130 protein-coding genes, 6 pseudogenes and 3 riboswitches (1 of these 139 cut by a window edge) are annotated in these 115044 nt (G+C 35.1%); of the genes and pseudogenes, 90 read left to right on the forward strand and 46 right to left on the reverse strand.

The features are described 5' to 3' along the window. From dacF to ABH961_RS12115, 14 genes are all read left to right on the forward strand, one after another. Positions 1–776 carry the 3' portion of a serine-type D-Ala-D-Ala carboxypeptidase DacF gene (dacF, locus tag ABH961_RS12050; RefSeq protein WP_000831992.1) on the forward strand. Its footprint begins 415 nt before the window's first position, so 776 of the gene's 1191 nt are visible here — the last part of the coding sequence; its start codon lies off the left edge, out of view; the stop codon is at positions 774–776. 170 nt (positions 777–946) lie between these two features. Further along, positions 947–1297 (forward strand): anti-sigma F factor antagonist, encoded by a 351-nt coding sequence (spoIIAA, locus tag ABH961_RS12055; protein ID WP_000059133.1) that lies wholly within the window; start codon positions 947–949, stop codon positions 1295–1297. Continuing rightward, on the forward strand, positions 1298–1738 hold the full coding sequence (gene spoIIAB / locus ABH961_RS12060; RefSeq protein ID WP_048546248.1) for an anti-sigma F factor: 441 nt from the start codon (positions 1298–1300) through the stop codon (positions 1736–1738). It abuts the gene before it with no gap. Between the two features lie 12 nt (positions 1739–1750). Further along, on the forward strand, positions 1751–2509 hold the full coding sequence (gene sigF, locus ABH961_RS12065) for an RNA polymerase sporulation sigma factor SigF (RefSeq protein ID WP_000350733.1): 759 nt from the start codon (positions 1751–1753) through the stop codon (positions 2507–2509). Positions 2510–2645: 136 nt separating this feature from the next. Next, entirely contained in the window at positions 2646–4172 is a 1527-nt protein-coding gene (locus ABH961_RS12070) for a sodium-dependent transporter (RefSeq protein WP_000450092.1), read from the forward strand. Beyond that, positions 4172–4270: a methionine/alanine import family NSS transporter small subunit gene (locus ABH961_RS12075; protein WP_000016829.1), complete on the forward strand. Its 99-nt coding sequence runs from the start codon at positions 4172–4174 to the stop codon at positions 4268–4270. The genes ABH961_RS12070 and ABH961_RS12075 overlap by 1 nt, the downstream gene beginning before the upstream one ends. Before the next feature lie 116 nt (positions 4271–4386). After that, the gene (gene spoVAA / locus ABH961_RS12080; protein WP_048546245.1) at positions 4387–5007 is read left to right on the forward strand and encodes a stage V sporulation protein SpoVAA; all 621 of its coding nucleotides are present in this window, start codon (positions 4387–4389) and stop codon (positions 5005–5007) included. Next, entirely contained in the window at positions 5000–5416 is a 417-nt protein-coding gene (spoVAB, locus tag ABH961_RS12085) for a stage V sporulation protein SpoVAB (protein ID WP_048546243.1), read from the forward strand. Before spoVAA ends, spoVAB begins: the two co-directional genes overlap by 8 nt. 14 nt (positions 5417–5430) lie before the next feature. After that, positions 5431–5889, forward strand: a complete 459-nt coding sequence (spoVAC, locus tag ABH961_RS12090) for a stage V sporulation protein AC (RefSeq protein ID WP_000147730.1) — start codon at positions 5431–5433, stop codon at positions 5887–5889. A gap of 13 nt (positions 5890–5902) precedes the next feature. Then, positions 5903–6919: a stage V sporulation protein AD gene (gene spoVAD / locus ABH961_RS12095; protein WP_404519441.1), complete on the forward strand. Its 1017-nt coding sequence runs from the start codon at positions 5903–5905 to the stop codon at positions 6917–6919. Between the two features lie 3 nt (positions 6920–6922). Continuing rightward, positions 6923–7273 (forward strand): stage V sporulation protein AE, encoded by a 351-nt coding sequence (spoVAE, locus tag ABH961_RS12100; protein ID WP_000345909.1) that lies wholly within the window; start codon positions 6923–6925, stop codon positions 7271–7273. Positions 7274–7278: 5 nt separating this feature from the next. Then, complete coding sequence (spoVAEA, locus tag ABH961_RS12105) at positions 7279–7848, forward strand: stage V sporulation protein SpoVABEA (RefSeq protein WP_001254416.1); 570 nt, start codon at positions 7279–7281, stop codon at positions 7846–7848. Then, positions 7835–9307, forward strand: coding sequence for a spore germination protein SpoVAF (gene spoVAF, locus ABH961_RS12110; protein WP_048546238.1), 1473 nt, complete (start codon positions 7835–7837; stop codon positions 9305–9307). Before spoVAEA ends, spoVAF begins: the two co-directional genes overlap by 14 nt. 96 nt (positions 9308–9403) lie before the next feature. Beyond that, the gene (locus ABH961_RS12115) at positions 9404–10207 is read left to right on the forward strand and encodes a Cof-type HAD-IIB family hydrolase (RefSeq protein ID WP_048546236.1); all 804 of its coding nucleotides are present in this window, start codon (positions 9404–9406) and stop codon (positions 10205–10207) included. 31 nt (positions 10208–10238) lie between these two features. Here ABH961_RS12115 and ABH961_RS12120 read toward each other — a convergent pair whose 3' ends face one another. Beyond that, positions 10239–11105: a DUF1002 domain-containing protein gene (locus ABH961_RS12120; RefSeq protein WP_000850509.1), complete on the reverse strand. Its 867-nt coding sequence runs from the start codon at positions 11103–11105 to the stop codon at positions 10239–10241. Between the two features lie 187 nt (positions 11106–11292). Here ABH961_RS12120 and ABH961_RS12125 point away from each other — a divergent pair, with 187 nt between their 5' ends. The 3 genes from ABH961_RS12125 (at position 11293) to ribT (ending at position 12566) form a co-directional block, all read left to right on the forward strand. Beyond that, entirely contained in the window at positions 11293–11730 is a 438-nt protein-coding gene (locus ABH961_RS12125; RefSeq protein WP_000853789.1) for a peptidylprolyl isomerase, read from the forward strand. A 217-nt stretch (positions 11731–11947) separates the two neighbouring features. Further along, complete coding sequence (locus tag ABH961_RS12130) at positions 11948–12130, forward strand: hypothetical protein (RefSeq protein ID WP_098076564.1); 183 nt, start codon at positions 11948–11950, stop codon at positions 12128–12130. 67 nt (positions 12131–12197) lie between these two features. Then, complete coding sequence (gene ribT / locus ABH961_RS12135) at positions 12198–12566, forward strand: GNAT family N-acetyltransferase RibT (RefSeq protein ID WP_000908397.1); 369 nt, start codon at positions 12198–12200, stop codon at positions 12564–12566. A 20-nt stretch (positions 12567–12586) separates the two neighbouring features. On the opposite strand, the gene ABH961_RS12140 is transcribed toward ribT, so the two are convergent. After that, on the reverse strand, positions 12587–13105 hold the full coding sequence (locus ABH961_RS12140) for a DUF309 domain-containing protein (protein WP_000283580.1): 519 nt from the start codon (positions 13103–13105) through the stop codon (positions 12587–12589). Between the two features lie 97 nt (positions 13106–13202). Beyond that, complete coding sequence (locus ABH961_RS12145) at positions 13203–13298, reverse strand: YjcZ family sporulation protein (protein ID WP_000510194.1); 96 nt, start codon at positions 13296–13298, stop codon at positions 13203–13205. Positions 13299–13467: 169 nt separating this feature from the next. On the opposite strand from ABH961_RS12145, the gene scpA reads away from it, so the two are divergent. From scpA to phnF, 6 genes are all read left to right on the forward strand, one after another. Further along, complete coding sequence (gene scpA, locus ABH961_RS12150) at positions 13468–14211, forward strand: segregation/condensation protein A (protein ID WP_001199757.1); 744 nt, start codon at positions 13468–13470, stop codon at positions 14209–14211. Between the two features lie 158 nt (positions 14212–14369). Beyond that, positions 14370–14942 (forward strand): segregation/condensation protein ScpB, encoded by a 573-nt coding sequence (gene scpB, locus ABH961_RS12155; protein WP_060488364.1) that lies wholly within the window; start codon positions 14370–14372, stop codon positions 14940–14942. A 78-nt stretch (positions 14943–15020) separates the two neighbouring features. Continuing rightward, entirely contained in the window at positions 15021–15923 is a 903-nt protein-coding gene (locus ABH961_RS12160) for a ComEC/Rec2 family competence protein (RefSeq protein WP_064474898.1), read from the forward strand. Between the two features lie 207 nt (positions 15924–16130). After that, positions 16131–17273, forward strand: coding sequence for an N-acetylglucosamine-6-phosphate deacetylase (gene nagA, locus ABH961_RS12165; RefSeq protein WP_002107769.1), 1143 nt, complete (start codon positions 16131–16133; stop codon positions 17271–17273). Positions 17274–17277: 4 nt separating this feature from the next. Then, the gene (gene nagB / locus ABH961_RS12170) at positions 17278–18066 is read left to right on the forward strand and encodes a glucosamine-6-phosphate deaminase (RefSeq protein ID WP_001024205.1); all 789 of its coding nucleotides are present in this window, start codon (positions 17278–17280) and stop codon (positions 18064–18066) included. Next, on the forward strand, positions 17996–18727 hold the full coding sequence (gene phnF, locus ABH961_RS12175; RefSeq protein WP_002194085.1) for a phosphonate metabolism transcriptional regulator PhnF: 732 nt from the start codon (positions 17996–17998) through the stop codon (positions 18725–18727). The genes nagB and phnF overlap by 71 nt, the downstream gene beginning before the upstream one ends. A 70-nt stretch (positions 18728–18797) precedes the next feature. Here phnF and ABH961_RS12180 read toward each other — a convergent pair whose 3' ends face one another. Then, positions 18798–19604 (reverse strand): Cof-type HAD-IIB family hydrolase, encoded by an 807-nt coding sequence (locus ABH961_RS12180; RefSeq protein WP_048546232.1) that lies wholly within the window; start codon positions 19602–19604, stop codon positions 18798–18800. Positions 19605–19769: 165 nt separating this feature from the next. Between ABH961_RS12180 and glcT the strand changes: the two genes are divergently transcribed. The 4 genes from glcT to ptsP all read left to right on the forward strand — a co-directional run bounded on the left by glcT (position 19770) and on the right by ptsP (position 25132). Beyond that, complete coding sequence (gene glcT / locus ABH961_RS12185) at positions 19770–20618, forward strand: glucose PTS transporter transcription antiterminator GlcT (RefSeq protein ID WP_048546230.1); 849 nt, start codon at positions 19770–19772, stop codon at positions 20616–20618. Positions 20619–20957: 339 nt separating this feature from the next. Continuing rightward, on the forward strand, positions 20958–23021 hold the full coding sequence (ptsG, locus tag ABH961_RS12190) for a PTS glucose transporter subunit IIABC (protein WP_098076561.1): 2064 nt from the start codon (positions 20958–20960) through the stop codon (positions 23019–23021). Positions 23022–23156: 135 nt separating this feature from the next. Continuing rightward, on the forward strand, positions 23157–23420 hold the full coding sequence (gene ptsH, locus ABH961_RS12195; RefSeq protein WP_000411080.1) for a phosphocarrier protein HPr: 264 nt from the start codon (positions 23157–23159) through the stop codon (positions 23418–23420). Next, positions 23420–25132: a phosphoenolpyruvate--protein phosphotransferase gene (ptsP, locus tag ABH961_RS12200; RefSeq protein ID WP_098076558.1), complete on the forward strand. Its 1713-nt coding sequence runs from the start codon at positions 23420–23422 to the stop codon at positions 25130–25132. Before ptsH ends, ptsP begins: the two co-directional genes overlap by 1 nt. Before the next feature lie 85 nt (positions 25133–25217). Here the strand turns inward: ptsP and ABH961_RS12205 are convergent, their stop codons facing one another. The 3 genes from ABH961_RS12205 to ABH961_RS12215 all read right to left on the reverse strand — a co-directional run bounded on the left by ABH961_RS12205 (position 25218) and on the right by ABH961_RS12215 (position 26900). After that, positions 25218–25577 (reverse strand): DUF3915 family protein, encoded by a 360-nt coding sequence (locus ABH961_RS12205; RefSeq protein WP_000468021.1) that lies wholly within the window; start codon positions 25575–25577, stop codon positions 25218–25220. 196 nt (positions 25578–25773) lie between these two features. Next, positions 25774–25992 carry a hypothetical protein gene (locus tag ABH961_RS12210; protein ID WP_000100492.1) on the reverse strand — a complete coding sequence of 73 codons (219 nt, stop codon included), beginning with the start codon at positions 25990–25992 and terminating at the stop codon, positions 25774–25776. A gap of 290 nt (positions 25993–26282) precedes the next feature. Beyond that, positions 26283–26900 (reverse strand): nitroreductase family protein, encoded by a 618-nt coding sequence (locus ABH961_RS12215; RefSeq protein WP_000180385.1) that lies wholly within the window; start codon positions 26898–26900, stop codon positions 26283–26285. 330 nt (positions 26901–27230) lie between these two features. On the opposite strand from ABH961_RS12215, the gene ABH961_RS12220 reads away from it, so the two are divergent. From ABH961_RS12220 to ABH961_RS12235, 4 genes are all read left to right on the forward strand, one after another. Continuing rightward, positions 27231–28523 carry a GGDEF domain-containing protein gene (locus tag ABH961_RS12220; protein ID WP_001023200.1) on the forward strand — a complete coding sequence of 431 codons (1293 nt, stop codon included), beginning with the start codon at positions 27231–27233 and terminating at the stop codon, positions 28521–28523. Between the two features lie 90 nt (positions 28524–28613). Next, positions 28614–29750 (forward strand): serine hydrolase, encoded by a 1137-nt coding sequence (locus ABH961_RS12225; protein ID WP_000591954.1) that lies wholly within the window; start codon positions 28614–28616, stop codon positions 29748–29750. A 4-nt stretch (positions 29751–29754) separates the two neighbouring features. Next, entirely contained in the window at positions 29755–30633 is an 879-nt protein-coding gene (locus ABH961_RS12230) for an NAD(P)-dependent oxidoreductase (RefSeq protein ID WP_000440180.1), read from the forward strand. Between the two features lie 5 nt (positions 30634–30638). Next, positions 30639–30971 (forward strand): DUF3909 family protein, encoded by a 333-nt coding sequence (locus tag ABH961_RS12235; RefSeq protein WP_064474902.1) that lies wholly within the window; start codon positions 30639–30641, stop codon positions 30969–30971. 42 nt (positions 30972–31013) lie between these two features. Here ABH961_RS12235 and ABH961_RS12240 read toward each other — a convergent pair whose 3' ends face one another. The 6 genes from ABH961_RS12240 to ABH961_RS12265 form a co-directional block, all read right to left on the reverse strand. Next, positions 31014–31289, reverse strand: coding sequence for a hypothetical protein (locus ABH961_RS12240; RefSeq protein WP_404519445.1), 276 nt, complete (start codon positions 31287–31289; stop codon positions 31014–31016). Positions 31290–31595: 306 nt separating this feature from the next. Continuing rightward, positions 31596–32108 carry a 1,2-dihydroxy-3-keto-5-methylthiopentene dioxygenase gene (locus ABH961_RS12245; protein ID WP_000057324.1) on the reverse strand — a complete coding sequence of 171 codons (513 nt, stop codon included), beginning with the start codon at positions 32106–32108 and terminating at the stop codon, positions 31596–31598. Further along, positions 32086–32724, reverse strand: a complete 639-nt coding sequence (locus ABH961_RS12250) for a methylthioribulose 1-phosphate dehydratase (protein ID WP_000811328.1) — start codon at positions 32722–32724, stop codon at positions 32086–32088. The genes ABH961_RS12245 and ABH961_RS12250 overlap by 23 nt, the downstream gene beginning before the upstream one ends. Next, entirely contained in the window at positions 32721–33380 is a 660-nt protein-coding gene (locus ABH961_RS12255; protein WP_098076555.1) for a 2-hydroxy-3-keto-5-methylthiopentenyl-1-phosphate phosphatase, read from the reverse strand. The genes ABH961_RS12250 and ABH961_RS12255 overlap by 4 nt, the downstream gene beginning before the upstream one ends. After that, the gene (gene mtnW, locus ABH961_RS12260) at positions 33377–34621 is read right to left on the reverse strand and encodes a 2,3-diketo-5-methylthiopentyl-1-phosphate enolase (RefSeq protein ID WP_064474906.1); all 1245 of its coding nucleotides are present in this window, start codon (positions 34619–34621) and stop codon (positions 33377–33379) included. The genes ABH961_RS12255 and mtnW overlap by 4 nt, the downstream gene beginning before the upstream one ends. Before the next feature lie 64 nt (positions 34622–34685). Next, positions 34686–34791, reverse strand: a riboswitch (SAM riboswitch). 64 nt (positions 34792–34855) lie between these two features. After that, on the reverse strand, positions 34856–36034 hold the full coding sequence (locus ABH961_RS12265; RefSeq protein ID WP_098076552.1) for a pyridoxal phosphate-dependent aminotransferase: 1179 nt from the start codon (positions 36032–36034) through the stop codon (positions 34856–34858). A gap of 14 nt (positions 36035–36048) precedes the next feature. On the opposite strand from ABH961_RS12265, the gene ABH961_RS12270 reads away from it, so the two are divergent. From ABH961_RS12270 to ABH961_RS12285, 4 genes are all read left to right on the forward strand, one after another. Further along, the gene (locus ABH961_RS12270) at positions 36049–36912 is read left to right on the forward strand and encodes a carbon-nitrogen family hydrolase (RefSeq protein WP_141545772.1); all 864 of its coding nucleotides are present in this window, start codon (positions 36049–36051) and stop codon (positions 36910–36912) included. Between the two features lie 71 nt (positions 36913–36983). Then, positions 36984–37126, forward strand: a riboswitch (SAM riboswitch). Positions 37127–37216: 90 nt separating this feature from the next. Then, entirely contained in the window at positions 37217–38398 is a 1182-nt protein-coding gene (gene mtnK / locus ABH961_RS12275; protein ID WP_098047890.1) for an S-methyl-5-thioribose kinase, read from the forward strand. After that, the gene (gene mtnA, locus ABH961_RS12280) at positions 38395–39456 is read left to right on the forward strand and encodes an S-methyl-5-thioribose-1-phosphate isomerase (protein ID WP_098047889.1); all 1062 of its coding nucleotides are present in this window, start codon (positions 38395–38397) and stop codon (positions 39454–39456) included. The genes mtnK and mtnA overlap by 4 nt, the downstream gene beginning before the upstream one ends. Before the next feature lie 218 nt (positions 39457–39674). Then, the gene (locus tag ABH961_RS12285) at positions 39675–39812 is read left to right on the forward strand and encodes a YvrJ family protein (RefSeq protein ID WP_000393342.1); all 138 of its coding nucleotides are present in this window, start codon (positions 39675–39677) and stop codon (positions 39810–39812) included. Positions 39813–39906: 94 nt separating this feature from the next. Here the strand turns inward: ABH961_RS12285 and ABH961_RS12290 are convergent, their stop codons facing one another. Continuing rightward, on the reverse strand, positions 39907–40683 hold the full coding sequence (locus ABH961_RS12290; protein ID WP_098630441.1) for a 3-hydroxybutyrate dehydrogenase: 777 nt from the start codon (positions 40681–40683) through the stop codon (positions 39907–39909). 195 nt (positions 40684–40878) lie between these two features. On the opposite strand from ABH961_RS12290, the gene ABH961_RS12295 reads away from it, so the two are divergent. Genes ABH961_RS12295 through ABH961_RS12305 form a run of 3 tightly spaced genes read left to right on the forward strand, consistent with a single transcriptional unit; the run spans position 40879 to position 42753 of the window. Continuing rightward, entirely contained in the window at positions 40879–41211 is a 333-nt protein-coding gene (locus tag ABH961_RS12295) for a PadR family transcriptional regulator (protein ID WP_098076549.1), read from the forward strand. Continuing rightward, the gene (locus ABH961_RS12300; protein ID WP_098630439.1) at positions 41211–41978 is read left to right on the forward strand and encodes a DUF1129 domain-containing protein; all 768 of its coding nucleotides are present in this window, start codon (positions 41211–41213) and stop codon (positions 41976–41978) included. Before ABH961_RS12295 ends, ABH961_RS12300 begins: the two co-directional genes overlap by 1 nt. 13 nt (positions 41979–41991) lie before the next feature. Then, positions 41992–42753, forward strand: a complete 762-nt coding sequence (locus tag ABH961_RS12305) for a DUF1129 domain-containing protein (RefSeq protein WP_098076543.1) — start codon at positions 41992–41994, stop codon at positions 42751–42753. 163 nt (positions 42754–42916) lie between these two features. Here the strand turns inward: ABH961_RS12305 and ABH961_RS12310 are convergent, their stop codons facing one another. Then, positions 42917–43534 carry a hypothetical protein gene (locus tag ABH961_RS12310; protein WP_048562415.1) on the reverse strand — a complete coding sequence of 206 codons (618 nt, stop codon included), beginning with the start codon at positions 43532–43534 and terminating at the stop codon, positions 42917–42919. Positions 43535–43694: 160 nt separating this feature from the next. Here ABH961_RS12310 and ABH961_RS12315 point away from each other — a divergent pair, with 160 nt between their 5' ends. The 3 genes from ABH961_RS12315 to ABH961_RS12325 all read left to right on the forward strand — a co-directional run bounded on the left by ABH961_RS12315 (position 43695) and on the right by ABH961_RS12325 (position 45863). Beyond that, positions 43695–43988, forward strand: coding sequence for a DUF3928 family protein (locus ABH961_RS12315; RefSeq protein ID WP_000288329.1), 294 nt, complete (start codon positions 43695–43697; stop codon positions 43986–43988). A gap of 110 nt (positions 43989–44098) precedes the next feature. Further along, positions 44099–44548: an NUDIX hydrolase gene (locus tag ABH961_RS12320; protein ID WP_064474914.1), complete on the forward strand. Its 450-nt coding sequence runs from the start codon at positions 44099–44101 to the stop codon at positions 44546–44548. Between the two features lie 139 nt (positions 44549–44687). Next, a complete protein-coding gene (locus ABH961_RS12325) occupies positions 44688–45863 on the forward strand; it encodes an acetyl-CoA C-acetyltransferase (protein WP_000552069.1) in 1176 nt (391 codons plus the stop codon). Between the two features lie 31 nt (positions 45864–45894). On the opposite strand, the gene ABH961_RS12330 is transcribed toward ABH961_RS12325, so the two are convergent. After that, on the reverse strand, positions 45895–46647 hold the full coding sequence (locus tag ABH961_RS12330) for an AAA family ATPase (protein WP_404519450.1): 753 nt from the start codon (positions 46645–46647) through the stop codon (positions 45895–45897). A 10-nt stretch (positions 46648–46657) separates the two neighbouring features. Beyond that, a pseudogene (locus tag ABH961_RS12335) lies at positions 46658–46928 on the reverse strand (hypothetical protein). 148 nt (positions 46929–47076) lie between these two features. On the opposite strand from ABH961_RS12335, the gene ABH961_RS12340 reads away from it, so the two are divergent. Together ABH961_RS12340 and ABH961_RS12345 are read left to right on the forward strand one after the other, a co-directional pair. Next, positions 47077–47805, forward strand: a complete 729-nt coding sequence (locus ABH961_RS12340; RefSeq protein ID WP_404519451.1) for a DUF4184 family protein — start codon at positions 47077–47079, stop codon at positions 47803–47805. 36 nt (positions 47806–47841) lie between these two features. Then, positions 47842–48606: a CREC-EF hand family protein gene (locus ABH961_RS12345; protein ID WP_048546181.1), complete on the forward strand. Its 765-nt coding sequence runs from the start codon at positions 47842–47844 to the stop codon at positions 48604–48606. A 46-nt stretch (positions 48607–48652) separates the two neighbouring features. Here the strand turns inward: ABH961_RS12345 and ABH961_RS12350 are convergent, their stop codons facing one another. Further along, positions 48653–49084: a DUF3997 domain-containing protein gene (locus ABH961_RS12350; RefSeq protein WP_000758773.1), complete on the reverse strand. Its 432-nt coding sequence runs from the start codon at positions 49082–49084 to the stop codon at positions 48653–48655. A gap of 131 nt (positions 49085–49215) precedes the next feature. Here ABH961_RS12350 and ABH961_RS12355 point away from each other — a divergent pair, with 131 nt between their 5' ends. The 3 genes from ABH961_RS12355 (at position 49216) to ABH961_RS12365 (ending at position 50525) form a co-directional block, all read left to right on the forward strand. After that, positions 49216–49671: an RDD family protein gene (locus ABH961_RS12355; protein ID WP_000769076.1), complete on the forward strand. Its 456-nt coding sequence runs from the start codon at positions 49216–49218 to the stop codon at positions 49669–49671. 181 nt (positions 49672–49852) lie between these two features. Next, positions 49853–49951, forward strand: a complete 99-nt coding sequence (locus tag ABH961_RS12360) for a hypothetical protein (RefSeq protein ID WP_000145657.1) — start codon at positions 49853–49855, stop codon at positions 49949–49951. A 64-nt stretch (positions 49952–50015) separates the two neighbouring features. Continuing rightward, positions 50016–50525 (forward strand): SDR family NAD(P)-dependent oxidoreductase, encoded by a 510-nt coding sequence (locus tag ABH961_RS12365; protein ID WP_000218424.1) that lies wholly within the window; start codon positions 50016–50018, stop codon positions 50523–50525. A 66-nt stretch (positions 50526–50591) separates the two neighbouring features. Here ABH961_RS12365 and ABH961_RS12370 read toward each other — a convergent pair whose 3' ends face one another. Further along, entirely contained in the window at positions 50592–51692 is a 1101-nt protein-coding gene (locus tag ABH961_RS12370; protein ID WP_098076533.1) for an ABC transporter ATP-binding protein, read from the reverse strand. Positions 51693–51954: 262 nt separating this feature from the next. Here ABH961_RS12370 and malL point away from each other — a divergent pair, with 262 nt between their 5' ends. Continuing rightward, positions 51955–53631, forward strand: a complete 1677-nt coding sequence (gene malL, locus ABH961_RS12375; RefSeq protein WP_098076530.1) for an oligo-1,6-glucosidase — start codon at positions 51955–51957, stop codon at positions 53629–53631. A 40-nt stretch (positions 53632–53671) separates the two neighbouring features. Here malL and ABH961_RS12380 read toward each other — a convergent pair whose 3' ends face one another. Beyond that, a complete protein-coding gene (locus ABH961_RS12380; protein ID WP_098076527.1) occupies positions 53672–55432 on the reverse strand; it encodes an alpha-glycosidase in 1761 nt (586 codons plus the stop codon). Between the two features lie 324 nt (positions 55433–55756). Here ABH961_RS12380 and ABH961_RS12385 point away from each other — a divergent pair, with 324 nt between their 5' ends. The 4 genes from ABH961_RS12385 (at position 55757) to malR (ending at position 60540) form a co-directional block, all read left to right on the forward strand. After that, positions 55757–57016 (forward strand): extracellular solute-binding protein, encoded by a 1260-nt coding sequence (locus ABH961_RS12385; RefSeq protein ID WP_000709925.1) that lies wholly within the window; start codon positions 55757–55759, stop codon positions 57014–57016. A gap of 64 nt (positions 57017–57080) precedes the next feature. Beyond that, entirely contained in the window at positions 57081–58382 is a 1302-nt protein-coding gene (gene malC / locus ABH961_RS12390) for a maltosaccharide ABC transporter permease MalC (protein ID WP_001194989.1), read from the forward strand. Continuing rightward, positions 58383–59225, forward strand: coding sequence for a maltosaccharide ABC transporter permease MalD (gene malD, locus ABH961_RS12395; protein WP_001022607.1), 843 nt, complete (start codon positions 58383–58385; stop codon positions 59223–59225). Between the two features lie 283 nt (positions 59226–59508). Next, complete coding sequence (malR, locus tag ABH961_RS12400) at positions 59509–60540, forward strand: maltose operon transcriptional repressor MalR (protein ID WP_048546170.1); 1032 nt, start codon at positions 59509–59511, stop codon at positions 60538–60540. 4 nt (positions 60541–60544) lie between these two features. On the opposite strand, the gene ABH961_RS12405 is transcribed toward malR, so the two are convergent. Next, the gene (locus tag ABH961_RS12405; protein WP_000434595.1) at positions 60545–61708 is read right to left on the reverse strand and encodes an aminotransferase A; all 1164 of its coding nucleotides are present in this window, start codon (positions 61706–61708) and stop codon (positions 60545–60547) included. 123 nt (positions 61709–61831) lie between these two features. Then, positions 61832–62032, reverse strand: a complete 201-nt coding sequence (locus tag ABH961_RS12410; RefSeq protein WP_000929285.1) for a hypothetical protein — start codon at positions 62030–62032, stop codon at positions 61832–61834. A gap of 309 nt (positions 62033–62341) precedes the next feature. Here ABH961_RS12410 and kinB point away from each other — a divergent pair, with 309 nt between their 5' ends. Then, a complete protein-coding gene (kinB, locus tag ABH961_RS12415; RefSeq protein WP_098076521.1) occupies positions 62342–63616 on the forward strand; it encodes a sporulation sensor histidine kinase KinB in 1275 nt (424 codons plus the stop codon). Positions 63617–63668: 52 nt separating this feature from the next. Here the strand turns inward: kinB and ABH961_RS12420 are convergent, their stop codons facing one another. Beyond that, the gene (locus ABH961_RS12420) at positions 63669–64418 is read right to left on the reverse strand and encodes a DUF3967 domain-containing protein (RefSeq protein ID WP_000387495.1); all 750 of its coding nucleotides are present in this window, start codon (positions 64416–64418) and stop codon (positions 63669–63671) included. A gap of 236 nt (positions 64419–64654) precedes the next feature. Between ABH961_RS12420 and nucA the strand changes: the two genes are divergently transcribed. Beyond that, entirely contained in the window at positions 64655–65089 is a 435-nt protein-coding gene (gene nucA, locus ABH961_RS12425; protein WP_000811502.1) for a DNA-entry nuclease, read from the forward strand. A gap of 36 nt (positions 65090–65125) precedes the next feature. Next, on the forward strand, positions 65126–65515 hold the full coding sequence (gene comJ, locus ABH961_RS12430) for a competence protein ComJ (protein WP_098076518.1): 390 nt from the start codon (positions 65126–65128) through the stop codon (positions 65513–65515). A 37-nt stretch (positions 65516–65552) separates the two neighbouring features. Here the strand turns inward: comJ and metE are convergent, their stop codons facing one another. Then, a complete protein-coding gene (metE, locus tag ABH961_RS12435) occupies positions 65553–67841 on the reverse strand; it encodes a 5-methyltetrahydropteroyltriglutamate--homocysteine S-methyltransferase (protein WP_404519454.1) in 2289 nt (762 codons plus the stop codon). A 128-nt stretch (positions 67842–67969) separates the two neighbouring features. Continuing rightward, a riboswitch (cobalamin riboswitch) is annotated at positions 67970–68157 on the reverse strand. A gap of 354 nt (positions 68158–68511) precedes the next feature. On the opposite strand from metE, the gene ABH961_RS12440 reads away from it, so the two are divergent. After that, the gene (locus ABH961_RS12440; protein ID WP_098076512.1) at positions 68512–68943 is read left to right on the forward strand and encodes an NUDIX hydrolase; all 432 of its coding nucleotides are present in this window, start codon (positions 68512–68514) and stop codon (positions 68941–68943) included. A gap of 191 nt (positions 68944–69134) precedes the next feature. On the opposite strand, the gene ABH961_RS12445 is transcribed toward ABH961_RS12440, so the two are convergent. From ABH961_RS12445 to ABH961_RS12460, 5 genes and pseudogenes are all read right to left on the reverse strand, one after another. Continuing rightward, positions 69135–69692 carry a PadR family transcriptional regulator gene (locus ABH961_RS12445; RefSeq protein WP_098076509.1) on the reverse strand — a complete coding sequence of 186 codons (558 nt, stop codon included), beginning with the start codon at positions 69690–69692 and terminating at the stop codon, positions 69135–69137. A gap of 159 nt (positions 69693–69851) precedes the next feature. After that, a pseudogene (locus tag ABH961_RS12450) lies at positions 69852–71010 on the reverse strand (RNA-guided endonuclease InsQ/TnpB family protein). After that, a pseudogene (locus tag ABH961_RS30075) lies at positions 71007–71129 on the reverse strand (RNA-guided endonuclease TnpB family protein); the annotation flags it as partial. The pseudogenes ABH961_RS30075 and ABH961_RS12450, both read right to left, overlap by 4 nt. Positions 71130–71144: 15 nt before the next feature. Continuing rightward, positions 71145–71270, reverse strand: a pseudogene (locus tag ABH961_RS30080) (MerR family DNA-binding transcriptional regulator); the annotation flags it as partial. Between the two features lie 199 nt (positions 71271–71469). Continuing rightward, complete coding sequence (locus tag ABH961_RS12460) at positions 71470–73017, reverse strand: MDR family MFS transporter (RefSeq protein WP_404519457.1); 1548 nt, start codon at positions 73015–73017, stop codon at positions 71470–71472. 425 nt (positions 73018–73442) lie between these two features. Here ABH961_RS12460 and ABH961_RS12465 point away from each other — a divergent pair, with 425 nt between their 5' ends. Continuing rightward, the gene (locus ABH961_RS12465; RefSeq protein ID WP_000708184.1) at positions 73443–73943 is read left to right on the forward strand and encodes a hypothetical protein; all 501 of its coding nucleotides are present in this window, start codon (positions 73443–73445) and stop codon (positions 73941–73943) included. Between the two features lie 31 nt (positions 73944–73974). Here the strand turns inward: ABH961_RS12465 and ABH961_RS12470 are convergent, their stop codons facing one another. After that, positions 73975–74208, reverse strand: coding sequence for an SPP1 phage holin family protein (locus ABH961_RS12470; protein ID WP_048546155.1), 234 nt, complete (start codon positions 74206–74208; stop codon positions 73975–73977). A gap of 163 nt (positions 74209–74371) precedes the next feature. On the opposite strand from ABH961_RS12470, the gene ABH961_RS12475 reads away from it, so the two are divergent. Both ABH961_RS12475 and ABH961_RS12480 read left to right on the forward strand, forming a co-directional pair. After that, positions 74372–75013: a diguanylate cyclase domain-containing protein gene (locus tag ABH961_RS12475; RefSeq protein ID WP_098079023.1), complete on the forward strand. Its 642-nt coding sequence runs from the start codon at positions 74372–74374 to the stop codon at positions 75011–75013. Positions 75014–75671: 658 nt separating this feature from the next. Beyond that, positions 75672–76334, forward strand: coding sequence for a YkyA family protein (locus ABH961_RS12480; RefSeq protein WP_048546152.1), 663 nt, complete (start codon positions 75672–75674; stop codon positions 76332–76334). Positions 76335–76365: 31 nt separating this feature from the next. Here the strand turns inward: ABH961_RS12480 and ABH961_RS12485 are convergent, their stop codons facing one another. Beyond that, positions 76366–76824: a YkyB family protein gene (locus tag ABH961_RS12485; RefSeq protein ID WP_048546151.1), complete on the reverse strand. Its 459-nt coding sequence runs from the start codon at positions 76822–76824 to the stop codon at positions 76366–76368. Between the two features lie 168 nt (positions 76825–76992). On the opposite strand from ABH961_RS12485, the gene ppx reads away from it, so the two are divergent. Continuing rightward, positions 76993–78540: an exopolyphosphatase gene (ppx, locus tag ABH961_RS12490; protein ID WP_303740896.1), complete on the forward strand. Its 1548-nt coding sequence runs from the start codon at positions 76993–76995 to the stop codon at positions 78538–78540. Positions 78541–78647: 107 nt separating this feature from the next. After that, on the forward strand, positions 78648–80756 hold the full coding sequence (locus ABH961_RS12495) for a polyphosphate kinase (RefSeq protein ID WP_000425559.1): 2109 nt from the start codon (positions 78648–78650) through the stop codon (positions 80754–80756). 169 nt (positions 80757–80925) lie between these two features. On the opposite strand, the gene ABH961_RS12500 is transcribed toward ABH961_RS12495, so the two are convergent. Beyond that, the gene (locus ABH961_RS12500) at positions 80926–81162 is read right to left on the reverse strand and encodes a hypothetical protein (protein ID WP_000283744.1); all 237 of its coding nucleotides are present in this window, start codon (positions 81160–81162) and stop codon (positions 80926–80928) included. 97 nt (positions 81163–81259) lie between these two features. Beyond that, positions 81260–82117, reverse strand: coding sequence for a metallophosphoesterase (locus ABH961_RS12505; protein ID WP_048546146.1), 858 nt, complete (start codon positions 82115–82117; stop codon positions 81260–81262). A 244-nt stretch (positions 82118–82361) separates the two neighbouring features. Here ABH961_RS12505 and fadH point away from each other — a divergent pair, with 244 nt between their 5' ends. From fadH to ABH961_RS12520, 3 genes are all read left to right on the forward strand, one after another. Further along, complete coding sequence (gene fadH, locus ABH961_RS12510) at positions 82362–83126, forward strand: 2,4-dienoyl-CoA reductase (RefSeq protein ID WP_000660912.1); 765 nt, start codon at positions 82362–82364, stop codon at positions 83124–83126. A gap of 255 nt (positions 83127–83381) precedes the next feature. Next, the gene (locus ABH961_RS12515; RefSeq protein ID WP_000564300.1) at positions 83382–84599 is read left to right on the forward strand and encodes an EAL domain-containing protein; all 1218 of its coding nucleotides are present in this window, start codon (positions 83382–83384) and stop codon (positions 84597–84599) included. Between the two features lie 182 nt (positions 84600–84781). Continuing rightward, a complete protein-coding gene (locus tag ABH961_RS12520; protein ID WP_001233813.1) occupies positions 84782–85270 on the forward strand; it encodes a DUF3993 domain-containing protein in 489 nt (162 codons plus the stop codon). A gap of 117 nt (positions 85271–85387) precedes the next feature. Here ABH961_RS12520 and ABH961_RS12525 read toward each other — a convergent pair whose 3' ends face one another. After that, entirely contained in the window at positions 85388–85624 is a 237-nt protein-coding gene (locus ABH961_RS12525; RefSeq protein ID WP_001225788.1) for a glutaredoxin family protein, read from the reverse strand. A 233-nt stretch (positions 85625–85857) separates the two neighbouring features. Here ABH961_RS12525 and ABH961_RS12530 point away from each other — a divergent pair, with 233 nt between their 5' ends. From ABH961_RS12530 to ABH961_RS12575, 10 genes are all read left to right on the forward strand, one after another. Continuing rightward, on the forward strand, positions 85858–86094 hold the full coding sequence (locus tag ABH961_RS12530; RefSeq protein ID WP_000055151.1) for a YkuJ family protein: 237 nt from the start codon (positions 85858–85860) through the stop codon (positions 86092–86094). A 215-nt stretch (positions 86095–86309) separates the two neighbouring features. After that, positions 86310–86459 carry a hypothetical protein gene (locus ABH961_RS12535; protein WP_000440533.1) on the forward strand — a complete coding sequence of 50 codons (150 nt, stop codon included), beginning with the start codon at positions 86310–86312 and terminating at the stop codon, positions 86457–86459. A 74-nt stretch (positions 86460–86533) separates the two neighbouring features. Continuing rightward, complete coding sequence (locus ABH961_RS12540; protein WP_098079026.1) at positions 86534–87052, forward strand: ribonuclease H-like YkuK family protein; 519 nt, start codon at positions 86534–86536, stop codon at positions 87050–87052. A 108-nt stretch (positions 87053–87160) separates the two neighbouring features. After that, positions 87161–87352 (forward strand): antirepressor AbbA, encoded by a 192-nt coding sequence (gene abbA / locus ABH961_RS12545; RefSeq protein ID WP_048546142.1) that lies wholly within the window; start codon positions 87161–87163, stop codon positions 87350–87352. 161 nt (positions 87353–87513) lie between these two features. Continuing rightward, a complete protein-coding gene (cbpB, locus tag ABH961_RS12550) occupies positions 87514–87957 on the forward strand; it encodes a cyclic-di-AMP-binding protein CbpB (RefSeq protein WP_000623572.1) in 444 nt (147 codons plus the stop codon). A gap of 142 nt (positions 87958–88099) precedes the next feature. Further along, positions 88100–88984 (forward strand): transcriptional regulator CcpC, encoded by an 885-nt coding sequence (locus ABH961_RS12555; protein ID WP_002008407.1) that lies wholly within the window; start codon positions 88100–88102, stop codon positions 88982–88984. Between the two features lie 71 nt (positions 88985–89055). Continuing rightward, on the forward strand, positions 89056–89778 hold the full coding sequence (gene dapD / locus ABH961_RS12560) for a 2,3,4,5-tetrahydropyridine-2,6-dicarboxylate N-acetyltransferase (protein WP_048546141.1): 723 nt from the start codon (positions 89056–89058) through the stop codon (positions 89776–89778). 61 nt (positions 89779–89839) lie between these two features. After that, a complete protein-coding gene (locus tag ABH961_RS12565; RefSeq protein WP_098079028.1) occupies positions 89840–90970 on the forward strand; it encodes an N-acetyldiaminopimelate deacetylase in 1131 nt (376 codons plus the stop codon). Between the two features lie 254 nt (positions 90971–91224). Then, positions 91225–92091, forward strand: a complete 867-nt coding sequence (locus ABH961_RS12570) for a hypothetical protein (RefSeq protein ID WP_046956446.1) — start codon at positions 91225–91227, stop codon at positions 92089–92091. A gap of 83 nt (positions 92092–92174) precedes the next feature. Next, complete coding sequence (locus tag ABH961_RS12575) at positions 92175–92840, forward strand: potassium channel family protein (protein ID WP_002160673.1); 666 nt, start codon at positions 92175–92177, stop codon at positions 92838–92840. Positions 92841–92878: 38 nt separating this feature from the next. Here the strand turns inward: ABH961_RS12575 and rnjA are convergent, their stop codons facing one another. Next, positions 92879–94546 carry a ribonuclease J1 gene (gene rnjA, locus ABH961_RS12580; protein WP_000670370.1) on the reverse strand — a complete coding sequence of 556 codons (1668 nt, stop codon included), beginning with the start codon at positions 94544–94546 and terminating at the stop codon, positions 92879–92881. A gap of 4 nt (positions 94547–94550) precedes the next feature. Next, positions 94551–94763, reverse strand: a complete 213-nt coding sequence (locus ABH961_RS12585; protein WP_048546139.1) for a DNA-dependent RNA polymerase subunit epsilon — start codon at positions 94761–94763, stop codon at positions 94551–94553. Between the two features lie 547 nt (positions 94764–95310). Here ABH961_RS12585 and ABH961_RS12590 point away from each other — a divergent pair. Then, positions 95311–96084 carry a Cof-type HAD-IIB family hydrolase gene (locus ABH961_RS12590; protein WP_000998280.1) on the forward strand — a complete coding sequence of 258 codons (774 nt, stop codon included), beginning with the start codon at positions 95311–95313 and terminating at the stop codon, positions 96082–96084. Between the two features lie 59 nt (positions 96085–96143). Here ABH961_RS12590 and def read toward each other — a convergent pair whose 3' ends face one another. Then, positions 96144–96698, reverse strand: a complete 555-nt coding sequence (def, locus tag ABH961_RS12595) for a peptide deformylase (RefSeq protein ID WP_048546135.1) — start codon at positions 96696–96698, stop codon at positions 96144–96146. 155 nt (positions 96699–96853) lie between these two features. Continuing rightward, positions 96854–97012, reverse strand: coding sequence for a YjcZ family sporulation protein (locus tag ABH961_RS12600; RefSeq protein WP_086692346.1), 159 nt, complete (start codon positions 97010–97012; stop codon positions 96854–96856). A 513-nt stretch (positions 97013–97525) separates the two neighbouring features. On the opposite strand from ABH961_RS12600, the gene pdhA reads away from it, so the two are divergent. From pdhA to lpdA, 4 genes are all read left to right on the forward strand, one after another. Then, positions 97526–98641 carry a pyruvate dehydrogenase E1 component subunit alpha gene (gene pdhA, locus ABH961_RS12605; RefSeq protein ID WP_000536893.1) on the forward strand — a complete coding sequence of 372 codons (1116 nt, stop codon included), beginning with the start codon at positions 97526–97528 and terminating at the stop codon, positions 98639–98641. A gap of 3 nt (positions 98642–98644) precedes the next feature. Beyond that, a complete protein-coding gene (gene pdhB / locus ABH961_RS12610) occupies positions 98645–99622 on the forward strand; it encodes a pyruvate dehydrogenase complex E1 component subunit beta (protein ID WP_000068162.1) in 978 nt (325 codons plus the stop codon). Positions 99623–99715: 93 nt separating this feature from the next. Then, entirely contained in the window at positions 99716–101005 is a 1290-nt protein-coding gene (gene pdhC / locus ABH961_RS12615; RefSeq protein WP_000863412.1) for a pyruvate dehydrogenase complex dihydrolipoyllysine-residue acetyltransferase, read from the forward strand. A 5-nt stretch (positions 101006–101010) separates the two neighbouring features. Beyond that, on the forward strand, positions 101011–102423 hold the full coding sequence (gene lpdA, locus ABH961_RS12620) for a dihydrolipoyl dehydrogenase (RefSeq protein ID WP_000260106.1): 1413 nt from the start codon (positions 101011–101013) through the stop codon (positions 102421–102423). 39 nt (positions 102424–102462) lie between these two features. Here the strand turns inward: lpdA and ABH961_RS12625 are convergent. Beyond that, a pseudogene (locus ABH961_RS12625) lies at positions 102463–103106 on the reverse strand (DHHW family protein); the annotation flags it as partial. A 29-nt stretch (positions 103107–103135) separates the two neighbouring features. After that, a pseudogene (locus tag ABH961_RS12630) lies at positions 103136–104134 on the reverse strand (MBOAT family O-acyltransferase). A gap of 247 nt (positions 104135–104381) precedes the next feature. Here ABH961_RS12630 and ABH961_RS12635 point away from each other — a divergent pair. After that, complete coding sequence (locus tag ABH961_RS12635) at positions 104382–104609, forward strand: hypothetical protein (protein ID WP_048546134.1); 228 nt, start codon at positions 104382–104384, stop codon at positions 104607–104609. Position 104610: 1 nt separating this feature from the next. Here ABH961_RS12635 and ABH961_RS12640 read toward each other — a convergent pair whose 3' ends face one another. Beyond that, complete coding sequence (locus tag ABH961_RS12640) at positions 104611–105003, reverse strand: DUF1885 family protein (RefSeq protein WP_404519463.1); 393 nt, start codon at positions 105001–105003, stop codon at positions 104611–104613. A gap of 127 nt (positions 105004–105130) precedes the next feature. On the opposite strand from ABH961_RS12640, the gene ABH961_RS12645 reads away from it, so the two are divergent. The 4 genes from ABH961_RS12645 (at position 105131) to ABH961_RS12660 (ending at position 106112) form a co-directional block, all read left to right on the forward strand. Continuing rightward, positions 105131–105427: a DUF3055 domain-containing protein gene (locus tag ABH961_RS12645; RefSeq protein ID WP_048546469.1), complete on the forward strand. Its 297-nt coding sequence runs from the start codon at positions 105131–105133 to the stop codon at positions 105425–105427. Positions 105428–105621: 194 nt separating this feature from the next. Next, entirely contained in the window at positions 105622–105750 is a 129-nt protein-coding gene (locus tag ABH961_RS12650) for a GapA-binding peptide SR1P (protein ID WP_000536778.1), read from the forward strand. Between the two features lie 59 nt (positions 105751–105809). Next, positions 105810–105938 (forward strand): GapA-binding peptide SR1P, encoded by a 129-nt coding sequence (locus ABH961_RS12655; RefSeq protein WP_000536801.1) that lies wholly within the window; start codon positions 105810–105812, stop codon positions 105936–105938. Between the two features lie 45 nt (positions 105939–105983). Continuing rightward, on the forward strand, positions 105984–106112 hold the full coding sequence (locus ABH961_RS12660; RefSeq protein ID WP_048546130.1) for a GapA-binding peptide SR1P: 129 nt from the start codon (positions 105984–105986) through the stop codon (positions 106110–106112). A gap of 35 nt (positions 106113–106147) precedes the next feature. On the opposite strand, the gene ABH961_RS12665 is transcribed toward ABH961_RS12660, so the two are convergent. Both ABH961_RS12665 and speA read right to left on the reverse strand, forming a co-directional pair. Further along, positions 106148–106978: a protein-glutamine gamma-glutamyltransferase gene (locus ABH961_RS12665; RefSeq protein WP_048546127.1), complete on the reverse strand. Its 831-nt coding sequence runs from the start codon at positions 106976–106978 to the stop codon at positions 106148–106150. 75 nt (positions 106979–107053) lie between these two features. Next, complete coding sequence (gene speA, locus ABH961_RS12670) at positions 107054–108526, reverse strand: arginine decarboxylase (protein ID WP_404519465.1); 1473 nt, start codon at positions 108524–108526, stop codon at positions 107054–107056. Between the two features lie 368 nt (positions 108527–108894). Between speA and ABH961_RS12675 the strand changes: the two genes are divergently transcribed. Next, the gene (locus ABH961_RS12675; protein ID WP_404519467.1) at positions 108895–109164 is read left to right on the forward strand and encodes a UPF0223 family protein; all 270 of its coding nucleotides are present in this window, start codon (positions 108895–108897) and stop codon (positions 109162–109164) included. A gap of 80 nt (positions 109165–109244) precedes the next feature. On the opposite strand, the gene ABH961_RS12680 is transcribed toward ABH961_RS12675, so the two are convergent. After that, positions 109245–109871, reverse strand: coding sequence for a YktB family protein (locus tag ABH961_RS12680; protein WP_048546126.1), 627 nt, complete (start codon positions 109869–109871; stop codon positions 109245–109247). A gap of 206 nt (positions 109872–110077) precedes the next feature. On the opposite strand from ABH961_RS12680, the gene ABH961_RS12685 reads away from it, so the two are divergent. After that, positions 110078–110266, forward strand: a complete 189-nt coding sequence (locus ABH961_RS12685; protein WP_001250166.1) for a hypothetical protein — start codon at positions 110078–110080, stop codon at positions 110264–110266. An 88-nt stretch (positions 110267–110354) separates the two neighbouring features. Further along, complete coding sequence (locus ABH961_RS12690; protein WP_048546124.1) at positions 110355–111146, forward strand: inositol monophosphatase family protein; 792 nt, start codon at positions 110355–110357, stop codon at positions 111144–111146. Positions 111147–111190: 44 nt separating this feature from the next. Here the strand turns inward: ABH961_RS12690 and ABH961_RS12695 are convergent, their stop codons facing one another. Continuing rightward, entirely contained in the window at positions 111191–111370 is a 180-nt protein-coding gene (locus tag ABH961_RS12695; RefSeq protein ID WP_000400128.1) for a DUF5325 family protein, read from the reverse strand. A gap of 140 nt (positions 111371–111510) precedes the next feature. Between ABH961_RS12695 and typA the strand changes: the two genes are divergently transcribed. From typA to ABH961_RS12710, 3 genes are all read left to right on the forward strand, one after another. Beyond that, positions 111511–113355, forward strand: coding sequence for a translational GTPase TypA (gene typA, locus ABH961_RS12700; protein WP_000914755.1), 1845 nt, complete (start codon positions 111511–111513; stop codon positions 113353–113355). A gap of 154 nt (positions 113356–113509) precedes the next feature. After that, on the forward strand, positions 113510–113812 hold the full coding sequence (locus ABH961_RS12705; protein WP_000893656.1) for a YlaH-like family protein: 303 nt from the start codon (positions 113510–113512) through the stop codon (positions 113810–113812). Positions 113813–113826: 14 nt separating this feature from the next. Beyond that, complete coding sequence (locus tag ABH961_RS12710) at positions 113827–114102, forward strand: hypothetical protein (protein WP_046956451.1); 276 nt, start codon at positions 113827–113829, stop codon at positions 114100–114102. A gap of 35 nt (positions 114103–114137) precedes the next feature. Here ABH961_RS12710 and ABH961_RS12715 read toward each other — a convergent pair whose 3' ends face one another. Next, positions 114138–114338, reverse strand: coding sequence for a YlaI family protein (locus ABH961_RS12715; protein WP_001995040.1), 201 nt, complete (start codon positions 114336–114338; stop codon positions 114138–114140). A 145-nt stretch (positions 114339–114483) separates the two neighbouring features. Here ABH961_RS12715 and ABH961_RS12720 point away from each other — a divergent pair, with 145 nt between their 5' ends. After that, positions 114484–114939, forward strand: coding sequence for a PNPOx family protein (locus ABH961_RS12720; protein WP_048546122.1), 456 nt, complete (start codon positions 114484–114486; stop codon positions 114937–114939). Positions 114940–115044: the final 105 nt, after the last annotated feature.

Raw genomic sequence — 115044 nt, forward strand, 5'->3', positions numbered from 1 at the left:
TAGCGGAGCATATCGCGGGTTCAGAAGAAGGTTTTGTAAATATGATGAACAAAAAAGCGAAAGATTTAGGACTGAAAAATACTCATTTTCAAAATCCAACAGGTCTTCCGGCTAAAGACCATTATTCCACAGCAAATGATATGGCTATAATGGCAAAAGAATTGATGAAGTACCCACTTATTCGCAAATATACAGGTAAATACGAAGACTATTTACGAGAAGATACGGATAAGAAGTTTTGGCTCGTGAATACGAATAAGTTAGTACGTTTTTATCCTGGAGTAGATGGTGTGAAAACGGGCTTTACGACAGAAGCAAAATATTGTTTAACAGCATCGGCTGAAAAAAATGGCATGCGTGTTATTTCAGTTGTTATGGGAGCACCTACATCGAAAGAACGGAATAATCAAGTAACAAAGCTTCTTGACTATGCATTTGGACAATATATGACAAAGAAATTGTATACACGTGGCGAAAAAATTAAGACTGTACAAGTAGGAAAAGGGAAAAAAGAAAAAGTAGATTTAGTTGCGTCAGACAATGTGTCTCTTCTTATGAAGAAGGGCGAAAATATGGACAAAGTAAAGCAAGAAGTAATTGCTGAAAAGAAAGTGAAAGCGCCGATTAAAAAAGGTGACGCGCTTGGTACACTTGTTATTAAAAAAGATAAAGATGTTTTATTAAAACAAACAATTGTAGCAAAAGAAGATGTTGCTGCAGCGAGCTGGTGGGAGTTATTTAAAAGAAGTTTTGGGATGTTTTCAACATCAAAATAGCGGCAAACATTTTGCCGCTTTTCTATTCGTATGAAAGTAAATAATTGCCGAATGTTTTCACTTTATGGCGAAATAGTTCTTCTTTTGTCAGCAGGAAGGATTCTTATGTTGTATCACGAAAATCTTTATGTATGTAAATGAGTAAAGTTTGAGCATAAGGAGGAAATCGTGTGAGTCTTTCCATGCAATTAGAAGTAAAGCGTGACGTCCTATGTGTGAGACTAGCGGGTGAATTAGATCATCATACTGCTGAAGAGTTGCGAACGAAAGTAACAGATATGATTGAGACACATGGTGTTCATCATATTGTTTTGAGCCTAGAGAACTTATCGTTTATGGATAGTTCTGGTTTAGGTGTTATATTAGGCCGATATAAGCATGTAAAGGGATTAGGTGGAGAAATGGTTGTTTGTGCAATTTCACCGCCTGTTAAGCGTTTATTTGAAATGTCGGGCTTATTTAAAATTGTTCGCTTAGAAGAAAGTGAAGCGCATGCGCTCGCGACGTTGGGGGTGGCATAAATGAGAAATGAAATGAACCTTCAATTTTCAGCATTAAGTCAAAATGAATCATTCGCTCGCGTTACAGTAGCTGCTTTCATTGCGCAACTAGATCCAACGATGGAAGAACTTACGGAGATTAAAACAGTTGTGTCAGAAGCAGTTACGAATGCAATTATTCATGGATACGATGGAAATGCAGAAGGTGTTGTTTATATTTCTGTAATTTTGGAAGAAGCAATGGTGAAACTCACGATTCGAGATGAAGGGATTGGCATCTTTGATTTAGATGAAGCAAGACAACCCCTTTTTACAACTAAACCTGAATTAGAGCGTTCCGGAATGGGATTTACTATCATGGAAAATTTTATGGATGAAGTAGAAGTTATTTCAAACGAATCTTTCGGGACAACAATCCATTTGACAAAATACTTATCAAATAGTAACGCTCTATGCAATTAAGGAGAATAGCCTATGGACATAGAGGTCAAAAATGAGAAGAAGAAACCTCAGTTAAAGGACCACGAGCTAAAAGCGTTAATTCAACAAAGTCAAGATGGAGATCAACAAGCGAGAGATACAATCGTTCAAAGTAATATGCGTCTCGTATGGTCGGTTGTGCAGCGTTTTCTTAATCGAGGATACGAACCAGACGATTTATTTCAAATTGGATGTATTGGGCTCTTAAAATCGGTAGATAAATTTGATTTATCTTTCGACGTGAAATTTTCAACATATGCAGTTCCAATGATTATTGGAGAAATACAACGATTTTTACGTGATGATGGATCAGTGAAAGTAAGTAGATCTTTAAAAGAAACAGGAAATAAAATTCGAAAGATGAGAGACGAGCTTTCGAAAGAATTCGGAAGGGCACCAACGATTAACGAAGTAGCCGAAGCGTTAGAACTAACGCCAGAAGAAGTGGTTCTGGCGCAAGAAGCGAGTCGTGCTCCTTCATCCATACATGAAACGGTGTATGAAAACGATGGAGATCCAATCACTATTTTAGATCAAATTGCTGATCAATCTGAAACGAAATGGTTTGATAAAATTGCTTTAAAAGAAGCAATTAGAGAATTAGATGATCGAGAACGTTTAATTGTATATTTACGCTACTATAAAGACCAAACCCAATCAGAAGTAGCGGAGCGCATAGGTATTTCGCAAGTACAAGTTTCAAGACTTGAAAAGAAAATATTAAAACAGATGAAAGATCGAATAGATGAGTAGCTATCTATTCGATTTTTTTATGACTTTAATTTAGTAGGGATTGTAAACTTTCGTAAAAATTAACAGAATTTATTGATAATTTAGTAAATTTAAAATATAATCCAAGTATGAACTTGTCACAAAGGGGGAAGGAAGTATGGAAACGAGGCAACAATGGGGAACGAGGGCCGGATTCATTTTCGCAGCGGTCGGCTCTGCCGTTGGATTAGGAAACATATGGCGTTTTCCTTATACAGCGTATGAAAATGGGGGAGGCGCATTCTTTTTACCGTACTTATTCGCATTATTAACGACTGGTATTTCATTATTGGCGTTTGAATTTGCTCTTGGGCATCGTCATCGTGGTTCAGCGCCACTTACATTCTTCCGTATTAGTCCGCGTGCTGAATTTATCGGATGGTGGCAAATGTGTGTAACGTTTATCGTTTCAACATATTATGCAGTAATTATTGCTTGGTCTATTTCCTATACGTACTTTGCAATTACTGGAGCATGGGGGAAAGACACGCAATCATTTTTATTTAAAGAGTATTTGCATGTTGCAGATAAGCCTGGACAGTTTGGAGGGCTCGTACCGGAAGTATTAATTCCATTAGCTCTCGTTTGGATTATCGTGCTCGGTGTAGCATTTAAAGGAGTTAAAAAAGGAATTGAAGTTGTTAATCGTATTTTCATCCCTTTATTAGTTGTTATGTTCCTTATTATCGTAGTTCGTGCAGTGACGATGGAAGGTGCAATGCAAGGGTTGGATGCATTCTTCAAACCAGATTGGAGTCGTATTTTTGATGGGAAAGTATGGCTTGCTGCTTATGGTCAAATTTTCTTTAGCTTATCTTTAGCATTTGGAATTATGATTACGTATTCTAGTTATTTACCGAAAAACTCAGATACAACAAATAATGCCTTTATTACTGGCTTTGCAAACTCAGGATTTGAATTGTTAGCTGGGATTGGGGTTTTTGCAGCTCTTGGATTTATGGCAAATAATATGGGAGTACCAGTTGATAAAGTAGCAAGTGCTGGTGTAGGACTTGCGTTCGTAGTATTCCCGCAAATCATTAATGAGTTACCGATGTCACCGTTATTTGGCGTATTATTTTTCTTATCATTAACGGTTGCTGGAATTACATCCCTCATTTCACTTGCGGAAGTATGTTTTGCTGCCGTATCTGAAAAATTCAGCTTAAGTCGCCAAAAAACAATTGGAATTATGGGGACGCTTCTCGTACTAGTTTCTCTTGTTTTTGCAACACGTGGCGGGCTTATGTTCCTAGATGTTGTTGATTATTTCGCTAATAACTTCGGATTAATTTCAATTGCATTAGCGGAAGTGGTTACGATAGGGCTCATTCTACGCCGTTTACCAGTTTACCAAAATCATGCAAACTTCGTATCTGATATTAAGTTAGGGACGTTTTGGAGAGTAAGTTTACTCGTTATTACCCCGCTTATGTTAGGGTACATGTTAATTGATGGCACAATCCAAAATATTAAAAAGAACTACGGAGATTATCCAACGGAGTTTGTCGTAACATATGGTTGGTCAATTGCAGCAGCTTTCCTTATCGTTGCATTAATCATTAGTATAAAGAAATGGAATGCACAAATACATTCAGATTCTGCTAAGCTTGAAAAAGAATGGAAAGATCGGGGTGTTTCATAATGAGCGGATCAGCGATTATGATGATGGTGATTGGTATGGTAGTCATTTGGGGAGGACTCGCATTAAGTATTGCAAATTTATTTAAGAAAAAGGCATAAACTAAAAAACATCTGTACCGAAACGGTACAGATGTTTTTTTATGAAAAAATTGTATTAGAAAAAAAATCAATAACCATACTACAACTACGAGGAAGAGTGAAGAGGTGAATAGAAATTGGAACAAACAATTTATATTAAAATGCGTAATCGATTAAAAGTTTCTCCTACGTATGAAGTGAAACTACGTGATGTCGCTCAACTTGCCGGAGATACTGTGGTAGTTGAGTCGTTACAGGATGAGGTAGTTTACAAAATAACAGCGCATGATAAGACGCATGTTGTAATTGATGTTATGAAAATTATTGAGATTATTAGGCGAAAAGCGGCTCATATACAAATTAATTTACTCGGTTCTGGACAAACTCTTGTTGAAATTATATATGAAAAAAAGAAAGTACATCCGGTTTTCTTCGGACTTGTATGGTTGTTACTTTTTATTGGAGCTGCTCTTGCGATCATTTATTTCCATGAAGATGTAAGCATGCAACAAGTGCACCAGCGGTTATATTACATGATTACGGGAGAATTTAAGGCGCAGCCACTGCTATTTCAAATTCCTTATTCAGTAGGTCTTGGGTTAGGTATGGTCTTATTTTTTAATCATGTATTTCAAAAGCGAATTAATGAAGAGCCGAGTCCGTTAGAAGTGGAGATGTTCCAATATCAGCAGTCACTTGACCAATATGTAATTGTTCATGAAAACAAGGACAATATGAAACAACTTGCCGATGATTGAGTCTGGGCTTGTTATTTTAATTGGTTTAGCGGGAGGAATTGCAGTGGGTAGCGGATATGTCGCATTTTTAGCTGTACTTGGTATAATCCCCCGTCTAGCTCAATTAACGAGAAGTGGAAAGCACATTCAATATTTTGAGTGGGCAGTTATTGCAGGTACGTTAACAGGAGCTTGGTGTAGTTTGAAAAACATTACATTTCAAACGTCGCAATATTGGCTTGTTATATTAGGAATATTTTGTGGCACATTCATTGGAATGCTTGCAGCCGCATTAACAGAAGTGTTAAATGTTTTACCTATTTTAGCGAAACGAGTAGGGATAGAAGGGAAAATCGTTGTTTTACTCGTTGCTCTTGTACTTGGCAAAGTAATAGGCTCATTGTTTCACTGGATTTATTTCGTAAAGTAGGAGGCAGTATATAAATGACAGGGCGAAAACTAAAGGATGATTACATAAATAAAGTGAAGGAGTACCATCCAAAACCAAACTATTTCCTAAATTGTGTCAAGGCATTTCTTGTAGGTGGATTCATTTGTACTGTCGGAGAAGTATTGATGAAATTTTATATACATTATTTTCATTTCAGTGAACAAGAGGCAGGAAATCCGACAGTTGCAACGCTTGTATTATTATCGGCGATTTTAACAGGTTGTGGTGTATATGATAAAATCGGTCAATTTGCTGGAGCGGGATCGGCCGTACCTGTTACGGGATTTGCAAATTCTATGGCGAGCGCTGCGCTAGAACATAAGAGTGAAGGAATTGTGCTTGGGGTTGCTACAAATATGTTTAAGCTAGCGGGAAGTGTTATCGTTTTTGGGGTCGTTGGTGCATACGTTATTGGATTAATAAGATATACTTTTAACATTTTTATGTCTTAAAGGAGGGGCTAGTATGAGGTTGACCGGAAAACAAACGTGGGTATTTCAAAATGATATTTATGTGAATGCAACCGGTACTGCTGTCGGTCCAAAAGAAGCTGAGGGCCCTCTTGGGAAGGATTTTGATATTTCATATGATGATTTACATTGCGGAGAGGAAAACTGGGAACTTGCTGAACGAAGATTAATGTCAGATTCAATTCAACAAGTCTTGCAAAAAGGAAATGTAAAAACATCACAAATTGATTTCTTTTTAGCGGGTGATTTATTAAATCAAACAGTGACAGCAAATTATGTTGCGCGTAAGTGGGGGATTCCCTTTTTAGGGATGTTTAGCGCTTGTGCAACCTCGATGGAGACTTTAGCTGTTGGAGCAGCCTTTATAGATGGTGGATTCGCAAATCGTGTTTTAGCGACGGTAAGTAGTCATAATGCAACGGCTGAAAGACAGTTCCGTTATCCAACAGAGTATGGGGGACAAAAACCAGGAACAGCAAATTCCACTGTTACAGGTGCGGGATCCATATTAATTAGTAAAGAAAAAAGTGCTATTAAAATTACGGCAGCTACGATTGGAAAAGTGCAAGATTTAGGGATTGCGAATCCTTTAGATATGGGGTCGGCGATGGCACCTGCTGCTGCTCATACAATTCAACAACACTTTGAAGATTTGAAGAGAAGTGCAGCAGATTATGATTTGATTGTTACCGGTGATTTATCAGCTATTGGGACACCAATAGCAAAACAACTGTTACTGGAAGAAGGTTATGATCTTGGGCATATATATAATGATTGCGGATTAATGATTTATGATCCCGGTCAAGAAGAAGTATTTGCCGGTGGTAGTGGTTGTGCTTGTTCAGCTGTTGTCACATATGGTCATTTATTAAGTGAGATGCAAAAAGGGAACTTACAACGAATTTTTGTCGTTGCTACTGGCGCGTTATTAAGTCCGACGATGATGCAGCAGAAAGAAACCATTCCAACAATTGCACATGGTGTCGTATTTGAGAGAGTGAAGGGAGAGTGAATTGTGGATTTTATATATGCATTTCTTGTAGGAGGCGCCATTTGTGTAATTGGACAGGTATTGTTAGATTTCGCAAAGTTAACACCAGCCCATTTAATGGCTACCTTTGTAGTTATAGGAGCAGTTTTAGATGGATTCGGATTGTACGATAAGCTTATAAAGTTTGCTGGTGCTGGTGCGACAGTTCCTATTACAAGTTTTGGACATTCACTATTACATGGGGCAATGCATGCGGCAGAAAAACACGGATATATTGGGATTGGTATGGGTATGTTTAGTTTAACATCTGCAGGCATTTCTGCAGCGATATTATTTTCATTTTTTGTAGCACTTATATGTAAACCGAAAGGATAAATTAAATGAGACGAAGGGTTGTTTTGGTCACAGATGGAGATGAATATGCAAAGCGAACAATTGAGCTTTTAACGAAGGAATTTGGGGGAAGGTGTATTTCAGCATCACAAAGTAATCCAACCAAATTGACAGGGAAGAAAGTTGTTGAGCTTATTATGCAAACGCCATATGACCCTGTATTTGTCATGTTTGATGACAGTGGATTTATTGGAGAAGGATCTGGTGAAAAGGCTTTAAAATATGTAGCCACACATAAACAAATTGATGTACTGGGGATTTTGGCAGTAGCGTCTAATACACATCATTGGGAATGGGCACGTGTAGATGTCAGTGTAGATCGAAACGGGAATTTAACCGAATACGGTGTTGATAAATTTGGACTTCCAGATGGTGAAATTGGCAGAATTAGCGGAGATACAATTTATTGTTTAGATGATCTGAATGTTCCTGTCATTGTGGGAGTTGGTGATATCGGTAAGATGTGTGGAAACGATGAATGGGAGAGAGGATCACCTATTACTAGAAAAGCGATTCAATTAATTTTGGAAAGGAGTGGTTTTTATGACGAAGCCTAAAAAAGTGGATATCCCTATTTCATCTTTCATAAGTGATAATGAAAATTACTTAAAGCAAACAGCTGGACTGGGTGTTACATACGACGTTGGCATCCGTAAATTTCAAATTTTAAATAAAGAAATTGGTGTGTTATTTGTAAACGGGCTTTGTGATACAAATTATATTATCCCTATTTTAGAAGAAGCGGTGGATACAAATGAGATAAGGGATGTAGAAGAAGATACAGTGAAGCTTTTAGAGAATCGTTTAATCCATCAACAAGTAAGCAAAGTGAAAACGATGGATGAGGTAATGCTCCAAGTATTATCAGGACTTATCGTTATATTTGTGGAAGGTGAAACGGAAGCGTTCGCAATAGATGTTCGCAGCTATCCAGGACGAACACCGACAGAACCTGATACTGAAAAAGTAGTACGCGGTGCGAGGGATGGATTTGTTGAAAATATCGTTGTAAATACAGCGTTAATTCGTAGGAGAATTCGAGATCCACGTCTTCGAAATGAAATGATTCGAGTAGGAGATAGATCTCAAACTGATATTTGTATTACATATGTTCAAGATGTTGCAAATCCAGATTTAGTAAAGATTATAAAGCAAGAATTAAATAACATTGATGTCGATGGAATTACGATGGCGGATAAAACAGTGGAAGAATTTGTTGTAAAGCAAAGCTATAATCCATTCCCGCTTATTCGATATACAGAAAGACCGGATGTAGCGGCGAATCATTTATTAGAAGGACATGTGTTAGTACTAGTTGATACATCACCGAGTGCTATGATTACTCCAACAACATATTTCCACCATTTACAGCATGCGGAAGAGTTTAGACAAAATCCAGCTGTCGGTACATTTTTACGTTGGGTACGCTTTTTAGGTGTCTTATTCTCCTTATTTTTACTACCATTTTGGTTAGTGTTTGTATTTGATCCAACTCTTTTACCAGAAAACCTTGCTTTCATTGGACCGACTAAGATGACACATTTACCAATTCTATTACAGGTGTTGATGGCCGAAATTGGACTTGAGTTTTTAAGGATGGCAGCCATTCATACGCCAACGCCGTTATCTTCTGCTGCAGGGTTAATTTCCGCTATATTAATTGGTCAAATAGCAATCGATGTAGGTTTGTTTGTACCAGAAGTTATTTTGTATGTAGCAGTTTCTATGATCGGTGCATATGCAACACCGAGTTATGAATTAGGATTAGGAAATAAAGTTGGAAAATTGTTTGTTATTATTTTAACAGGTCTCTTCCATGAGATGGGATTTGTAATTGGTATGACGATATTGATTTTATTTTTAACGTCTATAAAAAGTTTACAAACGCCTTATTTATGGCCGTTTTTACCATTTGATTGGGGTGCATTAACAAAAATTCTACTTCGCCCGACGATGTCTAGTTTAAAAGTACGACCAAGTATTGTAAGACCTCAAAATGTAAAAAGACAAAAATAAACGGGATTATACACCCGTTTATTTTTTTAGCAAAAATTTATTGTTTTTTAACAAAAATCAAACATTTTTTGTGTACACTTAGAGTAGATATTGTGTATGGAAGGGGAAGAGGACATGATTAAATTATTTGTAAGTGATTTAGATGATACGCTCGTTTACAATGTGAATCATATGCAAAAAGAAGATGAACGTGCACTTTGTTGGTTAGCTGAAAAAGGGACAAATATTTGTTTTGCCTCTGGCCGCTTTACTCATCGAATTGATGAAGTCGTAAATAGGTTTGCATTCCCGTATTACACAACTAGTTTAAATGGAGCAACGATGTTACTGCCGGATGGAAAAATATTTCATGAATCAAGTTTTGAAGATGGGATTGCCCAGGAAATATATCGATATATCCATAAAAAGGGACTAGCAGATATTGTTTGTGCAAATGAGCAACGGTATACAAAAAGAAAGAATGAACATCATCATACTTTTGAAACGTATATGGGCGTGCATATTGCTGAGATAGAAGCATTAGAAGAGGAATTTGGTAAGACTGTACATCCTGCGAAATTGTTTGTTTTTGGGGAAGAAGAGACAATTGCAGCATTAGATCAAGAGTTACGAGATACATTTCAGAGCGAAGCGGAAGTTTTTATGTCTGGTAAACGCTATGTTGACATTATGCCAAGGGGAGTAAGTAAAGGGAGTGCTTTAAGGCGACTAATGGAACATTTACAAATTGAAGCAAATGAAGTTGCATGTATTGGAGATTCTTTCAATGATATTTCTATGTTTGAAGTAACTCCGCATTCATTTACTCTACATCATGCTCATCCATATGTGAAGAATAAGGCAAATTATATTGTTCGTTCGGTCGAAGAAGCTGTTATGAAATTGCCATTACTTGTATAAAAAAAGAAACTCGTCACTGACGAGCTTCTTTTTACTTGAATAACGATTTAACAAAATCAATGATACTTGAGAAGAAATCTTTAACTTTATCTAGGAAACCTTGCCCTTCTTCAGATCCTAAAAAGGCAGAAACATGTTCTTTTGCTTTATTTAACTGACTGCCAACTTGATTCCAATCGATATTAAGATTTTTCATTTTATCAAATAGCGCAACTAAGTTATCTAACTGTTCATCCGTTAATGTAATACCAAGTTGATCCGCAATTTTTTTAATTAATGAACGTAAATCTTCAGTCGTTTTTGGCTGTTCTTTGGCAATTTCTTCTTTAATTTTTGCAACAAGTTGAACTGCTTTTTCTTCACCAATTTTATCGCCGAGCTGGGCTGTTTGCACCATTTCTTCATTGGCTACTTTTTTTACTTCCTCAGGAATTGCTTTGTTCGATGTTGTTTCATAGGCTTTCATTAAACCGGTTAAAGCAGCAGTTCCTGAAACTTTAAATGGTGCAGTAATTTGAATTTCTGCATCTTTCACACCTGCTGTAATAAGTGCGTTTGTGTACATTGCATCTGTTATCGAATTAATGTTTTTTGAACGTACAATGAGACCAGAACCTGGCTTTGTGTATGTAATCATAGAAGAGGAAATTGCTCTCGTACCAATTTGGGCTTTTGGAACAATCCCTTCTAGAAATTTATGTTCTTCCGCATTAGACACAGTAATGATTGTAGCATCTTTTGGTGCTTTCATTTCTTTTAACAGATCTTGTTTTTGTTGTTCAGACAAGTTTTCTCCTAGTGTAACAATTGATTCTCCTTCGATGATGTCTGCAAACGAAGCTGTTGGCATCATAAATACCGTTACAGCCAATAGCAGAGCTAGTAATTTCGTTTTCACGAAAAATCGCTCCCTTTCTCTTTCTAAAATTTTCGGGCAACACAGTTATTATAGTATATATTTCTTATTTGTCACCTAGCTTTTTCCACATTTCGAAAAAGAAGTATCTAGATTGTCGGATTCTTTTTGTTTCTAGTCATGAATGTGGTAATATAGTGCTGAGATAGTTGAAAGGAGACATATACGTATGAAAACTTTAGGATACATATTAATGGAAAATGGTGAAAAAATCGAGTTAGAATTTTTCCCAGAAGAGGCACCAAAAACAGTAGAAAACTTTAAAAAACTAGCAGAGCAAGGATTTTATGATGGTGTGACATTCCACCGCGTTATTCCTGGATTCGTAAGCCAAGGTGGAGATCCAACAGGAACAGGTGCAGGTGGCCCAGGTTACTCTATCCCATGTGAAACTGATGGAAATCCTCATAGACACCTTGTAGGTTCACTTTCTATGGCTCATGCTGGCCGTAATACAGGCGGTAGCCAATTCTTTGTTGTTCATGAGCCACAACCGCATTTAGATGGTGTACATACTGTATTCGGTAAAGCAACAAGCGGTATTGAAACAGTATTAAACATGCGTCAAGGCGATGTAATGAAAGAAGTTAAAGTTTGGGAAGAATAAGTTAATGGGAAAAGAGAGCTATGGCTCTCTTTTTGTTTTTTAATAGGAATGGGTATTTCGTTTGCAGTACATGATACAAGTAGTACTGTTATTGTAGCGAAAATATGGCGCTTATAAGAACAAAATTTTAACAAATTACATAGAATACATTAGATTTCATGTTTCAATAAATATTTTTATTACATTAATTTTGCTAGAATTCATTTGCTCCCAGGTGATGAATATTGAAGTGGTAATGAGCGATGGATGTTTCTTTTTACTTTCATATAACAGCGTTTCTTTGTTAATCTACTTAGAAAAAATAGTACTGAAACATATATTTGACTTTCTTCTTTTCGCTTTGTATGATTATCAAGTTGTTTTAGGCCCTTCTCACTCTGTTGAAAATATTGTAAAATGAATGTGATATGAAAAGAGTGGTTGAGGGGATTAATAGTTTGTAACTTTTGTAAGAAGGGATAAGGGTTATGTTAATTCGTTTTAAAAAAAGTTATGAAAAGATTGCAATGGGGCTTCTTTCATTTATGCCAACTGAAAAAGATGTGAAAACATTACAATTGACTATGAAAGATTATGAAGCAAAGGATGATTGGCAATTGTATTTGTGGAAACAAAACGAAGATTTTGTTGGGATAATGGGGATTGTAAAAAAAGAGAATCAAGTGTTGGAAATTCAGCATCTGAGTGTGAACCCGTCTCATCGTCATATGGGTATTGGGACGAAGATGGTTCAAGAGTTAAAGAGTAAATTTCTTGAGTTTACAATTTGCGGAAATGAGCAAACAGCAAGTTTTTGCAAAAAGTGTAAAGGGCTAGAACAAAATATACATTCGTGAAAGCAGAGATAAGTGGTTTATTATCTCTGCTTTCTTTTTTGTAATTGTTCGTTTCGTTCAGCGATGACCTCTGTTCGATCACGTAATGTGTGCTTATGTATTATATATTCATTAGAAGTAGCATTCACGTCTTTCCAAGGAAGGTTTTGTTTCTGACATAATTCCATGCAGTGCTTTTCTAATGCTGTATCCGATAATGGTAAAAATAACGGTGTAAAACTCTCTTCTTTCTGTATAGATTGCAATCTATCCTGGAGTAAGCATAGAAGTTGTGTCTGATTTATTCCTAAACGTAGTAAAGGTGCACTGTTTATTTCTAAAATCTTTATGGCGCTTTTCATCATTTTCTCTGCGCCATTCCAGTTAGAGCGTCTTTGATGGTATAAAGAAACTGCAATTTGAATAAGACCGACTAAATAATTATCACGATTTTCTCTCGGTTTTGTTTTCCAATATTCTTCCAGTATCTCGTGGCATTCAAAATAATCATAATCTCCGTGAAAATGAATTAAAAATTGGATGTATTCGGTAGGATACATTTTCTTCACCCCTGTTTAACGGTTATAAATACAAGTTTATCATAGAAATATAAACAATAAACGACTAGGGAATTTTCCCTAGCCGTTATTGTTCATATTAGCAGAAGCAAGCTGCCCCTACAATAATTAGTAAAATAAACAATACAACAAGTAATGCGAACCCACCGCTAAAACCGCAATCAACGTGACCCATAGTTTTTTGACCTCCTACATTGTTCTTACTACACTGTTATCATATGAAGCGGTGGGCATGATGACATAGGCATAGGTCTATTTTTAATTAAATTTCTTAAAAAGGTTGGATAGAACATGAGTATGCTCTATACTTATGTTGTTATAGAAAAAATGTGGTGGGATGCTTTGTGCAGTATAATTTTAAAGTAGAGGCTTTTGAAGGGCCTTTAGATTTATTGTTACATTTAATACATCGTTATGAAATTGACATATATAATATTCCTGTAGCGGAAATTACAGAGCAATATTTATCTTATGTTCATACGATGAAAGAACTACAATTAGATGTTGCAAGTGAGTATTTAGTAATGGCTGCGACTTTATTACAAATTAAAAGTAAAATGTTGTTGCCGAAACATGAAGAAGATGTACTTGATAACGGTGATGACTTTATAGATGATCCTCGTCAAGAATTGATGGAGAGGTTAATTGAATATAAGAAATATAAGCAAGTTGCTACTGAGCTAAAAGAAAGAGAACAAGAAAGAGCACAGCTATATACACGTCCGCCAATTGATTTTACATCGTTGCAACAAGAAGAGGAGACAAACTTGCCTCTTGATGTTACGTTATATGATATGCTAGCGGCATTTCAAAAATTAATGCGCCGTAAAAAAGCAAAAAAACCTGTAACAACACGTATTACTCGTCAAGAAATACCAATTGAAAAGCGCATGATTGATATTTTAAAACAGTTAGAAATACAAGGTGGTCGTCAAAGTTTTTATGATTTGTTTGTTGATGATGAACGGGAAATAATGGTTGTAACATTTTTAGCGGTTCTTGAGCTTATGAAAAATCAACAAATCATAATTGAACAGGAACATAATTTTGATGAAATTTTCGTATCAAGCTCTACTAAATCTGCATAGAGTTAGTATGGAAAATGGGATGGAAATAATATATCTCATGCTAGGTTTGAATGTATCGTTTGGAACAAGAGAAAAAATATTGAACCGAACGCATTGATTGTGATTCGGTTTTTTGATGTGTATTTTTATGGAGAAAATTGGAGGGAGGAGCTCGTAAAATGGATAGAAGAGAACAGAAATCAATCATTGAAGGGCTTTTATTTGTTTCTGGTGATGAAGGGATTTATCCAGAACAAATAGCGAAAGTGCTTGAAATTGAAGGAAATGAAGTAATCGATATTTTAGAAGAAATGCAAAAAGAATGTGAAGGTGCACACCGCGGTTTGCAAATTGTACAGTATGCAAAAGTATATCGTTTTGCTACAAAGAAAGAACATGCTTCGTACTATCAAAAATTAATAGATATCCCAACAGCTGCTTCACTTTCTCAGGCTGCTTTAGAAACGTTAGCGATTGTGGCATATCGTCAACCTATTACAAGGACTGAAATGGAAGAGATTAGAGGGGTGAAAACCGATAAGGCGTTACAAACGTTAGTTTCACACTTACTTATAAAAGAAATGGGAAGAGCAGAAGGTCCAGGGCGTCCTATTTTATATGGAACAACGAAAGAATTTTTGGATACATTTGGATTGAAAACATTAGATGATTTACCGGCACTTTCTGAAGAGAATGAACAAATGAATGAAGCAGATTTATTCTTTGGTTCTTTACAGGAGATATCGAAATAAAAGCTTAGCATTTTGCTAAGCTTTTTTTGTATATCAATTATATACCGTGCCATACTAATTGAAAAAAGGAGACGAGTTATGAGAAGTATGCGAAGTATTTTATTGTTAGTTTCTGTTTTGTTATGCTTTTCTTTAAATAGTGCATCGGCTAAAAGATATATGATGTCTATTCATACCGCGTCTCCTTTACATATGCAGCGGCAACATTTTGGTAAAATGAAAGTGAGTTTTTTAAAAGTTGGGCAAGGTGATGCGACACTTATTACATTGCCAAATGGACAAACGATGTTAATTGACGGGGGACCTTATGAAGCAGGTGAGGTTATCATTCAAAAACTAATCGAAAAAGGGATTAACCATTTAGATGCTATCGTCAGTACGCATCCTGATATGGATCACATTGGAGGACTCATTCCGATTGTAGAGCAAATGCCGGTAGCACTTATATTAGATAGTGGAAAAACATATAGTTCTTTTACGTATCACACATACCGGAATCATATTAAAAAAAGAGGAATTCCTTTCGTTTCAGTAAAAGAGGGACAATACATACCGCTAGATCCGCATGTTTCCATACAAGTATTAAACAATGGGAAATCAAAAGATGAAAATAATGAATCTTCAATTGTGTTAAAGGTACGATACGGAAAAGCGGATTTTTTACTAATGGGTGATGCTGATGTGCGGACGGAAACTGAAATATTAAAGCAATTTGATGTACATGCAGATGTGTTAAAGGTGGGACATCATGGCTCCTATACTTCAACAAGTGAAATGTTTATAAAGAAAGTAGAACCGCAGTTTGCAATTCTTTCATATGGAAGCAGAAATCCGTATGGACATCCGCATCAAAGTGTAGTGAGACGCTTAAAACAGCATGGTATAATGATATATGGAACAAACAAACGTACAGTAGAAATGGAAACAGACGGCGAGCATATTACAATAGGCTCTAGTGGATTAATGCCATTACTTAAGTGAGTAATATGATAGGGGATATTCTCCCTTTTTGGAAAACTGAATAACATATATTATAATTGCAAGAGACGTACTAAGTTTCCTTTTTGTTAAACAAAGAGGAAATTTCATTCGAATGTATAGACAACTACTCGTGCATATATTAAGATGGAATTAGGCGAATAAGGTAATAATAACAAGTAGGTATTTCATGGGAAAGGATCGATGAAAATGAAAACGCAAGTTGTCATCAATGCCAAAATTTATACAGGTCAAGAAGTAGTGGAAAACGGATTTATTCGTTACGCAGAAACAATTAAAGAAATTGGTTTGATGGCTCAATATGTATCACAAGAAAATGAAGCGGTTTTAGATGCAGCAGGGAAGATTGTGATTCCAGGTATGATTGATGTTCATATTCATGGTGGATACGATATTGATGCGATGGATGCAAATAGCGATGGATTAGTAACTCTAGGTAAAGAAATGTTAAAAGAAGGAGTTACAACTTACTTTCCAACAACAATGACACAAGCTCCAGAAGCAATCGAAGCGGCACTACATGCTGCGAAGGAAGCAAAAGAAAAAGGAGCACATTTCGAATATATTCACTTAGAAGGACCGTATGTTTCAAAAAAACGTGCAGGTGCACAACCACTTGAACATATTGTTCCTGCGAATATTGAACAATTTAAACAATGGCAGGAAGCAAGCGGGAATCTAATTAAATTAGTAACATATGCACCTGAAGAAGAAGGTGCGTTAGAGTTTGAGCAGTATCTTGCTGAAACTGGTGTTGTTGGCACAATGGGGCATACAGATGCAATTGATGCGCAACTAAAAAATAGAAACATTACACATGCAACGCATTTATACAATCAAATGCGTGGATTACATCATCGAGAACCAGGAGTTGTTGGTCATGTGTTATTAAATCCAGATGTAATGGTTGAAGTAATTACAGATGGTATTCATATTCACCCTGATATGGTGAAATTAGCATATAAATTAAAAGGACCGAAAAAAGTAAGTGTTATTACTGACGCAATGCGTGCAAAAGGTCTTGAAGATGGATTATATGAGCTTGGCGGACAGCCAGTACATGTAAAGGATGGTAGTGCTCGATTAGAAGATGGAACGTTAGCTGGTAGTATTCTAAAAATGGATCAAGCTTTCCGAAATGTAATTGAATTTACAGGTTGTTCAATCGAAGATGCAGTACTGATGACATCAGTTAACCAAGCAGAAGAGTTTGGATTAAATCATAAAGGTGCATTAGCGGTAGGAAAAGATGCAGACTTTGTTGTGATGAATGAAGATTTACATGTATATGATACGGTTCGTTTAGGAATTCATATGAAGGAAGGGAAGTAATTAAATGAATATTCTTGTTGTAAAAACTCCAGAAGAACTAGCAGAAGCAGGATATAAATTAATTGAAGAAGTTGTAAAAACAAAAGAAAATCCAACATTAGGAATGGCTACAGGAAGCTCTCCATTAGGTATTTATGCAGAAATGCGAAAAAATAAACTTGATACAAGCCGTGTAACCACTGTAAACTTAGATGAGTACGTAAATTTACCACATGAAGATAAAAACAGCTATCACTATTTCATGCAAGAACAGTTGTTTGATCATCTTCCATTTAAACAAACTTATGTACCAAACGGGATGGCAAGTGATTTAGAGGAAGAGTGCAAACGTTACGAGGGCATTCTAGCTGCTAACCCAGTTGACCTACAGATTCTTGGAATCGGTGAAAACGGTCACATCGGATTTAATGAACCAGGAACACTGTTTAATTCTCCAACAAACATTGTTGAATTAACAGAGTCTACACGCCAAGCAAACCTTCGCTTCTTCGAAAAAGAAGAAGATGTGCCAACGCATGCGATTACAATGGGAATTGGAAGCATTATGAAAGCGAAACAAATTCTACTTGTTGCTATGGGTTCTAAAAAGGCAGAAGCTGTGAAAGAATTATTGCAAGGTGAATATAGCGAAGCGTGTCCTGCTACAGTTTTACAACGTCATCCGAATGTAACCGTAATCGCTGATCAAGAAGCTCTATCTTTATGCAGTGAGGCGATTGCTGATGAACATCGACAAGTATTCACCATTTCCGATCTATTATCAGATTCAAGAGTGGGTGAAACAGCTAATTGAGGACGGCGAATGGAAGCCGGGAGATAAAATCCCATCTGAGAATGAACTTTGCGATAAGTTCGAAGTAAGTCGTATGACAATCAGACAGGCGATTAATAATTTAGTGGAACAAGGTTATTTATATCGGAAACGTGGAATCGGTACGTTTGTCCAACTTCCGAAAGTGGAACAAAAATTGCAAGGAATGACGGGATTCACAGAAGATATGATTTCTCGTGGGATGAACCCAAGTAGTCAATTACTTAGTTTCCGCCTAGTTCCAGCTACTGCGAAAATAGCAGACCGGTTGAGAATACAGGAGGGAGAGTCGGTTTATGAAGTGAGGCGTATACGTTTAGCTGATGATGAACCGATTGCTTTTGAGACGACATATTTGTCGCCAGCTCTTGTAAAAGATATTAACGAAGAAATATTGCAACAATCTTTATATGAACATTTAGAGAAAAAACTGGGCTTTAAACTTGTTAGCGCTACTCAATCAATTGAAGCTTCAATTGCAACGGATAATGAAGCTGAACATCTGCATATTCCTAAAAAGGCGCCAGTGCTTGTAATGCGTCAATGGTCATATTCAGAAGGTGAAGTACCGTTAGAGTATGTGAAATGTATTTATCGTGGGGATCGTTATAAGTTTATTACAAACATCGCACGTAACAAATAATATATTTCAGTTTGTGAAGTACAGTTAATGTCAAATTGTTTAACATGTAAAGAAAAAATACGACTCATCCTTATAAGGAGTGAGTCGTATTTTTATTATGAGCAATTACGTGGTTAACAGCATCTTTAACTGTATTTACTACATAGTGAGCGTGTTCTTTTACTGCGTCATCTGCTTGAGACATAGCAAAACTGTGAGGAGTTAAAGAAAACATCGGGATATCATTATAAGAATCCCCTATGCAAGCAACTTCCTCTGGTTGTAGTTGAAACTCTTTTAATAAAACAGAAATAGCAGCCCCTTTACTAATATTAGGTGGCATTACATCTAAACATTGTTCTGCTGAAATGAATGTACTAACTTTTCCGTGGAATTGTTCATCAATTTTTTTCTGAAGGAGTTGTAAGCTTTCCTTTGTTCCACCGACAGAGATTTTATTTGGAAAAATTGTATCATCAATTTTCTGTAATAGATGCGGTTCTTCAACAGAAGTCATCGCTACTTGTTGTTCAAGCTCATGAATGAACGGTGTTTTCTCTTCAATGTAATAATTATGCTCATCACTTACATAACGAAAATAAGGATCTTTATTTGTCATTGCTAACAGATCAGGTAGAATACTCGAATCGAATGTTGCGGATAATAGTTGCTTGTTTTCATGTGTGTACACGAAAACACCATTTACACTAATACGATGGAAATTTGTATTTACAGCTTTCATTAAGTCTGCAATTTCATTATCCAGTCGGCCAGAAGCGAAACAAAGAATAACATTTTGCTCAGCAAGACTACGAAGTGCTACAATATCCTGTTCGTCAATTAACCCTCCGTGTTGCATCATTGTACCATCGATATCACTTACAAACATTTTAATCATGTTGTTATCCCCTTTCTATGTACAGTTGCTCTTACATTATACGCATCATATATAAACATGTCTAAAAAACGAATTTTTATGAAATGGTAGATGTTTTATATTGACGACAAAGAAGAATGTTCTGTAACATAAAAGCAGGCTATTTAAGTACGAGGGTGGTGTTATATGAGTAATTATCTAGAAATTAAAAAAGTTTTAAATAATAATGTCATCATTGCTAGCCATCCTGAACATGAGGAAGTAGTAGTGATCGGTAAAGGAATTGGATTTGGGAAAAAAGCGAAAGACATATTGGAGCAAGAACAAATTGAAAAAATGTTTGTTTTAAAAAATGAACGTGATCGTGAACAATACAAACTGTTAGTGCCGCATGTGAGTGAAAAATTAATCGAATTAATGAATGATATTATGTTCTACATTCAAGAAAAAGCAAAATCACCATTGAATGAACATATTCATATCGCTTTAACAGATCATATTTCTTTTGCGATTAAGCGGTTAAAACAAGGACTTACAATTGATAATCCTTTTTTAGTTGAAACGAAAATGCTCTATCCAGAGGAATATGAAATTGCTGAAGGTGTTGTAGACCTTTTAAATTCTCGTTTGCAAATTACATTGCCAGAAGGAGAAATTGGTTTTATTGCACTCCATATTTACAGTTCACTTACAAATTCAGATTTATCTTCAGTTAATCAAAACTCCCGTCTCATTGCACATCTTGTATCTTTAATTGAGACAAACTTACAAATTACATTAGACCAAGAAAGTATCCACTACTTACGCCTTATTCGTCATTTACAATATGCTATTGAACGGGTGAAAAAAGGGGAGAAAGTAGAGGAATCACAAAGTTTTGCTGATTTATTAAAGGCGGAATATCCCGTCTGTTATAATTTAGCTTGGAAGCTAGTTAAGGTCATGCAAAAAGAATTGCAACTTCCTGTGTATGAAGCAGAGAGCATATATTTAACGATGCACCTGCAGCGCTTAGTGAAAGCAGAGCATGTGTAAAAAGACATATATTTTTGTCTAAAATGAAAACGTTAAAAAAAATCATTGAATCGCTTACAATAGTTATGTATAATAACTATTGCAAAGTTATACAAATTTCGACAAACACATTAAGGTAAGTAACGAAAACGTTTGCCTTAATTATAGTGAACTTATACGTAAACCTATTTTTGACACGTGTTACTGATTCGATCAGGCATGAGTGGAGAAAAGCAAGGAATGTAAGCTTGAGAAAGGGATATACTACCCTTTGTATAGCTATCGTTCTATCTTTTTTTCCTCATGTCTTTTTGGCGTTTGTCGGAAGGTATCAATATAGATAAGAGAGGAAGGGTTTCCATGTTTAAGAAGATCTTTGGTGTTCTTCAAAAAGTCGGAAAAGCGTTAATGCTTCCAGTAGCGATTTTACCGGCAGCAGGTATTTTACTTGGATTTGGTAATGCATTTCAAAATCCACAGTTAACAGATGTTATTCCTGCTTTAAAAGCAGATTGGTTCGTAATGGTAGCAAAAATTATGGAACAATCTGGTGATATTATTTTCGCTAACCTTGCATTATTATTCGCAGTTGGGGTAGCAATTGGTTTAGCTGGTGGAGACGGAGTAGCTGGATTAGCAGCGTTCGTCGGCTACTTAATTATGAACAAAACGATGAGTGTGTTCTTAGAAGTAGATAAGCTAGTGAAAGTAACAAGTTCTGGAGCAGACCCAGTAAAAATTGGATTTACAGATCCAGCATATGCAAATGTATTAGGAATTCCAACGCTACAAACGGGAGTGTTTGGTGGTATTATCGTCGGTATAGTAGCGGCATATTGCTACAATAAATACTTCAACATTGAATTACCATCATACTTAGGTTTCTTCGCAGGTAAGCGTTTCGTACCGATCGCAACTGCAACATTCTCTTTAGTAGTAGGTATAATCATGTGTTTCATTTGGCCATACATTCAAGGTGGCTTAAATACGTTCTCACATCAAATGATTGATGCAAATAGAACATTAGCAGCATTCATATTCGGTTTAATTGAACGTTCATTAATTCCATTTGGATTACATCATATTTTCTATTCACCGTTCTGGTTCGAATTCGGTCAGTATACAAATGCAGCTGGCGAATTAATCCGTGGTGACCAAAAAATCTTTATGGCACAGTTAAAAGACGGTGTAGAATTAACAGCAGGTACATTTACAACTGGTAAGTATCCGTTCATGATGTTCGGTCTTCCAGCAGCAGCATTAGCAATGTACCATGAAGCACGTCCAGAAAATAAAAAATTAGCAGCTGGTATTTTAGGATCTGCTGCATTAACATCTTTCTTAACAGGTATTACAGAACCACTTGAATTTTCATTCTTATTCGTAGCACCAGTACTATTCGGAATTCACGCAGTATTCGCTGGTCTATCATTTATGACAATGCAAATTTTAGGTGTTAAAATTGGTATGACATTCTCTGGTGGTTTAATCGACTTTATGTTATTCGGTGTACTGCCAGGCCGTACAGCATGGTGGTGGGTAATTATTGTTGGTCTTGTACTAGCAGTTATTTACTACTTCGGATTCCGCTTTGCAATCCGTAAATGGAATTTAAAAACACCTGGTCGTGAAGTAGCAAATGCGAATGACGGCGCAGGTAAAACAGAAGCAGGAGAACTTCCACGTGAAGTATTAGTAGCACTTGGTGGTAAAGAAAACATTGCTTCTTTAGACGCTTGTATTACTCGTTTACGTGTTCAAGTTAACGAACAAAAGAATGTAAACAAAGATCGCTTAAAAGAGCTTGGAGCAGCTGGTGTACTTGAAGTTGGAAATAACATTCAAGCTATTTTTGGACCGAAATCTGACACATTAAAATCACAAATTCATGATATTATGTCAGGTCGTACACCTCATGTTGAAAAAGAAGAGCCTGTAAAGGTAGAAGAAACTCCTAAACAAGTTGATGAAAACGAAACAATCGTATCACCAATTGAAGGGAAAATCTTACCGATTACAGAAGTACCTGATCAAGTATTCTCAGGAAAAATGATGGGAGACGGATTTGCAATCGAGCCAACAGAAGGAACAGTAGTTTCTCCAGTTAACGGTGAGATCGTCAACGTATTCCCTACAAAGCATGCGATTGGTATTCAATCTGAAGGTGGAAAAGAAATTTTAATCCACTTCGGTATTGATACTGTAAAATTAAATGGTGAAGGTTTTGAAGCACTTGTAGCACAAGGCGACAAAGTGAAACAAGGACAACCATTATTAAAAGTAGATCTTGCATTTGTAAAAGAAAATGCACCATCTATCATTACACCAATTGTCTTTACGAATTTACAACAAGGACAACAAGTCGAATTGAAAAAAGATGGAAATGTTAAGAAGGGCGAAAACGCTATTATTGACATTCAGTAGGAATTTGACGCAAAATGTTTATAATTATAATAGGCGATGTGGTTGACCGAACATCGCCTATTATATACAATAGATGATGTAGTACTCACGTCTATACAACTAAAAAATACTGTAATTTAAAGGAGATAAATTATCATGGAAAAAATCTTTAAAGTAACTAGCGACTCAGGAATTCATGCTCGTCCAGCAACACTACTTGTAAACACTGCAAGCAAATTTGGTTCTGACATTAACTTAGAGTATAACGGAAAAAACGTTAACTTAAAATCAATCATGGGCGTTATGTCTTTAGGCATTCAACAAAACGCAGAAATTAAAATCACTGCAAATGGTGATGATGCAGCTCAAGCACTAGCAGCTATCGAAGAAACTATGAAAAACGAAGGATTAGGAGAATAATGACTCTTAACATTCAAGGGATCGCTGCATCAAGTGGGATTGCTATTGCAAAGGCTTTCAGACTTGAGAATCCTGAATTTAACATCGAAAAGAAATCAATTACAAACGAAGCTGCTGAAATTGCACGCTTAGACGCTGCGCTTGAGAAAGCAAAAACTGAATTAGAAGCAATTAAGGACCATGCTTTTGCTGAGCTGGGTGCTGATAAAGCTGCGATCTTTGAAGCACATTTATTAGTGTTAAATGATCCAGAACTAGTAAACCCAGTAAAAGATAAAGTAAATAGTGAAAAAGTAAATGCTGAATTTGCAATGGATGAAGTTGCATCAATGTTTATTTCTATGTTTGAAAACATGGATAACGAATATATGAAAGAACGTGCTGCGGACATTCGTGACGTAACAAAACGCGTTCTTGCACATTTACTAGGAATTAACTTCTCAAACCCTGGTACAATTTCTGAAGAAGTAATCATCATTGCTGAAGATTTAACACCATCTGATACAGCTCAGTTAAACCGTAAGTATGCAAAAGGTTTTACAACTGATATCGGTGGACGTACATCTCACTCTGCAATTATGGCTCGTTCTATGGAAATTCCTGCAGTTGTTGGTACGAAAGTTGTTATGGAGAGAATCCAAAACGGCGATATCGTAATCATCGACGGTTTAGATGGAGAAGTAATTGTAAATCCATCAGAAGAAACTCTTCGTTCTTTTGAAGAAAAGAAAGCGAAATTTGAAGAGCAAAAAACTGAATGGGCAAAATTAAAAGACCAAGCTACTGTAACAAGTGATGGACATCACGTTGAGCTTGTTGCAAATATCGGAACACCAAATGATGTACAAGGTATTATCGATAATGGCGGAGAAGGCGTTGGTTTATACCGTACAGAATTCTTATACATGGGCCGTGACAATCTTCCAACAGAAGAAGAGCAGTTCGAAGCGTATAAAGCAGTTCTTGAAGGTGTAAAAGAAGGTCAACCTGTTGTTGTTCGTACACTTGACATCGGTGGAGATAAAGAGCTTCCATACTTACATTTACCAAAAGAAATGAACCCATTCTTAGGATACCGTGCAATTCGCTTATGCCTTGATGAGCAAGATGTGTTCCGTACACAACTTCGTGCATTACTTCGTGCTAGCGTATACGGTAACTTAAAAATTATGTTCCCAATGATTGCAACTCTTGATGAGTTCCGTCAAGCGAAAGCAATCTTATTAGAAGAGAAAGCGAAACTTGTAGAAGCGGGTACAACTGTTTCTGATTCTATTGAAGTGGGTATGATGGTTGAAATCCCAGCTTCAGCAGTATTAGCAGATCAATTCGCAAAAGAAGTTGATTTCTTCTCTATCGGAACAAATGACTTAATCCAATACACAATGGCTGCAGACCGTATGAACGAACAAGTAGCTTACTTATACCAACCATATAACCCATCTATTTTACGTCTTGTAAAAATGGTTATTGATGCGGCTCATAAAGAAGGCAAATGGGCTGGTATGTGTGGTGAGATGGCGGGAGATTCACTTGCTATCCCATTATTATTAGGATTAGGTTTAGATGAGTTCAGTATGAGTGCAACATCTATTCTTCCTGCAAGAACACAACTAAGCAAGTTGTCAAAAGCAGAAATGGAAACATTAGCAGAAAAAGCATTAATGATGTCAACTGCTGAAGAAGTTGTTGAATTAGTTAAAAGTATATAATAGTAAAAAACCTGAGCCGATTTGAAATCGGTCTCAGGTTTTTTTATTACACATACCTTAGGTGATTTTATTGATTAAACTTCTCTTAAAGAGCAATCGCGATAACATCTTCTGGGCAAACACGTAGAATCCCTTCAAATCTATCGTCATTACGATTGTTTCCATTCTTATCATCTTTGTTGTTGTCTTTGTCGTTATCTCTTCTTAATGCAGAGAATAGAGCAATACCGTTACAGAACCCCTCAAAAACTAAATTGCGGAATGTTCCATTTCCTTTTAGTTTAAGAAGTGAAATTTCAGTGCCTATAGAAAGATTTGCAAGTACGTTACATACAGCAGGTCGTTGTGGTCTAATTTCTTCTCTCTCTTTCTCACGATGGTTGTGCTCTCTTTCATGATGATGACAGTCTCTAAAGTTATCACAGCATCCAAATGATCCAAACATAATCCTCATCACCCCCTTCACACTTATAATCTATGTAAGTTCGGTAGTGAGTGACTGGACAGAGAGTGGAATTTTTTCTGGGGGATTTTCTCATTTTAAAAGAATAGCTGGGTGTTTAGTACGGAATGATGTTTAAAATAGGGGGAATATCACAAAAAAGTGTAAAGACCACCGAAATGAATGAAATAGGTAGGCTTTACACTTTTTTACTTTTATATAAAACGATGATATATACAGGGAGAGCTAAGAGTAGTGGTGCAATGGATCTTGCAGTATGTTTTTCTGCGTCTAATTGGAACGTTTCTTCTTTTGGGAATTGTAACACTGATATGTTTGTAGCATCGCCAATAAAATATAACAGTAGTACAGTTACTATGTAACTTAAAAGTGCGATAAAGCTTCCGTATGAACTCAATGAAAATCCCTCTCTTGTTATCTATTTGTTATCATTGTATCATAATTGTAACAAAAACACACGGTTATATTTCAATGCTTTAACAAAATTCGACACGAAACGCCATTTATGTGTATGGGGATAGCATAAAATTTACTATTTTTTTATGTATAGATGTCGAATAATACATTGTAATATTACGGGTGTGTGACAGAAGAAAAAGAAACGAAGGTAATGAAATTACCTTCGTTTCTTTTTTATACCGTATTAACAGGCAGTAAGCCCCTCACATTGATTAAAGGTTCACTTTATTATTTTGCCCATTCACTCACTTGTTCTACGCTCATTCGTGGTGCAGGATGACCTTTTAAAGTCGATTCACCAATTGTAATAAGCATAATTGGTACGTAACGAGATGAAACATTGAATTCTTCTGTAAGTGCTTGTGGGTTGAAACCACCAATAGCACAAGTATCCCAGCCAGTTGCTTTAGCCGCAAGCATAAGTTGCATTGCTGCTAAAGATGCATTTGAAAAGGCTGCATCTCTTGGGAATTGCTCACGAGCATATGCAGACTCAATATTTTTAGCTAAGCGCTCTTTTGCTTCTTCTTTCATAAATCCTTGTTCTACAATTGGACCATAAACGGGTTCAACGTTTTTATAAGCTTCTAAATCACCTAAAATAGCGACTACAGCAGAAGCATCAAGTATTTGTTGCTGGTTATAAGCAATTGGATGCAATCGTTTCTGTACATCTTCACCTTGGAATACAAGGAATTTCCAGTGCTGCAAGTTCCAAGCAGAAGGTGCTTGAGCAGCTCCCTTTAAAATCTCGTGTAACTCTGTAGATGAAATTTCTTTCTCTGGGTTGAATGCACGTGTAGATGTGCGTTCGTATAGAACATTAAAAAAGTTGTCGTTTGTCATTATATATCCTCCAAGTAACATATCAAATTATAAAAAAATACATGTAATATATTCTACTTACATTTTGTAAGTTGTCGAATTTAAGAATATAATATCTTTATTTTAATTGTCAAGTTTTAAAGAGGAAGCTAGGGCATTCATACAAACGATACAATTCCTATCATCATACACTAAAAAAGGAATTTATAGAGAAAAAGCGAAGAGAGCATTCTCAATTAGCTTGTTAATATGTATCCCTCACTCATTAAAGTATTTAGAGAACAGTCTTTTTATAAAATGTTTGTGAGGAATGCAGTAGAACAAGATATATGAAGTGAGTGAAGACTAGTGATGAACATACTACATTTTTTATTAGAGAATACGGTTTTCCAAAATGTATTACAAGATCTTCAGTTAAATGTCCTTTATATAGAAAATGGATGCACACATCAACAAACGATAGAAAATATTCATCCAAAATGTATGTTTATAGCAAATAGTTTTGAAGAAGGAGAATTATTGTTTCAGAGAACAAAACCACATATTGTAATTATGTATGTAACAGATTTTTCTCAAATAAAATATATAAAGAATATGTATAATCCACAGAGTACTTTTATTGTCATTTGGGATCAACAGATAACTAGTGAGTTTACAGAGGTGCTTACGTTAGGAATACGTAATATTGTGATAGCTCCTGTGACTCCACAAATGGTGTTAGAGGAAGTGAATAAGAGTTTGTATCAGCTTTCTTTAGTGCGGCAAGTAAGTTTGCAACAAGAACTACTTCAAACGATGTTTGATTTTCAAAATGATCTATTATTTATAGTAGAAGACGATGAGATTGTTGATTGTAATACAAATTTTTTAGAGTTTTTCGGATATGAAAATTTATTTGCCTATCGTGAGCAACATTTAGTATTTGCTGAACATTTTATTAGAGAAAACGGATACTATTCAACAACTCATGATATAACATGGTTAGATGATACATTATCATATGATAGAAGAATTAAGATGTCTAATTATGAAGGGGAAGTGTCAACTTTTTTATTGCGTGCGACACCACTGCCAGAAGATTTATCAAGATTTATTGTGAAGTGTACAGAGATTACAGAATTAGATGAAATCTATCAAGAACAAGAAAGGCTTGCTATGATAGATTCGTTAACAGAGATTTATAATCGTTTGAAGTTCCAACAAATACTAGAGGCAGAATGGGATAATGCAATGCGTAACGATGAAAAAATAGCACTTATTTTATTTGACATAGATAATTTTAAAACAGTAAATGACACATATGGCCATGATTTTGGTGACTTAGCATTAATTCAGCTTGCAGAGCTTATGAAATCTAAAGTGGAGCAGCAACATGTATTTGCAAGGTGGGGAGGAGAAGAATTTATTATATTAGTAACGAATACAGTAGAAAAAGAAGCATTTCAGGTTGCGGAATCATTACGATTTTTCATTGAAACAAAGCATTTCTCCGGAATTTCGAAATTAACAGCGAGTTTTGGAGTCGCGTTATATGAACAAGGGATTACAAGAGAAGAATTAATGCAACGAGCGGATATCGCATTATATGAAGCGAAAAAAAATGGAAAAAATCAAGTGTGTGTATATAGAAAAGAAAAAAAGTGATTTTTCGCAACAAATTGTTGCGATTTTTTTTTATTGTTTGATAATAGAATGTGGGGGGGATTTTGGACGAAGGAATTATGGAGGAACAACATGATAAAAAAAATAATGACGATGGCTTCGCTGTCTGCTGTAGTTTGTGGTGGAGTATACTATTTTCTCTATAATCCCAATATAAAGGAAAGCACTGTATTAACAACTAAGGTGAATCCTACTATTGAATCAGAAGTACAAGAGAATATAGAAGAAAAAGAAGAACAACAAATTGATTATGCTAGTATATCTCAAAAGTTAGATCAATATTTAATAGGAAAGCAATTTAATGGAACAGTTTTAGTAACAGATAAAGAGCATGTTATATTGAATAAAGGATATGGATATGCTGATGTTCAAAATAAGATAGAAAATACGCCTCAAACAAAATATCGTGTCGGTTCTATTACGAAAACAGTCGTGGCCACATCTATTTTACAGCTGCAGGAACAAGGGAAGTTAAATATTCAAGATAATGTAAATAAATATATTCCCTCTTTTCCGGTAGATAAAAATATCACCTTATATCATTTGTTAACACACACATCAGGTTTACCAGAAAGCGGAAAAGGGAAAGTGAATGCAGCTTCTCGTATAAATTTAGTAAATTGGATTGGAAGTCAAAAGTTAGAATTTCCACCAGGCGCAGGTTGGAGATATACAGATTATAATTATATGGTGCTTGCCTATATTATAGAAAGCATATCAAAAAAACCTTTAGGAGATTACATAAAAGAAAATATATTTACTAAAGCAGAAATGCATGAATCTGGTATGGGAAATATGGCTCAGGGAGATCAGCATTTTACTAAAGGATATGTAAAGAAAGAGAATGTACTTGAACCTGCACAAAAATTGTTAATGGAGTGGTTATACGGATGCGGTGAGATGTATACGACAGTTGGCGATATGAAGAAGTTAGACGAAGCGATTATAAATGGGAAACTTCTTTCTGAACAAAGTAGACAAGCGATGTTTTCACCTTCAACAGAACGAAAATATGCATATAGTTTTTACATATATCCGGATTATTTTCATAATCATGGTGTACTATCTGGTTGGAACACTTTCAATAATTTTAATAAAGAAAAAGGCACTTTTGTTATATTATTTTCAAATGTGAAAAATAGTATAGATGATGATTTTAATAATGAGTTTCGAAAGATGGTAAGTGATTTATTAGAACAAAGGGGATGAGAAAATGGAACGTAAAAATGTATCAATAGGTTTCATCGGTATTGGTGTAATGGGAAAAAGTATGGTGCGTCATTTAATGCAAGACGGCTATCAAGTATATGTATATAATAGAACGAAAATGAAGACAGACTCTTTAGTGCAAGATGGTGCGAATTGGTGTGATACACCGAAAGAGTTAGTGAAGCAAGTTGATGTTGTAATGACTATGGTTGGATATCCACATGATGTAGAAGAAGTGTACTTTGGGATAGATGGGATTTTGGAGAATGCAAATGAAGGTACGATAGCAATTGATTTCACGACATCTACACCAACATTGGCAAAACGTATTAATGAAACCGGTAAAAGTAGGAATGTATATACGTTAGATGCGCCTGTATCTGGAGGAGACGTTGGTGCGAAAGAAGCAAGGCTCGCAATTATGGTCGGTGGTGAAAAAGAAATATATGAAAAATGTTTACCGTTATTTGAAAAACTAGGAACAAACATTCAGTTGCAAGGACCAGCTGGAAGTGGACAACATACAAAAATGTGCAATCAAATTGCGATTGCTTCTAACATGATTGGAGTATGTGAAGCTGTTGCTTATGCAAAAAAAGCTGGACTAGATCCGGATAAAGTATTAGAAAGTATTTCAACGGGAGCAGCAGGTAGTTGGTCATTGAGTAACTTAGCTCCTCGAATGTTAAAGGGAGATTTTGAACCAGGGTTTTATGTAAAGCACTTTATGAAAGATATGAAGATAGCTTTAGATGAGGCTGAAAAATTACAATTACCAGTACCAGGTTTAAGTTTGGCGAAGGAATTGTATGAAGAGTTAATAAAAGATGGGGAAGAGAATAGCGGAACACAAGTGTTATACAAAAAATACATAAAGGGGTAAATGAGATGGATCTTCAAAAATTTGATGAGATGATTGATACTGTACAACGAGCAATTTGTATACAAATTAATGAAAAACAAAAAGAAGCTTTTAAACAAAAGTATGATTTTGAGCCGGAATTCGAATATGGAAGAGATGAGAAGGGGCATTATGTTATTCGAACTTCAAAAAAGATGTTAGAAGAAATGGATTTTTATTTGGCATTGAAATATGATCGAGATGGAGTTGACCTTTATATGCAAGCAGAGATTGACGGTATATGTCACGTATCTGTTAGCTATAGTGAAGACGTCTTGCACCTACAAGAATTGTTTCAATTTCTAGAAGAAAATAAATAAAAGTCCTCATTTGAGGACTTTTATTTATTTTTAATTTTATAATTATAAGCTAGAAGCCCGGCGGCATCGTTCGATTGGGAATGGAATAACTTGCGCGATGTGATTAGGACCGAATTGCTTTGCACGAGCATGGCGTACTATATAAAATGCACACAGAATTGAAACAGGAATAGCACCGAATAAGCCGAAAAATAAAGCGCTTACACAAGATGTGACAAAACCTAAAACACCAACTTCCAACTCTTCCATAATAGCTCCTAGAATAACAGGAAGTGCTCCACACGTAACCCCTAGTATAAGTGCGATAAGTAAACTCATGATTATCCCCCTCTGTTTGCGATATTCTTTTCCTTTTTATTTAATTGTAGTATATCATATACAAAACAGAATTTTCAGAAAAAATTCAAAAAAAGTTCAATAAATGTTCAAAAAGTGTTAAAAAATTCGCTTAAAACATAGAAGGGGAGATTGTTTTGGAATAGACGGAATCATATGCTTGAGAAAATAAAAAATCAGGCTTATTTCATTTTTGGAAATAAGCCTGTTCCATAGGAGGATGTATATATGTAGAGTGAATAAAAGGTTGGAAAAGGGGATCCAAGTCCTTTTATTCAACTAACTACCTTAATAAATTGGAACCCAGCCTTCAGTTGTAACAAAAATACGAATAGCTACAACTTGACGATCATCTTGCAAGGTAAAATAATGTCTTGCATTTTCAGGAACAGATATGAGATCGCCTGGCTCAAGTTCAACGTCAAAGAATTTCCCATCTTTTCCTTCAATAGCAAAGATGCCATGACCACTAACAATAAAGCGAACTTCATCATCAGTATGATGGTGTTCTTTTTGGAAATTAATTAATAATTCGTCAAGGTTAGGTGTGCTATTTGAAAGTGAAATTACATCATGTGCTTTATAACCTCGGCGCGCTGAAACATCAGCGATTTCTTTTGAAAACACAGCTAATATTTCAGCCTTGTTTTCATCTGTTAACGAATAATTTTCATTTAAATAAGTAGGAAGTTTAGAGATGTTCCATTTCTCATATAAAACGCCTTCCTCTTGTAGAAATTTAGATACTTCCACTTCATTTTCGATGCGAGTATTTACTTCATGAATACGAATTTGCGCCATTAGAAACGCCTCCTTGAATTGATAATAGTTTTATATGAAATTGGAATAAAAACTCATAAGCTTCTAATCTTTTCTTTGCATCAAAGCTATCTCGGCCCCATACGGTAATACCATGGTTACGGATCAATACAGCTCCCGAATCTCCTTGTATGTGCTTTCGGAAGTTTTCTCCAAGCGTTGGGATATGGGCATGGTTTTCGATAATAGGAATGTGAATTGTTGCACCTTCTTCCCAAATATCGAGAGCTTTAATAATTTCTTGATTTTGAAGGGTGACTGCATCACTATATAAATTTGTGATGACATTATTATCAGTTGTATGAACATGAAGTACGCACCCAGCATTCGTATTGTTATAAATATGTGTATGCAATATTGTTTCTGCTGAAGGGCGTAATTCAGTCTCTAATACGGGAACCCCTAGATGATCTACTAATAGAAAATCATCTGGAGTAGTTTTTGTTTTATCTTTACCACTTGCTGTAATAAGAAAAGTAAGTGGCTCATGACTAACCTTTATAGAAATATTACCACTCGTTGCTGGAAACCAATTTCGTGTTGTTAATTCTTTTTTTATCTCGCTTAAGTCATACCATTGACGAAAAAGTTGTTTCATGATTTCACCTCCAACAAATGTTTTAATTGGGTTTGAACATCGTGAAATGTTTCAAACGGTGTATAAGCAATATAATTCTCTTCACACTTTGTAATAAGGAAGTCACGAGCAAATACTTTATCTGCTTGTTTCGCAGCTTGTAAATCAGTAATTGAATCTCCAATCACAATATGGAAGTCATTCGTATCACTTAATTTACGGATTAAAGATGATTTGCATAATCCGCAATGATTTTGACAATGATGATCACAAGGATGAGGCCACTTAACTGTAATGAATTCATTTGAAAAGTCTGTTTCATTACAGTAAATTTGCTCTTTTGGAATGATTCCTTGTAAGAGTGGATAGACGAAGAAATCCATTCCACCTGATATAACGTAAAAAGAAATGTTATTTTCATTTACAAATTGTATAAATTCATGAAAACCACTACGGATTTCAGCAGTTTCTATTAAAAATTGAATCATATCATCGTGTAGGCTAGTAGGTATTAATTGAAATAATTGAGAAACACCTTCTTGAACAGACAGCTCTTGTGATAAAATTCTATTCTTTACTTCTTCGGCTTCTGGTGGTGCGAATTTTTCCATAATGGACATAATGTTATCATTATTTGTAATCGTGCCATCGAAATCACAAAATACTTGAATACTCATAATTTCACCCCATGAGAGGGATTTCCCCATATTTGTAGTGCACTATGCAAATTTATGTCATCTACTTCATGGAGTGGTGTATTTTGCAAAGTAGCATCAATTGCAGTACGGAAAGCTTTACCGCCCCCTTGCGCTCCACTCGGATGTCCATGTATCCCGCCGCCAGCATTAATAACAACATCTTTACCGAAATCTCGTAGAATAAAGGGAACGAAACCAGGGTGAATACCAGCAGACGGAACAGAAAAACTCTTCTTGAAAAATGCATCGTCTTCAGTTAAATATTTTGAGATAGCAAGAGCCTCCTCTTTTTCTAGTGCAACACTTCCGTATGGAGATGGGAATAATGAAAAGTCAGCACCAGCATAACGTAGTAGCTTTCCTAGTAATAATGGAGAGGAAACTCCATATAACTTGGATGCTGAATAAGCACCACTTACAGCAGGGTGTGCCATAATAGGAACTGGGATTTCATCATCTTCTGCAAGTGATTGTAGTACATCTAGTCCGTAAGCAAATACATTAAATAATAGAATATCTGCCCCAGCTTGCACTGCGCGTTTCGCATTTTCTTTTAAATCAAAAGTTCGTCCTGTTAAATTTACGGCATATAACGTTTTATGTCCGTATGTTTCATATACTGAGTCTAAAACTTCTTTTCCAGATACAATGCGTTTCGTAAGTGGTGTTAATGTATTCTCAAATAATATTTCATCATCTTTTACTATATCTACACCACCAATTGCTTGATCGCGTAATTGCGTTTTTAAATACCCAATATTTCGTCCGATCATTCCTTTAAAAATGCTCATTAAAAGGGGACGCTCATGCACTTGTAAAAGATTTCGAATGCCATCTATCCCGAATTTCGGACCAGGGAAATACTGTTTTAACTCGTCTGAAAATGTTAAGTCGATTAATTTCACTTCGCCATCAAGTGATAGCTTTCCGAATGTAGTTGTTAAAATTGCTGGTAAGTCTGGACTGAAGTTTAATAACGGATATTCGATTTTAATAATCCCACGTTTAACTTTTTTACGTAAATACGAATTGGTATGTTCTTGTTCAGCTAATTCCTCAACATGAATGACGTTGCCTTTATGCTGTTTTAATTGTTCTTGCAATAAGTGTGGCAAATGAGTCCAAGAGCCAATTGTTAAACCGAGTGCAATTTGCTCAGCTTTTTTTTCTAAGTTATGTGAATCATCATGGATTAAATACGTCGCTATAATTCCGCTCATTGTTAAAACCTCCTAGTTAAATAAAAAAACCTCTCAGCTAAGGAGAGGTTTTTTTACAACCAGCTCCTTATCTGTCAGCGTAATGCTGCGAGAATTAGCACCGTGTCTACAATTGTAGATCGGTTGCCGGGTTTCGTCGGGCTCGTCCCTCCACCTGCTCTTGATAAGAAGTATTTAGAAATGTTTAAATTTTTAAGATAACTGAATTTTGTCAGATATTTTTCATGTTGTCAATTACTTTTTGAAAAAATTTAATTTATCAATTCGATTAATGGCTTCTCGTAATCTATCTTCTGTATGCAAGAGACCAACACGGACATACCCTTCGCCATGCTCACCAAATCCAACACCAGGAGCAACTGCAACGTGTGCTTTTTCTAGTAAAATATCAGAAAATTGCTCAGATGTATATCCTTTCGGAACAGGAAGCCATGCAAAGAATGAGCCTGTTGGAATGTCTACATTCCAACCAATTGAGTGACAAGCTGAAACAAGAGCGTTTCTTCGAGATTCGTAACTATTTACAAGGTCTATTACGCAAGACTGTGAACTTAATAGTGCTTCGCGGGCAGCATCTTGAACTGCACCAAAAATACTAACATACATATGATCTTGTAATAAGTTAATTGTCTCAATCACACTTTCATTCCCCACAGCAAAAGCGATGCGCCATCCAGCCATATTGAAAGTTTTCGATAGAGTGTAAATTTCAATACCTGTATCTTTAGCACCGTCTGCTTGCAAGAAACTAACAGGTTTTTGACCATCGAATCCAATCGCACCGTAAGCAAAATCATGAATGACTAATATATTATGTTTATTAGCAAAATGAATCGTTTCATCAAAGAAATCTTTTGATGCAGTAGCACCGGTAGGATTATTTGGATAGTTTAAAAACATTAACTTTGCACGCTTAGCGGTAGTGGCATCAATTTTTGTATAATCTGGTAAAAAATTATTTTCTGCAATAAGCGGCATTGTTTCAAATTGTGCTTTTGCTAAAGCAACTCCTGATAAATAATCTGGATAGCCTGGATCTGGAACGAGAATAGTATCACCAGGGTTTGTAAAACAAAGTGGTAATTCTACTAATCCAGCTTTTCCACCAAACAAAATAGCAACTTCTGTTTTTGGATTTACTACTACATCATATTCGCGTTGATAGAATGTTGCCACGGCTTCTTTTAAACTTTCGTGTCCGCGAAATGGCGGATATTTATGATGAATGGTCTTTTCAGCAGCATCTTGTAAAGCTTTTACGATATGCTGCGGTGTTGGTTGATCTGGATTACCTTGACCTAGATTAATAACATCGTGACCAGCTGCAACGACTTTGTTAACTTTTGCAACAAGTGAAGCAAAAAATTGTGTAGGCAATGATGTTACTATCTTAGAAGGTTGAAATAATTTCATACTTTCCACCTCTTTTGAAAGTTGTTACAATTCTAGTGACAAATGATATAATCTTTCCAGTATTTTGTAAAGAAAAAATTAAGAATGGGGCTGACAAAATGAAAGTCGCATGTATTCAAATGGATATTGTCTTTGGAGATGTAGAAAAGAATATTGAGAATGCTAAAAATAAAATAAGCGAAGCGATGAAGGAAAGACCAGATGTGATTGTCTTACCAGAACTATGGACAACGGGATATGATTTAACGAGGCTTATTGAAATTGCAGATAGGGATGGATTGCAAACGAAAGAAGAGCTGAAAGAATGGTCGAAGCAATATGGTGTACATATTGTCGGTGGGTCTATAGCGAAGCAAACAGAACAAGGTGTTACAAATACAATGTATGTGGTAAACAAGGAAGGAGAACTAGTCAATGAATATAGTAAAGTGCACTTATTTCAGCTTATGGATGAACATAAATATTTAATTGCTGGAAATAGTACAGGTGAATTTAAGTTAGATGATGTAGAGTGCGCCGGCACAATTTGTTATGATATTCGTTTTCCAGAGTGGATGCGCGTCCATACTGCGAAAGGTGCAAAAGTTTTATTTGTTGTAGCAGAATGGCCATTGGTTCGTTTAGCGCATTGGCGTTTGTTATTGCAAGCAAGAGCAGTTGAAAATCAGTGTTATGTTGTTGCATGTAATAGGGCAGGTAAGGATCCGAATAATGAGTTTGCCGGTCATTCTTTAATTGTCGATCCTTGGGGCGAAGTTGTTGTAGAAGCGAATGAAGAAGAATCAATTTTATTTGGAGAGCTTCATTTTGAGAAAATTAAAGAAGTACGCAAAGGAATTCCAGTTTTTGCAGATCGTCGTCCAGAATTATACAAATAAAATGTTGACAAGTGATTTTTATTATTGGTATAGTCTTCAACATAAAGTTAAAAATTCAAAAAATTATACAACTCTTATCAAGAGCAGGTGGAGGGATTTGGCCCGATGAAGCCCAGCAACCGACCGTAATACCATTGTGAAATGGGGCGTTTATTTACGCCAAAAGGCACGGTGCTAATTCCAGCAGAAAGTAAACCTTTCTGGCAGATAAGAGGGGAGAAGATAAACTTCAAACCTCTTTCTTTGTGGAAAGAGGTTTTTCTACGTCAGAAAAACCTCTGAATTAAAAAAGGGGGAGAAGACGATGGGATATTATTCATTAACTGAAACGACAGCTATACAATATGCGAAAGAACACGGTTATTTTGAAAGGAAAGCAAATGTAGTTTGTCATGAAATTGGAGATGGAAATTTAAATTACGTGTTCAAATTAGATGATGGAGAGAAGTCTATTATAATAAAACAAGCACTGCCATATGCAAAAGTAGTTGGTGAGAGCTGGCCACTGTCTATAAAAAGAGCGACGATTGAAAGTAAAGCATTACAAATTTTTGCGAAGTATGTGCCGGAATATGTGCCGGTAGTGTACAGTCATGATGAAGAGTTAGCAGTAACAGTCATAGAAGATCTATCAAGGCTAACAATTGCAAGAAAAGGATTAATAGATGGAGAGGAGTACCCGCTTTTATCCCAACATATTGGTCGCTTTCTAGCACATGTGTTGTTTTATACTTCAGATTTCGGTTTACAATCAGAAGAGAAAAGGGTACTAGAAGGTGCATTTGTAAACCCAGATCTTAGTAAAATCACGGAAGATTTAGTGTTTACAGATCCGTTTAGTCATTATGATACGAATGATTATGAACCAGAGTTACAACTAGCGGTGGATGAACTGTGGAGTGACAAAAATTTAAAATTAAAAGTAGCACAGTATAAATATAAGTTCTTAACAAGAAAAGAAGCGCTTATTCATGGTGATTTACATACTGGTAGTATTTTTTCATCACCTGCTGAAACGAAAGTAATTGATCCAGAATTTGCAACATATGGTCCATTTGGATTTGATCTTGGCCAATTTATTGCAAATTTATTATTAAATGCGTTATCACGTGAAGAGGAAAAAAGAAGTGTGCTATTTTTCCATATTGAGAAAACATGGAGTTATTTTGTAGAAGCTTTTACGAAGTTATGGATTGGAGAAGGTGTAGAAGCATATACGAAAGAGAAACAATGGTTGCCAATTATTTTGCAAAATATTTTTACGGATGCCGTTGGATTTGCTGGATGTGAGCTTATCCGTAGAACAATTGGCTTAGCGCATGTAGCTGATTTAGATGGAATAGCAAATAAAGAAACGAGAATTCAAGCTAAGAAACAAGCGTTATCCTTAGGTAAAGAACTAATAAAATATGAATCTAAGAGTGCTGATATTCAACTGTTCCGAACATTATTTCAACAGACAGTTTCTGGAGGGATAAAAGCATGAGTACAATTGTTACTGTTCCGAGATCTGTCAGTTGGAAAGGTGATGCCATTGCAGTATTAAATCAAACAAAGTTGCCGCATAGTACAGAATACAAAACATTAACGACGATTGAAGAGGTATGGAAAAGTATTGTCATGCTAGAAGTACGAGGAGCACCTGCAATTGGAATTGTAGCTGCATTTGGCTTGGCACTTGCATCAAAAAAATATAATACTGTACATATGGAAGAATTTCAAAAGAAGTTTAATAGAGATTGTAATTATTTAGGAACGTCACGCCCAACAGCAGTCAATTTATTTTGGGCAATCGATCGTATGAGAGAATCAATTCGAGAAATTACTACAATAAAAGAAGCACAAAAAAAATTAGAAGAAGAAGCGCTTCTCATTCAGCAAGAAGATGAAGCAGTATGCCGGAGTATTGGAGAACATGCATTAACATGTTTTAAAGATGGTGATCACATTTTAACAATTTGTAACGCTGGAAGCATTGCAACTGCTAGATATGGTACTGCATTAGCACCGTTTTATATTGGGAAAGAAAAAGGTGTACGTTTACATGCGTATGCGTGTGAAACGAGACCGGTTTTACAAGGCGGGCGTTTAACGACCTGGGAATTAAAACAGGCAAATATTGATGTAACACTTATTACCGATAATACGGCAGCTCATGCTATTCAAACGAAAGAAATAAACGCGATTATTGTAGGAGCGGACCGAATTGTCGCAAATGGAGATACAGCAAATAAAATCGGAACAATGAATTTAGCTATATTAGCAAATTATTTCGATATTCCATTTTACGTTGCAGCTCCGTTATCTACGTTTGATATTACGAAACAAACAGGTACAGAAATTGTTATTGAAGAAAGAGATGAAACCGAAGTTACGAAAATTTTTGGAAAACAAGTGGCGCCAATTGGAACTGATGTTTATAATCCTGCATTTGACGTAACACCGAATGAATTAATTACAGGTATTATTACTGAAAAAGGCATCATACACGGAGATTATAAACGGGAAATTGCATCGTTATTTGAAAGACAAGCTAATACATAATAGCTTGTTTTTTTATCCCGCATTAACGGGCGGTAAGACCCCCACCTCAAAATTCAGCGGAAGCAAAGAAGTTAGGTGGGGGTCAACTGCCCGTAAAAGCCCGATTGGTTCAACTAATAATCAGTGGGGGATGAAGAAAACCCCCACTGATTAAAGTTTCACTTTATGCCTAAATGTTTTCTTTTCCCTTATTTATATAATGGAAGGAGGCGGAAAAGATGGAAGAGTGGATCAGGATGATAGGTAATGTAGGGTTTCCGATTGTTGTAACATTATATTTACTCCATCGTATTGAAAGTAAATTAGATGGGGTAATTGTTGCAATCGAGAAACTCCCTAAACAATTACTAAAGTAGGAAGGTCCTCGCGATAGAAAGTAAAATAAAGTTTGCTCTTCGTGAGCAAACTTTATTTTTTACCCCGCATTAATGGGAAGTAAAAGCCTTCACTTTATTGAGCAGTATAACCACCATCGATAACAACGGCTTGTCCAGTTATACCTCTTGCTTTTTCACTCGCTAAAAACATAGCATAATCAGCGATTTCTTGTACTTGCAATAAGCGTTTTTGTGGTACAAGTGGATAAATAACATCTTCTAAAACATTTTCAAGTGGTACATTTCGTGTAGTAGCTAAATCTTGTAGTTGATTACGTACAAGAGGGGTATCGACATAACCAGGACAAAGCGCATTAACGGTAATTCCGTGAGTAGCGCCTTCTAAAGCGGCAACTTTTGTTAATCCGATTACGCCATGCTTCGCGCTATTGTAGGCGGATTTTCCCGCAAATCCAACGAGGCCATTAATGGAGGCTACATTAATAATTCGGCCATACTTTTGTTTTTTCATGATTGGGAAGACATGCTTAATTGCGATAAAAGGAGCGATTTGCATAATTTTAATAAGCAGTTCGAACTTTTCGGTTGGAAAATCTTCAATTGGTGAAACGTGCTGCATTCCTGCGTTGTTAATTAATATATGTAATGAACCGAAATGCGTAACGGTTTGAGAAATTGCAGCGGTAATTTCTTCTTCAGATGTAACATCACATTTTAAACCGATAGCTTGATAGCCTTCTTTTTGTAATTGTTCAGCAGCTTCTTTTGCACGTTCTTCAAGACGATCGGTAATAACAACTTTTGCACCTTCTTTTGCAAAAGCGTTTCCCATTTCATAACCAATGCCACTTGCAGCGCCTGTTAAAAAAACAACTCGATTTGTAACCATGATGAAAAACATCCCTTCGTCATAAAGTTCTCATATTGCTCTATTTAGAGAGTGGATAATGAAAATCCTGCAAAGATTTGGAAAAATATTGTTAGCTATCTTGTTTTGCAAAATAGTCTCTGCTATACTATTTTGTAAAGCAAGATACTTACGCTTATCTATCTTGTAAAACAAGATAGTGGGAGGATTTGAATTATGTCGACAAGTCAAATGCTGAAAGGGATTTTAGAAGGATGCTTACTTGCTATTATTTCTGAAGGTGAAATATACGGTTATGAAATGAGTGAAAAGCTAGCGAAGTATGGCTTTACAATGGCGAGTGAGGGAAGTATTTATCCGTTATTAATACGAATGCAAAAGGAAGGATTAATAACAAGTGTAATGAAGGAATCTCCATCTGGCCCAAAGCGAAAATATTATACATTAACAGAAAAAGGCGAGGAAGCACTTAATGAATTTATGAATCGCTGGGAAGCGATGCAAAGTAGTGTAGAGCGTCTACTTGAAGGGAAGGGGAGAAAAAAATAATGATATCCAGTGAAGCACGAAAGTTTTTATTAGATATGAGATTATTTTTAGTGGCAAAGGGTGTGAAAGAAAGCGATATTGAAAATTTTATAGAAGATGCAGAACTCCATTTAATTGAGGGTGAGAGTGATGGGAAAAGTGTAGAAGATATTTTCGGAAGCTCACCGAAAGAATATGCAAATGAACTTGTAAAAGTAATGGAAAAGGATAGACAGGAAACGTGGAAGCAAATTGGTTTTACAGTAATGAATATCGTATCGTTTTGGATTATTGCTTCTATCCTAATAGTGAATAACGGATTATTACAGATGTCGCTTATTCAGTGCGTTGGGTATAGTTTGTCATTGATTTTAGTTGTTATAGGTCCTAATTTTTTACTTCGCAAAATGACCTTCGTAACAAGCTTTACAAAAACGTGGTTTTCTATGTGGTTTTTAGTTATGGTAGCGCCAATGTTTTTAATGGGGGCTGTTACGATATTAGATGTAATCTATCCTACCAAAACGTTTACATTCACCCAAACGCAAAGTTATATATTAGCTGGAGCTATTTTTATGATCACAGTAGCGATAAATATATATTTTGAAGGATGGTTTAAAAACTTATATTTAATTATTCCACTTTCGATTATGTTACTGTTTAAAACATTTACATCAGAAGATCTCGTGCAAATGTTATTTCAAATTATATGTTTATACGGAAGTTTGTTTATTTTAATTTTCCTTGAAATTATGATGAAGACGAATAGAAGAGAAGTGGTTAAATAAGGGAGGGGTTATCATGCAGATTTCTAAAGAAGGAGAAAAGTTTTTAATCGATACGAAAGTGTATTTAATAACAAAAGGAATGAAAGAAGAAGATGTGGACGCTTTTCTAGAAGATGCAGAACTTCATTTAATAGAAGGCGAGAAAGAGGGAAAGACGGTAACGGATATATTCGGTGATTCACCAAAAGAGTATGCGGAAGAATTGGCGAAAGAGATGGAGAAGGATAAAGGTGGGAGTATAAAGAGTATTCTTGCGATGATAATTGGTATTGGTGGGTATTGGATATTAACTCATATTTTATTTAATAATCCAAATCAGCAATTTACACTAACGAATATACAGTTAATTGGCTATCCTATCGTCTTAATCATTACGATTATTGGAACCATTGTTGCGTTTAGAATGTCTTCTTTTAAAAATAAATTTGTAGAGTTCGGGATTATTTACATAATAGTAATGGTTCCCATTTTATTATTAGTATTATTGATGTTTGTTGATAAATGGTACGGTACACCTATTTTGCAATTATCGACAATGCAAACATATATATTAGCAGCAAGTATCTTTTTATTACTTTTCGTTGGAGAAGTGTATGTCCTTGGTTGGATGGGTGTTTTGGTGCTAATTGTTCCTTTAGCGATTATGTTTATATTTAAAGGATTAGAAGAAAAAAATGTATTTTGGGGAATTGCAAAGATATTACTTATGTATGGAAGTATATATGGGTTAATGAGATGGTCTTTAAAAATTGAAGAGAGAAAAAGTGTAAACTAGTATTTCAAAAAAAGCGGCTGCTCTGGATATACAATAAATTATTTCCAAAGAAATACTATATTTTGATTTTAAGAGAGATTACGCTTAGATGTATAGTGTATCCTTTGGCAGCCGAGAATTGGTTTGTGGATTAAATAAGTTGTTTTAAACAGTAACATGACAGTTACTGTTTTTTTCTTTGTAATAAAGAGCTTTGTAAAGAGAGCTCTTTTTGTTCGTTTGTTAATAAGGAATGAATATGGACGTTTTCAGGACGAGGTACGATAGGGTACATAAGATTTGTTGGAGAAGGATGGTGCTCCGAGCCAGTTGGGGAATGAGGATCTGCGTGAGTAAGTTTTCCGTGAATACGTCTTGTAAATAAAATATGACCGACTTCGTGAGCGAGCGTGTATATATTTTTCATGGGGGCAGCCGAGTTTGTTAAAACGATATAACCAGTAAGTTGCTGTTGTTTTGCTAAAGAGTAAGCGCAGGCAATTACGGCTGTTTCTTTGAAATAATCACTGCCAATATAACAAATGTAAAGGTCGCATTCAGGAGCTTCATTTACACACGTTTGGAAAAAGGATGCTAATTTTTCCTGACTTTGAATAGAATTTTTATAACTAATTTCACGGTCAGAAAAACGAAAAAGTTCATTTAAAATAATTACGTCTTTAATTTGAAATGTAATGGGGTGCCAAATTGATTCTGCAACTGCTAAATCTTTTGCGATACGGTCATCAGAAATATTGGCGCCTGGAGTAATGCAAATACATATATTGACGTATGGATCCATAAGGAACACCTCAACTGAAAAAATTCTTCCTATAATATATGTTGGGAAAAGACCCTATGTATGGATAAACGCCTTGTTTATTACAAGTCGAAAAAATTTCATAGTTCTATAACGTAGTGTGATCATCTTTTTGATATAGTAAAGGAAAGGGGGAGAATATATGTATACATTAAAAATCGTTTCAGACAGAGAAGCTCTTTATCAATTTGCAAGTTATGTAAGAGTTGTGCAAGGGGTGGAAGATGTATATGTAGAGGTGGGAGAACCTTTATATGAACATCCATTAATGAAGTTTTATGTACATATTAAGCTGGGGGAAACATATGAGCAACATAAAGCGTTACAAGAAATAGCAAGGTTAGTAGAATTAGGGCGTTTTACATACGTTCATTATCGTAATGATGAAATTGAAGAAGCTTTTGAAGCTGTAAAATATGAAAGTTTTAAGAAATAAAAATGAAAAAAAGGAAGCGAAAGCTTCCTTTTTTTTCTTGGAAATTACATCAACAAAAGGAGAAAAATTTTGTTATGATAAGGGAGGGTGAGGAAAGGAGAATTTACATAATGGGGTATATTGAAGAGTTACGCAAAGTTGTTGGGACAAGACCACTTATTCTCGTTGGATCAGCAATAATTATACTAAATGATAATCAAGAAGTATTGCTTCAATATCGTTCAGATACATATGATTGGGGTGTACCTGGCGGCGCGATGGAACTAGGAGAAACGACGGAAGAAACTGCTCGCCGAGAATTATTAGAGGAGACGGGATTAACTGCAAAAATAATGCAATTTCTAGGTGTCTTATCAGGAAAGGAAGTATATTTCCGTTATCCTAATGGGGATGAAATTTTTAATGTTATTCATCTGTATCAGGGGCATCATGTGAGTGGAGAATTAAGGCTTGATCATGAGGGATTGAAGCTTCAATATTTTCCGGTAGATAAGTTACCAAAATTGAATGAAACGACAGAGAAAATTTTACAAAAATTTTTATATGCATTAACAGAATAGAAGGTTAATTCCTTCTATTTTTATTATATTAAATATTTTGATTTTTTAGTATGTTTATAGTATGATAGATGTAGACATACATCTTATGGAATTTCACCTAAAAACTGACTAGGGTACATAAGAGAGGGGCAAGTGCAAAATGCATAATGTTGTTATTACAGCTGCAGTTCGTTCGCCAATTGGAACTTTTGGAGGAGCGCTAAAAAATGTAACGCCAGTAGAATTAGCGGTTCCTGTACTTCAGGAAGCTGTAAAACGAGGCGGGGTAGAACCACACGAAGTTGATGAAGTAATTTTAGGTCATTGTATTCAAAGAACTGATGAAGCAAATACTGCAAGAACAGCTGCATTAGCGGCAGGATTTCCTGACACAGTTACGGGTTATACAATCCAACGCCAATGTTCTTCAGGTATGCAAGCAATTATGTCAGCTGCAATGCAAATTCAATTAGGTGTAAGTGATGTTGTTATTGCAGGTGGAGTAGAAGCAATGAGTTCAAGCCCTTATGCATTAAAACAGCACCGCTGGGGACAACGTCTACAGCACGGAGAAATTCGTGATACGGTGTGGGAAGTACTAGAAGATCCGATTCACCATATTATGATGGGTGAAACGGCTGAAAATTTAGTTGACCAATATGAAATTACAAGAGAGGAACAAGATGAAGTTGCGCTTCGTAGTCATACATTGGCACTACAAGCAATCGAGTCTGGATATTTTGACGAGCAAATTGTTCCTATTACGATAAAAGAACGTAGAAAAGAAATAGTATTTTCGAAGGATGAACATCCACGCGCAGATATTACAGCGGAAAAATTAGCAGGATTAAAACCAGCTTTCCGTAAAGATGGATCTGTAACGGCAGGGAATGCATCTGGCCTTAATGATGGAAGTGCGGTTCTAGTATTAATGAGCGAAGAAAAAGCGAAAGAAAAAGGCTTACAACCGTTAGCTAGAATTGTTGGATATTCAGTAGCTGGAGTAGATCCGAAAATTATGGGTATTGGACCAGCACCAGCAATTCGTAAAGGGTTAGAAAAAGTAGATTGGTCATTAGAAGATGCTGATTTACTGGAAATTAATGAAGCTTTCGCGGCTCAATATCTAGCTGTAGAGAAAGAATTAGGTTTAGACCGTGAAAAAGTGAATGTAAACGGTAGCGGTGTAGGACTTGGACATCCAATCGGTTGTACAGGAGCTCGTATTACTGTAAGTTTAATTCATGAATTGAAGAGACGCGGTTTAGAAAAAGGAATTGCTTCTCTATGCGTCGGTGGCGGTATTGGGGTAGCATTATTTATAGAAGCACTATAAAAAAGAAGCAGCAATCGCTGCTTCTTTTTTATTAAGAATCAAATAAATGATGAAATAATCGATCACGATTTTCAAAGAAAAGTTTTGTCGTTTGGTAATGCTCGGTTTCTTCTAATGTGGATTCATGAATCCCTTCTTGTGTTAAAGAATATATAGTGGATTCAGGATAAGCCATTAAAATAGGAGAGTGCGTCGCGATAACAAATTGTGAACCTTGTTCCGCTAGTTCGTGCATTCGAATAAGCATGGAAAGTTGCCTCATTGGTGATAGAGCGGCCTCAGGCTCATCTAAAATGTATAAACCTTGTCCTGAAAAACGGTTCATAAATAAGGAAAAGAATGATTCGCCGTGTGATTGTTTGTGTAGTGAAATACCACCATATGAGTCAATAACTGGATTCCCGCGTGCTTCTAGATCAGCATCCATCTCATCAATATAAGAAGCAACGTTATAAAATGATTCAGCACGAAGAAAGAAACCGTCGTTTGGTGTATTGAAACTTTTAGAAATTCGAAGGTATTCATGTAAAGATGAATGTGAATCGTTTGTGCTAAAGCGGAAATTCTTCGTTCCACCTTCTGCATTAAATCCTAAAGCGATTGCAATTGCTTCGAGTAATGTTGATTTTCCCGTTCCGTTTTCTCCAATAATGAATGTTACATTTGGATGGAAGGCAAGTGATTGTAAAGTTCGGATAGCGGGTAGACAGTAAGGATATGTGGAAAAACTAGGGATATTTTCTTTTTTTAATGTGACATTTTTTAAAAAGGGTACGTCAATCAATATATAAACCTCAATTCATAACGGATTTTGATTCTAAAAAAGCAGCAAATACAAGGGTAAGACAGCTTGCAAATAGTATTGTATATTGAAGTGCGCCAAAGCCAAGACCTTTCCCAGCCTAAAGTCATTCTCTTCCATATGAAAATAAAAAGAACGCTTATAAAACCAACGAGAGCAGGCATATATTTTATAATTTTTAAGTGCTTCCACAGAAAAAAGCCGATGTATGTAAGTACAAAGAAGATAAGCAGAATGAGAAAAAAGGCAAGTGTTAATGACACGTGAACCTCTCCTTATTTTCTGAATATTTTATGTGGATTATAACATGTAAACTATCATATTCCAATGTGAAAATAAATATTGCATCAAGATCAATTCTCTCGTTATGATAGATGGTATTCTATTGAAGATATGAAAAGGAGTTAAAACATGCCGTTTACATTTGCGCATCCAGCAGCAGTTCTTCCTTTTGTGAAAAAGCGTTCTCAATATATTTCAGTAACGGCTCTTATATTAGGCAGTATGGCGCCTGATTTTGAATATTTTTTACACTTTAGACCGTATGGTGTTATTGGGCATACATGGCTTGGATTCTTATATTTAAATTTGCCACTTGTATTTCTGTTAGCATATATGTATCATTACATTTTAAAAAAGCCGTTTATAACACATTTACCTAAACCATTTACTGGCTATTTTGCATATGCAGTAGATGAGAGGTGGGGGCTTCATACATGGAAGGATTTCTTTGTATTTTGCTATTCTGCTTTATTTGGTATGCTCACGCATGTCGTTTGGGATGCATTTACTCATAATACAGGCTATTTTGTTACGAAGATACCATTGTTACAAAGAGGATTACATAGTATCCCGGTGTATAAATATATGCAACACGGGAGTACATGTGTTGGTTTCTTATTACTATTATACGTACTATGGAAGTATAAAGATGAAACAGGGAAAGATATTATGATAGCTTCAGAAAAAAGGAAGTATTGGATTTCGGCAATCATTTTCGCAGCTCTAGTATTTATCGTTCACGCATTCGTAGATCCCTATTTTCATATTTTCCAAATAGGGGGTATAATAGTATCTGGACTGACAAGTTCCTTTTGTGGAATTCTCATTGTTTCTATAGTCTACAAAGCAAAGGACTAATTTATATTAATGAATGATAGTGTTAGGAGAAATTATATGATGAAAGCATGGAAAAATATTTTTGTTTTATGTAGTTTTCTTCTTATGTTAAGTGGTTGCTTCCATCAAGAAGAAAAGAAAGTTGAACCGAAGAAGAAAGAATCTATTCCTGAAACAAAAGAATATGGTGGGCGTGAGCTGAAAAAAGTAGGACAAAAAGTGAAAGAAACAGGGTGGGGTACTTTTAAGTTAGAACAGATTCAATCTGTAAATCAAACATTTGAAGTAGCACCAATGAAAATTCACATACAAGATGTAAAAGTAATCTCTTTATCGCAGATGAGTAAAGATGCAAAAAATGCATTAAAAGTATTTACGGCATTAACTCCTGAAGAAGTAAAGCGTAGATTAGGAGATAAAGTAAGTCAAGAAGATGCGGAGTTATATGCATCGATAAGTGGTACAGAGATTAGTGATACGATTCGTTACGTTGAAATTACATATAAGGTGGAAAATAGCGGGAATAAAAATATGCAATTTTTCTCTATGAATGATGTTACGATTAATGATAAGCAACATTTTAAAGTAGCAACTCAAAACTTTTTATATGATGAAGATACGCTCGTTGGTACAAAAAATGTATCAAGGGAAGACTATAAGCCTGGTGAAACAAGAGATGGTATTATCGGCTTAATACTTGATGATGGAAAAGAAAAGGTAAAGGATATTAAGTTTACAACAGATAATGTAGTCGCAGCAGATACAGAAACGCAAGATGTTGTAAAAGAGGCACAAACTTTTAATATCTCACTTTCTGAGTAGGGGATTTTTAAAAACATAAAAGAAAAAACAGTCAGCATTAAAAATATTATGCTGACTGTTTTTTCTTTTCTTTTATGTATGAATCTACATTTTGAAAAGGTACCTTAATTTTAAATGCATCTTTTTGTTCATTAAATTGCTTTTCATTATAAGGACCAAAACGTTTATTATGCTTTACGTCAATAATCCAATAATGCTCACTTTTTTTATTTGCAATTGCTCCGTCAGGGTTATTCGGATCTGACTTTTCCTCAATTTGTTTTGCAATAATGTATTTATCATCCCAAGCTATGTCTGTAATTTTTGCAGGAATGTATTGTGTGGCATATACAGCATCTTGCGATGGGAAAAGTTCAAATGCATTTCCAGAAGTACGTATGAGTTCGTATTCATCGTTAATCGTATAAGTTATATGATTTGTATTTCCAGCACAACCGGCTAATAGGAATGCGACGAATAGGATTATCCATTTTTTCAATATGGGAACCTCCTTTACAATGCTGTTGTAACACATTGTACAAGAAAAGTAAGAGAAACGCTAGTTTACAATGTTTTTTAGAAGTGGTACGATGAGACGGGTAAAGAAGGATATGAAGGAGTCGACATAAAATGAAGTTAAAGATGCATCGTCCAGCGCTTGTAATGAATCGCATAGGTGCTTCCCTAATTGACATGTTTTTAATCTCGGTTATGTATGGTGCAGTAGTAGCTATTATGACCGGAAATTATAGTGCTATTTTTAATCGCTTTAATATTAGTTTTGGTGATTATAGATATGATCTCGCAGTAGTTTTTATATTAATGGCGATATATTTTATTTTGGTACCCTTTATTTGGAACGGTGTTACACTTGGTAAAAAGGTAACGAGAATAAAATTAATTTCATTAAAGAGTGAAAAGTTAACATTACAAACATTAATTATAAGATTTTTTGTATTGTTATTACCGAACATATTGCTACTTGGAATTCCGATATTATGTAACGTATATATGATGTTATTCCGCAAAGATAATTGTGGTTTTCAAGATTTAATTACAAAAACAAAAGTGATAAGTCTTGTATAATAAAACAGAGACCTTTTTATACATAAAATAAGAAGGTCTTTTTTAATTATATAAATATATTTTAAAGGATATATAATAAGAAAAAGTTAATCCATATCATTTTTGATTTCAATAGATTGAAAATTAAGAAAATGTTATAATGATTAAAATAATATCTTTATATAATAAGGGGGAAATTGAAATGACTGGGGGTAGCGTAATCTTTTGGGGGATTTTAATTTTCATCGGTTTAGTTTTCGACCAGCGTAATAGTAAGAAAAAAGAAGGAGTAAAAAAGTAATCGCTTACAAATTAATAAGCAACTTTTCTTGCTTGCAGACTAATCTCATAAAGGAGTATACTGAATGACGGTAAGACTTATAGAAGGGGTAATGAAAATGAAGCTTGCAGGAAAAGTTGCTATCGTAACTGGCGGTGGCATCGGTATTGGACGTAATACAGCTCTTTTGTTGGCTAAACAAGGCGCAAAAGTAATTGTGACGGACATTGATCAAGAAAGTGGACAAGCAACAGTGGAGGAAATTACGAATCTAGGCGGAGAAGCACTTTTTGTATCCTATGATATGGGAAAGCAAGGAGATTGGCAACGCGTTATCAGTATTACTTTGAATGCATTTAGTCGCATTGATATGCTTTTTCAAAATGCTGGTTTATATAAAATAGATTCTATTTTTTCTCGCCAACAAGAGAACGATTCCAATGTACTTTGTATTAATGACGTTTGGATAGAGATAAAACAATTAACGTCATCTTTTATGAAACAGCAAGAAGAAGTGGTGCTGAGTGACTTACCGATTTTCGGTATTATTGGCACGAAAGGACAATCATTTCATACAGTAGAAGCCCTGGTATAATAATGAAAACCGCCCTCAAAGTATGTGGACGGTTTTTTTGTATGTTATGTAGAGGAAAATTATTTTTTAACGAATACGTTGTTCAGTTTGACTATCAAAGAAATGCGCTTTATTCATATCAAATGCTAGTTTAATTGGATCTCCAGGTGAAAATGTATGTCTTGCATCAACACGTGCTGCAAAATCTTGATCTCCAAGTTTCATATATAAAATAGATTCAGCACCTAGTAACTCAGCAACTTCGATTTTTGTTGTGAAGGCAGTAGATTGTGAAGCTTCTAAAAATAATAGTTCATCATGAATGTCTTCAGGACGAATACCTAAAATAATGTCCTTATTTACATAGCCTTGTTCACGTAACATCTTCATTTTTCCTTCAGTTACTTTGACTTTTAATGAATTATCTATAACGAAATCGGTTTCAGTCAATTTACCACGGAAGAAATTCATTGCTGGAGAGCCAATAAATCCACCAACGAAAATATTTTCAGGTGTCTCATATACTTCTTTTGGAGTTCCGATTTGTTGAATTTTTCCGTCTTTCATAACAACGAGACGTGAAGCCATTGTCATTGCTTCTGTTTGATCATGTGTTACGTAAATTGTTGTCGTTCCAAGACGGTGATGTAATTTAGAAATTTCTGAGCGCATTGCAACACGTAATTTAGCGTCTAAGTTGGATAAAGGCTCATCCATTAAGAATACTTTCGCGTCTCGAACAATCGCTCTCCCTAACGCAACACGTTGACGTTGTCCACCAGACAACGCTTTCGGTTTTCTATCTAAATATTGTTCCAGTCCTAAAATTTTTGCTGCATCTTTCACACGACGATCGATTTCATCTTTTGGTATTTTTCTAAGTTTTAATCCAAATGCCATATTATCATACACACTCATATGTGGATATAAAGCATAGTTTTGGAAGACCATTGCGATATCGCGATCTTTTGGAGGGACATCATTCATTAGCTTACCATCAATTGAAAACTCTCCTTTTGAAATATCCTCAAGTCCAGCCACCATTCGTAATGTTGTAGATTTTCCGCATCCAGAAGGACCGACAAATACGATAAACTCTTTATCTTGAATGTGTAAATTAAAATCTGTTACAGCTGTTACATTATTATCATATATTTTATAAATGTTTTCTAATTTCAATTCTGCCATGGTATTGCCCCCTAGAAAAAATTATGCAAACGTTTTCTTTGAGTTCATTATAAACTAATAGATTCAAAAAATAAACAAAAAAATAAAACGTTTTCATTTATTAGAGGGATATTAGTAATTTGCGTATGTTTTCTTAGAAAAATAAGAATAAAATTTGTAAGCGCTATTTTAAATTTAGATAGAATCTGTTATCATTCATTAATGAAAACGTTTGCGCCTTAAAAAAGAGAAAATCGAATTATTAATGAAATGGGGTAGCATAATGGAAAAACAGTGGTGGAAAGAAAGTGTAGTATATCAAATTTATCCTCGTAGCTTTATGGATAGTAACGGTGATGGTATTGGGGATCTTCGTGGGATTATTTCAAAGCTAGATTACTTAAAAGAATTAGGGGTTGATGTCATTTGGTTATCACCGGTCTATGAATCTCCAAATGATGATAATGGTTATGATATAAGTGATTATTGTAAAATTATGAATGAGTTCGGAACGATGGAAGATTGGGATGAGCTATTACATGAAATGCATGAACGTAATATGAAACTTATGATGGACTTAGTTGTTAACCATACTTCTGATGAACATAATTGGTTTATTGAATCACGTAAATCAAAAGATAATAAATATAGAGATTACTATATATGGCGTCCTGGAAAAGAAGGAAAAGAGCCGAACAACTGGGGAGCAGCTTTTAGTGGATCTGCATGGAAATATGATGAAATGACAGATGAATATTATTTACATCTGTTTTCTAAAAAACAGCCAGATTTAAATTGGGATAATGAAAAGGTAAGACAAGATGTTTATGAAATGATGAAGTTTTGGTTAGAAAAAGGAATTGATGGCTTCCGTATGGATGTTATTAATTTTATTTCTAAAGAAGAGGGATTACCAGCTGTTGAAACTGAAGAAGAGGGGTATGTTTCAGGTCATAAGCATTTTATGAATGGTCCAAACATTCATAAATATTTACATGAAATGAATGAAGAAGTATTATCTCATTATGATATTATGACGGTTGGTGAAATGCCTGGTGTAACGACAGAAGAAGCGAAAATGTATACTGGGGAAGAACGAAAAGAACTGCAGATGGTATTCCAATTTGAACATATGGATTTAGATTCGGGAGAAGGCGGAAAATGGGATGTAAAACCATGCTCACTCCTTACTTTAAAAGAGAATTTAACGAAGTGGCAAAAAGCATTAGAGCATACAGGGTGGAATAGCCTGTATTGGAATAACCATGATCAGCCACGCGTTGTATCTCGTTTTGGTAATGATGGAATGTATCGCATTGAATCTGCGAAAATGTTAGCGACGGTGCTTCATATGATGAAAGGAACACCATATATTTATCAAGGAGAAGAAATCGGAATGACGAACGTTCGATTTGAATCGATTGATGAATATCGAGATATTGAAACATTAAATATGTATAAGGAAAAAGTGATAGAGCACGGTGAAGATATAGATAAAGTAATGCAGTCTATTTATATAAAAGGCCGAGATAATGCTAGAACACCGATGCAGTGGGATGATAAAGATCATGCTGGATTCACAACAGGTGAGCCTTGGATTACGGTAAACCCTAATTACAAAGAAATCAATGTGAAACAAGCGATCCAAAATAAAGATTCAATTTTTTATTACTATAAAAAATTAATTGACCTACGCAAAAATAATGAAATAGTTGTGTACGGATCATATGATTTAATATTAGATAATAATCCTTCTATTTTTGCATACGTAAGAACATATGAAGAAGAAAAACTTCTTGTTATTGCAAACTTTACGGCGGAAGAATGTGTATTTGAATTGCCTAAGGACATTAGTTATAGTGAATTAAAGTTATTAATACACAATTACGACGTAGAGAGTGGATCGATAGATAACATTGTATTACGTCCATATGAAGCGATGGTATTTAAATTAAAATAAGAAAAATCCTTATGCCACACCTTGGCATAAGGATTTTTTATTACCATTTTAAGATTGAGAATCCATATGGAGGAAGTGTAACTTGTAATACACTTGCTTCCGCTGAAAATTCTTCGTTTGTATAAATGTTAATAATTTTCTTTCCAGTAACATGGAGAGGGAGTGAAGCTGTAACATCACTGTTAGTCGGATTTAAAACGAAAAAGATAGTTTCATCTTCATATGTTTTCGTATAAGAAATATAATTATGTTCATCATTTGCTTCGATGAATTGGAAAGTACCATGTCCTCCAAATGCTTTATATTGCTTTCGTAATGAAATTAATGTTTGTATATGTGTAAATAATAGATGATCTTGTTCTTTCGTATCCCAAACCATACATTTGCGACAATCTGGGTCCATACCACCGTCCATACCAATTTCGTCTCCATAATAAATACAAGGAGAGCCGATGAAGGAAAGATGGAATACATAAAGTAACTGTAACTTATTTTTATCTCCGTTACATGTTGTCAATATTCTTGGTGTATCATGACTGTCTAATAAATGAAACGCTGCTTCATTTACATTCATAGAGTAGGAATGTAGAGATTCTGTAATTTGTTTCATAAATTCATTTGCTTTAATGGAATCATTAGCAAAGTAAGACAGTAGAGCGTTTGTAACAGGGTAGCTCATTACAGCATCAAATTGATCTCCTTGTAGCCATGGAAGTGCATCGTGCCAAATTTCTCCTAAAATATATACTTCAGGATTTAATGCCTTTATCTCACTTCGGAATTCTCTCCAAAAGCTGTGGTCTACTTCATTTGCTACATCAAGGCGCCAACCGTCTATATTGAATTCTCTTACCCAATAACGCCCTACTTCAAGTAAGTATTCTTTTACATCTGGGTGTGCTGTATTTAATTTAGGCATATACGGTGTAAACGCGAAAGTATCATAATTCGGGAGTGGCTCCGTTACAATTGGAAATTCATGAATATGGAACCACTCTTTATAAGCAGACTTCTCACCGTTTTCTAGTACGTCTTGGAATTTATCGAAAAAGTATCCACTATGATTAAACACGGCATCGAGCATTACTTTTATACCGTGTGTATGACATGCCTGAACGAGTTCTTTGAACGTTTCTTTCGTCCCGAATTGCGGATCGATTTCCATGTAGTCAATTGTGTCATATTTATGGTTTGAATGTGCTTTGAAAATAGGTGTGAAGTATATTCCCGAAATTCCAAGCTTAACAAGGTAATCGAGGTTTTGAATAATACCAGCAAAATCTCCGCCGAAAAAATTAGTTGGAGTTGGCTCAGCGCTTCCCCAAGGAAGAGTGTTTTCTGGATTTAGTGCACGATCTCCATTAGCGAACCGTTCTGGGAAAATTTGATACCAAACGGTGTCTTTAATCCAAGTAGGTGCTTGAAACACATCATTTGCATGAATAAATGGCAAACAGAAAAAGTTACCAACGTCATCATTTGGAATACTGGAAAAAAATCCTCGCTCTGCATAAATAAGCGTTTCTGTATCATTTTTTAATTCGAATCCATAACGTAAGCGCTTAAATTTAGGCTCGATGGAAATGGACCAATAATCAAACAATGCAGTAGAACCAGTTTTTTTCATCGATGTGCTTGATGTAATCCACTTCTCGTCTTTCCAATCATAAGGATCACCATAAATAAGAGTGGCATTTTGAACATCGTCTCTTTTCGTACGTATTCGGATGTGAATTGTTTTTTCATCGTAAGCGTAAGCGTAATTATCTTTTGGCCTATGATAAATGGCTTCTTTAAGCATATAGAAAATCCCCCTTTAATATCTCCATGCATATTGTTCCCTTAAGTATAATAATAAAGCATATGTTGCAAACGATTGCCTTTCTGTTAGCTTTAATATTGCTTATAAGAGTAGTATTCATTACATATAAAGTCAATGTATAAAGAGAATAATGATATTATTTTTTAAATTAATATTTGCAAAATGAATAAAAGAATGTATAATGATAGACAAATAGCGCAAACGTTTTCATAGATTGAGATATTGTTTGCGCTTCTATTAAACCATTTAATGCAAACGTTTTCAATTAGTAAGGTGCATATACAATTTAGGGAGGTTTTTGGGATGAAGAAAGCATTATCATTATTAACGGTTTCAGCATTATCAATTGGTATGTTATCTGCATGTGGACCGAAAGATTCAGGGAAGAAAGAAGAAAGTAAAGCGAAGAAAGATTACGACCTTCTCGTTTGGGAAGATGATAAAAAAGGTGTTGGTTTAGAACCAGCAGTGAAAAGTTTTGAGGAAAAATATAAAGTAAAAGTAAAAGTCGTTGAAATGCAAATGACAGATCAAGTGAAGAAGTTACGCCTTGATGGACCAGCGGGGACGGGACCAGATGTTGTAACATTGCCACATGATCAAATTGGAAACGCAGTAACAGAAGGTTTACTTTCTGAAGTGAAAGCTGATGATGCTGTGAAGAGCAGATTTACTGAATCATCAATAGAAGCACAGACATATAACGGGAAATTATATGGTTTACCAAAAGCAATTGAGACACCAGTCTTTATTTACAATAAAAAATTAATGCCAAAAGCACCAGAAACGATGGACGAGCTGTTTAACTTCTCAAAAGAATTTACGAAGGATGGCAAGTATGGATTTTTAACACTAGGAGATAACTTCTACTTTGCTAATGCATTCATGGCAGGTATGGGTGGTTATGTGTTTGGTGAAAAAGATGGAAAGCCAAATGCAAGTGATGTTGGATTAAATAATAGTGGGGCAGTACAAGGTGCTGAATATCTTCAAAAATGGTACAAAGAAAAGTTATTCCCGAAAGGTATTATCGGTGAATCGGGTGGACCTGCTGCTGATGGACTATTTAACGAAGGAAAAGCAGCATCTATCATGAATGGTCCATGGGCGTTCCAAGCAATGGAAAAGAACGGAATTGATTATGGCGTTGCTCCAATGCCGAAATTACCAAACGGTCAACCAATGAAAACATTTGTTGGGGTTAAAGGGTGGCATGTAACAAGTTTCTCTAAACAAAATGATTTAGCTACAAAGTTCACTGAATGGGTAACAAATGAAGAGAACGCAAAAATTCGATTTGAGAAAACAAAAGAAATTCCTCCAGTAAAAGCAGTAATGGAAGATCCAATCATTAAAGATAATGAAGCTGCAAAAGCAGTTGCAACACAATCTGAAAATGGAATTCCAATGCCGAACATTCCAGAAATGCAAGAAGTATGGAAACCAGCTGGAGATGCGCTTCAATTAGTTGTTACGGAAAAAGAGGCACCAAAAGCAGCACTTGACAATGCAGTGAAGCAAATTAAAGGTAATATTGAGGCAAATCATAGTAAGAAAAAATAAGGTGAAATTCGTGCCTCTCATATGAGGGGCACGAATTCTCTCCCAGAAAAAAGGGGGAAGGAACATGCAAACATCTATGGAACCAGCAAATGGTTTAAACGGTTCAAAGCATAGGAAAATGGCAACCATGTTATCTATCATTCCAGGCGTGGGCCAAATGTATAATAAGCAATTTGTAAAAGGGCTTATTTTTCTAGTATTAACAGGTTCATTTATTGTAGCCTTTGCTGATTTATTAAATATGGGATTATGGGGAATTGTAACGCTAGGTACAGAAGTTCCACGTGATCATTCTGTCTTTCTATTAGTAGAAGGAATCTTGGCACTCATCGTCATCGTTTTTGGACTCGGAATATATGCATTTAATTTATATGATGCATACCAAAACGGGAAGAAACGTGATATAGGAACACCTTTAAACTCTGTAAAAGAGCAATACCGTAATTTACTAGATCAAGGTTTTCCATATTTAATGGTTTCACCAGGTTTTCTATTACTTATCTTTGTAGTTGTATTTCCAATCATCTTCGTAATTTTAATTGGATTTACGAATTATGATTTATACCACTCTCCTCCAGCTAAATTAGTAGATTGGGTGGGCTTCAAAAACTTTATTGATATCTTTACATTACCGATGTGGAGAGAGACATTTTTAAGCGTATTTTCTTGGACTGTCATTTGGACATTCGTTGCAACGACATTACAAGTTGCGCTTGGTATTTTCTTAGCGATTATCGTAAATCAGCCTGGTATTAAAGGGAAGGCAATTATTCGAACAATCTTCATTTTACCGTGGGCGGTTCCAGCATTCGTATCTATTCTTGTTTTCTCTGGTATGTTTAATGAGACATTTGGAGCAATTAACAATCAAGTATTAGCTTTATTTGGAATTGAAAAGATTGCTTGGATGACAGATCCATTTTGGGCAAAAATTGCTTTAATTATGATTCAAACGTGGCTTGGATTCCCGTTCGTCTTTGCAATGACAACAGGTATACTGCAATCGATTCCAGGGGAGTTATATGAAGCTGCTACAGTAGATGGAGCTACAGCTTGGCAACAGTTTCGTAAAATTACATTGCCACTTGTTCTATATGCAACAGCACCAATATTAATTACACAATATACGTTTAACTTTAATAACTTTAGTATCATCTATCTATTTAACGGCGGAGGTCCTGCTGTAGCTGGACAAGACGCAGGTGGAACAGATATTTTAATTTCATGGATTTATAAGTTAACGATGACTTCGGCGCAGTACGGGAAAGCGGCAGCTCTTACAATGATCTTATCGTTAATCGTTATTACAGTTGCGTTATGGCAATTTAAGAGAACAAAATCATTCCAAGAAGAGGATATGATGTAAATGAATATTAAAAGACAAAAGATGTTACGTCTCTCATTAAGTTATCTCGTTATTTTCGTAATGTGTGCCATCATTTTCTATCCATTATTATGGATTATTGGCTCATCGTTTAATCCGGGTGATAGTTTATCTGGATCAAGTATTATTCCGCAAAATGCAACGTTAGATCATTATCGTAAGTTATTAGATTTAGAGAATAGTAATTATTTACTATGGTATAAAAACACATTAAAAGTAAGTGTTATAACGATGATTTTCTCAGTGTTAGCAATTAGTTTTACTGCTTATGCATTTTCAAGATACCGTTTTGTTGGAAGAAAAAATGGTTTATTAACATTTTTAATTCTGCAAATGATTCCAAACTTTGCGGCGCTAATCGCTCTATACGTATTAGCACAGTTAACAGGGTTAATCGATACGCACCTTGCATTAATTTTAATTTATGTAGGCGGGGCAATTCCAATGAATACATGGCTTATGAAAGGATATTTTGATACGATTCCGAAAGAATTGGATGAGTCAGCTCGTATGGATGGGGCAGGACATTTCCGTATTTTTTGGCAAATCATTATGCCACTTGCAAAGCCAATCGTAGCGGTTGTGGCGTTATTCACTTTCATCGGTCCATTTACAGATTTCATTTTAGCGAGTGTTATTTTGCGCACACCAGAAAATTATACGTTAGCAGTTGGGTTATATGAAATGGTAGCGAAGAAATTTGGTAATGAATTCACAACGTTCGCAGCGGGTTCAGTATTGATTGCAATCCCAATTTCAATTTTATTCCTATCATTACAAAAATACTTTATATCTGGTTTAACTGCTGGAGGTACGAAAGGATGAAAAATGGGACATTATGTCCCATTTTTCTTTTCATCTCCCTATAAAAAGCTTTATAGGGAGATGAAAAGAGATTTGACATCACATATGAAAAGAAGTGAAATAAATAGTATATTATAGTATAGGAAAAAAGAGCTATATCCCTTACAATACATGGAGAGGGAGAATATGATAGGTATTACAAGATAGAATCAATGAAAGTTTATGATTGCTCCTATTACTTGCAACGGGTGCAAGATTAAAATATATAACAAAATGGCAGAGAAGTGAGAGGAGGGGGATTTTTATGACAGTTACAATTAAAGATGTGGCGAAGAAGGCGAATGTAGCACCATCTACCGTTTCTCGTGTAATTGCTGATAATCCAAGTATAAGTGAAAAAACAAAGCGTCGTGTTCGGAAAGTAATGAGTGAACTAGGGTATCATCCCAATTTAAACGCAAGAAACCTAGCTAACCAAACAACAAAAACACTTGGTCTTGTTATGCCAAGTTCTGCAAGTAAAGCTTTTCAAAATCCGTTTTTCCCAGAAGTTATAAGAGGGATTAGTTCATTTGCACATGTGGAAGGGTATGCGCTTTATATGTCGACAGGTGAGACGGAAGATGAAATTTTTAATGGTGTTGTAAAGATGGTACAGGGGCGCCAAATTGGTGGCATTATTCTTTTATATTCAAGAGAGAATGATCGGATTATTCAATATTTGCATAAACAAAATTTCCCGTTTGTTTTAATTGGGAAACCGTATGATCGAAAAGATGAAATTACATATGTAGATAATGACAATTATACAGCTGCAAGAGAAGTAGCAGAATATTTGATTTCATTAGGTCATAAACAAATCGCGTTCATCGGCGGTGGATCAGATTTACTTGTAACGAGAGATCGTTTGGCTGGTATGAGTGATGCTTTAAAATTAGCGGACATTGTATTACCAAAAGAGTATATTTTACATTTTGATTTTTCGAGGGAAAGTGGTCAACAAGCCGTTGAGGAGTTAATGGGACTACAGCAACCACCGACAGCAATTGTGGCAACTGATGATTTAATTGGACTTGGTGTGTTAAGTGCTCTTTCTAAAAAAGGATTCGTTGTACCAAAGGATGTTTCCATTATAAGCTTTAACAATGCTTTATTATCAGAAATTGCGAGTCCGCCACTTTCGACAGTTGATGTGAATATTTATCAACTAGGATATGAGGCAGCAAAAGCTTTAGTGGATAAAGTAGAGAATGCAGAGTCTACTGCAAAGTGTATTATTATTCCTCATAAATTACTAAAGCGCCAAACTTGCGATCATTATGCAACAAAAAGCTAAGAGTTTAACTCTTAGCTTTTTGTTGTAGAAAGGCCTCTAATCGATCACAGCCTTCTTTTAAAGTTTCAATACTATACGCATAGGACAAGCGAAGATAGCCTTCACCATATTCAGAAAATGCAGTTCCAGGAACGACAGCTAGTCCAGCTTCTTTGACAAGGTCAAGTGCAAAATCAAATGATGAAGATGTTAAATGACCAACATATGGGAATAAGTAAAATGCACCTGTTGGCTTTTCAACTGTTAAGCCCATTTGAATGAGTCGATTATATACATAATCGCGGCGTTTCTTGTATTGATGACGCATCATTTTTGGTGCATCTTTAGCAGCTGTTAATGCTTCAATTGCAGCATATTGAGCGATTGAAGTAGCACACGTTACGTTATATTGATGAACTTTTAGTATATGTCCTGCTAAATAGCTTGGTGCGAATAATAGACCGATACGCCAGCCAGTCATAGAATGAGATTTTGATAAACCGTTAATGACGATAGTCTTTTCACGCATTTCTGGGAAATGAGCGATAGATGTATGCTTTTGTTCATATACAAGTTCGCTATAAATTTCATCAGAAAGGACGAAAATATTTTTATCTTTTAAAACAGTTACAATATCCTGTAATTCTTCTTTTGATAAAGTTACACCAGTTGGATTAGAAGGATACGGCAGTACGACGCATCTTGTTTTTTCTGTAATAGCATTTTCTAGCGCTTCGGCTGTTAAACGGAAGCCAGTTTCACGAACATCGATAAAAATAGGTGTAGCACCGCATAATCGAATAATTGGTTCGTATCCTGGATAAATAGGGGCAGGTAAAATAACTTCTGTTCCTGGCTCTAAAATCGTTCGGAATGCAATATCAATTGCTTCACTAGCACCGATTGTAACGATGGTTTCGTTTTCAGGTGAATACTGTAAATCGTAGTTATCTTTTACAAAGTTACAAGCTGCCTTGCGTAATTCTAGTAAACCAGCGTTATGTGTATAGCTTGTATAATTTTCTGTAATAGCCCGTTTTGCCGCTTCTTTTACGAGAGAAGGCGTAGGGAAATCGGGTTGTCCAATTGTTAAAGAGATAAGATTATCATAGTTTTGAATCATGTTAGAGAATTGACGGATTCCAGAAATTTGGATGTCTTTCACTCTAGGATTAATGAATTGTTCCATTGTATCTCCCTTTCTTCCGTTTGAAAATTAAGTTCATTTTAACATATTTTCTATGATTTCGCTTGCGTATATGTTATGTAGAAAGAGAGGGGTAATAGAAAAAAAGCCGCTGTAAGCGACTTTTTAATATCCGTACTCCCAATCTATTTCATCTTCATTCCAAAGTACAGAGGATACTTTGCCAAGGTGAACAACTGATTCATTCACAGCACATGTGCAATTTTCTTCTCCGGTTTTATGCTGTAACTCTTCATATACTGATTTTTCAACATTTTCTAGAACGACCAAATTTTCTTCTTTTAAAACAAGCGTAGTACCCGCCATATTTATCTTCCTCCTACTAAAATAATGATCACTTATTTGTAAACATAGATAGTATGGATTATATGCTGTATTTTGCTATAGTTGTCCGTCTCATGAAGTATTTTTTATTTTCTTTGTAATCCGTATTCATTGTATACTGTCAGGCAGAAATTTGGTACAGGGTTTACATTCATTTCGAAAATCTGTAACAATTATTATGTGCTGTTAACAAAGAATTAACAAATTCGTTAAGAAAATTCAAAATTTTAAAACAAATAAACCCGTAAAATGATATAATCATATCAAAATACATATAGGGGATGAGAGGCTATGGAGATGATCCGTGATTTAATGATCCAAATTGCCATCATTATTTTGCCACTATTTTTATATGAAGCGATTCGTTTAAATCGTTATCAAGAAATGCCTCCGAAGCCGAACCGCTACTTTATTATGTTTTTATCCAGCATTACACTCATTCTCTCCATGACATACTCTATTTGTTTTGGTGACATTTGTGGGTATAATTTTCACCCAATCCCGATTGTTAGTGGTTTTTTATATGGTGGAATTGTTGGTTTAATTCCGGCCGTTATTTTTGTTGCATATGAATGGGCGCTAAAGGGAATGAGCCTTCTTCCGGTAATAGAAGTAATATTTCTATTGATAGTTCCATTATTTTTATCAAAGAAATGGTCTCTATTTTCAAGGGATAAGAAGTTAATTTTAGCATTTATGATTTCATCACTATACGTACTTGTTTCTTTAGTGATTGGTATGATTAACGTTCTGTTAGAAACGGGGTTTACACCACACATTTCACACTTATATAGCGGATATATATTTGCTTCGCTTATTATGGTTATGACTATGGTATTTCAAGTGTACTTAACAGAATATTTAAACGAAAATGCAATATTACGTACAGAGATGCAAAAGTCAGAAAAGCTTAATATTGTAAGTGAGTTGGCAGCAAGTGTTGCACATGAGGTTCGAAATCCGCTCACTGTTGTTCGTGGTTTTATTCAATTGTTAGAAAGTACGGAAGATGTGAAGAATAAGGATTATATGCGTCTCGTATTAGCCGAATTGGATCGGGCAGAACAAATTATTTCAGATTATTTGAATTTAGCAAGGCCGCAAATTGAGAAAAAAGAACACATTTGCTTATCCGCTCAATTAATTGAAATGACAACTCTTATGTCATCATTTGCAGCGATGCAAGGTGTATATTTGCAAGTTGAGATTTCTGAAAGTCTTTATACGATCGGTGATAAGACGAAATTGAAGCAAGCTATTATGAATGTTGTTAAAAATGGTATTGAAGCAATCCAAGGAAATAAAGGATATTTAAAAGTAACGGCTATGCAAAAAGATGAAACGATAGTAATAAGAGTTAAAGATAGTGGTGTTGGAATGACGAAAGAACAGTTAGTAAGACTGGGACAACCGTATTATTCTTTAAAAGAAAAAGGGACAGGATTAGGACTTATGGTAACATTTAGTATTTTACAAGCGCATAATGGTACGCTGGAATATAAAAGCGAAAGTGGGAAAGGAACTGAAGCGATTATTATATTGCCAGCTGTAAGAAATAAGGAATAAAAGTTACCGATGGAAGGTAACTTTTTATTTTATATAGGAAAAAAATATTATTTTATTCAGATGTTTTTTCTTGTTTTGATCGGCTAAATAAACTTCTAAATGATTGAAAAAAACTTTGTTCTTTCGAAGCTGCGACTAATCTTTTTGTTTCTTGAATTTCGCGAATCACTTGCATAAGTTGTGCATCCCGGTTGCTGTCTTTATTATAAATTTGATTTACGAGTTTATTCATTTTTTCCTCTTGCTTGGATTCTCGTTTATACATATGATTCATTAATAAGTCCATCTTTTCTTTTTGCAGGGCATCTGTTTGAGCGGCATGATCTACTAACTCTTGTAGCATTTTTTCTTGAGAGCCTTCTTTTACATAAACTTGTTGCATCAATTCATCTAGCTTTTCATCTTTTAAACGATTTTGGGTAATAAGGGTAGAATTTTGATGAATAATTGCTTCATTTAATTGAGCGAGCATTTCAAGTTTTAACATGAACTCCTCAAAGTTACGCCCATCTTCTTTTTCTTTCGTTTGTATTTCTTGCTTATCTTGTATAGCGGGTACAGGCGGGGCCTCTTTTTCTTTTAAAATAATAGGTATCGTTTCTGAAATATCTTCTTGCAGTTTAGCAGCTCTTTCATGTATAGATTTCAATAGTTTTAAATCATCCAGTTTATAAATACGAGCATCAGCTGTTTTTGAAATGATATAACCATGTTCCTCTAACAGTTGGCTATATTTACGGACTATATGTTTTGGGATGCCTGTTTTATTCGTGACATCTTTCGTTTTATAGATAGCTTCCATGTTATTTCCTCCCCAAAAAGTATCGTATATATCATTTCAATCTTTTATGAGGACTTCCTTTAAAAAAGAATGTCGGAAGGTTATTAGTTTTCTACAGCATTAGTGAAAAGATGAAGAAAAATGAGAGTTTTTGGCGGAATGGCGAAGAAGAGCTAAAATAATGTCTGAAAACATATACAGGAGAAGTTTGTTATAATAACTGAGGAAAAGAAACTGGTAGAAGCATGGAGGTATACATGAAGCAATTAAAAGGTATTATCATTTCAATTATTGCAATTCTTTCTATTGTAGTAGCGGTTTATGAAGTACTTGTTCCAGAGGAAACAAGTATCAAAAAAACGAATGCATATGATCAAGTTCTAGAATTTCCGAAAGAGCGATATCCAGAGACAGGGAAACATATTACGGATGCTATAAAAGAAGGACATTCAGAAGTTTGTACAATCGACCGTGGTGGTGCTGCGGATAGAAGAAAATTATCGTTAGCTCCATACCCATCAAAAAAAGGGTATGATCGTGATGAATGGCCAATGGCGATGTGTAAAGAAGGCGGAAAAGGAGCACATATTGAATATATAAGTCCAGCAGATAACCGCGGAGCAGGGTCTTGGGTAGGAAATAAGTTAGATAAATACCCAGATGGTACGCGTGTGAAATTTGACGTAAAGTAGTAGTTGCATATTTCATAATGAAGGAGAAGGGGAACGATGGAGTTAACAATTTCTTATTCGCAATTAATGTTGATGAACTATGACGGTGATCAGCCTTACGTAGACTGGACGGATGAAGATTTTGAAAGAGGTTATGCGAAGGTGGATGGAACTGTTATTTTTGAAGCACTTTCTGATTATATTTGTGAAGTAAAAGTGACCCCTGGGAAACATATTGAGAAAGAAGAGGTGATTAGAACGGTTACAGTTCCTTTTACAGTTAAAAATGAATGTATCGTTGTAACAAGTATTCTTTCGAATAAATTCCAAATCCCTATTCCGAATGGTGAGTATACGGTTGTATTACAGGCAACTCCTCTTGAAGAACCAACGGATGATGAATTATATAAAATACAATACGAATTCTTTTTTGAAAGTAAAGAATAAAAAATGGGTTATCCTTTTTGAGGATAACCCATTTTTGTTATGCGTTTGTTTTTAGCAGGGAACGAGCATCTTTTGCTGCTTGCACCATGTGTTCTAAAGCCGGGATAACTTCTTCCGTTCTTCTCGTTTTTAAACCACAATCAGGATTAATCCAGAAATATTTAGGATCACATACTTCTAAAGATTGTTCTACGATTTTATACATTTCATCTTTACTCGGTACACGTGGGCTATGAATATCATATACACCTAGACCGATGCCTTTTTCGTATGTTGTATGTTTTAATGTGTCAATAAATTCACCGTGACTTCTTGATGTTTCGATAGAAATCACATCTGCATCTAATGCGCGAATCGCATCAACAATATCTTCGAAGTTACTGTAACACATATGCGTATGAATTTGTGTTTCATTTGCTACAGAAGAAGTTGCTAAAAGGAAGGATTGTACTGCCCATGTAATATAAGCATCCCAATCTTTTTCTTTTAGTGGCATTCCTTCACGAAGTGCTGGCTCATCGACTTGGATTACTCGAATTCCGGAAGATTCAAGTAGTTCAATTTCGTGACGAAGAGCTAATGCAATTTGATACGAAACTTCTTTTCTTGGAATGTCATTTCGAACGAAGGACCAATTTAAAATCGTAACAGGTCCAGTTAACATTCCTTTTACAATTTTCTCTGTTAAGCTTTGTGCATAAACCGTTTCCTTAATAGTCATTCCGTTAATAAAGGCAACATCGCCATAAATAACAGGTGGTTTTACGCAGCGAGAACCGTATGATTGTACCCAACCGTTTTTAGTGAATGAGAAACCAGCAAGGCGCTCACCAAAATATTCGACCATGTCAGTTCTTTCGAATTCACCATGTACAAGAACATCAAGACCAATTTCTTCTTGGTAACGAATCCATTTTTCTGTCTCTTTTTCAATAAATTGTTCATATTGTTCATTTGAAATAACACCGTTACGCCATTCTTTTCGAGTTTGACGAACTTCAGTTGTTTGCGGGAAGCTACCAATAGTCGTTGTTGGTAATAACGGTAACTCCAGGGCAACTTGTTGTAATTCGTATCGTTTTTCAAATGGAAGAGGACGTGAAAAATCTTCTTCTTTTAGTGCTATTCGTGCTGTTTTAACATCTTCTCGGTTACGTGCAGCAGATGAACGAATTGTATGATGTACATTTCGGTATGTTTCCAGCTCATTACTAATGCTTTCTGTACCTTGAGTAAGAGAGGAATGAATAAGAACTAACTCTTCTAATTTTTGATTTGCAAATGCTAACGCATCGAATAGCTCAGTTGATAAGTGAGTTTCTTCTGTTTTATCAATTGGCGTATGCAATAAGCTACAAGAAGGCTGAACGATGAAATCTTTCGTTTGGACTTGTTTTTGTAACGTTGTAAATAACGTAAGAACTTCATCAAGGTCAGCTCTCCAAATGTTACGGCCATCTATACAACCGACAGCTAAAGTTTTATCAGCTGGGAATCCATATTTTGAAATAGCATTTAGATTACCTTCTTTACCATGAACGAAATCTAATCCAATACCCGATACAGGGAATGTAATAATTTCTTCATAGTTTTCTTCTACACTATCAAAATATGTTTGTAAAAGAAGATTCGCATTTGGAACTTCTTTACGAATAGCTTCATAAATTTCTTTTGCTTGTTGAACTTCTTCTTTCGTTAAAGAAGCAAAAATCGGTTCATCAACTTGAATGACTTGTGCACCAGCTGCATGTAGTTCTGAAATCAGTTGTACGTAAGGTGCAACTAACTGTTTTAAAATCGTAGCAAATTGCTCTTGTGTGTAGCCTTTAGCTAATTTTAAGAAAGTATATGGTCCTAAAATAACAGGTTTTCCATCTACTCCTAATTCTTGTTTTGCCTCTTCGTATAAGCGAAGTGGACGATTATCTTTTAAAGAGATTTGTAATCCCTCTTCATATTCAGGAACGATATAATGATAGTTTGTGTTAAACCATTTTGTCATTTCAGAAGCTACGTGATCTTTAGAGCCACGCGCCATTGCGAAATATACATCAAGGTAAGATGTAAACTCAGAAAAACGTGATGGGATAAATCCTAGCATATAAGCAGTATCCAAAACGTGATCATAATATGTAAAGTCGCCAATTGGAATGAGTTCAATCCCTTTTTCTTGCTGTACTTTTACGTGTTGAAGGCGAATTGTTTTCATCTTTGTTAAAAATTGTTCTTCATCGATTTTATTGGACCAAAAAGCTTCCAATGTCTTTTTCCACTCTCGTTGTAGTCCGATACGTGGATAACCTAAGTTACTTGTTTGAATTGCCATTTTAAATTCCTCCCTAATTGAAAGTAAGCATTTCCGTTTACTAGGAAATACCTATAACAAAAAGCATAAAGGCATAGAAAATAAGCCTTCCTTTTTGTTTTAACACCTCATCATCATCCGTGAATCTATCAGTGTTGTTAAAACAGGCAGGTCTCCTGACTTATGCTTCATATAATCTCTTTTACCTTCCCGTTTTCACAGTGGCATAGAAAAGAAATCTCAGCATTTACAGTGGCGGGACCGTGTTGGAGTTTCACCAAGCTTCCCTTTTAAACACGAAACGAAATTTTCGTGTACCTATTTTCCTTTTGAAAGGAAGTTAACAAGCGATATGATATTGAAACAAATTCTAACACAATTTTTGGAATTTTGTCTACTGTTTTAAAATAAGAAAATTCTAAAGTTTTTTATTTTTATTATTCAGATCATTCTGGTTTTTATAAGACGAAGAAAAGTAAGAGGAATTGAAAGTAAGTACGATTAAACATACAAAGAAGTATGTACTTGTACAGAGCTAAGATGCTAGTTATGTTATTTGAAAATTAATCCATATTCTGGAATGAGGAAGGGAATTGAATGGTTCATTTTGAAATAGTAAGTTATCACAAGAAAGAAAAAGGTTTCTGTATAAAGATACATATACTAAGTTTATAGAAATGGGGAATTTCAATTGGAACAAAGTACACAAAATATTTATTCACCACCAAAACATATAGTTTCAGCAGCGACAATTGTAATTAATGAACAAAAAGAAATCTTATTAATTAAGGGACCTAGAAGAGGATGGGAAATGCCAGGTGGACAAGTTGAAGAAGGAGAGTCTTTGAAGGATGCTGCAATAAGGGAGACTAAAGAGGAGACAGGTGTTGATATTGAAGTTTTAAAATTTTGTGGAGTATTCCAAAATGTGAACCATTCAATATGTAATACGTTGTTTTTAGCTAGACCAGTTGGAGGTAAATTAACGACTACACCAGAAAGTTTGGAAGTAGGGTTCTATCCTATTGAGCAGGCGTTAGAGATGGTGAATTTTATGAATTTCAGACAAAGAATTGAATACAGTTTGGATGAAAAACAACAACCTTTTTATATAGAGTTTTAAGAGGGAATCTTCCATTATGGGACGCCAGTGACGAATAAATCTTTGTTATATTTTTGATTGCAGTGAAATAAGTATCTTATAGCGAAAATAAAACAAGCATCCCCCGTCCTAAATTAGAACGGGGCTATGCTTGTTTTAGGGTGTAAAAAGAAATAACTTTATTGTCTTTTTACAGTTTCTCCTTTATAAGTTTAACCTTCATCTATATCAATTTCTGAAAGTTGCCCTGCAACTGCATCTGTAAGGAGGGTGTTTAACCATTGCAATTCAACTGAGATATGTTCAATAACACTTTGCAAAATATATAGTTGTGCACGTGGAATTTGTCCTTTGCTACAATCATAAATAGCTTGCATTTTATGTAAATATTGAACGGTATCATTTTTCTTTTTTTCTAAAATAGGAACTAACTCTTGGTCATCACCAAAATGAGCGAAAGAGAGTGCCGAATAAATTGGTTTATATATTTGATTTTTTGCCTCGAATTGTTTTAATAGCAACTTGTGAAATAATTGTTTACCTTCTTTTGTTATATGAAAGATTGTTTTATCGGGTCTATTCGTATCTCGAACAATAGTTGTAATACGAATTGCACCGTGCTTTTCTAATTGCTCGAAGGCGTAGTAAAGTGATCCTTTTGCATATTTAATATAACAATCCATTTGTCTTTCTTTCATGATGTGTTGCACTTCATATGGATGTTTATCCCCTTCGAGTAGCAAACCGAGAATGACTAATTTCATGCTCATTCTGTCTCAACTGCTACTAAAAATATAGACAAATGTATATTCTTAGAGTATTCCTGCTTCTACGTGCCCTGCCTCGCTAATCACTTGCTACTACAGTTTGCTGTGACACTCCACAGGCGTAAATTCCGATGTAGCCCACCGTACATATATACAATCTATTTACGTTAGTATTGTATATTCTTTTGCTTGTAAAAGGTTTATTGCTGCGCTCAAATCTCTATCCATTACATTGCCACATTCACATGTATATACTCGGTCAGATAGCTTTAAATCCACTTTCTTTTGACTGCAACATGAGCATAACTTTGACGATGGATAAAACCGGTCTACTTGACGTAATTCAATTCCATATTCCTCACATTTCGTCAAAAGCTACGTTTTAAAAGCAAAAAAAGACTGCTTGGCAATTGTTTTAGATAAATGTTTATTCTTCATCATACCTTTCACATTCAAATCTTCCACTGTAATAAACGTTGGCTTGGTTTTCACCACATTCGTTACAATAGACTTTACATACTCTATTCGAATATTCGCTAATCGAGCATGCAACTTTTGCACTCTAAGAACATTTTTATCTATATTCACTCTTTTATTAGTAACAGATTTTTCACCTCTCTTTTTTAGATTTTCAAATTTACGTGCTAAAGAGCGTTGTTCACGTTTTAACCGTTTTTCTATCTTTTTTACTTTTATTGTTTTGTTGATGTTTTCATGAACGATACCATCGCTACGTGTAGCAAAATCCTTCACTCCTAAATCAATCCCTAGACCTATTTTATTGAGTGCTAACTTTGTTGCCATTTCTTCCAATTCGCAAAGTACAGATACAAAATATCTTCCTGCTCTTTGATATACTGTGCCACTTTTTACAGTTGCATTTTTAGGGATATATCCATATTCTTTTAACCTTACCCAACCAATTGTAGGAACTTTGACTCTATGTCTTTCTACTGTCCAATCTGTTTTGTTGTTTTTCGGAAAGTAGCACTTCACATCTTGCTTTCTCTTTTTTTTTATATCGTGGAAACTTAGATAAACCTTAAAAAAGCCGCTTAAAAGCTTTATCTCCATTCATAATCGCTTGTTTTACCGCTTTGCTCGACACTTCTTTAATCCACTGGTCACACTCTTTTGTATGAATATTGTTCAGCCATTTGGAAAAGTCATAGCCACTAAGAAATTTCCCCTCCGACTCATATGCCTCTTTATTTTTAGAGATATACAGGTTATATACATATCGACACACCCCAATAGTTTGACGGATTTTACTAATTTGTTCAGTTGTCGGTTTGATTTCTATTAAATATGTTCTTTTCATAAGTCTTCATCCTCCGACATTTTCTTTTTGTATTTTCTCAACCCATATATTCTACAGCTAAATACATGAATGATAGATATTAAATCCTGAACAAGTTCTTCTTGAATACCCATATATTCCTTATACTGTTCTTCTGTAGAATATCTTCTTCCTTTTTGGTTTCGGTAAGCAGTTAAAACACCTTGATTGTCCCACCTTTGTAATGTCTTAACAGAGACATTAAGCATTTCTGAAAATTCTTTTGGTTTATATTGTTTCATAATTACTTTTTTGCTATATATGCACACTTTTGTCTATGTTTTTGTTTACTGTTTCTTTCTCCTGTATATAGAAACTTTATCCCGATTGGTGAGGGATAATAACCAGTGGGAATGGTTCCTTACTGATCAAAAATTTACTTTATATATTATAAGCGGCATACCCTTTTTCATAAAGGGTATGCCGCTTCTTTTTTCTATACTAACTTACTTGCTTTTGTTTTTGTTTTTGTTTCGTTTTTGGACCTGTAAAGAGTCGTTCATTTCCCATAAGTAAAATACAAATAATACTTAGTACAGCCGGGATAAGTGCCCAGAAGAATGTGCTGGCAATAGAGGTAGCTAGAGCCTCTTTAATACCAGTTAATATTTCAGCTGGAATCTTCTCGGTAGCACCTTGTGATAATAAGAAACTTGTGTCTCCGCCTTGTGGAGCTAATTTAGCTAGTTCAGGAGGGAACACCGTGCTTAATTTATCTGTAAAAATATGATTTTGAATGGTACCGAAAATTGTTACACCAAGAGTCATACCGAGTGAACGGAAGAATGAGTTTGTTGATGTAGCAGAACCACGATCTCGCATTTCTAACTTGTGGATAGAAGACATACTTAAAACTGAGAACGAGAAACCAACTCCAAGTCCAGTGAGAACCATAAATAGTGTTACAAGTAGACGAGGTGTATCCATCGTTAAAGTACTTAGTAAATAAATACCAATTACAAAGAAAACGCCAGATACGATCATGATGTTACGATAACTTGTTCGTGAAGCTAACTGTCCACCTGTTTGACTTCCAATTACAGAGCCAACCATCATAGGTGTTAAAATTAATCCAGCATTGGAGGCTGAACCGCCGAGAACACCTTGAACGAAGATTGGAATATAAACTGTACAGATAATAAAAGCGGCACCATAGAAAAAGGCAACGCCTTGGCTAGCTGCGAATAAAGGTTTTTTAAAAAGATGGAAAGAAATGATAGGCTCCGTTGCTTTTCGTTCTATGAAGAAGAAAATAATGAGCATAATAACAACTGTTATAAATAAACCGATAATTACAGTGGAATTCCATGCGTATTCTTTACCACCAAGTTCTAAGGCGAACATTAAGCAAACGATACTAATAACAAGCGTAATGGCACCAGCCCAATCAATTTTTTGTTTTCTAAATTCTAGAGATTCACTGTAGTATTTAGTAATGAAGAAGAAGGAGATAATTCCTAATGGAATATTAATATAGAAGACCCAATGCCAACTTATATAGTCTGTAATATAAGCACCTAATAAAGGGCCAAATACACTAGATGTTCCGAAAACCGCACCAAATAGCCCTGTCATTTTTCCGCGCTTTTCTGGTGGGAATATATCGTACATAATCGTGAAGGCGATAGGCATAAGAGCACCGCCACCGATCCCTTGAATTGCTCTATAAATACTTAGTTGCTCAATACTAGATGCTGTCCCGCAAAGTGCAGAACCGAATAAGAAAAGAATGAGACCACCAATATAAAAGCGTTTCCGTCCGTACATATCAGAAAGTTTTCCGAATATAGGCATCCCTGCCATTGTTGCTACCATATATGCAGACGTGACCCAAACAAACTTGTCAAATCCTCCTAGGTCTCCAACAATCGTTGCCATTGCTGTTGCAACGATTGTATTATCCATTGCCGCCATTAAAATACCAAGTAATAAACCTGCAACAACAAATTTTGTATTGTTGGAGTCTTTTTTTGATAATTGAGATTCCAAATATAACCCTCCTTTAATAATAAGTAAACTATATGAAGTTTTGAGTGCAGCGCATAAAAATTTGAAATATAGTTTTTTAAATTAATTTACATAAGTGCACTGACAAAGCCATAAAGAATATTATAGTCAAATTTGACTAAAAGGCAAACTTTTTCTTTCGCCAAAATATTCAGTTGTATGGACAGAGAAAGAGTGAGCAATACTTAGTATTGGTGTAAAGTCAATGAAGGAAATTGTAAAAAAATATTTCAGTAAGAATACCTTCTGTTAACAGAGGAAAAATGGTTTTTTCTTTATATTGTCGAATAGGATAAAAGAAAGAGTAATAACTATATATCGTTTGTAACAAGCTTTATTAATATTGTGTGGAGAGGCAGAATAAGGTCGTATGGATATGATGCATCTGAAATGGGGTGAATATTATTATGAAAATATGGAAACGAATTTCAGATCAAGGTAGGCGTTCAATGCCGCTACAACCGGTGTTATGGATTGATGGCTCAAAAAAAGAAAACGAATGTCCTAATGTAGCAGTTACATTGCAAATCCGTAGTATGTATAAAGAAAAATTTTCATATGAACTGACCTATGATGTAAATGACATACTTATTATTCGAATTGAAGTTGAAAATAAAGGAATGGAAATGATTTCACGAGTTGTAGTAAGTCATATGATTCGAGATTATTTTGCCTATATTCCAAACTCATTAAAGGCTGATAAGGGGATGAGTGAGTTCCTGTTCCAGCTTGTAAGGTGGCGGATTGATAATTTATTACCGAATGAGAAGGTAGAACTAATTTGTAAAATAAAAGCAAATAAAGATAAAGCACTTAAAAACGCATTATTTCAGGCTACATATACATTTCAATATAAAGGAGTATCATATGGTCCACTGCAAACAAATGAAGTTGTTGTGCGGCAATGATAAAAAGGAACCTGTAAGAAAGGTTCCTTTTTTAATGAAGATTGTGTTTTTTGAGTACTTTTTTTTGCTCCATTCCTTTTTTTCCTACATAATTATTTTTATAACCAAAATATAAAATGAAAAGAAAGGAAGCAACATTTACAATAGCATCAATTTGATCGTTTGTAATAAAGTTCACTCCGAAAGAATTAAACAGTAATTTTAATGATAATAGAAAACCTGCTAGTAAACGTATAATATCTGATAGATTCTCTTTTTGTAGCATATAAGTCACCTCTTTCTAAAACGATATATAGTATATATATGAAATAGAATAGAAATGGTAGACAAGCTTAAGCGGAAATGTACACTCAATATGTACATTTTTTATTTTGTAGAAAAACATAATTGTTATAGAAACATATATTGGTATAGAAAGGAGGAGAAGTATGAAACATAAAGGGAAAATTAGTGGGTTATTACTTGGGAATACAGTGGCAGTTACAGAATGGATTGCGCTTCAGGATGTAATTACAAAACTGGATTCGCGATCATTTTATACCGTCTTTATTATTTATATATTGCAAATGATACTCAGCTATTATTTTGGACATTGGTATGATAAAAGAGCGAGTGGGCGTATGGATACGGAAGTAGGGGGAATGGCAAGTAATGATTTTGTAGTTGATTTCTTTGAGAAAGTAGCTGCTTTATCAGAACGGGATTCTCATAATATTACAGTGTACATTCTTTCTGTGAAAGAATGGAAAGAACTAAAAGAAACAGTGCAAGAAAAAAAAATGGAGGTGTTAGTACAAAAATTGGAGAGTACGATTGTAAAGACAATTCGTAAAGGAGATGTCGTTACTAGGTGGGATGAAAATAAGTATGTTATTGTGGCGATTGATAACGGACATGAAAAGTCGACAATAACAAATCGATTAATGAAAAATATTGAAAGTGAAATAGAAAATGGTTTGTTAAGTATGACGCTATTATTTGGAGCTGCTAGTTATCCAATAGGAGGAAAAACTTTTGAAGAATTGTTAAGAAAGGCACAAAATCAATTGTACCAGCATAGGGGTTTGTAAGAAAATGAGTGAAACTTTGATTTAAAGAAATATGATATGAAGAAGTTTTTAATGTAACATTTTTTTGACTTTTATTACAAAAAGAACTTTTATTGTAATAAAAGTCTTTAAAAATATATGGAATAAGCATATAATTATGATGGATGTGTCAATGCATTTGCACAATGTGTTTCATTTTAAAAGTGTAGAGGGAAGCATGCTCTACACTTTTCCTTTTTAGGGAATGACAAGAATAATTGTAAGTTGTTGCAAGTTAGCATTTAAACTGTGTAAAATGAACAAAGAAATTATTTGATAGAAAGCGGAAAGGGAATGATAGAATGATAGACGTGAGAGAACAACGAACATCTTTTATCAGGTGAATTATTACTGTTGTTCTTCAAATTATTATGGCTGTGATGAATTCCGTTGTACTTTTATGTAATACATAGTATGAACAAGTTTTAAAAAGTACCAAGTAAAAGTATATGTAAAGATGGATACGAAATTGCTATTGAGTTCAAAGACGTAAAATGTAATTTCAAGTAATACAATTTGACAAGTATAATAAATAATATCAATGATTTTCGTAAAAAAGGTGCGAGTGTGGAGTTTATAGAAGGGTATATAATTTTCATAGCTTTTTACACGATGATCGTATATAAGTAGGAGGAAAAAGATGTTGAAGTATAGTAAATTAGCAATTGTAACTGCATTATCAATGACTTTATTAGCCGGTTGTTTCGGGCCGAAACCAGAAGAGGAATTATATGTTGCGTTTGAAAATGCTGCAAAGCAAGAAAAAACAATGTTTGAAGATGCAAAGAAACTTGAAACTTTAGAGAAAGAAGGACAAGAATTATATAACCAGATTGTTCAAGAAGGAAAAGATAATAATCAAGCTGTTAAGGAAAAACTGAACCAAGCAGTGAAAAATACAGATGAACGAGAAAAAGTGCTAAAAAAAGAAAAAGAATCTTTAAATAAGGCACAAGAAGAAGTGAAATCAGTAGATAAATATGTGAAGAAAATTGAAGATAAGAAATTGAAAGATCAAGCAAGTAAAGTGAAAAGCACATATGAGAAACGACAAGATTCATTTAACAAGATGTATGATAGCTATAATAAATCGTTAAAACAAGAAAAAGAATTATATACAATGTTACAAGATAAAGGTACAAAATTAAAAGATATTAGTGAAAAGGTAAAAGTAGTAAATCAATCTTATAAGGATATTGAATCAGAAAAAGACAAGTTTAATGAATTTACGAAATCTTATAATACAGAAAAAATAGCTTTTTATAAACAAGCAAATATTAAAATTAAAGAAGAGAAAAAATAAAACAGTTTGGCCTACAATTGGCCAAACTGTTTTATTTTTTTGTATAAGTACGACTATACCATGGAACAGGTTCACTTAATTTTTTTTCTTGTTTCAATGCTTCAGGACCAATATAATCTTGAAGTATTTTTTTTGCTACTGTTAAAGATAAGGTTGTTTTCGGATTTCGATAGGAGGATTCAAGATGACCAAGATGTGGTAGGATTCGAAAATCTTCTTTGGTAGGAGGAATATGGAAAAAATAATCACCTAAACGTATAAGAACATCAGATTGTTGTTGGCTAAAACGTGGATTTCTAGAAAAATGTAATCCTTCTTTAATAGCTTTTTTTTCAGCAATTAAGCGTTCTAAAGCCGTCTTTTTTAACCAGTATAAATACTTCGGATTAGTTGCAGCTTTAGCATGACGATTCACAACGAAAATAGATTGAGCTAGTCGATTAATAGAATGTTGGTTTTGTAATTGAGATTGTGGTTGTGAAGGTTTCATATTGAATCTCCTTTCAATTTTTCATTATTATAACATAAATAAAAGAGGTTTTTATTATATGCAAAAAGTGATTGTATATATTTTCAATATTAAAGCAATATTGTTACAAAAAACAACTATTTTGTATAATAGTAATAGAATGTGTTTTAGAAATTTGATAATGAAAGAGTGAGAAGTTTGAAAGAAATATTAAAACAGCAATATGCCATTATAGATATTGGATCTAATACAATGCGTTTAGTTATTTATGAAAAGCAAAACGGAGGTTTTTATAAGGAGATTGAAAATACGAAAGTGGTTGCTCGGCTAAGGAATTACTTAATTGATGGTGTGTTGAATGAAGAAGGAATAGAGGTATTGTTACAAACGTTATTTCAATTTCAAGAAAGTACACGATTCCACCAGTTGCATCATGTGCTTTGTGTTGCAACTGCAACAATTAGACAGGCTGAGAATCAAGAGGCAATTAAAAAACTGGTTGAAGGACAAACAGACTTTACTCTTAGAGTCTTATCAGAATATGAAGAAGCACGTTACGGCTATTTAGCGGTTATGAATTCAACTTCGTTCTCTGAAGGAATTACAGTAGATATTGGTGGAGGAAGTACAGAAGTTACATATTTTCGAAATAGAGAGATTCTAGAGTACCATAGCTTTCCTTTTGGAGCACTTTCTTTAAAGCAACAATTTATTAAAGGGGATATACCTACTGAAGACGAGTTGGAAAAGATTCAAACGTACTTAGAATATCAATTTCGAACATTACCATGGTTAATTGATAAGAAATTGCCTCTTATTGCAATTGGTGGTAGTGCGAGGAACTTAGTGAAAATCCATCAAAATTTAATTTGTTATCCTATAGCAGGGGTACATTTATATAAAATGAAAGAAGAAGATATTAAAAATGTGAAAGAAGAATTGGAAGCATTGTCGTTCATAGAACTTCAAAAATTGGAAGGATTGGCAAAAGATCGAGCAGATACAATTATTCCAGCAGTCGAAGTTTTTCATACGCTTGTTAATGTTATAGAGGCACCAGCATTTGTGTTAAGTAGAAAAGGGTTACGAGAAGGTGTTTTCTATGAAGAGTTGACAAAAGATTTGGGGATTTCATATTATCCGAACGTAGTCGAAGAAAGTTTGTATTTATTATCACATGAATATGAAATGGATATGGAATTTGTAATGCAGCTTATTAAACACGGAAGACTCATTTGTCAACAACTTGAAGAAACGGGGCTGATTTCTATGTCAGTAAAAGACTGGGAAGTATTTCATCAAGCAGCGAAAGTATTTAATATAGGTAAATATATAGACGAAGAAGCGAGCCGCTTACATACGTTTTATTTATTAGCGAATAAAACAATTGATGGGATGATGCATAAAGAGCGAGTTAGATTAGCGCTTATTGCGTCTTATAAATCAAAAATGTTATTCAAACAACATTTGTCCCCATTTGAAGGATGGTTTGATAAAAATGAACAAAAAAAAATCCGCCTATTAGGGGCTGTTTTACAGTTTTCAGCAGCTCTGAATATAAGACAAAGATCACTTGTTGAATCGATATCTATAACAGAAAGTAAAGAAGGATTAACATTTAAAATTGTATGTGAGCAATCGGCATTAGCGGAAAAAGTGCAAGCTGAAAAACAAAAAAAGCAGCTGGAAAGAGTGTTGAAAACGACTATTAATTTATCCTTCGAATCAACACGTTAAGTTGTACGGATGTCTTTACAAAAAATTAACACCTTGGAATATTGTAATTTGCTAAAATAAAAGTAACTAAATTATAGTAAAAAAGTTTCAGGGGAAGTGTGAAGAGGATGGAAATGTTGATGGGGAATATAGTAAATTTAAATGATACAGCTTATTACAATAATCGAGAATTAAGTTGGTTAGCATTTAATGAACGTGTACTACAAGAAGCGCAGGATGAAACAAATCCGCTCTTGGAAAGATTAAAGTTTATTAGCATTTTCAGTTCCAATTTAGATGAATTCTTTATGGTACGCGTAGCAGGATTGAAGGATCAAGTGAGTGCTGGGTTTAACCAACCAGAAAATAAGGCTGGCTTAACACCAAAAAAGCAATTAAATAAAATTGCGATAAAGGCCCATGAATTAATGACTGTACAATACGATACGTTTAAAAATTATGTGTTGCCAGCGCTGGAGTTAGAGGGGATTGAACGTTTAACATTCCACGATTTGACGAAAGAACAGAGGGAATTTATAGAAGAGTATTTTGATGAGCAGATTTTTCCAGTGTTAACACCTGTAGCTATTGATGCATATCGTCCATTTCCGATGTTATTAAATAAAAGTTTGAATTTAGCTACTCTTTTATATGATGAGAAACAAGTGGAGGAAGAAAACCGCACGAAGTTAGGAATTGTACAAGTTCCTTCATTACTTGAACGTTTCATATTTTTACCGAGTGAGGGGCAAAAGCATAAATTTATTTTATTAGAAGATGTAATTAGTGGTTTTACTCATAAATTATTTACAGGATATAAAGTATCGTCTGTTACTCGTTTCCGTATTACACGCAATGCGGATTTAACGATTCATGAAGAAGGTGCGAGGGATTTATTAAAGGTAATTGAAAAAGAATTAAAAAAGCGTAAGTGGGGAGCTGCTGTACGTTTAGAAGTTGGCAAAGAGCATATTGATGAAAGAGTATTAGCATTATTATATGAGGTGTTGGAAGTAAAAGATGAAGATGTGTATATAATGGATGGACCATTAGATTTAACATGTCTATTTTCTTTATATAAAAAACTAGCTCCTTTATATGAACATCTAGTATATCCGGCTCTTATTCCGCAACGGCCTCAAGACTTGGGGGATGCGGAAGATGTATTCGAAAAAGCAATTGAGCATGATATTTTATTACATCATCCTTTTGAATCATTTCAGCCAGTAGTTGATTTTGTACGTGATGCGGCAGACGATCCGAATGTACTTGCAATCAAACAAACATTATATCGAGTAAGTGGGGATTCGCCGATTATTCAGGCGCTAAAGGTAGCAGCTGAAAAAGGGAAGCAAGTTACGGTATTAGTTGAATTGAAGGCAAGATTTGATGAAGAAAATAATGTGCATTGGGCTAAAGAATTAGAAAAGGCAGGCTGTCACGTTATTTACGGTGTAAGTCATTTGAAAACACATAGTAAAATTACGCTAGTTGTAAGAAGAAAAAACGGAAAAATCGAAAGGTTCGTACATCTCGGGACTGGAAATTATAATGACGCAACAGCAAAGTTATATACTGATTTTGGGTATATTACATCACGAAAAGACTTTGGGGTCGATGCAACAAATTTCTTTAATTATTTGAGTGGTTATACAACCAAGCCACATTTTCATCATTTATCGGTTGCACCATTTGATATAAGAGAGCAATTTATGGATTTAATAGATGAAGAAATCCGTTATCATAGGCAATATGGAAATGGATATATTATCGCTAAGATGAATTCATTAACAGATAAACCATTAATCAAAAAAATGTATGAAGCATCACAAGCTGGAGTAAAGGTAGAGCTCATCGTTCGAGGAACGTGTTGTTTAAGGCCTGGTATTCCAAATGTAAGTGAAAATATTCGGGTAGTTAGTGTTGTCGGGAGATATTTAGAACATAGCCGAATTTATTATTTCCATCATAATGGAGAAGAGAAAATATACTTATCTTCAGCTGACTGGATGACGCGGAATATGGAGAAGCGAGTAGAAATATCTTTCCCGATATTAGATATTGAAATGAAGGCGAGAATTAAGGCGATTTTACAACTTATATTAGCTGATAATGTGAAAACACGTGAACAGAATAAATCTGGTGAGTACTACTATGTTATTAATAGTAGTACAGAAGAAATTGATAGCCAAGTGAAGTTGTTTAAGATGGCGTATCAAAACACGGATGCTGAATAATGAGAACAAAGTAAAAAAACCTCTTTTTTTAAGAGGTTTTTTTACTTTGTTCTCTACTTATTATACATTCTCTAAATAGAAGGATGCGTAGAGAGAATAGTTTTTATTGTAAGCATGTTAATGGATCAGTTAAGAGAGGGAATAACATTGGTAGAATTGTTGGAGTACATTAATAATAGAATGGTTGTTGACAAGGTCCGCCATAACAAGGATAAGGTGTTGGCGGTGGGAAAGGTGGTGGATATGGTGGGTAATACGGTCTAGGACCGAAAGCTAATGCTCCACCGAGCAGTCCACCAGCAATCCCAGCTAGAAATGGAACACCAAAAAACGGAAAGAAGCGTGAGTCGCCTACTGGACCAATAGGTGCTGAACGGACTGGGATTGGTTGATAATATGGATACATGAACAAACCTCCTTTATTGGACTCATTTTTATCATATGGTAAATGAAACGTGGATGAGCGCGTACAAGAAAGGATATGTAAGAAAATAGGCGAATTATTACGAATGTTGGAGCGTAAAAATTGTAATTTCAGGTTTTGCCATAAATCGGAATGGGACGCGTGTTCTGCCGAGACCTCGATTGACATAGAGAGCTAAATCTTGAATCGTATAGAAACCTTCAACATAGTTTTTAGCAAGTGATGGGGTAATAATAGCACCTAAAAAGGGAATTTGTACTTGTCCGCCATGGCTATGACCAGAAAGTTGTAAGTTAACTGGATATTTAGCGATTTGTGGTGCAATATCTGGCTCGTGAACAAGAACAATGTTATAAGTGTTTTGCCTCGCGTGCTGTAGTGTCTTCTCTATTTTGGGTTTGCCTAGTAGTATATCATCAAGACCGAAAATTGAAATTTCACTATTATCCAGTAGACGAATTCTCTTTTCGCTATTTAATAGTAGTTCAAATCCAGATTCACGCATGATGTGCTCGTAGTATTCCGTTCCATATCCGCCGTGATCATGGTTACCATAAATAGAAAATTTACCGAAGGGTGCTTGTATATTTTTTAAAATAGATGGAACGAAAGGAGTGTCAGTATATGTTTGATAATTATCAATGAGATCACCAGTGAAAAGAACAATGTCAGGTTTTACAGCATTAATTTTAGAAACGATTTGAGATAAATGTTGGAGAGAGAAATAGTATCCGAGATGTAAATCGCTAAATTGAAGAATCTTCATACCATGAAAACTTTTGGGTATGAGTTGTGATTTAAGTGTATGCTCTGTAAAAGAGAGTAAATGAGGCTCAATATATTTAGCGTAATAGTATCCGATGCTAGTGGTTATAAATGAATATAGACAAGTGCGCATTCCAGCTTTAAAAAAATCTCTTCTTGTAATTTTCTTCATAAAAATATGAGTATACCTATTTAACTTATATCACATGTTGTTGTTACATTTATAGGTTACTCAAATCTCCTTTCAGTTTATTTAAAGTATATTTTAAATAATAAAAAAGTAGTATAGATTACGAAAAAAATGAATAAAAAGAAACCTCTTTACGTTAAAATATCAGAAAAGTTTAAAAATATAAAGATTTCTATTAAATAAAATGATAAAATGAATGTGTATTCATTTTTGGGAGGGGATGTATGTGAAAGAAAAGGTAGTTATTATAACAGGTGGATCGAGCGGAATGGGAAAAGGAATGGCGACCCGTTTTGCAAAAGAAGGGGCACGAGTTGTTATTACAGGACGCACAAAGGAAAAACTAGAGGAAACAAAGTTGGAAATTGAACAATTTCCGGGGCAAGTATTACCCGTACAAATGGATGTAAGAAATACTGATGACATTCAGAAAATGATTGAAGAGATTGATGAGAAGTTTGGACGAATTGATGTTTTAATAAACAATGCAGCTGGAAACTTTATTTGTCCAGCAGAAGATTTATCCGTGAATGGCTGGAATTCAGTCATTAATATTGTATTAAACGGTACATTTTACTGCAGCCATGCTGTCGGAAAATATTGGATTGAAAAAGGTATAAAAGGGAATATCATTAACATGGTAGCAACATATGCATGGGATGCAGGTCCGGGAGTTATTCATTCGGCTGCTGCGAAGGCTGGAGTATTAGCAATGACGAAGACACTCGCTGTTGAGTGGGGCCGTAAATATGGAATACGAGTTAACGCTATCGCGCCAGGACCAATTGAACGTACGGGCGGTGCTGATAAATTATGGATTTCAGAAGAAATGGCTAAGCGTACGATACAAAGTGTTCCGCTTGGAAGACTGGGCACGCCAGAAGAAATTGCAGGTCTAGCTTATTATTTATGTTCAGATGAAGCTGCGTACATAAATGGAACTTGCATGACAATGGATGGAGGACAACATTTACATCAATATCCATTTTAAAAGGGATAAGAAAATGAATGTTTGATTCATATTCTCACGGTTAAATGTGACGGAATTGTGACATGTGAAAGAAAAGTATTTACAAGAGGTCATATATACGTTATATTTAAGACCTCTTTTTTCTTCATAGTAGAATTGCTAATTCCCCTTAGCATTTTACCCCTCTAATCCCTTCAGGAAAACTGAAGGGATTTTTTATTATTTTTCCGTAAATATCATGTTATAATTTTTGAAAAGTAAAGGGAGGGAAGCACATTGATAGATGCATTAGATGTAATGAGTAACTTGGATAAAGTCCTTCCTTATTATCAAGCTATTTTTAGTGCTGATGAGCATACTGTAATTGGATATGAGGTAGTAGGACGTATTCAAACAGAAGAGGGCATACAAAGTTTAGCGTCTTTCTTTCATGATGATTCTATTCCGAGTGAGTTTCAACTGGAAGCGGATAACATTATAGTAGAAAAAGCTTTAAATCGTTATTTAGAAAGTGATCAAAAACTATTATTATTTATACATCGGAATGCTAACGTATTAATGAACGATGATGATGAAAGTTTACTTCAACTTTTATTGATGTATGAAGAGCAAGGTTTAAATTTGAAACACATTGTTTTAGAAATTACAGAACATGAATGTAAAGAAGATATAGAGCAATTTAATCATTTGCTTATGTATTATCGTACATATGGTATTCAAATTTCGATTAATAAAGTCGGAACGGGTACAAGTAATTTAGAACGTATTAGCGTGTTAGCACCGGATATTTTAAAAGTAGATTTAACAAACTTAAGGCAAACTGCACTTTTACAATCTTATCAAGATATTTTATATTCTTTATCATTACTTGCTAGAAGAATTGGTGCAACATTGTTATATGAAGAAATAGATGCTTTTTATCAACTACAATATGCTTGGAAAAACGGTGGTAGATATTATCAAGGGAATTATTTGAAAGAGTGCTTACCTGATTTTATTGAAACGAATGTTTTGAAAGAACGACTTGGTAATGAGTGTCATCAATTTATTCAACATGAGAAGAAGAAATTACAAAAAATTTATAATTTAACAGAAATGTTACGTGATCGAATTGGTGATGTTCTAGCCAAACAGAAAAAGAATGAAGATATAAATGATTGGTTATTACAATTTAGCCAAAGTGTATCACAGTGTAGTTTCCGCATATTTATTTGTAACGAAGATGGTTTCCAACAATCAGGAAACGTTATGAAAAAAGATGGGGAATGGATTGTGATGCCTGAGTATTATATGAAGAACTGGAGTTGGCGTCCGTATTTTCTAGAAAATATTATGAAAATGCGTTTTGAGAATAAGGCAAGACTTTCAGATTTATATGCTGATATTGAAACCGGTGAGATGGTACGAACATTTTCCTTCCCAATTGATGATGAAAACTTTTTATTTATAGATTTATCGTATGAATATTTATATGAAGAAGATGTTTTATTTTAATGCACGAAGAGATTCGTGCATTTTTTGTTTGTTTTTATCATAAATTGGTAATAGTGAAAATGGTGATGAAAATGCTGTCTATCGTTGTAAAGATTTTACGAACGAAACCATCCCTGTCTTTGCATAATCATTGTTACAATGAATACTACAAAGACAAGTTTTCTTAAAAGGAAGGTGAAAAAATGAGGAAATATGGAATATGGTTAGTTCTATTTGTATGCGTTGCCTTTCTAGTTGGTTATAGTGTCACAACTGTTTTAGGAAAAGAGGAAGTGAAAGTCGATCGGGAAGAAGTGTTTACAACGATACAAAAAGGCTATGAAACCCAATTTTCAATTCGTGGGAAGCATTTGCCGATGAATAAGATGATAGAAACGTTATCACCATATTTTACAGAGAATTTCCTTCAAGTATTTACAGATGAAAATAGTAGAAGTGATAAACAAAGTGGTGAATATTTACTTCCAGCAAAAGAAGCGCCGTTTTCTTTTCATTCAGAAACGAAAATGTCATATGATGAAGAGCATAAAATTTTATATGTATATGAGCGGGCGAAAAGTGGACAATATCAAATTGTAACATTGCAAAGAGATCAAGGGAAATGGAAATTGGCCGGATATCATGAAAGCCAAGAACTTTTAACTGAAATAAAACGATTACAACAATTATAAAGTGAAACTGTAATTGGTGGGGGATGTTCATCTCTCACTCATTAATAGCTCGCACCAATCGGGCTATTACTGCCCACAAATAGTGGGATAAAAATAAGAATAGGTCTTTACCTATTCTTATTCAATATTGAGTAGCTGTTGTAATTTTTCAATTTGAAAACCAGCAACAACTTCTCCATCAATTACAACTGTTGGAGTTGAATACGAATCATAGTCGTATAAAAGACGATTGCGTGCAGCAGCGTCTTTTTTTACGTCAAATTCTTCATATACAACGTTATTATGCTTTAAAAATTCTTTCACAATGACACATGGCGGACAATCAGGTTGTGTGTAAACCTCAATTTTTCTCATTGTAATTCCTCCTTTTTTCTGTTTTTTATTATATTCTTCCAGTATAAAAATCGCAATAAAGAAGGGAAAAGATGTTCTTTCTGTTTTTTCCTTCGCATTTCGACAAATTTTTAGTTGAGTTTCTGGCCAATAACCTTTATCCTAGACTGTGGAACATTTTTTCTGTTATGACGGATAGAATGAGTATAGCTGTAAAACCTATTGGTAGGAAGATCAGAGAAAGGAGAGATTTCATGTCTCTACTCCAAGGAATTTTAACTCGACTTGTTAGTCTACAAGAACAAGCTGAAAGCGGTGAAGTAGCACAACGCTATTTTGAAGTGAACGGTGAGCGCAAATGTAGCGTGAAATTTTTCGATAAAAGTGAAATGTATGAGTTAGAAGTGTATCAACAAGGTGAAAAACCTCAAGTGTATCAATTCGATAATATCGATATGGTTGCAATTGAGATTTACGATATCATTTCTTGATACATATAAAAAAGGTGTTGCCATATGGCAACACCTTTTTTAGTTCTATTACTTTTTAGCATATATGTATAGGGAGTTTTCATTTTTCCTACAATGGTAATAAAGTGAAATTGTAATCAGTGGGGATTCTTCGTCCTATACTGAATATTAGTCATCACCAATTGGGTGTTTACAGATAGCAAAAGCGAGATAAAAATAACGAGGAGGTGTGTTGTATGGAACGTTTACCAGTTGTGATTTGTCCTAAATGTCACAATTCTGCTGAGATTATTCATGTATTAACAGCTCAATCGAATCAAAATGTAATTTATACGTGCCAAGTTTGCCATTATGTAATTCGAAATATTGAAACGAATAAAGGATAGGGAGTTATAATTTTTATTTTTGTCCCATACAATGAAAATACGAAAAGTCTGTCTAATTGAAAGGACGTGACTATGTGGCCGGTGAACATACATTTTATAATGTTTCAGAGAGACATTTAAATTTTGATATGGTCTTTAGCCGTATTTGTAGTTTCATTGAAAAAGATCCACGAAATTTATATCGCTTATCCATTGGGACAGACTCACAAGCACATCAAAAGGATACGAGGTTTATTACGGCAATTCATATTCATCGCATTGGAAAAGGTGCCTGGGGGTGTTTACACCATAAATCAGTGAAAGATAAGCCAGCAACTTTACGTGAGAAAATATATTTAGAAACGCAGTTTAGCCAAGAGATCGCATGCCTATTTACTCCAAATCATATACAAACAATATGGGATTTATTGCATCCATATGCTCAAGAGGGAGCAGGATTTATAATGGAAATTCACTTGGATATCGGAAATGATGGTTTAACAAAAGAATTTATTCTAGATATGACAGCGAAAATTCAAGCGATGGGATTAACGGCAAAAATTAAGCCAGATGCTTATGCGGCGTTTAGTTATGCAAATCGATATACGAAATAAAAAACAATTTTTATATATCCTTCGTTAAAAACTGAATATTACATCTATTAAATAGGTTGGAAATTATATATAATAAGAGTAACGATGCGAGTATAAGGAGAGGGGTATATGAAAAGGGAATTTGTTTTAACAGAAGAAGAAGAGAGTTTGTTACTAGATATTCTATTTCAGCAAAATTATGCGAGTGAAATTTTAGCTGTGGAAATTACAGATATTGAGAATGGTTTAAAGCAGACAGATGTGACACAATATAAAAAAATCACAAGGTTATTTTACAGATTAAAAAATAAGGGGTATTAAGCACTACCGGGATGGTAGTCTTTTTTTTGTGTTGTATGCTAAAATAGCTGTGTAATTTTGTTTTTATTGAAATAAAGTAAGGACAAAATAATAATATGAAAACGCTGTCATAAAATATGAATAGATTCGGTGATTAAAAGTAGGAAAATGGGGGATGTAATATGATTAGTATTCCGAAAGACGAGTTTCAACAAATTTTTGTGAAAGATTTAATGATTTCATCAGAAAAAGTAGCACATGTCCAAATGGGGAATGGTTTAGAGCATGCTTTACTCGTTCTTGTGAAATCTGGATATTCGGCGATACCTGTTTTGGACCCGATGTATAAATTGCATGGGTTAATTAGTACTGCTATGATTTTAGATGGTATGTTAGGGTTAGAACGTATTGAGTTTGAAAGACTTGACGAAATGAAAGTAGAACAGGTGATGAAGGAAGACATTCCGGTTCTTAAGTTAGAAGATTCGTTTGCAAAAGCTTTAGAAATGACAATTGATCATCCTTTTATTTGCGCTGTCAATGAAGATGGGTATTTTGAGGGGATTTTAACACGTCGGGCTATTTTAAAATTGTTGAATAAAAAAGTAAGGCAACATAATCGATAATGTGAGAAAAGTGACTTCATAGAAGCGGAGAAGTCACTTTTTTTTCGTGCATATCAGTTGTGTATGTATTATATTTAAAAAGATAAAAAATATAAGAGTATATAGTTAAATTAAGGATGAAAAGCTTATTGAGATAAGGTGTATGGAAGCTAAGGAAAGAGGGAGAAAGTTGCAAATTGATGATTTTCAAATGATGGTTGTGTTAGCTCAGGAATCAAATATGAGAAAAGCGGCGGAACGTTTATTTGTTTCACAACCTGCGCTTAGTCAACGATTACAATCTATGGAGAAACAATGGGGAATGAAGTTTTTTATTCGCTCACAAAAAGGATTGACAATTACACCTGAAGGGGAAAAAGTCGCAAATTATGCAAAAGAAATGCTGCAAAAGGAAGAGGATATTAAAAGTGAGCTAGCTGTTTTTAGAACAGAAACTCACGGAACGTTAAAAATAGCTGTTGCATCAGTTATTGGTCAATATTGGCTTCCTCCTGTTTTGAAGAAGTTTGTACATAAATACCCTTCTGTGAAAATATCGCTGTTTACTGGCTGGAGTAGTGAAGTACAAAAGCAATTTTATGAAGGGGACGTTCATGTTGCTATATTGAGAGGAACACAAGAATATAAAGGTCAGAAGCAACAATTATTTGAAGATGAACTTTATTTAGTGGATAAAGAAATAAAAGATATTACGATGTTAAAAGAAACAAATAGACCATTTATTCAATTTAAAAGTGATTCGACTTATTATGGACAAATACAAAATTGGTGGTATGGTTTATTTTCTAATCCACCTAAGAGAACAATTGTGGTTGATCAAATTGAGACTTGCAAACAACTCGTTTTAAATGGTATAGGTTATGCTCTTTTACCTTCTACTGTTTTAAAAGAAGTACAGGAAAATATGTATAAAACACCTGTTCAATTAACGAGAGAAACATGGTTATTGACGAGTGAATCGGCCAGACAATTAAAGCAAGTAAGGGCATTTTTAGAAATTATAGAAGAAATTCAAATGGAAAAATAGGATTATTATCTTGCTACTCGCTCTATCGTTTGGTAGAGTAACATTATAAATGGATTTAGGAGGCAACAAGAATGAAAATGATGGACGCTAACGAAATTATTTCGTTTATTCAAAAAAGTGAAAAGAAAACTCCTGTAAAGGTATACATAAAAGGGGATTTAAAAGAAGTAACATTCCCTGAAACGGTACAAGCATTTGTAAATAAAAAGTCTGGTGTATTATTTGGAGAATGGTCTGATATTAAGACAATTCTTGATGAAAATAGCAAGCACATTGCTGATTACGTTGTTGAAAATGACCGTCGTAATTCTGCAATTCCAATGCTTGATTTAAAAGGTATTAAAGCTCGTATTGAGCCAGGCGCGATTATTCGTGATCACGTTGAAATCGGCGACAACGCTGTTATTATGATGAATGCAACAATTAATATCGGTGCTGTAATTGGTGAAGGTACTATGATTGACATGAACGCGGTACTTGGTGGACGTGCAACTGTTGGTAAGAACTGTCACGTAGGTGCAGGTGCAGTACTTGCAGGTGTTATTGAGCCGCCTTCAGCAAAACCAGTTATCGTTGAAGATGATGTTGTAATTGGTGCAAACGTAGTTGTGTTAGAGGGAGTTACAGTAGGTAAGGGTGCAGTTGTAGCAGCAGGAGCTGTTGTAACAGAAGATGTACCTCCATATACAGTTGTTGCCGGTACTCCAGCACGTGTAATTAAAGAGATTGATGAGAAGACAAAAGCAAAAACTGAAATTAAACAAGAGCTTCGTCAATTAAACCCAGAGAAATAAACACAAAAAAAGCGTAAGAGCATAACAGGCTCTTGCGCTTTTTATAGATAGAGGTGCAAAAATGGCAGTAAGCAAATTCGTTCAAATTCGTAGAGACTTACACAAAATACCGGAAATTGGATTTAAAGAGTGGAAAACACAACAGTATATTTTAGATTACATCGGAACGCTTTCGAATGAATATGTGGAAGTGAAAGTATGGAAAACGGGTGTCATTGTTAAAGTAAATGGAAAAAATCCAGAAAAAATTATCGGTTATCGCGCAGATATAGACGGTTTGCCAATTACTGAAGAAACTGGATATGAGTTTGCTTCTATTCATGAAGGAATGATGCATGCATGTGGACACGATTTGCATACAACAATCGGTTTAGGCCTTCTAACAGCAGCCGTAACAGAAAGAATAGATGATGACCTTGTGTTTCTATTCCAACCAGCTGAAGAAGGGCCAGGAGGGGCTCTTCCTATGTTAGAGAGTGAAGAGTTAAAAGAATGGAAGCCGAATATCATTCTTGGTCTTCATATTGCACCTGAATACGCTGTAGGAACAATTGCCACAAAAGAGGGGCTATTATTTGCAAATACATCAGAGTTATATGTTGATTTGAAAGGGAAAGGTGGACATGCAGCCTACCCGCATACTGCAAATGATATGATTGTAGCGGCAAGTCACCTTGTTACACAACTTCAATCCGTTATTAGTCGTAATGTGAATCCTCTTGATAGTGCAGTGATTACAATCGGAAAAATAACAGGTGGTACAGTTCAAAATATCATAGCAGAAAAGTCTCGGTTAGAAGGAACGATTCGAACTTTATCAGTGGAATCAATGAGGCGTGTTAAAAGTAGGATTGAGGCAATTGTTGCAGGTATAGAAGCTTCCTTCCAATGTGAAGCTGTTATTGACTATGGAGCGATGTATCATCAAGTATATAACCATGAGGTATTAACGAGAGAGTTTATGCAGTTTGTAAGTGAACAAACTGATATGAATGTAATTACATGTACTGAGGCAATGACAGGGGAAGATTTTGGTTATATGCTTCAAGAGATTCCTGGATTTATGTTTTGGCTTGGGGTAAATTCAGAATATGGTTTACACCATGCAAAATTAAAACCAGATGAAGAGGTTATTGAGAAAGCTATCGTATTTTTAGATCAATATGTAAAGTGGAAAGGAACTAGAAAGTAAACTCGCTCGCCAACTTTGAAAAAACTTACAGTTGGTACTTGTTAGTTCCAAGACGAAAACATCTTTCATATTTGTTTTGGATACACATTGGCATACAAATGGATAAAGTAATGAGCAGCGGTTTTGAGCCGCTGCTCATTATTCATTATCGCTTATTGAGAAGATGATTAGTTAACTAGCTTATATATGTTTACATTTCGTGTAGAAAGTGTGTAAAATCAAGGTGAAACATAGAAAAAAGGGTGGGGAATTACGTGCAAATTAGCAGTGCAATGTTGTGTTTCGTCTTATATGCGTATGTTATTATTGCGGCGGTGTATTTTGGGATAAGTTTTTATGCCTACCGTTTAGTAGATAATCACGAATATGACGAAACATATAAATGGGTGAAAAGATATTTATCACCTGTATTAGAAATTATGAATGGGTTTGTGCTCTTTTTATTTATTGGATTAATTGCTTTCTCGACGAGTTTAGTAGGGAATAAAACGACATTATTTGTACTAGGTATCATTATTTTTATGTTGTTAGGGATACGGATTGGTAACACAGTGTTTTGGAATGAAAGAAAAGTAGATGGTTGGACTGGAATGTTAATCCCGTGTATGTTAGCGGCTATCGTGACAAACATAGAGCATGAGTATTATCAATTACATTTTTGGCTTATTATCGTTTTAACAATTCTTTCAGTTTTGTACATAAGTACGGTAGTACTCACATACATTGCACATGAAAAAGGTGATGTTAAAGGAACACGCTTCTTTAGAGGGCGAGCATTATTTTGGAGTGTGCCAACGATGGCTGTTATAGGAATTATTGCGATATTAGTAAATGGATATCAATTTACTAATTGGCAACTGTTTTTAGAAAATTGGTGGATTTTCATTATTTCGTTTATCGCTTTTTTAGGTGCAACACATTATTTATTCCATCAACATCATTATATATTGGCATTGCTATTCGCATTTACACAACTATTATTTGCTTTCTTCGGACAAGAAACGTTATTATTCGTTTTTGAAACATTTAGTTCATTTGGAAATATATTTGTATTTGGTATGTTAATTTTCAGTATCGCATTTTATTTACAACAGTATTTTTATATGCAAAAACAAAAATAAGAATGATATACAGGTTTTTGTAGCAAATCTAAAGTATGTTACAATAAAAATACATAGTATTCGATGTTATTGGAGGAATTCCTGTGGGTGAAAAAGAGAAAGAATTTGCTGTCATTGGCCTTGGACGTTTTGGTGGAAGTATTTGCCGAGAACTCGCTCAATTAGGTATGGAAGTAATGGCAATTGATTCAGATGAGGATAAAATTAATGAGTTTGCAAATATAGCTTCACATGCTGTAATTGCAGATTCAACAGATGAGATGGTATTAAAAAGTCTTGGTATTCGTAATTTTGATCATGTAGTCGTTGCTATTGGAGACAATTTAAATTCAAGTATTTTAACAACATTAATTTTAAAAGAGTTAGGTGTAAAAAATATTACTGTAAAAGCTCAAAATGATTACCATGAAAAAGTGTTAAGTAAAATAGGGGCAGATCACATTGTGCACCCCGAGCGTGATATGGGAAAAAGGATTGCTAATAATATTGCATCAAGTAATGTATTAGACTATCTTGAGCTTTCAGATGAGCATAGTATTGTAGAGATTATTGCAAATAAAAAAATTGATGGTCATTCTTTAATCGAATTAGATATTCGTGCGAAGTTTGGATTGAATATTGTAGCGATTAAACGTGGTAAAGAAGTTATTGTATCTCCTCGAGCTACGGAAAATATTCAAGTGGGAGATATATTAATTGTAATTGGTCATGACGATGAAGTAGATCGTTTTAAACACTTTTTAAGATAAGAGAAAAGGACAATACCATGAAGGTATTGTCCTTTTTCTTATATTTCCATAATGATTGGTAAAATCATTGGGCGACGTTTCGTTTTCTCATATAGGAATGGTGCTAATGTGTCTGTAATTTCATTTTTAATTTCAGACCATTGTGTTGTTTTACGCTCCATTACTTTTTCTAAATGAGTTGTAATTAATGTTTGAGCATCATTAATTAAATCACTACTTTCGCGCATATACACGAAACCACGTGAGATAATATCAGGTCCTGCTGCAACTTTAAACTCTTTCATATCAATGCTTACAACTACAATAACAAGTCCTTCTTCAGAAAGAATACGACGATCACGTAACACGATATTACCGATATCTCCAATACCATTTCCGTCAATATAGACAGATCCAGATGGTATTTTACCAGCTACGCTTGCTTCATCAGAACGAAGAGCAAGAACATCTCCATTATCCATGATGAAACAGTTTTCTTCTGGAATACCACAATCGTTTGCTAACTTCATATGCATACGTTGCATGCGGTATTCACCATGAATTGGCATGAAATACTTCGGTTTAATTAGACGAAGCATTAGTTTTTGTTCTTCTTGTCCACCGTGTCCACTCGTATGAATGTTTGACAGTTTTCCGTGGATTACATCAGCACCAGCACGATACAACATGTTAATTGTACGGCTTACACTAATTGTATTACCAGGGATTGGTGAAGAAGAGAAAACAACTGTGTCGCCAGGAATAATTTGAATTTGACGATGAGTACCATTAGCAATACGTGAAAGTGCTGCCATTGGCTCACCTTGACTACCTGTACATAAAATAACAACTTTATTAGCCGGTAGGCGATTTAGTTGAGCTGTATCTATGAATGTATCCTTCGGACAGCGAATATAACCAAGGTTTTGTCCGATTTCAATCGCCGCTTCCATACTGCGACCGAACACAGCCACTTTACGATTGTTTTCAACAGCCGCTTCAACAACTTGTTGCAAGCGATGGATATTTGATGCAAAGGTTGCAAAGATAATACGACCTTCTACTTTGCGGAAAATATCTTGAATACTATCACCAACACGGCGCTCAGACATTGTAAAGTTTGGAACTTCACTGTTTGTACTGTCAGATAAGAGACAAAGTACGCCGTCTTTTCCGATTTCAGCCATTTTTGTTAAGTCCGCTGGTTCACCGACTGGTGTGAAATCAAATTTGAAATCGCCAGTATGAACAACTTGTCCTTGAGGTGTTTTCACAACAACTCCGTATGAATCTGGGATACTGTGAGTTGTACGGAAGAAGGAAACAGATGTCTTTTTAAATTTAATAACATCATCTTCTTGAATTTCATAAAGTTTTGCTTTACGAAGTAATCCGTGCTCTTCTAATTTGTTTTTGATTAGTGCAATTGCTAATTTTCCGCCATAAATCGGGATGTTTACTTGACGTAATAAGTAAGGAATTCCACCGATATGATCTTCGTGACCATGTGTAATGAATAATCCTTTAATTTTATCTTCGTTTCGCACAAAATAAGTGTAATCTGGTATTACATAATCGATTCCGAGGAGTTCGTCTTCTGGAAATTTAATTCCAGCATCAATAATAATAATTTCATCTTGAAATTGAACAGCATATGTATTTTTACCGATTTCACCAAGTCCACCTAAAGCAAAAACGGCAGCTTGATCATTCTTTAGAAATTTCATATGACTATACGATTTCCGCTAATATTAAATCAGCGTTTTCTTTTTCATATTCAAGATGAGCACCAGTAACAGACTGAACGAACTCGATATTATATGCGAACTTATTTAATTTCTTACGAACATCCTTTTCAGACGTAGCCTCTAAATATAAAACTTTTGTATTTTCACGTACTGGAACCTCAGTCAATTTTACTTGATAAAATACTTTAAAAATCATTTGGAAAACCTCTCCTTGTCTATGTTTTGCATTATCTGTTACTTATTATAAAGCAAACAGTCACGATTTTCATGTTTTTTCGAATGAGAATGAAGAAAAAGCCCGAAATGGGCACAATTTAAGCGATTGTCTTTTTACGGACTAGATCTTTTAAATAACGCTTGAGCTTTTTCTTCAGCTTCTTCAGCATGATTACTCCTTCCTTTCCTTATTTAAAACATGCATATTACTAGTGAAAACTCCGTCTCTGATATAAGAAAGAAGACAAAAGTGAATGTTGAATCTTGTCCTTTCTCATACAGGGAAAGTTATTCTATAGTAACGATTAGTAGCCGTTAGTTATAGGTATAGTATGAGAAAGAATAGAAAAGAAAATTCATACGAACAAGTATCCACATTTTTTACTAACATATATATGCAGGTTTCATAAATAAGGTCAGAAAGTGAACGCTTTCTTCACAGATGTTTAATATGTTATACTTTTTTTTAGAATTTGAAAAGCGATAATCAAAATAGGAATATAGAGTAACAGAAAGGATTTTGACAAATGAATGATAAAATTGTCTTTTTTGATATTGATGGAACATTATTAGATCATGATAAGAAGATTCCGCAATCTACACGAGATGCAGTAAGACATTTACAAGAGAAAGGTGTGCATGTAGCAATTGCGACAGGACGTGCGCCATTTATGTTTGAAGATATTCGTGAGGAACTCAATATACATAATTATGTTAGCTTTAATGGACAGTACGTTGTATTTGAAGATGAGGTAATATTTAATAACCCGTTACATCCAGCTGCCTTACATAAGTTTACTCAGTTTGCAAAACAAGAAGGATATCCACTTGTATATCTTGATCATCAAGAAATGAGAGCATCAGTGGAATATCATGATTATGTGAAAGAAGGTTTTGGAAGCTTAAATTTTGAGCATCCGGCATATGAACCTGATTTCTATGAGAAACGTAATATTTATCAAACACTTCTTTTCTGTGAAGTGAATGAAGAAGAAAAGTTTATTAATCATTACCCAGACTTTCATTTTATTCGCTGGCATGCATATTCCATGGATATTATTCCAAATGGCGGTTCTAAGGCAAAAGGGATTGAGAAATTCATTGAAAAATTAGGATTTAACCGTGAACAAGTGTATGCATTTGGAGATGGTTTAAATGATTTAGAAATGATTGAAGCAGTTGGGACGGGTATTGTGATGGGGAATGGTCATGAAGACTTGAAAAAACTTGCAAATCATGTGACAAAGGATGTTAGTGAAGACGGCATATATCATGGCTTAAAATGGGCTGGATTGCTATAAGTGAATATGGAACCCATTTCATATAAAAAAAGGCGGAAGATTAACTCCCGCCTTTTTTATTATCGCTCTAAAGGTTTTGAATCGTCAGGAGCAGCAAATGGATTTTCTTTATTAATGTGGTCATAGAACATAACACCATTTAAATGGTCAATTTCATGCTGAAATACGATTGCTGGTAAACCTTTTAAACGCAATTTTACTTCTTCGCCGTTGATAGATGTTGCTTTCACTGTAATTCTTGTGTAACGAGGGACATAACCAGGTACTTCACGGTCTACTGATAGACAGCCTTCACCACTTTGTAAATATGTACGCTCAACAGAATGACTAATGATTTTTGGATTGAATAATGCATGACTATATAACGTACCGTCTGTATCTGTTACATGAACCGCAATCATTTTCTTTGAAATACCGATTTGTGGAGCCGCTAATCCGATTCCAGGGCGTAAATTATATTTTTCAGCCATTTCAGGATCTTGGCTATTTATTACAAATTCAATCATTTCTTTAAGTGTATTTGTATCTTCTTCGCTCGCTGGTATTACTACCTCTTCTGCAACATTTCGCAAAATAGGATCTCCTTCGCGAATTACATCTTTCATTGTAAGCATATGTAATCTCTCCTTTCCCTTTTAGTCTACCAAAGGAGCCGAAAAAAGTCATCGACAAGTAGGGAGAAGCGCTTTGGAAAGAGTTCTATTGTATGTAATAAAAAGAAACAGACGGCAAAGCCGTCTGTTTCTTTCCATAGTTGTTTCATTTTACATTAGCGAATGCAAGCAGCACCAACGATAATTAAAAGAATAAACAACACAACGATTAAGGCGAAGCCGCGTCCAGACCCGCCACAAGACCCGCCACAAGAACCGCCATAACCGTAGGAAGGATATGAACAAGTTGGATAGCAATATGAGTATCCGTACATGAGATGACCTCCTTTATCATTTCCCGCTAATACTGCGGTTACTATAATGTATGGAGGGAAGAGTAGAAATGTATGGGTAATTACCTATAAAAGGAAGAAGAGTTTGTATATTTTTGCTAAGAAGGGAGAAAAACTAAAGAGAATTAAATCGTTTACATATTATTCTAAGAGAAAAAACAAGTTAAAAAGGGAATAATATAACAGCGGGTTAATGCTTACTAATACAGATGTGAAAAATAAAAACACGTTTGTGTAGAAGAAGCCTGCAGATTATTTATAAAAAAACGTATTCAAAGTAATTGACATCGTAATTAGAATAGTTGTAAACTAAAAAACGTGATCAAGATTGTATTAATATGTTTCTGAAAAAACATTAGTACAGATTGTTAGGTACACAAAATTATTCTCAACCGACAAATAAATTTGTTGGTTTACATTGTTGCGTTTTCAGTCTAGCCAATAGATAGTGAAAGCGTTTCAGAATATGGTTCAAGAGAGGAAGAGGTGAACGGAATGGGTACTAAAACAAAAAAGACCCTATTTAATGTTGATGAGCAAATGAAAGCTATCGCAGCTCAATTTGAAACATTACAAATTTTAAATGAAAAAGGCGAAGTTGTGAATGAAGCGGCTATGCCTGAATTATCTGATGATCAATTAAAAGAATTAATGCGCCGTATGGTGTATACTCGCGTACTAGATCAACGTTCTATTTCTTTAAACCGTCAAGGACGTTTAGGTTTCTACGCACCAACAGCTGGACAAGAGGCTTCTCAATTAGCAAGTCATTTCGCACTTGAAGCAGAAGATTTCATCTTACCAGGATATCGTGATGTGCCACAATTAGTATGGCACGGTTTACCATTATACCAAGCATTCTTATTCTCTCGTGGACATTTCATGGGTAACCAAATGCCTGAGAATGTAAATGCACTTGCTCCACAAATCATCATCGGTGCGCAAATCATCCAAACTGCTGGTGTTGCGTTAGGTATGAAACTACGTGGTAAAAAATCTGTTGCAATTACTTACACTGGTGACGGTGGTGCTTCACAAGGTGACTTCTACGAAGGTATGAACTTTGCGGGTGCATTCAAGGCTCCAGCAATCTTCGTTGTACAAAACAACCGTTATGCAATCTCTACTCCAGTAGAAAAGCAATCTGCAGCTAAAACTGTAGCACAAAAAGCAGTAGCAGCAGGTATTTACGGAATTCAAGTAGACGGTATGGATCCATTAGCTGTATACGCAGCAACTGCTTTCGCTCGTGAGCGTGCAGTAAACGGAGAAGGCCCTACTTTAATCGAGACTTTAACATTCCGTTACGGTCCACATACAATGGCTGGTGATGACCCAACTCGTTACCGTACAAAAGATATCGAGAACGAATGGGAACAAAAAGATCCAATCGTACGCTTCCGTGCATTCTTAGAAAACAAAGGCCTATGGTCTCAAGAAGTTGAAGAGAAAGTAATCGAAGAAGCAAAAGAAGATATCAAACAAGCAATTGCTAAGGCTGACCAAGCTCCAAAACAAAAAGTTACTGATTTAATGGAAATCATGTACGAAAAAATGCCTTACAACTTAGCTGAACAATATGAAATTTACAAAGAAAAGGAGTCGAAGTAAGCCATGGCTCAAATGACAATGATTCAAGCAATCACTGATGCTTTACGCGTTGAAATGAAAAATGACCCTAACGTACTTGTGTTTGGTGAAGACGTTGGTGTAAACGGCGGTGTATTCCGTGCTACTGAAGGTTTACAAGCTGAATTCGGTGAAGATCGTGTAATGGATACTCCACTTGCAGAGTCTGGTATTGGTGGACTTGCAGTTGGACTTGCATTAGAAGGCTTCCGTCCAGTTCCAGAAATCCAATTCTTCGGTTTCATTTATGAAGTAATGGATTCAGTTTCTGGTCAATTAGCTCGTATGCGTTACCGTTCTGGTGGACGTTGGACTGCTCCAGTAACAATTCGTTCTCCATTCGGTGGCGGTGTTCATACTCCTGAACTACATGCTGATAGCTTAGAAGGATTAGTGGCTCAACAACCTGGTCTAAAAGTTGTTATTCCATCTACTCCATACGATGCAAAAGGTCTTTTAATCTCTGCGATTCGTGACAACGATCCAGTTATCTACTTAGAGCATATGAAATTGTACCGTTCATTCCGTCAAGATGTACCAGAAGGCGATTACACAATTGATTTAGGTAAAGCTGATATCAAACGTGAAGGTACAGATGTATCTGTTATCGCTTACGGTGCTATGGTTCATGCTGCATTAAAAGCTGCTGAAGAACTTGAAAAAGAAGGTATCTCTTTAGAGGTAGTTGACTTACGTACAGTTCAACCATTAGATATCGAGACAATCATCGCTTCTGTTGAAAAAACAGGCCGCGTAGTTGTAGTTCAAGAAGCACAAAAACAAGCTGGTATTGCAGCTAACGTTGTAGCGGAAATTAACGACCGTGCAATCTTAAACTTAGAAGCTCCAGTTGTACGTGTTGCAGCTGCTGATACAGTATTCCCATTCTCTCAAGCTGAGAGCGTATGGTTACCAAACCATAAAGATATTGTTGAAGCTGTTAACAAAGTAATGAACTTCTAATTTTTAGCTTTTCATGTGCAAAAGAAATCAGCACATGCTGGTTTCTTTTGTACATATTCCATAATAATGAAATGAATCAGGGGGCTGAATTCCGTGGCATTTGAATTTAAACTACCAGATATCGGTGAAGGTATCCACGAAGGTGAAATCGTAAAATGGTTTATTAAACCAGGCGATGAAGTAAACGAAGACGATGTACTTCTTGAAGTACAAAATGATAAAGCAGTAGTAGAAATCCCTTCTCCTGTTAAAGGTAAAGTACTTGAAGTACTTGTAGAAGAAGGAACAGTTGCAATTGTAGGAGATACATTAATTAAATTTGATGCTCCTGGATATGAAAACCTTAAATTTAAAGGTGACGATCATGATGCAGCTCCAAAAGCTGAAGAAGCAGCAGTAGAAGCTCCAGCAGCGGAAGCTACTCCAGCAGCAACTGCAGAAGTAGTAAATGAGCGCGTAATCGCTATGCCATCTGTTCGTAAATATGCTCGTGAGAACGGCGTAGACATTCATAAAGTAGCTGGTTCTGGTAAGAACGGCCGTATCGTAAAAGCTGACATCGATGCATTTGCAAATGGTGGACAAGCAGTAGCAGCAACTGAGGCTCCAGCAGCAGTAGAAGCTACTCCAGCAGCAGCGAAAGAAGAAGCACCAAAAGCACAACCAATCCCAGCTGGTGAATATCCAGAAACTCGTGAGAAAATGAGTGGTATCCGTAAAGCGATTGCTAAAGCAATGGTTAACTCTAAGCATACAGCTCCTCACGTAACATTAATGGATGAAGTAGATGTAACAGAACTTGTTGCTCACCGTAAGAAGTTCAAAGCTGTTGCAGCTGACAAAGGTATTAAATTAACTTACCTTCCATACGTTGTTAAAGCTTTAACATCTGCATTACGTGAATACCCAATGTTAAACACTTCTTTAGATGATGCTTCTCAAGAAGTAGTTCATAAACATTACTTCAACATCGGTATCGCAGCTGATACAGACAAAGGTCTATTAGTACCAGTTGTTAAAGATACAGATCGCAAGTCTATCTTCACTATTTCTAACGAGATCAATGATCTTGCTGGTAAAGCACGTGATGGTCGTTTAGCTCCGGCTGAAATGAAAGGTGCTTCTTGCACAATCACAAACATTGGTTCTGCAGGTGGACAATGGTTCACTCCAGTTATCAATCACCCAGAAGTAGCAATCCTTGGTATCGGCCGTATCGCTGAGAAGCCAGTTGTGAAAAACGGTGAAATCGTTGCAGCTCCAGTATTAGCATTATCTCTAAGCTTTGACCATCGTTTAATTGACGGCGCAACTGCTCAAAAAGCATTAAACCAAATTAAACGTCTATTGAATGACCCACAATTATTAGTAATGGAGGCGTAATAACAATGGTAGTAGGAGATTTCCCAATTGAATTAGATACAGTCGTTGTTGGTGCAGGTCCTGGTGGATACGTTGCGGCAATTCGTGCAGCACAATTAGGTCAAAAGGTAGCAATTATCGAAAAAGCTAACCTTGGTGGCGTATGCTTAAACGTTGGATGTATTCCTTCAAAAGCGTTAATCAATGCAGGTCATCGTTATGAGAATGCAATGCATTCTGATGACATGGGTATCACTGCAGAGAACGTAAAAGTTGACTTTACAAAAGTTCAAGAATGGAAAAACGGCGTAGTTAAGAAATTAACTGGCGGTGTTGAAGGCCTTCTTAAAGGTAACAAAGTTGAAATCATTCGCGGTGAAGCTTACTTCGTAGATGCTAACACATTACGCGTAATGACTGAAGATGCAGCACAAACGTATACGTTTAAAAATGCTGTTCTTGCAACTGGTTCTACACCAATCGAAATTCCAGGATTCAAATACTCTAAACGTGTTATCAACTCTACAGGTGCTTTAAGCTTACCTGAAATTCCTAAAAAACTTGTTGTAATCGGCGGCGGTTACATCGGTATGGAATTAGGAACTGCATATGCTAACTTCGGTACAGAAGTTACTGTAGTAGAAGCTGGCGACGAAATCTTAGCTGGTTTCGAAAAAGCTATGAGCTCTGTTGTTAAACGTGCTCTTCAAAAGAAAGGTAACGTAAATATCCATACAAAAGCTATGGCTAAAGGCGTTGAAGAAACAGAAACTGGCGTAAAAGTTAGCTTCGAAGTTAAAGGTGAAATCCAAACTGTAGAAGCAGATTACGTATTAGTAACTGTAGGTCGTCGTCCAAACACTCAAGAAATTGGTCTTGAGCAAGTTGGAGTTAAAATGACTGACCGCGGCATCATCGAAATTGATGAGCAATGTCGTACAAACGTATCAAACATCTATGCAATCGGTGATATCGTTCCTGGACCACCATTAGCTCACAAAGCTTCTTACGAAGGTAAAGTAGCTGTTGAAGCAATTAGTGGCCATGCATCAGCAATCGATTACATCGGAATTCCTGCAGTATGCTTCACTGATCCTGAATTAGCATCTGTTGGTTACACTAAGAAACAAGCTGAAGAAGCAGGAATGACAGTAGCTGTATCTAAGTTCCCATTCGCTGCTAACGGTCGTGCATTATCATTAAACAGCACTGACGGTTTCCTACAACTTGTAACACGTAAAGAAGATGGTCTTCTTGTAGGTGCTCAAGTTGCAGGTGCAGGCGCTTCTGATATTATCTCTGAGATTGGTTTAGCTATCGAAGCTGGAATGACAGCAGAAGATATCGCTCAAACAATCCATGCTCACCCAACATTAGGTGAGATCACAATGGAAGCAGCTGAAGTTGCTCTTGGAATGCCAATTCACATTGTAAAATAATTATAAAAAAACGTCTTCTAAATTTAGAAGACGTTTTTTTTATTCTTTATTTTCAAATTGATACATTTTTTATTTGTACTAGTGTCATTATAAAGGAATAACACGATATCAGCATTTAGTTTTTCAAGTTCTTGTTTTACATTTTTGCTTGCCGCAAATCGTGGATCAATAAATGTTGTTTGTTCAAACTCTTGTGCAAATAAAGGATAAGTTGCATCTGCATAAGAATCTTTAATAATGAAAGCATGTAGTTTGGTTTTTGCATCTGGATTTAAAATATTTATCTGTGCATAGTCTGTTTTGTAAACGGAACTATAGTCTGGTGAAAGCTTATTTTTGTCCACTGCAAAGAATTCCTTCATCGATTCTTCTGATTTTGGACCGAGATATACAGTTTAATTATCCCACATATTTGGGTTTTGCTTTAATTGTACATATGGGATTGTTTCAGGTGTTTCTATTAAATTATACAGTTGTTTATTCCAACTACCGATAAATTGTCCATTCGGTTTTTCTATAGTTATTTTATAATCATCTCGATTAACAGCATTACCTTTAAATGTTTTAGATTCATTAGCAATGTGCTTCATTGTTTGCTCGTATGCATAAAATGCACCTTTCATATTCCAATGATGATCGGTCTTAAAGTATAGATCTTCTAATTGTTCATGGGTAAATTCCTTTAGTGAAATTTTTCATAGTTAGCCCTCCTTTAGAAGCGGAAGTAAATAAATGGATTGTAAGTTGCATTCGTTAAATACATCATAGTTATGATTAAGACACTCAAGTAATAAAGTGGAGATAAAATGACTACCTTTTTATTTGCTAATTGATTCTTGATCCAAGAGAAAAATGGAGCGGATATAATAATAGCAAGTATTAAAGGTTCCCCGATAATTCATCACATAGAAATAACTCGTAATGTCAGTCAACGATCTATTTAATCCGAACATTTTTCCTACTCCGATTGCCATATCACTGTAACCTGAAAAATCGAAAAAAATTTGTAATGTGTAAGCGATCGCACCAATCCAAGCGGTAGATACGCTCATTGTTGCTGGATCCATCGTAAATATTTCATCGGTAATAGCTCCTAATTGATTCGCAATTAAAACCTTCTTTCCTAATCCAATGATAAAATGACGAATTCCTTCTGAAAACTTATCAGCAGTAACTGTTCTAACATGTAATTGAAAAGCGATTGTATTATATCGAACAATGGGTCCTGCTACTAATTGTGGGAAAATAGTAAAGTATAGTACGAGGTCAAATAGATTTCGCTGAGCTTCTACTTTTTTCTTATAAATGTCAATAATATAACTCATTGCATGGAAAGTGAAAAATGAAATCCAAATTGTAAGGGGATTTTTTCTAGTACAATGTTTGTATGAAAAATGCCATTTATATTATCTACTAAGAAATTAGCGTATTTAAAATATCCGCGTATAGCAGTATTGACAACGATTGCTATAGTAAGAATAACTTTTCTATTTGTACTAGACAGTCGGTCTTTATTAAGCCATATTTCGAACCAATAGTTGATGAAAATAGAAAAAAGCATTAGGAAGACATATATTGGTTCTCCCCAAGCATAAAATAATAAACTAAATAATAGAAGAACTATGTTTTGTAATTCTTTCCGTACTGAGTAGTACACGAAAAGAATTGCAGGTAAAAAAAGGAATAAGAAAAACAAATTGCTAAATACCATGTATCATTAAAACCTTTCTATCTTTTCTCTTTAAGGAGTATGCCATGCAATGAATGAATAATCTATCTTATAGGAGATATGAGACAATGTATTGTTAAAAACGAGGAATATTCGCATTAGAATAGTTGGAGAATTTGAAAAAAAAAAAACATAACGATGAATTAGATGGGATTTGGAAAAGTCTACCTTCAAAATGTTAAGAGGGAAGAGTTGAAGCATATAATAGGAAGAAAAAGGAGGTAACGCTATGAAAATTACACTAGCTTCATTTTTTCATCTAGTTTTATGGAGTGGATTTTCAGTAGTGTTATTATTGTCAAGTCGTGATAAACTTCATTATAAAATTTTTCTTTTTCTGATATTTTTGTACTTAGCGTATGTAATAGCGTATGTCATACTAAGTGCAAGGAGAAAAGCGATGCTTCTTACTTGCACAAATAGTATGATCTTTCTAATCATTTATTTTTGTTTTTAAATTAACGTTTATAGAAATACATTTTTCTTCCATTAAATAATTGTAATTCTCCTTCTAATTTCTTCGCTAGAAAACGGCAAAATTCATTTGCTTTTCCTTTATCACCGAATGTTGCATTAGGTGGTAAAGAAATCTGAATAAAAGATTGTTCCTTTTCTATACCAACACCAACATATATGGAGTCATATCGATCGTGAGTAGCTTGTAGTTTGAATGTTGTTGCTGATGTATCTATAATTTCATAAGGAAAAGCGGTATTTGTATAAGCGTAATTAATTTGAACACCAGTTTTGGAAGTAACTGTTTTATAGTACTGAAAAAGTTGTTTTATATCATCTGTTGAAACAGTTTGTTGATTGGATTTAGGTACAAGCGTAATAAAGGCATGTTGCATATAAGTTCCTCCTAACTTAGTAGAATACTATCATTCTACATCCTACTGAATTTTTTGACAATTAAAAGGAGTATTCCTTTTTTTGTTTAATATACTAATGAAAGGTGATGTAGAAAGGTGGAAACCGATGTTTGAAAAATTGTATGATGAGCATGAAAGTGTGAAGGTACGATTTTTGGGGTTTATGACATATGATACTCGTTATGATTTTGGTGTTATTTATACAAATATGTTTTTTGGAAAGCCGCTCATTGTTTGTATGCAAACAGGAAGGTCTACTTTACTTGGAAGAGATGATGTAGAGAATGTGCAACATATACAGGAAGTTTTTAAATTAGGGTCAGAAGAGGAAGCGGCAGAGTTAGCTCAGTTTTTTAAATTTTTAGTCCCATCTACTTCTTTGCATGCGGAATATGAAGAATAATTAATGTAAAACAGTCGTACGTATAAATATGGCTGTTTTTTTGTTTGAATATCGCATACTAATTTAAATTAAAAATATTTAATGTGTTATACTAAAAACCTATTGACGTAAAAAGTATAACATATTAAAATAAAGACAGAAAGTTAAGCGGTTACAAAAGTTTTTGGGATTATAAACTTAGGGGGAAATGGAAAATGGGAACGATCGTATGTCAAGATTGTGAAGGTACAATTGCACACTTCGAGGATGAGAAAGTAACGGTACTTTACGGGAAATGTGGATCTTGCGGATGTGATCACACAGAGCATACAAAAGCCCAATAATTGATAGGAAATGGACAGCTAAAAGTTTTTAGGACCATAAACTTAGGGGGAAATGAAAAATGGGAACAATCGTATGCCAAGTATGTGAAGGAACAATCGGACATTTTGAAGATGAAAAAACGACAGTGCTTTACGGAAAATGTGGTACAAATTGTGACTGTGCTAATAGAGACAAGGCGAAAGCTTAATTATAAATAAGTAGATTATTATTAAAACTCAGGGGGAAATGAAAAATGGGAACAATCGTATGCCAAGTATGTGAAGGAACAATCGGACATTTTGAAGATGAAAAATCAACAGTACTATACGGAAAATGTGGATCTCATTGCGACTGTGACCATAAAGAACATACAAAAGCTTAAATAAGAAGAAGCGCCTACATATGTAGGCGCTTTTTTTAATAAATTGTAGTTGTATGGCCAACTGTTGCAACGATTGCATCATCTCTAATTGGAATAAATCCTATCGATGTCTGTGGAGTGCTAGGAGAGCCGTAGTGGCTCATGAGACGGCTATCAATACGGGTAATAGTATCGGTCAAGAAAGCTGAAATAAAAGCGTAAGGGACTCGTCGTTCATTTAATGAGTATATAATTTCCTCTTTTGTTTTTACACCTACGCCATGTCCGTAAAAAAAGAAATTTCCTAGATAGATTGTATTTTCTCCTTGCCACTCGATCGTAGCTGGATTCACTTGTGGATTTTTAAAATAAACGAGATCACCTGGAACAAGATCGCCACCCGTTTTTGTTATGAGCTTTAAATCTTGATCGTAGTCCCACGTATAAAGTAAAAGGTTTGCAAAGAGACGGTTGAAAGTTTCTTCCTCATATAATGATAGTAAAGCTTTGTAAAAAATAATGATCATAGCGGTGGCGCATTCAGTTCCATATAGTTTTCCGTTTTTGAAAATATCTTGTATGGCAATGGAAGGGGGTATGTTTGGTAGTAGCTCGAATCCTCCAAGTGGTGTTCTTTTCCAATACTGGGGGTTGCAAAAGGATTGTTGAAATGTGCGAAACTGAAATCCACTTTGAAAAAGTTCTAATGCAGAAGTAATAATATTCACTCGCAAATTTAGATCAAAGCTGAGTTCATCAGATGTTCGGAAGGAATAAATTTCTTGATTTCCTGCCATTATTGATAAAATTTGTTGTTTCTCAGCTGCAAATGGCTCATATTCATTTGTGATATAAGGATGTACAATAGAACGGCCTATTACAATCATAATAGTATCCCCACCTATACGTTACATTACTTAATATCGTATGGGAAAAGAGAAAAAAGGTGAAAGAAAAGCCTATCAACTGATAGGCTTGTACTCTTTAATCACACGTAATGTTTGTAATGTCATATCTTCAGGACCTTGTACAGGTAAACCCGCTTCTAAGTTTTTACGAATATACTCTAAGTTATCTTGTGTAATAATTTCCCCCGGAGTAAAGATTGGAATCCCTGGCGGATAAACCATAACGAAATCAGCTATAATACGACCTGCTGCATTTTCAAACGGAATGACTTCTGTTTCCGAATAAAAAGCATCTCGAGGAGAAAGTGCTAGCACTGGTATTTCTGGAATTTCTACTTGTATTTGAACACCTTTATCGGCTTTATTTCTAAATGTTGCTGCTAAATCTTGTAATGCTGCAATAAGTGTATTTGTCTCACTTTCTGTATCCCCAAAAGTGACAAGACATAGTATGTTGTATAAATCCGAGAGTTCTACTTCAATGTTATATTGCTCTCTAAGCCATACTTCAGCCTGATGGCCTGTAATACCTAAATCTTTTACAGATACAATTATCTTTGTAGGATCGTAGTTAAAAGTAGCATCTGTACCTAGCATTTCTTTCCCAGGACAGTAAAGATCCTCAACAGCATTAATAGCATCACGAACTTGTTCCGCTAACTGAATTGTTTGTTCTATGAGTGCTGTTCCTTCTGTAGCAAGACGTTTTCTAGCAACATCTAGGGATGCTAACAAGATGTAAGAAGTTGATGTAGTCGTAAGCATGCTAATAATAGATTGAACATGTTTAACGTTCACAAGGCCTTCCTTCACGTTAAGAATAGAACTTTGCGTTAAAGATCCTCCTAATTTGTGAACACTTGTTGCTGCCATATCTGCACCGGCTTGCATCGCTGACATCGGCAATTCATCGTGAAAATGAATATGAACACCATGAGCCTCATCAACTAGTACAGGGATATCATAAGAATGGGCTAATTGGACAATCTGTTCTAAGTCCGCAGCAAAGCCAAAGTATGTTGGATTAATAACAAGTAAGCCTTTCGCATCTGAATGCTCTTCAAGTGCCTTTTTGACAGATTTAATTGTGATTCCGTGTGAAATACCAAGTTTTGGATCGATTTCAGGATGCATGAAAATCGGTTTTGCACCTGAGAAAATAATAGCTGACATTACTGATTTATGCACGTTTCGTGGCACTAGGATTTTGTCACCAGGACCGCACACGCTCATCACCATTGTCATTATTGCACCACTTGTACCTTGAATAGAAAAGAAAGTATGATCTGCACCAAATGCAGCGGCTGCTAAATCTTGTGCTTCTTTAATCATACCTTTTGGATGATGTAAATCATCGAGCGGCGCAATATTAATTAAATCAATTGCTAATGCATTATGCCCAATAAATTCGCGAAATGTAGGATCCATGCCCTGTCCTTTTTTGTGACCAGGAATATGGAATTGAATTGGATTTCGCTTACTGTGCTCAACTAAAGCGGTAAACAATGGTGTTTCGTATTGGGACAATCTATACACCCCTTCTTTTTCATAATATTTATTAGAGTTTGTTTTATATAATCTTGTTCTAAAAAAGTTAAGTGCTTTTTAGAATGAGACTTGTTTTTCTGCCGATCACAAAAGCATTTTTGAGATGGTAGGTTCACTTTATTTTCTATAAAACAAAAGCATTATATCACCAATAATTATAGATGTATAGAAAAAAATATTTTTACGGTGAGTATGTTAAATAGTTATTTCCAATTAACTTATAGAGGAAGACAATTCCATCACAATGAATAAATAGTGTATAATGCAAAGTGGCTATAGTGAAGAAGAAAACCCCCCCCTTTAAGATAGCATGTTGAAATAAGAAGAAATGATAAATGAGGTGCGAAATGGAATATCAATATCCGTTAGATTATAATTGGTTAAATGAGGAAATGGTTGTAATTGTGAAGTTTTATGAAGCAATTGAGAAAGCATATGAAAAAGGAATTATAAGAGAAGAATTAATGGGATTATATCGTCGTTTTAAAGAGATTGTTCCATCTAAAGCAGAAGAGAAGAAAATTGATAAAGAGTTTCAAGAAGTAAGTGGATATTCTATATACCGTGCGATTCAAAGGGCGAAAGAAACTGAAGAACAAAAGCTTGTGAAAATGTAAAAAAATTTTGAAAAATGAAAACTGAAGTGATATAATGTGATAACAACTAAAAACGGACAATATAAATTGTCCGTTTTCTACTATCGATTACAAAGTGCATATAAAGGAAGGAGTGATTGCATCGTAGATTCAATCTTAGCAAGGAATTGTTCGTTGGTCATTGCTGAAAACTCCTCTGGTGATATATGAATCCCAACTAATAATTCTGCTTTTTTCACAGTAGCTAGACGTTCAATCATCTTTTGTAAGTCTTTTGTTTCAAGTGTTTTATGTAATTTTACACTTGGCTTAGTATGGTCAATGGACCAAACGAAGTCATTTGGAATATTTGTTTTTAAATCATTTAAATGTTCTAAGAAGGCGTGAGCCGTCTCCACTTTTTGTGGACACTCATAGATTAAACCAAAGTATATGAAGGCATGAGTACCCCATAATCCAATTTGGAAATGTGGCAGCATTTTATAACCGCGTTTATTTGTTGAAAAAGCAACCCAAGTATCGTTTGGTGGATTGACTTTGCGGCGTGCATGTTTTGCTACATGATAAAAAAAGTTCTCATCAGTTTGTTTGGATAAATACGTTGCAAACTGTTCCCCTAAAGCTTCAAGCTTAGGATGAATGTTCGTTTTAATTGCACTCATTCGTTCTTCGAGACCATCAACTGTAAAGACCTCAAAATCAGTTGACTTGAATGTTTGTAGTGTCATGATTGTTCCTCCAACTCCTATTTTGCTTTTATTTTAGCATAGCTTGTACTATTCATAAAAAAAACAGCACAAAAAAATTTAAATAAAAAAATATAATTTTGTTGCATAGATGATTTATCCAACATAGTATAGTATAAAACAAAAAATCAGAATATTGAATCAATTCTAGTCCGAGGGCAGACGAATATTGGGAGGAGGCAAATAATATGAGACAGGTGATTAATGCGTTAAAGAGAACAGATGCTGAAAAGAGAATACCGGTGCTACGTTTGGAGCTAGATTATGAATTAGCAACTTTATATGATGCGATGATGGAAAATGATAAACTGAAAAAAGAAGAGTGTGTACAAAAGTTAGAAGTGTTAAGACTTGAAATGATTCGTTTAGAAGCGTAATAATAGTATATGTATAAAAAATTAGTTGGTGCGAACCTTATAAAGGGTTCGTTTTTTCTGTGAACAGTATAGATCGGAGTGTTTAAACATGCAAGAAGTATGGAAAGACATCGATGCACACGCCAAACAGTGGATTCGAGATGCAGGAGAGTTTTTAATGGCATCAATGGAAAAAGCACTTATTATAGAAACGAAATCCAATGCAGCTGATTTAGTAACAAATATGGACCGAGAAATAGAACAGTTTTTAATTGGGAAAATTAAAGAAACATTCCCGAACCATAATATTTTAGGAGAAGAAGGTTATGGAGATGAGGTAACTTCTTCTGATGGGGTTGTTTGGTTAATTGATCCAATTGATGGCACGATGAACTTTGTTCATCAAAAAAGAAATTTCGCAATTTCAATTGGAATTTATGAGAACGGTATCGGAAAGGTTGGACTCATTTATGATCCAGTTCATGATGAATTATACCATGCGGTAAAGGGAGCTGGAGCATTTTGTAATGAAGTACCAATACCTTTATTGGAAAAAGGAACTGTAGAGCAAGGTATTGTAGCTTTAAATGCGATATGGCTTACCGACAATCCAATGCTTAATAAGGAAAGTATGATGGCACTGGTTAAGAAAGCAAGAGGCACGAGATCATATGGCTGTGCAGCGTTAGAGATGGTATACGTTGCAACAGGAAGAATAGATGCATATGTAACGCCGAGATTATCACCATGGGATTTTGGTGGGGGACAGATAATTGTAGAGGAAGTTGGAGGCAAGGTGACAACTTTTTCTGGATCCCCGCTTTCTATCGTAGAGAAGAGCAGCGTATTAGTTGCAAAACCAGGAGTGTATGAAGAGTTGTTACGATTTATAGCGGAGTAACAAAAAAAGTAAGAGGCTGTATAAGCGCTTCTTACTTTTTGACGTTATTTCGATTTACGCATTTTTCTTTTTGTTACAAAACCGTATCCAACTGTAACAAATGTGCCGATAATGCAAATAATAATACCGATGGGACTATTTTCAGCAACCATAATGCCGATACCGATTAAGAAAATAACACCGATAATTGCAGTTAATAAAAAGCGATATTGAATGTGTTCCATTTCTTCACCCTCCAATCTCATTTTACTTTCACAAAAGTAAGAATACAACTATATTTTCATTCTTGATTTTATTTTGATTGCCATTGTATCCCCTTCGCTCTTATAATAGAGAAGGATTAAAAAGACATTAGGAGTTGGACATGTTGAAAAAACGACAAGATTTACGAAATATAGCAATTATTGCCCACGTTGACCATGGTAAAACAACACTTGTTGACCAGTTATTACGTCAAGCGGGGACGTTCCGTGCGAATGAACATATTGAAGAACGCGCAATGGACTCAAACGATCTAGAAAGAGAACGTGGTATTACAATTTTAGCGAAGAATACTGCGATTCACTATGAAGATAAAAGAATTAACATTTTAGATACACCTGGTCACGCTGACTTCGGTGGAGAAGTAGAACGTATCATGAAAATGGTTGATGGTGTTCTACTTGTTGTTGATGCATATGAAGGTTGTATGCCACAAACACGATTTGTTTTAAAGAAAGCTCTTGAGCAAAACTTAACTCCAATCGTTGTTGTAAACAAAATTGACCGTGACTTCGCTCGCCCTGATGAAGTAGTTGATGAAGTAGTTGACTTATTCATCGAACTTGGTGCAAACGAAGATCAATTAGAGTTCCCAGTTGTATTTGCATCAGCAATGAACGGAACAGCAAGCTTAGATTCAAATCCAGCAAATCAAGAAGAGAATATGAAATCATTGTTTGACACAATTATTGAACATATTCCAGCACCAGTTGATAACAGCGAAGAGCCACTTCAATTCCAAGTAGCACTTCTTGATTACAATGACTATGTTGGTCGTATCGGGGTTGGACGCGTATTCCGTGGTACAATGAAAGTAGGACAACAAGTTGCATTAATGAAAGTTGATGGAACTGTAAAACAATTCCGTGTAACGAAATTATTTGGTTACATTGGATTAAAACGTCAAGAAATTGAAGAAGCAAAAGCTGGAGATTTAGTAGCTGTTTCGGGTATGGAAGACATTAACGTAGGTGAAACGGTATGTCCGGTTGAGCATGAAGAGGCTTTACCATTATTACGTATTGATGAGCCAACACTACAAATGACATTCCTTGTAAATAACAGCCCATTTGCAGGTCGTGAAGGTAAATTCATTACATCTCGTAAAATTGAAGAGCGTCTTCGTTCACAATTAGAAACAGATGTAAGTTTACGTGTAGATAATACGGATTCTCCTGATGCGTGGATCGTATCTGGACGCGGGGAATTACATTTATCTATCCTAATTGAAAACATGCGTCGTGAAGGTTATGAACTACAAGTATCTAAGCCTGAAGTAATTATTAAAGAAGTTGATGGCGTAAGATGTGAGCCTGTAGAGCGCGTGCAAATCGATGTACCTGAAGAATACACTGGTTCTATTATGGAATCTATGGGTGCACGTAAAGGTGAAATGTTAGATATGGTGAATAACGGAAACGGTCAAGTTCGCCTTACTTTCATGGTTCCAGCACGTGGTTTAATTGGTTACACAACAGAATTCTTAACATTAACTCGTGGTTACGGTATTTTAAACCATACATTCGATTGCTACCAACCAGTACACGCTGGACAAGTTGGTGGACGTCGCCAAGGTGTTCTAGTTTCACTTGAAACAGGAAAAGCATCACAATACGGTATTATGCAAGTTGAAGACCGTGGTGTAATCTTCGTTGAACCAGGTACAGAAGTATATGCTGGTATGATTGTTGGAGAACATACTCGTGAGAATGACTTAACAGTTAACGTTGTAAAAATGAAACAACAAACTAATATTCGTTCTGCGACGAAAGATCAAACTTCAACAATGAAAAAACCTCGCTTAATGACTTTAGAAGAGTCATTAGAGTATTTAAACGATGACGAGTTCTGTGAAGTAACTCCAGAATCAATTCGTCTACGTAAAAAGATTCTTGATAAGAGCGAGCGCGAAAGAGCTGCTAAGAAAAAGAAATCTGTAGAAGCGTAAAATAATAGAACAGCTACCTTTGAGGGGTAGCTGTTTTTTATTGTATTTATTTTTGGAATATTTACTCTTTTTGTGGACAGTATTTTTTTTGCGGGTTACTCTTGTATTAAGTACATAAATAAAATTTGTTTCTTGTGAGAAAGGGGGATGAATGATGTTAGAAAGAATGTCGTTTTTTGCGAAATTATGTAAAGTTGATGAAAATCCGGAACTAGGGATGTGGTTGCTGTATGGCATCATTATTATATTAAGTGCACTTGTGTATAATTTAGGTTTTGCAAGAAAACTATCAATAATAAAAAATATAGTGATATATATATCGTTAGCGATTGGATGTACAGTTTTAACTTTCTTTGCAGTTTTTTTACCTGTTGGAGAGGGCCTTGTTGTAGCGGCAATTGTACTTGGGATTTATAGGTTGCGTTTACGTCAAGCGAGACAACAAAAAGCAGGGTGAGGGGGCAAATTTTTATGCGTTCAGTACAAGATGCGTTATATAATTGGTTAACAATTAAAACAGTTGCTGAAGCACGTCCAGATGATCGTGCTGCACAAGAAACGTATTTGTTATTTGAAAATATGATATATGAAGAACATAAATTAAAGAATGTGGAAGTTAAAAAGAATGAAGAAATGTATTTGATTACATATGAAATGAATGGAGAAAGAAAATCTGCAAGGTTTCCGCTAGAAGCTATTGATTGTTTTTTGGATCAAATGAATCGTGAACCTGAAAAATATAAATAAGTCCTTATCTATATGATTAAGGACTTATTCACATTTTACCAATCGTCTTCGACTTTTTTATCACGGTATAATCGGAAATTACCACTTGCATGACGTTCCATCGTACGTTCTGCAATTCGTTCCGAACATTCCATGCACATATATGTATGAATAGGGCGGTTACGTAGTTTTTTTGCCATAGGATTTTCATCATCTAACATATCTTTTTTATCACAAATCATACACTTGACTCTCATTTCGTCACCTCAATACGAATTCTATCAGTATAAGTATATCATGGAAGTGTAATATTTTTGAATAATAGCGGGAAAAAATAATATTTTCGCAATTCGAAAAATAAGTTATGATAAGGATATAGTAAGTATATTTGGAGGTGGAAATATGGCGAATGTAGTAGATCCTACATTAACAGATGATTTAGTACAAACGTTACGTAAAGAATGTATTGTTATGGTAGCAACAACAGACTTCGAAAAACAAGTTCCTAACGTAAGTGCTATTTCTTGGGTGTATGCAGTGAGTAAAACTAGTATTCGATTTGCAGTAGATCAACGTTCACGTATTGTGGAAAATATACGGCATAGTACTGGGCTAGTATTGACTATAATGGCGAATGAATCCGTATTTTCCATAAGTGGTGCAGGTGAAATTTTGACTGATAGAATGGAAGGCATTCCTCTAAAATTAACTGTAATAGAAGTAAAGGTACAAGAAGTACGTGATGTTATGTTTTATGGAGCGAAGCTTGCAACTGAGCCAACCTATGAAAAAACATATGATATTCGCGCAGCGAAAAAGCTGGATAACCAAGTGTTAGTAGGAATAAAAGAATTATAAATGTGATAAATAAGAAAATAAGTTATTAACTTTTGTAATCAGTTATTGTGATTTTATGTTAATAATTATAATTAAAAGTAATATATTGAATAGAAATGAATAAAA

It is taken from the genome of Bacillus sp. RC251 (assembly GCF_044908765.1).
Lineage (GTDB): Bacteria > Bacillota > Bacilli > Bacillales > Bacillaceae_G > Bacillus_A > Bacillus_A wiedmannii.

Bases quoted from the DNA above. Each gene is read 5' to 3' on its own strand.
- spoIIAB (WP_048546248.1), top strand. From the start codon at position 1,298: ATGAGAAATGAAATGAACCTTCAATTTTCAGCATTAAGTCAAAATGAA.
- sigF (WP_000350733.1), top strand. From the start codon at position 1,751: ATGGACATAGAGGTCAAAAATGAGAAGAAGAAACCTCAGTTAAAGGAC.
- ABH961_RS12070 (WP_000450092.1), top strand. From the start codon at position 2,646: ATGGAAACGAGGCAACAATGGGGAACGAGGGCCGGATTCATTTTCGCA.
- ABH961_RS12075 (WP_000016829.1), top strand. From the start codon at position 4,172: ATGAGCGGATCAGCGATTATGATGATGGTGATTGGTATGGTAGTCATT.
- spoVAB (WP_048546243.1), top strand. From the start codon at position 5,000: ATGATTGAGTCTGGGCTTGTTATTTTAATTGGTTTAGCGGGAGGAATT.
- spoVAC (WP_000147730.1), top strand. From the start codon at position 5,431: ATGACAGGGCGAAAACTAAAGGATGATTACATAAATAAAGTGAAGGAG.
- spoVAD (WP_404519441.1), top strand. From the start codon at position 5,903: ATGAGGTTGACCGGAAAACAAACGTGGGTATTTCAAAATGATATTTAT.
- spoVAEA (WP_001254416.1), top strand. From the start codon at position 7,279: ATGAGACGAAGGGTTGTTTTGGTCACAGATGGAGATGAATATGCAAAG.
- spoVAF (WP_048546238.1), top strand. From the start codon at position 7,835: ATGACGAAGCCTAAAAAAGTGGATATCCCTATTTCATCTTTCATAAGT.
- ABH961_RS12115 (WP_048546236.1), top strand. From the start codon at position 9,404: ATGGAAGGGGAAGAGGACATGATTAAATTATTTGTAAGTGATTTAGAT.
- ABH961_RS12125 (WP_000853789.1), top strand. From the start codon at position 11,293: ATGAAAACTTTAGGATACATATTAATGGAAAATGGTGAAAAAATCGAG.
- ABH961_RS12130 (WP_098076564.1), top strand. From the start codon at position 11,948: ATGAATATTGAAGTGGTAATGAGCGATGGATGTTTCTTTTTACTTTCA.
- ribT (WP_000908397.1), top strand. From the start codon at position 12,198: ATGTTAATTCGTTTTAAAAAAAGTTATGAAAAGATTGCAATGGGGCTT.
- ABH961_RS12140 (WP_000283580.1), bottom strand. From the start codon at position 13,105: ATGTATCCTACCGAATACATCCAATTTTTAATTCATTTTCACGGAGAT.
- ABH961_RS12145 (WP_000510194.1), bottom strand. From the start codon at position 13,298: ATGGGTCACGTTGATTGCGGTTTTAGCGGTGGGTTCGCATTACTTGTT.
- scpB (WP_060488364.1), top strand. From the start codon at position 14,370: ATGGATAGAAGAGAACAGAAATCAATCATTGAAGGGCTTTTATTTGTT.
- ABH961_RS12160 (WP_064474898.1), top strand. From the start codon at position 15,021: ATGAGAAGTATGCGAAGTATTTTATTGTTAGTTTCTGTTTTGTTATGC.
- nagA (WP_002107769.1), top strand. From the start codon at position 16,131: ATGAAAACGCAAGTTGTCATCAATGCCAAAATTTATACAGGTCAAGAA.
- nagB (WP_001024205.1), top strand. From the start codon at position 17,278: ATGAATATTCTTGTTGTAAAAACTCCAGAAGAACTAGCAGAAGCAGGA.
- phnF (WP_002194085.1), top strand. From the start codon at position 17,996: ATGAACATCGACAAGTATTCACCATTTCCGATCTATTATCAGATTCAA.
- ABH961_RS12180 (WP_048546232.1), bottom strand. From the start codon at position 19,604: ATGATTAAAATGTTTGTAAGTGATATCGATGGTACAATGATGCAACAC.
- glcT (WP_048546230.1), top strand. From the start codon at position 19,770: ATGAGTAATTATCTAGAAATTAAAAAAGTTTTAAATAATAATGTCATC.
- ptsG (WP_098076561.1), top strand. From the start codon at position 20,958: ATGTTTAAGAAGATCTTTGGTGTTCTTCAAAAAGTCGGAAAAGCGTTA.
- ptsH (WP_000411080.1), top strand. From the start codon at position 23,157: ATGGAAAAAATCTTTAAAGTAACTAGCGACTCAGGAATTCATGCTCGT.
- ptsP (WP_098076558.1), top strand. From the start codon at position 23,420: ATGACTCTTAACATTCAAGGGATCGCTGCATCAAGTGGGATTGCTATT.
- ABH961_RS12205 (WP_000468021.1), bottom strand. From the start codon at position 25,577: ATGTTTGGATCATTTGGATGCTGTGATAACTTTAGAGACTGTCATCAT.
- ABH961_RS12215 (WP_000180385.1), bottom strand. From the start codon at position 26,900: ATGACAAACGACAACTTTTTTAATGTTCTATACGAACGCACATCTACA.
- ABH961_RS12220 (WP_001023200.1), top strand. From the start codon at position 27,231: ATGAACATACTACATTTTTTATTAGAGAATACGGTTTTCCAAAATGTA.
- ABH961_RS12225 (WP_000591954.1), top strand. From the start codon at position 28,614: ATGATAAAAAAAATAATGACGATGGCTTCGCTGTCTGCTGTAGTTTGT.
- ABH961_RS12230 (WP_000440180.1), top strand. From the start codon at position 29,755: ATGGAACGTAAAAATGTATCAATAGGTTTCATCGGTATTGGTGTAATG.
- ABH961_RS12235 (WP_064474902.1), top strand. From the start codon at position 30,639: ATGGATCTTCAAAAATTTGATGAGATGATTGATACTGTACAACGAGCA.
- ABH961_RS12240 (WP_404519445.1), bottom strand. From the start codon at position 31,289: ATGAGTTTACTTATCGCACTTATACTAGGGGTTACGTGTGGAGCACTT.
- ABH961_RS12245 (WP_000057324.1), bottom strand. From the start codon at position 32,108: ATGGCGCAAATTCGTATTCATGAAGTAAATACTCGCATCGAAAATGAA.
- ABH961_RS12250 (WP_000811328.1), bottom strand. From the start codon at position 32,724: ATGAAACAACTTTTTCGTCAATGGTATGACTTAAGCGAGATAAAAAAA.
- ABH961_RS12255 (WP_098076555.1), bottom strand. From the start codon at position 33,380: ATGAGTATTCAAGTATTTTGTGATTTCGATGGCACGATTACAAATAAT.
- mtnW (WP_064474906.1), bottom strand. From the start codon at position 34,621: ATGAGCGGAATTATAGCGACGTATTTAATCCATGATGATTCACATAAC.
- ABH961_RS12265 (WP_098076552.1), bottom strand. From the start codon at position 36,034: ATGAAATTATTTCAACCTTCTAAGATAGTAACATCATTGCCTACACAA.
- mtnK (WP_098047890.1), top strand. From the start codon at position 37,217: ATGGGATATTATTCATTAACTGAAACGACAGCTATACAATATGCGAAA.
- mtnA (WP_098047889.1), top strand. From the start codon at position 38,395: ATGAGTACAATTGTTACTGTTCCGAGATCTGTCAGTTGGAAAGGTGAT.
- ABH961_RS12285 (WP_000393342.1), top strand. From the start codon at position 39,675: ATGGAAGAGTGGATCAGGATGATAGGTAATGTAGGGTTTCCGATTGTT.
- ABH961_RS12290 (WP_098630441.1), bottom strand. From the start codon at position 40,683: ATGGTTACAAATCGAGTTGTTTTTTTAACAGGCGCTGCAAGTGGCATT.
- ABH961_RS12295 (WP_098076549.1), top strand. From the start codon at position 40,879: ATGTCGACAAGTCAAATGCTGAAAGGGATTTTAGAAGGATGCTTACTT.
- ABH961_RS12300 (WP_098630439.1), top strand. From the start codon at position 41,211: ATGATATCCAGTGAAGCACGAAAGTTTTTATTAGATATGAGATTATTT.
- ABH961_RS12305 (WP_098076543.1), top strand. From the start codon at position 41,992: ATGCAGATTTCTAAAGAAGGAGAAAAGTTTTTAATCGATACGAAAGTG.
- ABH961_RS12310 (WP_048562415.1), bottom strand. From the start codon at position 43,534: ATGGATCCATACGTCAATATATGTATTTGCATTACTCCAGGCGCCAAT.
- ABH961_RS12315 (WP_000288329.1), top strand. From the start codon at position 43,695: ATGTATACATTAAAAATCGTTTCAGACAGAGAAGCTCTTTATCAATTT.
- ABH961_RS12320 (WP_064474914.1), top strand. From the start codon at position 44,099: ATGGGGTATATTGAAGAGTTACGCAAAGTTGTTGGGACAAGACCACTT.
- ABH961_RS12325 (WP_000552069.1), top strand. From the start codon at position 44,688: ATGCATAATGTTGTTATTACAGCTGCAGTTCGTTCGCCAATTGGAACT.
- ABH961_RS12340 (WP_404519451.1), top strand. From the start codon at position 47,077: ATGCCGTTTACATTTGCGCATCCAGCAGCAGTTCTTCCTTTTGTGAAA.
- ABH961_RS12345 (WP_048546181.1), top strand. From the start codon at position 47,842: ATGATGAAAGCATGGAAAAATATTTTTGTTTTATGTAGTTTTCTTCTT.
- ABH961_RS12355 (WP_000769076.1), top strand. From the start codon at position 49,216: ATGAAGTTAAAGATGCATCGTCCAGCGCTTGTAATGAATCGCATAGGT.
- ABH961_RS12360 (WP_000145657.1), top strand. From the start codon at position 49,853: ATGACTGGGGGTAGCGTAATCTTTTGGGGGATTTTAATTTTCATCGGT.
- ABH961_RS12365 (WP_000218424.1), top strand. From the start codon at position 50,016: ATGACGGTAAGACTTATAGAAGGGGTAATGAAAATGAAGCTTGCAGGA.
- ABH961_RS12370 (WP_098076533.1), bottom strand. From the start codon at position 51,692: ATGGCAGAATTGAAATTAGAAAACATTTATAAAATATATGATAATAAT.
- malL (WP_098076530.1), top strand. From the start codon at position 51,955: ATGGAAAAACAGTGGTGGAAAGAAAGTGTAGTATATCAAATTTATCCT.
- ABH961_RS12380 (WP_098076527.1), bottom strand. From the start codon at position 55,432: ATGCTTAAAGAAGCCATTTATCATAGGCCAAAAGATAATTACGCTTAC.
- ABH961_RS12385 (WP_000709925.1), top strand. From the start codon at position 55,757: ATGAAGAAAGCATTATCATTATTAACGGTTTCAGCATTATCAATTGGT.
- malC (WP_001194989.1), top strand. From the start codon at position 57,081: ATGCAAACATCTATGGAACCAGCAAATGGTTTAAACGGTTCAAAGCAT.
- malD (WP_001022607.1), top strand. From the start codon at position 58,383: ATGAATATTAAAAGACAAAAGATGTTACGTCTCTCATTAAGTTATCTC.
- malR (WP_048546170.1), top strand. From the start codon at position 59,509: ATGACAGTTACAATTAAAGATGTGGCGAAGAAGGCGAATGTAGCACCA.
- ABH961_RS12405 (WP_000434595.1), bottom strand. From the start codon at position 61,708: ATGGAACAATTCATTAATCCTAGAGTGAAAGACATCCAAATTTCTGGA.
- ABH961_RS12410 (WP_000929285.1), bottom strand. From the start codon at position 62,032: ATGGCGGGTACTACGCTTGTTTTAAAAGAAGAAAATTTGGTCGTTCTA.
- kinB (WP_098076521.1), top strand. From the start codon at position 62,342: ATGGAGATGATCCGTGATTTAATGATCCAAATTGCCATCATTATTTTG.
- ABH961_RS12420 (WP_000387495.1), bottom strand. From the start codon at position 64,418: ATGGAAGCTATCTATAAAACGAAAGATGTCACGAATAAAACAGGCATC.
- nucA (WP_000811502.1), top strand. From the start codon at position 64,655: ATGAAGCAATTAAAAGGTATTATCATTTCAATTATTGCAATTCTTTCT.
- comJ (WP_098076518.1), top strand. From the start codon at position 65,126: ATGGAGTTAACAATTTCTTATTCGCAATTAATGTTGATGAACTATGAC.
- metE (WP_404519454.1), bottom strand. From the start codon at position 67,841: ATGGCAATTCAAACAAGTAACTTAGGTTATCCACGTATCGGACTACAA.
- ABH961_RS12445 (WP_098076509.1), bottom strand. From the start codon at position 69,692: ATGAGCATGAAATTAGTCATTCTCGGTTTGCTACTCGAAGGGGATAAA.
- ABH961_RS12465 (WP_000708184.1), top strand. From the start codon at position 73,443: ATGAAAATATGGAAACGAATTTCAGATCAAGGTAGGCGTTCAATGCCG.
- ABH961_RS12470 (WP_048546155.1), bottom strand. From the start codon at position 74,208: ATGCTACAAAAAGAGAATCTATCAGATATTATACGTTTACTAGCAGGT.
- ABH961_RS12475 (WP_098079023.1), top strand. From the start codon at position 74,372: ATGAAACATAAAGGGAAAATTAGTGGGTTATTACTTGGGAATACAGTG.
- ABH961_RS12480 (WP_048546152.1), top strand. From the start codon at position 75,672: ATGTTGAAGTATAGTAAATTAGCAATTGTAACTGCATTATCAATGACT.
- ABH961_RS12485 (WP_048546151.1), bottom strand. From the start codon at position 76,824: ATGAAACCTTCACAACCACAATCTCAATTACAAAACCAACATTCTATT.
- ABH961_RS12495 (WP_000425559.1), top strand. From the start codon at position 78,648: ATGGAAATGTTGATGGGGAATATAGTAAATTTAAATGATACAGCTTAT.
- ABH961_RS12500 (WP_000283744.1), bottom strand. From the start codon at position 81,162: ATGTATCCATATTATCAACCAATCCCAGTCCGTTCAGCACCTATTGGT.
- ABH961_RS12505 (WP_048546146.1), bottom strand. From the start codon at position 82,117: ATGAAGAAAATTACAAGAAGAGATTTTTTTAAAGCTGGAATGCGCACT.
- ABH961_RS12520 (WP_001233813.1), top strand. From the start codon at position 84,782: ATGAGGAAATATGGAATATGGTTAGTTCTATTTGTATGCGTTGCCTTT.
- ABH961_RS12525 (WP_001225788.1), bottom strand. From the start codon at position 85,624: ATGAGAAAAATTGAGGTTTACACACAACCTGATTGTCCGCCATGTGTC.
- ABH961_RS12530 (WP_000055151.1), top strand. From the start codon at position 85,858: ATGTCTCTACTCCAAGGAATTTTAACTCGACTTGTTAGTCTACAAGAA.
- ABH961_RS12535 (WP_000440533.1), top strand. From the start codon at position 86,310: ATGGAACGTTTACCAGTTGTGATTTGTCCTAAATGTCACAATTCTGCT.
- abbA (WP_048546142.1), top strand. From the start codon at position 87,161: ATGAAAAGGGAATTTGTTTTAACAGAAGAAGAAGAGAGTTTGTTACTA.
- cbpB (WP_000623572.1), top strand. From the start codon at position 87,514: ATGATTAGTATTCCGAAAGACGAGTTTCAACAAATTTTTGTGAAAGAT.
- ABH961_RS12555 (WP_002008407.1), top strand. From the start codon at position 88,100: ATGGAAGCTAAGGAAAGAGGGAGAAAGTTGCAAATTGATGATTTTCAA.
- dapD (WP_048546141.1), top strand. From the start codon at position 89,056: ATGAAAATGATGGACGCTAACGAAATTATTTCGTTTATTCAAAAAAGT.
- ABH961_RS12565 (WP_098079028.1), top strand. From the start codon at position 89,840: ATGGCAGTAAGCAAATTCGTTCAAATTCGTAGAGACTTACACAAAATA.
- rnjA (WP_000670370.1), bottom strand. From the start codon at position 94,546: ATGAAATTTCTAAAGAATGATCAAGCTGCCGTTTTTGCTTTAGGTGGA.
- ABH961_RS12585 (WP_048546139.1), bottom strand. From the start codon at position 94,763: ATGATTTTTAAAGTATTTTATCAAGTAAAATTGACTGAGGTTCCAGTA.
- ABH961_RS12590 (WP_000998280.1), top strand. From the start codon at position 95,311: ATGAATGATAAAATTGTCTTTTTTGATATTGATGGAACATTATTAGAT.
- def (WP_048546135.1), bottom strand. From the start codon at position 96,698: ATGCTTACAATGAAAGATGTAATTCGCGAAGGAGATCCTATTTTGCGA.
- ABH961_RS12600 (WP_086692346.1), bottom strand. From the start codon at position 97,012: ATGTACGGATACTCATATTGCTATCCAACTTGTTCATATCCTTCCTAC.
- pdhA (WP_000536893.1), top strand. From the start codon at position 97,526: ATGGGTACTAAAACAAAAAAGACCCTATTTAATGTTGATGAGCAAATG.
- pdhB (WP_000068162.1), top strand. From the start codon at position 98,645: ATGGCTCAAATGACAATGATTCAAGCAATCACTGATGCTTTACGCGTT.
- lpdA (WP_000260106.1), top strand. From the start codon at position 101,011: ATGGTAGTAGGAGATTTCCCAATTGAATTAGATACAGTCGTTGTTGGT.
- ABH961_RS12635 (WP_048546134.1), top strand. From the start codon at position 104,382: ATGAAAATTACACTAGCTTCATTTTTTCATCTAGTTTTATGGAGTGGA.
- ABH961_RS12640 (WP_404519463.1), bottom strand. From the start codon at position 105,003: ATGCAACATGCCTTTATTACGCTTGTACCTAAATCCAATCAACAAACT.
- ABH961_RS12645 (WP_048546469.1), top strand. From the start codon at position 105,131: ATGTTTGAAAAATTGTATGATGAGCATGAAAGTGTGAAGGTACGATTT.
- ABH961_RS12650 (WP_000536778.1), top strand. From the start codon at position 105,622: ATGGGAACGATCGTATGTCAAGATTGTGAAGGTACAATTGCACACTTC.
- ABH961_RS12655 (WP_000536801.1), top strand. From the start codon at position 105,810: ATGGGAACAATCGTATGCCAAGTATGTGAAGGAACAATCGGACATTTT.
- ABH961_RS12660 (WP_048546130.1), top strand. From the start codon at position 105,984: ATGGGAACAATCGTATGCCAAGTATGTGAAGGAACAATCGGACATTTT.
- ABH961_RS12665 (WP_048546127.1), bottom strand. From the start codon at position 106,978: ATGATTGTAATAGGCCGTTCTATTGTACATCCTTATATCACAAATGAA.
- ABH961_RS12675 (WP_404519467.1), top strand. From the start codon at position 108,895: ATGGAATATCAATATCCGTTAGATTATAATTGGTTAAATGAGGAAATG.
- ABH961_RS12680 (WP_048546126.1), bottom strand. From the start codon at position 109,871: ATGACACTACAAACATTCAAGTCAACTGATTTTGAGGTCTTTACAGTT.
- ABH961_RS12685 (WP_001250166.1), top strand. From the start codon at position 110,078: ATGAGACAGGTGATTAATGCGTTAAAGAGAACAGATGCTGAAAAGAGA.
- ABH961_RS12690 (WP_048546124.1), top strand. From the start codon at position 110,355: ATGCAAGAAGTATGGAAAGACATCGATGCACACGCCAAACAGTGGATT.
- ABH961_RS12695 (WP_000400128.1), bottom strand. From the start codon at position 111,370: ATGGAACACATTCAATATCGCTTTTTATTAACTGCAATTATCGGTGTT.
- typA (WP_000914755.1), top strand. From the start codon at position 111,511: ATGTTGAAAAAACGACAAGATTTACGAAATATAGCAATTATTGCCCAC.
- ABH961_RS12705 (WP_000893656.1), top strand. From the start codon at position 113,510: ATGTTAGAAAGAATGTCGTTTTTTGCGAAATTATGTAAAGTTGATGAA.
- ABH961_RS12710 (WP_046956451.1), top strand. From the start codon at position 113,827: ATGCGTTCAGTACAAGATGCGTTATATAATTGGTTAACAATTAAAACA.
- ABH961_RS12715 (WP_001995040.1), bottom strand. From the start codon at position 114,338: ATGAGAGTCAAGTGTATGATTTGTGATAAAAAAGATATGTTAGATGAT.
- ABH961_RS12720 (WP_048546122.1), top strand. From the start codon at position 114,484: ATGGCGAATGTAGTAGATCCTACATTAACAGATGATTTAGTACAAACG.